89 protein-coding genes, 1 tRNA gene and 1 pseudogene (1 of these 91 running past the window's edge) are annotated in these 98,103 nt (G+C 59.7%); 41 read left to right on the top strand and 50 right to left on the bottom strand.

Annotated elements, in window-relative coordinates:
* The first annotated feature begins 19 nt into the window (after window positions 1-19).
* Entirely contained in the window at window positions 20-4,924 is a 4,905-nt protein-coding gene (locus Q1A06_RS11450; RefSeq protein ID WP_299563262.1) for an Ig-like domain-containing protein, read from the top strand.
* 36 nt (window positions 4,925-4,960) lie between these two features.
* Here the strand turns inward: Q1A06_RS11450 and Q1A06_RS11445 are convergent, their stop codons facing one another.
* Window positions 4,961-5,386: a hypothetical protein gene (locus Q1A06_RS11445; protein WP_299563259.1), complete on the bottom strand. Its 426-nt coding sequence runs from the start codon at window positions 5,384-5,386 to the stop codon at window positions 4,961-4,963.
* A 26-nt stretch (window positions 5,387-5,412) separates the two neighbouring features.
* On the bottom strand, window positions 5,413-5,565 hold the full coding sequence (locus tag Q1A06_RS11440) for a hypothetical protein (protein WP_299563256.1): 153 nt from the start codon (window positions 5,563-5,565) through the stop codon (window positions 5,413-5,415).
* Window positions 5,566-5,570: 5 nt separating this feature from the next.
* Between Q1A06_RS11440 and Q1A06_RS11435 the strand changes: the two genes are divergently transcribed.
* Window positions 5,571-6,425: a DUF3800 domain-containing protein gene (locus Q1A06_RS11435; RefSeq protein ID WP_299563254.1), complete on the top strand. Its 855-nt coding sequence runs from the start codon at window positions 5,571-5,573 to the stop codon at window positions 6,423-6,425.
* 183 nt (window positions 6,426-6,608) lie between these two features.
* Here the strand turns inward: Q1A06_RS11435 and Q1A06_RS11430 are convergent, their stop codons facing one another.
* Window positions 6,609-7,589: an IS1595 family transposase gene (locus Q1A06_RS11430; protein ID WP_299563251.1), complete on the bottom strand. Its 981-nt coding sequence runs from the start codon at window positions 7,587-7,589 to the stop codon at window positions 6,609-6,611.
* A 927-nt stretch (window positions 7,590-8,516) separates the two neighbouring features.
* A tRNA-Arg gene (locus tag Q1A06_RS11425) sits at window positions 8,517-8,593 on the bottom strand.
* Between the two features lie 151 nt (window positions 8,594-8,744).
* Here Q1A06_RS11425 and Q1A06_RS11420 point away from each other — a divergent pair.
* The 3 genes from Q1A06_RS11420 (at window position 8,745) to Q1A06_RS11410 (ending at window position 11,854) form a co-directional block, all read left to right on the top strand.
* Window positions 8,745-9,779 carry a LacI family DNA-binding transcriptional regulator gene (locus Q1A06_RS11420; RefSeq protein WP_299563248.1) on the top strand — a complete coding sequence of 345 codons (1,035 nt, stop codon included), beginning with the start codon at window positions 8,745-8,747 and terminating at the stop codon, window positions 9,777-9,779.
* Window positions 9,779-11,005, top strand: coding sequence for a crosslink repair DNA glycosylase YcaQ family protein (locus Q1A06_RS11415; RefSeq protein WP_299563245.1), 1,227 nt, complete (start codon window positions 9,779-9,781; stop codon window positions 11,003-11,005). The genes Q1A06_RS11420 and Q1A06_RS11415 overlap by 1 nt, the downstream gene beginning before the upstream one ends.
* An 81-nt stretch (window positions 11,006-11,086) precedes the next feature.
* Window positions 11,087-11,854 carry a 5-oxoprolinase subunit PxpA gene (locus Q1A06_RS11410; protein ID WP_299563242.1) on the top strand — a complete coding sequence of 256 codons (768 nt, stop codon included), beginning with the start codon at window positions 11,087-11,089 and terminating at the stop codon, window positions 11,852-11,854.
* A 14-nt stretch (window positions 11,855-11,868) separates the two neighbouring features.
* On the opposite strand, the gene Q1A06_RS11405 is transcribed toward Q1A06_RS11410, so the two are convergent.
* On the bottom strand, window positions 11,869-13,350 hold the full coding sequence (locus Q1A06_RS11405) for a pyridoxal-dependent decarboxylase (RefSeq protein WP_299563239.1): 1,482 nt from the start codon (window positions 13,348-13,350) through the stop codon (window positions 11,869-11,871).
* Window positions 13,351-13,389: 39 nt separating this feature from the next.
* On the bottom strand, window positions 13,390-13,689 hold the full coding sequence (locus Q1A06_RS11400; protein WP_299563236.1) for a hypothetical protein: 300 nt from the start codon (window positions 13,687-13,689) through the stop codon (window positions 13,390-13,392).
* A gap of 60 nt (window positions 13,690-13,749) precedes the next feature.
* On the opposite strand from Q1A06_RS11400, the gene Q1A06_RS11395 reads away from it, so the two are divergent.
* The 6 genes from Q1A06_RS11395 to Q1A06_RS11370 all read left to right on the top strand — a co-directional run bounded on the left by Q1A06_RS11395 (window position 13,750) and on the right by Q1A06_RS11370 (window position 19,446).
* Entirely contained in the window at window positions 13,750-14,880 is a 1,131-nt protein-coding gene (locus tag Q1A06_RS11395; protein ID WP_299563233.1) for a TRAP transporter substrate-binding protein, read from the top strand.
* A 76-nt stretch (window positions 14,881-14,956) separates the two neighbouring features.
* Window positions 14,957-15,541 (top strand): TRAP transporter small permease subunit, encoded by a 585-nt coding sequence (locus Q1A06_RS11390; protein ID WP_299563230.1) that lies wholly within the window; start codon window positions 14,957-14,959, stop codon window positions 15,539-15,541.
* A complete protein-coding gene (locus Q1A06_RS11385; protein WP_299563227.1) occupies window positions 15,538-16,956 on the top strand; it encodes a TRAP transporter large permease subunit in 1,419 nt (472 codons plus the stop codon). Before Q1A06_RS11390 ends, Q1A06_RS11385 begins: the two co-directional genes overlap by 4 nt.
* On the top strand, window positions 16,946-18,307 hold the full coding sequence (locus Q1A06_RS11380) for an amidase (protein WP_299563224.1): 1,362 nt from the start codon (window positions 16,946-16,948) through the stop codon (window positions 18,305-18,307). Before Q1A06_RS11385 ends, Q1A06_RS11380 begins: the two co-directional genes overlap by 11 nt.
* Window positions 18,308-18,320: 13 nt before the next feature.
* Entirely contained in the window at window positions 18,321-18,482 is a 162-nt protein-coding gene (locus Q1A06_RS11375) for a hypothetical protein (RefSeq protein ID WP_299563221.1), read from the top strand.
* 4 nt (window positions 18,483-18,486) lie between these two features.
* On the top strand, window positions 18,487-19,446 hold the full coding sequence (locus tag Q1A06_RS11370) for a D-glycerate dehydrogenase (RefSeq protein WP_299563218.1): 960 nt from the start codon (window positions 18,487-18,489) through the stop codon (window positions 19,444-19,446).
* A 58-nt stretch (window positions 19,447-19,504) separates the two neighbouring features.
* Here the strand turns inward: Q1A06_RS11370 and Q1A06_RS11365 are convergent, their stop codons facing one another.
* Window positions 19,505-20,065 carry an EF-hand domain-containing protein gene (locus Q1A06_RS11365; RefSeq protein WP_299563215.1) on the bottom strand — a complete coding sequence of 187 codons (561 nt, stop codon included), beginning with the start codon at window positions 20,063-20,065 and terminating at the stop codon, window positions 19,505-19,507.
* A 246-nt stretch (window positions 20,066-20,311) separates the two neighbouring features.
* Between Q1A06_RS11365 and Q1A06_RS11360 the strand changes: the two genes are divergently transcribed.
* The 4 genes from Q1A06_RS11360 (at window position 20,312) to Q1A06_RS11345 (ending at window position 24,528) form a co-directional block, all read left to right on the top strand.
* Window positions 20,312-21,025 carry a response regulator gene (locus Q1A06_RS11360; RefSeq protein ID WP_299563212.1) on the top strand — a complete coding sequence of 238 codons (714 nt, stop codon included), beginning with the start codon at window positions 20,312-20,314 and terminating at the stop codon, window positions 21,023-21,025.
* Window positions 21,022-22,398 carry an ATP-binding protein gene (locus Q1A06_RS11355; RefSeq protein WP_299563209.1) on the top strand — a complete coding sequence of 459 codons (1,377 nt, stop codon included), beginning with the start codon at window positions 21,022-21,024 and terminating at the stop codon, window positions 22,396-22,398. The genes Q1A06_RS11360 and Q1A06_RS11355 overlap by 4 nt, the downstream gene beginning before the upstream one ends.
* 95 nt (window positions 22,399-22,493) lie before the next feature.
* Window positions 22,494-23,315, top strand: coding sequence for an HAD-IIB family hydrolase (locus Q1A06_RS11350; RefSeq protein WP_299563206.1), 822 nt, complete (start codon window positions 22,494-22,496; stop codon window positions 23,313-23,315).
* Window positions 23,308-24,528: a glycosyl transferase gene (locus tag Q1A06_RS11345; RefSeq protein ID WP_299563203.1), complete on the top strand. Its 1,221-nt coding sequence runs from the start codon at window positions 23,308-23,310 to the stop codon at window positions 24,526-24,528. The genes Q1A06_RS11350 and Q1A06_RS11345 overlap by 8 nt, the downstream gene beginning before the upstream one ends.
* Here the strand turns inward: Q1A06_RS11345 and Q1A06_RS11340 are convergent.
* Entirely contained in the window at window positions 24,522-26,282 is a 1,761-nt protein-coding gene (locus tag Q1A06_RS11340) for a sugar phosphorylase (protein WP_299563318.1), read from the bottom strand. The two genes, Q1A06_RS11345 and Q1A06_RS11340, sit on opposite strands and share 7 nt — an antisense overlap.
* A 190-nt stretch (window positions 26,283-26,472) precedes the next feature.
* Here Q1A06_RS11340 and Q1A06_RS11335 point away from each other — a divergent pair, with 190 nt between their 5' ends.
* The 7 genes from Q1A06_RS11335 to Q1A06_RS11305 all read left to right on the top strand — a co-directional run bounded on the left by Q1A06_RS11335 (window position 26,473) and on the right by Q1A06_RS11305 (window position 31,138).
* Window positions 26,473-27,249, top strand: coding sequence for a PaaX family transcriptional regulator C-terminal domain-containing protein (locus Q1A06_RS11335; RefSeq protein ID WP_299563200.1), 777 nt, complete (start codon window positions 26,473-26,475; stop codon window positions 27,247-27,249).
* Window positions 27,250-27,291: 42 nt separating this feature from the next.
* Window positions 27,292-27,906 (top strand): ribonuclease D, encoded by a 615-nt coding sequence (locus Q1A06_RS11330; protein WP_299563197.1) that lies wholly within the window; start codon window positions 27,292-27,294, stop codon window positions 27,904-27,906.
* 13 nt (window positions 27,907-27,919) lie between these two features.
* Window positions 27,920-28,519 (top strand): hypothetical protein, encoded by a 600-nt coding sequence (locus Q1A06_RS11325; protein ID WP_299563194.1) that lies wholly within the window; start codon window positions 27,920-27,922, stop codon window positions 28,517-28,519.
* A gap of 20 nt (window positions 28,520-28,539) precedes the next feature.
* On the top strand, window positions 28,540-29,031 hold the full coding sequence (lptA, locus tag Q1A06_RS11320; RefSeq protein WP_299563191.1) for a lipopolysaccharide transport periplasmic protein LptA: 492 nt from the start codon (window positions 28,540-28,542) through the stop codon (window positions 29,029-29,031).
* The gene (lptB, locus tag Q1A06_RS11315; protein ID WP_299563188.1) at window positions 29,028-29,789 is read left to right on the top strand and encodes an LPS export ABC transporter ATP-binding protein; all 762 of its coding nucleotides are present in this window, start codon (window positions 29,028-29,030) and stop codon (window positions 29,787-29,789) included. Before lptA ends, lptB begins: the two co-directional genes overlap by 4 nt.
* A gap of 251 nt (window positions 29,790-30,040) precedes the next feature.
* On the top strand, window positions 30,041-30,607 hold the full coding sequence (raiA, locus tag Q1A06_RS11310) for a ribosome-associated translation inhibitor RaiA (RefSeq protein WP_299563185.1): 567 nt from the start codon (window positions 30,041-30,043) through the stop codon (window positions 30,605-30,607).
* 66 nt (window positions 30,608-30,673) lie between these two features.
* Window positions 30,674-31,138, top strand: coding sequence for a PTS sugar transporter subunit IIA (locus tag Q1A06_RS11305; protein ID WP_299563181.1), 465 nt, complete (start codon window positions 30,674-30,676; stop codon window positions 31,136-31,138).
* 3 nt (window positions 31,139-31,141) lie between these two features.
* On the opposite strand, the gene Q1A06_RS11300 is transcribed toward Q1A06_RS11305, so the two are convergent.
* From Q1A06_RS11300 to cysQ, 8 genes are all read right to left on the bottom strand, one after another.
* Window positions 31,142-32,569, bottom strand: a complete 1,428-nt coding sequence (locus Q1A06_RS11300) for a nodulation protein NodH (protein ID WP_299563178.1) — start codon at window positions 32,567-32,569, stop codon at window positions 31,142-31,144.
* 3 nt (window positions 32,570-32,572) lie between these two features.
* Window positions 32,573-34,252, bottom strand: coding sequence for a beta-1,6-N-acetylglucosaminyltransferase (locus Q1A06_RS11295; RefSeq protein WP_299563315.1), 1,680 nt, complete (start codon window positions 34,250-34,252; stop codon window positions 32,573-32,575).
* 20 nt (window positions 34,253-34,272) lie between these two features.
* Complete coding sequence (locus Q1A06_RS11290) at window positions 34,273-35,283, bottom strand: glycosyltransferase family 2 protein (RefSeq protein WP_299563175.1); 1,011 nt, start codon at window positions 35,281-35,283, stop codon at window positions 34,273-34,275.
* A 45-nt stretch (window positions 35,284-35,328) separates the two neighbouring features.
* On the bottom strand, window positions 35,329-36,462 hold the full coding sequence (locus tag Q1A06_RS11285) for a glycosyltransferase family 1 protein (protein ID WP_299563172.1): 1,134 nt from the start codon (window positions 36,460-36,462) through the stop codon (window positions 35,329-35,331).
* A gap of 70 nt (window positions 36,463-36,532) precedes the next feature.
* On the bottom strand, window positions 36,533-37,516 hold the full coding sequence (gene galE / locus Q1A06_RS11280) for a UDP-glucose 4-epimerase GalE (protein WP_299563169.1): 984 nt from the start codon (window positions 37,514-37,516) through the stop codon (window positions 36,533-36,535).
* 30 nt (window positions 37,517-37,546) lie between these two features.
* The gene (gene galU, locus Q1A06_RS11275) at window positions 37,547-38,431 is read right to left on the bottom strand and encodes a UTP--glucose-1-phosphate uridylyltransferase GalU (RefSeq protein WP_299563166.1); all 885 of its coding nucleotides are present in this window, start codon (window positions 38,429-38,431) and stop codon (window positions 37,547-37,549) included.
* Between the two features lie 175 nt (window positions 38,432-38,606).
* On the bottom strand, window positions 38,607-39,845 hold the full coding sequence (locus Q1A06_RS11270) for a glycosyltransferase (RefSeq protein ID WP_299563163.1): 1,239 nt from the start codon (window positions 39,843-39,845) through the stop codon (window positions 38,607-38,609).
* Window positions 39,846-39,872: 27 nt separating this feature from the next.
* Window positions 39,873-40,670, bottom strand: a complete 798-nt coding sequence (cysQ, locus tag Q1A06_RS11265) for a 3'(2'),5'-bisphosphate nucleotidase CysQ (RefSeq protein ID WP_299563160.1) — start codon at window positions 40,668-40,670, stop codon at window positions 39,873-39,875.
* A gap of 115 nt (window positions 40,671-40,785) precedes the next feature.
* Between cysQ and Q1A06_RS11260 the strand changes: the two genes are divergently transcribed.
* Window positions 40,786-41,610 carry an ABC transporter permease gene (locus tag Q1A06_RS11260; protein WP_299563157.1) on the top strand — a complete coding sequence of 275 codons (825 nt, stop codon included), beginning with the start codon at window positions 40,786-40,788 and terminating at the stop codon, window positions 41,608-41,610.
* Window positions 41,611-42,179: 569 nt separating this feature from the next.
* Window positions 42,180-43,997, top strand: coding sequence for a sodium:proton antiporter (locus tag Q1A06_RS11255; protein WP_299563154.1), 1,818 nt, complete (start codon window positions 42,180-42,182; stop codon window positions 43,995-43,997).
* A 103-nt stretch (window positions 43,998-44,100) separates the two neighbouring features.
* Here the strand turns inward: Q1A06_RS11255 and Q1A06_RS11250 are convergent, their stop codons facing one another.
* Window positions 44,101-44,700 (bottom strand): alpha-ketoglutarate-dependent dioxygenase AlkB, encoded by a 600-nt coding sequence (locus tag Q1A06_RS11250; RefSeq protein WP_299563151.1) that lies wholly within the window; start codon window positions 44,698-44,700, stop codon window positions 44,101-44,103.
* Window positions 44,701-44,916: 216 nt separating this feature from the next.
* Here Q1A06_RS11250 and dnaK point away from each other — a divergent pair, with 216 nt between their 5' ends.
* The 3 genes from dnaK to radC all read left to right on the top strand — a co-directional run bounded on the left by dnaK (window position 44,917) and on the right by radC (window position 48,952).
* Entirely contained in the window at window positions 44,917-46,833 is a 1,917-nt protein-coding gene (dnaK, locus tag Q1A06_RS11245) for a molecular chaperone DnaK (RefSeq protein WP_299563148.1), read from the top strand.
* A 79-nt stretch (window positions 46,834-46,912) separates the two neighbouring features.
* Window positions 46,913-48,073, top strand: a complete 1,161-nt coding sequence (gene dnaJ / locus Q1A06_RS11240) for a molecular chaperone DnaJ (protein ID WP_299563145.1) — start codon at window positions 46,913-46,915, stop codon at window positions 48,071-48,073.
* 126 nt (window positions 48,074-48,199) lie between these two features.
* A complete protein-coding gene (gene radC / locus Q1A06_RS11235) occupies window positions 48,200-48,952 on the top strand; it encodes a DNA repair protein RadC (protein ID WP_299563142.1) in 753 nt (250 codons plus the stop codon).
* A gap of 343 nt (window positions 48,953-49,295) precedes the next feature.
* Here radC and Q1A06_RS11230 read toward each other — a convergent pair whose 3' ends face one another.
* From Q1A06_RS11230 to secA, 3 genes are all read right to left on the bottom strand, one after another.
* On the bottom strand, window positions 49,296-50,864 hold the full coding sequence (locus Q1A06_RS11230; protein ID WP_299563139.1) for a phosphate ABC transporter substrate-binding/OmpA family protein: 1,569 nt from the start codon (window positions 50,862-50,864) through the stop codon (window positions 49,296-49,298).
* Window positions 50,865-50,881: 17 nt separating this feature from the next.
* Window positions 50,882-51,919, bottom strand: a complete 1,038-nt coding sequence (locus Q1A06_RS11225; RefSeq protein WP_299563136.1) for a hypothetical protein — start codon at window positions 51,917-51,919, stop codon at window positions 50,882-50,884.
* Window positions 51,920-52,040: 121 nt separating this feature from the next.
* The gene (gene secA / locus Q1A06_RS11220) at window positions 52,041-54,749 is read right to left on the bottom strand and encodes a preprotein translocase subunit SecA (protein ID WP_299563133.1); all 2,709 of its coding nucleotides are present in this window, start codon (window positions 54,747-54,749) and stop codon (window positions 52,041-52,043) included.
* Between the two features lie 197 nt (window positions 54,750-54,946).
* On the opposite strand from secA, the gene Q1A06_RS11215 reads away from it, so the two are divergent.
* The 4 genes from Q1A06_RS11215 to Q1A06_RS11200 all read left to right on the top strand — a co-directional run bounded on the left by Q1A06_RS11215 (window position 54,947) and on the right by Q1A06_RS11200 (window position 57,694).
* Complete coding sequence (locus Q1A06_RS11215; RefSeq protein WP_299563130.1) at window positions 54,947-55,819, top strand: peptidylprolyl isomerase; 873 nt, start codon at window positions 54,947-54,949, stop codon at window positions 55,817-55,819.
* 6 nt (window positions 55,820-55,825) lie between these two features.
* Window positions 55,826-57,052, top strand: coding sequence for a bifunctional glutamate N-acetyltransferase/amino-acid acetyltransferase ArgJ (argJ, locus tag Q1A06_RS11210; protein ID WP_299563127.1), 1,227 nt, complete (start codon window positions 55,826-55,828; stop codon window positions 57,050-57,052).
* On the top strand, window positions 57,049-57,447 hold the full coding sequence (mutT, locus tag Q1A06_RS11205) for an 8-oxo-dGTP diphosphatase MutT (RefSeq protein WP_299563124.1): 399 nt from the start codon (window positions 57,049-57,051) through the stop codon (window positions 57,445-57,447). Before argJ ends, mutT begins: the two co-directional genes overlap by 4 nt.
* A 115-nt stretch (window positions 57,448-57,562) precedes the next feature.
* A complete protein-coding gene (locus Q1A06_RS11200) occupies window positions 57,563-57,694 on the top strand; it encodes a hypothetical protein (RefSeq protein WP_299563121.1) in 132 nt (43 codons plus the stop codon).
* A gap of 75 nt (window positions 57,695-57,769) precedes the next feature.
* Here the strand turns inward: Q1A06_RS11200 and infB are convergent, their stop codons facing one another.
* The 6 genes from infB to pip form a co-directional block, all read right to left on the bottom strand.
* The gene (infB, locus tag Q1A06_RS11195; RefSeq protein WP_299563119.1) at window positions 57,770-60,250 is read right to left on the bottom strand and encodes a translation initiation factor IF-2; all 2,481 of its coding nucleotides are present in this window, start codon (window positions 60,248-60,250) and stop codon (window positions 57,770-57,772) included.
* Between the two features lie 9 nt (window positions 60,251-60,259).
* Window positions 60,260-60,880, bottom strand: a complete 621-nt coding sequence (locus Q1A06_RS11190) for an RNA-binding protein (protein ID WP_299563116.1) — start codon at window positions 60,878-60,880, stop codon at window positions 60,260-60,262.
* A gap of 22 nt (window positions 60,881-60,902) precedes the next feature.
* Entirely contained in the window at window positions 60,903-62,513 is a 1,611-nt protein-coding gene (gene nusA, locus Q1A06_RS11185) for a transcription termination factor NusA (RefSeq protein ID WP_299563113.1), read from the bottom strand.
* The gene (gene rimP / locus Q1A06_RS11180) at window positions 62,513-63,091 is read right to left on the bottom strand and encodes a ribosome maturation factor RimP (protein ID WP_299563110.1); all 579 of its coding nucleotides are present in this window, start codon (window positions 63,089-63,091) and stop codon (window positions 62,513-62,515) included. The genes nusA and rimP overlap by 1 nt, the downstream gene beginning before the upstream one ends.
* A gap of 151 nt (window positions 63,092-63,242) precedes the next feature.
* Complete coding sequence (locus Q1A06_RS11175) at window positions 63,243-64,079, bottom strand: ABC transporter substrate-binding protein (protein WP_299563108.1); 837 nt, start codon at window positions 64,077-64,079, stop codon at window positions 63,243-63,245.
* A complete protein-coding gene (pip, locus tag Q1A06_RS11170) occupies window positions 64,076-65,047 on the bottom strand; it encodes a prolyl aminopeptidase (protein WP_299563105.1) in 972 nt (323 codons plus the stop codon). The genes Q1A06_RS11175 and pip overlap by 4 nt, the downstream gene beginning before the upstream one ends.
* 49 nt (window positions 65,048-65,096) lie before the next feature.
* Here pip and ubiG point away from each other — a divergent pair, with 49 nt between their 5' ends.
* Window positions 65,097-65,843: a bifunctional 2-polyprenyl-6-hydroxyphenol methylase/3-demethylubiquinol 3-O-methyltransferase UbiG gene (gene ubiG / locus Q1A06_RS11165; protein WP_299563312.1), complete on the top strand. Its 747-nt coding sequence runs from the start codon at window positions 65,097-65,099 to the stop codon at window positions 65,841-65,843.
* Between the two features lie 2 nt (window positions 65,844-65,845).
* Here the strand turns inward: ubiG and Q1A06_RS11160 are convergent, their stop codons facing one another.
* The 5 genes and pseudogenes from Q1A06_RS11160 to Q1A06_RS21025 all read right to left on the bottom strand — a co-directional run.
* Window positions 65,846-66,280: a MarR family transcriptional regulator gene (locus Q1A06_RS11160; protein ID WP_299563103.1), complete on the bottom strand. Its 435-nt coding sequence runs from the start codon at window positions 66,278-66,280 to the stop codon at window positions 65,846-65,848.
* Window positions 66,280-67,110 (bottom strand): carbon-nitrogen hydrolase family protein, encoded by an 831-nt coding sequence (locus Q1A06_RS11155; protein ID WP_299563100.1) that lies wholly within the window; start codon window positions 67,108-67,110, stop codon window positions 66,280-66,282. Before Q1A06_RS11155 ends, Q1A06_RS11160 begins: the two co-directional genes overlap by 1 nt.
* Window positions 67,107-67,367: a glutaredoxin 3 gene (gene grxC, locus Q1A06_RS11150; RefSeq protein ID WP_299563097.1), complete on the bottom strand. Its 261-nt coding sequence runs from the start codon at window positions 67,365-67,367 to the stop codon at window positions 67,107-67,109. Before grxC ends, Q1A06_RS11155 begins: the two co-directional genes overlap by 4 nt.
* Before the next feature lie 33 nt (window positions 67,368-67,400).
* Window positions 67,401-67,802, bottom strand: a complete 402-nt coding sequence (locus tag Q1A06_RS21030) for a phosphoribosyltransferase family protein (protein ID WP_366523519.1) — start codon at window positions 67,800-67,802, stop codon at window positions 67,401-67,403.
* A gap of 135 nt (window positions 67,803-67,937) precedes the next feature.
* A pseudogene (locus Q1A06_RS21025) lies at window positions 67,938-68,129 on the bottom strand (double zinc ribbon domain-containing protein); the annotation flags it as partial.
* Between the two features lie 30 nt (window positions 68,130-68,159).
* Here Q1A06_RS21025 and Q1A06_RS11140 point away from each other — a divergent pair.
* Together Q1A06_RS11140 and hemH are read left to right on the top strand one after the other, a co-directional pair.
* Window positions 68,160-68,960, top strand: coding sequence for a methyltransferase domain-containing protein (locus Q1A06_RS11140; RefSeq protein ID WP_299563091.1), 801 nt, complete (start codon window positions 68,160-68,162; stop codon window positions 68,958-68,960).
* Between the two features lie 52 nt (window positions 68,961-69,012).
* On the top strand, window positions 69,013-70,056 hold the full coding sequence (hemH, locus tag Q1A06_RS11135; RefSeq protein WP_299563088.1) for a ferrochelatase: 1,044 nt from the start codon (window positions 69,013-69,015) through the stop codon (window positions 70,054-70,056).
* Between the two features lie 85 nt (window positions 70,057-70,141).
* On the opposite strand, the gene Q1A06_RS11130 is transcribed toward hemH, so the two are convergent.
* Window positions 70,142-70,324, bottom strand: a complete 183-nt coding sequence (locus Q1A06_RS11130; RefSeq protein WP_299563085.1) for a hypothetical protein — start codon at window positions 70,322-70,324, stop codon at window positions 70,142-70,144.
* Window positions 70,325-70,467: 143 nt separating this feature from the next.
* Window positions 70,468-71,082 carry a L,D-transpeptidase gene (locus Q1A06_RS11125; RefSeq protein WP_299563082.1) on the bottom strand — a complete coding sequence of 205 codons (615 nt, stop codon included), beginning with the start codon at window positions 71,080-71,082 and terminating at the stop codon, window positions 70,468-70,470.
* A 163-nt stretch (window positions 71,083-71,245) separates the two neighbouring features.
* Between Q1A06_RS11125 and Q1A06_RS11120 the strand changes: the two genes are divergently transcribed.
* Window positions 71,246-71,755, top strand: a complete 510-nt coding sequence (locus tag Q1A06_RS11120) for a CAP domain-containing protein (protein ID WP_299563080.1) — start codon at window positions 71,246-71,248, stop codon at window positions 71,753-71,755.
* Window positions 71,756-71,786: 31 nt separating this feature from the next.
* Here Q1A06_RS11120 and Q1A06_RS11115 read toward each other — a convergent pair whose 3' ends face one another.
* From Q1A06_RS11115 to Q1A06_RS11085, 7 genes are all read right to left on the bottom strand, one after another.
* Window positions 71,787-72,284 (bottom strand): L,D-transpeptidase family protein, encoded by a 498-nt coding sequence (locus Q1A06_RS11115; protein ID WP_299563077.1) that lies wholly within the window; start codon window positions 72,282-72,284, stop codon window positions 71,787-71,789.
* Window positions 72,285-72,408: 124 nt separating this feature from the next.
* Window positions 72,409-73,638, bottom strand: a complete 1,230-nt coding sequence (locus Q1A06_RS11110) for a class I SAM-dependent RNA methyltransferase (protein ID WP_299563074.1) — start codon at window positions 73,636-73,638, stop codon at window positions 72,409-72,411.
* Window positions 73,639-73,677: 39 nt separating this feature from the next.
* Window positions 73,678-75,510 (bottom strand): ABC transporter ATP-binding protein, encoded by a 1,833-nt coding sequence (locus Q1A06_RS11105; protein ID WP_299563071.1) that lies wholly within the window; start codon window positions 75,508-75,510, stop codon window positions 73,678-73,680.
* Entirely contained in the window at window positions 75,507-77,348 is a 1,842-nt protein-coding gene (locus Q1A06_RS11100; RefSeq protein WP_299563068.1) for an ABC transporter ATP-binding protein, read from the bottom strand. Before Q1A06_RS11100 ends, Q1A06_RS11105 begins: the two co-directional genes overlap by 4 nt.
* A gap of 71 nt (window positions 77,349-77,419) precedes the next feature.
* Complete coding sequence (locus Q1A06_RS11095; RefSeq protein WP_299563065.1) at window positions 77,420-78,604, bottom strand: CCA tRNA nucleotidyltransferase; 1,185 nt, start codon at window positions 78,602-78,604, stop codon at window positions 77,420-77,422.
* Complete coding sequence (locus tag Q1A06_RS11090; protein ID WP_299563062.1) at window positions 78,580-79,176, bottom strand: CoA pyrophosphatase; 597 nt, start codon at window positions 79,174-79,176, stop codon at window positions 78,580-78,582. The genes Q1A06_RS11095 and Q1A06_RS11090 overlap by 25 nt, the downstream gene beginning before the upstream one ends.
* On the bottom strand, window positions 79,169-80,155 hold the full coding sequence (locus Q1A06_RS11085; RefSeq protein ID WP_299563059.1) for an Hsp33 family molecular chaperone HslO: 987 nt from the start codon (window positions 80,153-80,155) through the stop codon (window positions 79,169-79,171). The genes Q1A06_RS11090 and Q1A06_RS11085 overlap by 8 nt, the downstream gene beginning before the upstream one ends.
* Before the next feature lie 79 nt (window positions 80,156-80,234).
* Here Q1A06_RS11085 and Q1A06_RS11080 point away from each other — a divergent pair, with 79 nt between their 5' ends.
* A complete protein-coding gene (locus tag Q1A06_RS11080; protein WP_299563056.1) occupies window positions 80,235-80,684 on the top strand; it encodes an NUDIX hydrolase in 450 nt (149 codons plus the stop codon).
* Here Q1A06_RS11080 and Q1A06_RS11075 read toward each other — a convergent pair.
* A complete protein-coding gene (locus Q1A06_RS11075; RefSeq protein WP_299563053.1) occupies window positions 80,660-81,943 on the bottom strand; it encodes a SpoIIE family protein phosphatase in 1,284 nt (427 codons plus the stop codon). The genes Q1A06_RS11080 and Q1A06_RS11075 overlap by 25 nt on opposite strands.
* 131 nt (window positions 81,944-82,074) lie before the next feature.
* Between Q1A06_RS11075 and Q1A06_RS11070 the strand changes: the two genes are divergently transcribed.
* Window positions 82,075-82,407, top strand: coding sequence for an Hpt domain-containing protein (locus tag Q1A06_RS11070; protein ID WP_299563050.1), 333 nt, complete (start codon window positions 82,075-82,077; stop codon window positions 82,405-82,407).
* Here Q1A06_RS11070 and Q1A06_RS11065 read toward each other — a convergent pair.
* Both Q1A06_RS11065 and ilvA read right to left on the bottom strand, forming a co-directional pair.
* A complete protein-coding gene (locus Q1A06_RS11065; RefSeq protein WP_299563047.1) occupies window positions 82,404-83,210 on the bottom strand; it encodes an SDR family NAD(P)-dependent oxidoreductase in 807 nt (268 codons plus the stop codon). The two genes, Q1A06_RS11070 and Q1A06_RS11065, sit on opposite strands and share 4 nt — an antisense overlap.
* 9 nt (window positions 83,211-83,219) lie before the next feature.
* Window positions 83,220-84,452, bottom strand: coding sequence for a threonine ammonia-lyase IlvA (gene ilvA / locus Q1A06_RS11060; RefSeq protein ID WP_299563044.1), 1,233 nt, complete (start codon window positions 84,450-84,452; stop codon window positions 83,220-83,222).
* Window positions 84,453-84,578: 126 nt separating this feature from the next.
* Here ilvA and Q1A06_RS11055 point away from each other — a divergent pair, with 126 nt between their 5' ends.
* Window positions 84,579-85,799 carry an argininosuccinate synthase gene (locus tag Q1A06_RS11055; RefSeq protein ID WP_299563041.1) on the top strand — a complete coding sequence of 407 codons (1,221 nt, stop codon included), beginning with the start codon at window positions 84,579-84,581 and terminating at the stop codon, window positions 85,797-85,799.
* 207 nt (window positions 85,800-86,006) lie between these two features.
* Here the strand turns inward: Q1A06_RS11055 and Q1A06_RS11050 are convergent, their stop codons facing one another.
* Window positions 86,007-86,420 carry a hypothetical protein gene (locus Q1A06_RS11050; RefSeq protein ID WP_299563038.1) on the bottom strand — a complete coding sequence of 138 codons (414 nt, stop codon included), beginning with the start codon at window positions 86,418-86,420 and terminating at the stop codon, window positions 86,007-86,009.
* A gap of 212 nt (window positions 86,421-86,632) precedes the next feature.
* The gene (locus tag Q1A06_RS11045; RefSeq protein WP_299563036.1) at window positions 86,633-87,328 is read right to left on the bottom strand and encodes an HAD family hydrolase; all 696 of its coding nucleotides are present in this window, start codon (window positions 87,326-87,328) and stop codon (window positions 86,633-86,635) included.
* 169 nt (window positions 87,329-87,497) lie between these two features.
* Between Q1A06_RS11045 and msrA the strand changes: the two genes are divergently transcribed.
* Window positions 87,498-88,154, top strand: coding sequence for a peptide-methionine (S)-S-oxide reductase MsrA (gene msrA / locus Q1A06_RS11040; RefSeq protein WP_299563033.1), 657 nt, complete (start codon window positions 87,498-87,500; stop codon window positions 88,152-88,154).
* On the opposite strand, the gene Q1A06_RS11035 is transcribed toward msrA, so the two are convergent.
* Genes Q1A06_RS11035 through Q1A06_RS11025 form a run of 3 tightly spaced genes read right to left on the bottom strand, consistent with a single transcriptional unit; the run spans window position 88,151 to window position 93,059 of the window.
* Entirely contained in the window at window positions 88,151-89,017 is an 867-nt protein-coding gene (locus Q1A06_RS11035; RefSeq protein WP_299563030.1) for a ribokinase, read from the bottom strand. The genes msrA and Q1A06_RS11035 overlap by 4 nt on opposite strands.
* Window positions 89,014-91,272 (bottom strand): NADP-dependent malic enzyme, encoded by a 2,259-nt coding sequence (locus Q1A06_RS11030; RefSeq protein ID WP_299563027.1) that lies wholly within the window; start codon window positions 91,270-91,272, stop codon window positions 89,014-89,016. Before Q1A06_RS11030 ends, Q1A06_RS11035 begins: the two co-directional genes overlap by 4 nt.
* Window positions 91,273-91,328: 56 nt before the next feature.
* Window positions 91,329-93,059 (bottom strand): glycosyltransferase family 61 protein, encoded by a 1,731-nt coding sequence (locus Q1A06_RS11025; protein ID WP_299563024.1) that lies wholly within the window; start codon window positions 93,057-93,059, stop codon window positions 91,329-91,331.
* Window positions 93,060-93,189: 130 nt separating this feature from the next.
* Here Q1A06_RS11025 and mutS point away from each other — a divergent pair, with 130 nt between their 5' ends.
* Window positions 93,190-95,832, top strand: coding sequence for a DNA mismatch repair protein MutS (gene mutS, locus Q1A06_RS11020; RefSeq protein ID WP_299563021.1), 2,643 nt, complete (start codon window positions 93,190-93,192; stop codon window positions 95,830-95,832).
* 28 nt (window positions 95,833-95,860) lie between these two features.
* Here the strand turns inward: mutS and Q1A06_RS11015 are convergent, their stop codons facing one another.
* Window positions 95,861-96,424: a nucleotide exchange factor GrpE gene (locus Q1A06_RS11015; protein WP_299563018.1), complete on the bottom strand. Its 564-nt coding sequence runs from the start codon at window positions 96,422-96,424 to the stop codon at window positions 95,861-95,863.
* Window positions 96,425-96,433: 9 nt separating this feature from the next.
* Window positions 96,434-97,498, bottom strand: a complete 1,065-nt coding sequence (gene hrcA, locus Q1A06_RS11010; protein ID WP_299563016.1) for a heat-inducible transcriptional repressor HrcA — start codon at window positions 97,496-97,498, stop codon at window positions 96,434-96,436.
* A 98-nt stretch (window positions 97,499-97,596) separates the two neighbouring features.
* On the opposite strand from hrcA, the gene rph reads away from it, so the two are divergent.
* Window positions 97,597-98,103: the 5' portion of a ribonuclease PH gene (gene rph, locus Q1A06_RS11005; RefSeq protein WP_299563013.1), read on the top strand. Its footprint extends 207 nt past the window's final position; only the first 507 of its 714 coding nucleotides appear in the window; it begins with the start codon at window positions 97,597-97,599; its stop codon lies off the right edge, out of view.

Genomic DNA, 98,103 nt, shown 5'->3' with positions numbered 1-98,103 from the left:
GGGTGATGTAGGCCAGACATTGACCTATGCCTGGACCCAGACCAGCGGCACCGGCGTCACCCTCACCGGGGACACCAGCGTCAGTCCCAGCTTTACCGCGCCGACCCTGGCCATCGGCGCTGCCAATGTGGTGCTGACCTTCCAGCTCGTGGTCAACGACGGTTTCGATCCTTCGCCCGCCGACAGCGTTTCCGTCACCGTCTCCGCCCCCGCCAATACCGCGCCCACCGCGAATGCGGGCCTCAATCAAGAAGTCGACGCCGCCACATCCGTCAGGCTGGACGGCTCCGGCTCGGACGCGGGTGATGTAGGCCAGACATTGACCTATGCCTGGACCCAGACCAGCGGCACCGGCGTCACCCTCACCGGGGACACCACCGGCAGCCCCAGCTTTACCGCGCCAACCCTGGCCGTCGGTGCTGCCAATGTGGTGCTGACCTTCCAGCTCGTGGTCAACGACGGTTTCGATCCTTCGCCCGCCGACAGCGTTTCCGTCACCGTCTCCGCCCCCGCCAATACCGCGCCCACCGCGAATGCGGGCCTCAATCAAGAAGTCGACGCCGCCACATCCGTCAGGCTGGACGGCTCCGGCTCGGACGCGGGTGATGTAGGCCAGACATTGGCCTATACCTGGACCCAGACCAGCGGCACCGGCGTCACCCTCACCGGGGACACCAGCGTCAGTCCCAGCTTTACCGCGCCGACCCTGGCCATCGGCGCGGCTGATCTGGTGCTGACCTTTGATCTTGTGGTCAACGACGGTTTCGATCCTTCGCCCGCCGACAGCGTTTCCGTCACCGTCTCCGCCCCCGCCAATACCGCGCCCACCGCAAATGCAGGCCCGGATCAGACCGTCGCCTCCGCCGCCGCCGTCACGCTCGACGGCACCGGCTCGGATGCAAACGACGCGGGCCAGAGCCTGACCTACGCCTGGACCCAGACCAGCGGCACCGGCGTCACCCTCACCGGGGACAGCACCGTTAACCCCAGCTTCACCGCGCCGGAACTGGCCGTGGGCGATACGCCCGTCGTGCTGACCTTCGAGCTGATCGTCAACGACGGTTTCGATCCTTCGCCCGCCGACAGCGTCTCCGTCACCGTCTCTGCCACCGGCAACGCCGCGCCGACCGCAGCGGCAGGCCCGGATCAAGCCGTCGCCTCCGCCGCTTCCGTCACACTCGACGGCACCGGCTCGGATGCAAACGATGCGGGCCAGACCCTGACCTACGTCTGGACCCAGACCGGCGGCACCGGCGTCACCCTCACCGGGGACAGCACCGTTAGCCCCGGCTTCACCGCGCCGGAACTGGCCGTAGGTGATACGCCCGTCGTGCTGACCTTCCAGCTGATCGTCAACGACGGTTTCGATCCTTCGCCTGCCGACAGCGTCACCGTGACCGTCTCCGCCACTGGCAACACCGCGCCGACCGCAGCGGCAGGCCCGGATCAAGCCGTCGCCTCCGCCGCGTCCGTCACGCTCGACGGCACCGGCTCGGACGCGGGTGATGTAGGCCAGACCCTGACCTACGTCTGGACCCAGACCGGCGGCACCGGCGTCACCCTCACCGGGGACAGCACCGTTAGCCCCGGCTTCACCGCGCCGGAACTGGCCGTGGGCGATACGCCCGTCGTGCTGACCTTCCAGCTGATCGTCAACGACGGTTTCGATCCCTCGCCCGCCGATAGCGTCACCGTCACCGTCTCCGCTCCCGGCAACACCGCGCCCACCGCAGATGCAGGCTCGGATCAAGCCGTCGCCTCCGCCGCCTCCGTCACACTCGACGGCACCGGCTCGGATGCAAACGATGCGGACCAGACCCTGACCTATGCCTGGACCCAGACCAGCGGCACCGGCGTCGCCCTCACCGGGGACAGCAGCGTCAGCCCCGGCTTTACCGCGCCGACCCTAACCGTGGGCGATGCCGATGTGGTGCTGACCTTCGAGCTGATCGTCAACGACGGTTTCGATCCCTCGCCCGCCGATAGCGTCACCGTCACCGTCTCCGCCCCCGGCAACACCGCGCCGACCGCAAATGCAGGCCCGGATCAAGCCGTCGCCTCCGCCGCCTCCGTCACACTCGACGGCACCGGCTCGGATGCAAACGATGCGGGCCAGACCCTGACCTACGTCTGGACCGAGACCAGCGGCACCGGCGTCACCCTCACCGGGGACACCACCGGCAGCCCCAGCTTCACCGCGCCGGAACTGGCCGTAGGTGCTTCGCCCGTCGTGCTGACCTTCCAGCTGATCGTCAACGACGGTTTCGATCCTTCGCCCGCCGAGAGCGTCTCCGTCACCGTCTCCGCCCCCGGCAACACCGCGCCGACCGCAGAGGCGGGCCCGGATCAAGCCGTCGCCTCCGCCGCTTCCGTCACGCTCGACGGCACCGGCTCGGATGCAAACGATGCGGGCCAGACCCTGACCTACTCCTGGACCGAGACCAGCGGCACCGACGTCACCCTGACCGGGGACAGCACCGGCAGCCCCAGCTTCACCGCGCCGACCCTAGCCGTCGGCGATGCCGATGTGGTGCTGACCTTCGAGCTGATCGTCAACGACGGTTTCGATCCCTCGCCCGCCGATAGCGTCTCCGTCACCGTCTCCGCCCCCGGCAACACCGCGCCGACCGCAAATGCAGGCTCGGATCAAGCCGTCGCCTCCGCCGCCTCCGTCACACTCGACGGCACCGGCTCGGATGCAAACGATGCGGACCAGACCTTGACCTACGTCTGGACCCAGACCGCAGGTACCACCATCACCCTCTCGGATGCCACCGCCGCAGCGCCCGGTTTCACCGCTCCCACGCTGGCCATCGGCGATGCCGACGCCACGCTGACCTTCGAGCTGATCGTCAACGACGGTTTCGATCCTTCGCCCGCAGACAGCGTCACCGTGACCGTCACCCCCCCGGCGGATACAGAACCGCCTGTCATTGCAGATATTGCAGATATTGCAGTGGACACAGATGCGGACGGCAATACGGCTTCAGTCGTGCTGACCGCAACGATCACCGACAATTCCGGCGAGACTATTCTTCCGGTCTTCTCGATCGACGGGACGGTTATCGCCAGCCCCTATGACTTTCCAGTCGGCGCCACGACCGTATTCGTCGATGCTCAGGACAGCGCGGACAATGAAGCGACGCAACAGACCTTTGTGGTGACCGTGACGGATACGACACCTCCGGATGCGCCGGTCGTGGTAACACTAACTGCCACTCCGGACGGTCGCGTCGATCTTGTCGGCACTGCGGAGCCGGACAGCACCCTTACCATAACGTTCCCCGATGGCAGCACCCGGAGTGTGACGGCGAATACCGACACCGGAACGTTCGCCATGACCTCAGATACGCCGCAGCAATCGGGGGTGATTACACTTGTCACCACGGACCCCGCGGGCAATGTCTCCGCCAGTGCGACTGTCGACTTTGTTGGTGACGATACCCCGCCGACAATCTCTGTCGGCGCGTTGAGTGGACCCACCAATCGGGCTTATACTGCGGCGATCACCCTGTCCGAGGACAGCACCGACTTCGGCGTCACCGATCTGACCCTGAAAAATGCAACTGCAACCCTTACCGGCTCGGGAAGCAACTATAGCGCGACACTGACCCCGGACGCTGATGGTACCGTGTCCCTTTCCGTTGCCACAGGCGCATTTACCGACGCTGCGGGCAACGCCAACGAAGCCTCGAACACGGTCAGTGCCGTTTTTGACGGGACCGCTCCAACTGTCCGCATTTCCGGAGCGCCCGACACCCTTGCGGGCGACAGGCCGTTCTCAGTCACAGTCACATTCTCGGAAAGCGTTACAGGCTTCGTGGCGGATGACATCAGCACCACCAATGCCACGGTAACCGGGCTGAGTGGCGGCGGCGCATCCTATGTGACAATGCTGCGCGCGTCGGGAACCGGCGATATCCAGGTTTCCATCCCCGCCAATGTCGCCACAGATGCCGCCGGAAACGGCAATCTGGCATCCAACCAGATCATGATCGAAGATTTCACAGTGGAACGGACACAGGAACTTATTGCGTCCTATATGCAGACCCGGGCCAACCAGTTGATCCGCAACCAGCCTGGTCTTATACCGTTCCTGTCAGACACATCTCAGAGAAGTTTCCGCTTTGCAGCAACGCAAGGGTCCGGCAATTTTGACTTTGCAACCGGCACGAACTATCCGGTCTGGGCTCAGATGAGCGGATCTTGGACGAACGATGGAGACAGCAAAGGTGAATATGTGTTCGGCGCCTTGGGCAGCCACCGGAGCATAAGAGGAAACCTCCTGGTAGGCGCGATGCTTCAGTTCGATCATCTGAGTGAAGACACCGGCGTGTCCTCGGTGAGCGGTACGGGCTGGATGGTCGGGCCATACTTCATTGCACGGGGTACCACCCAACCGCTCTACTTCGAGGGCCGCCTGCTCTATGGCGAGACCAGCAACAGGATTTCCCCCTTTGGAACCTATGAGGACAGCTTCGACACGACGCGTATGCTGGCACAGCTGAAAGTCGCCGGAGAACTTTCCTACGGCGTGACCACCGTGACTCCGTTCATGGACGCGTCCTATACTACCGATGACCAACACAGTTATATGGACAGTCTGGGCAATGCCATTCCCGAACAGGGTATCGGACTCGGCCAGATCGAGATCGGTATGGATTTCAGCATGATGATGCCGGTCAGCACAGGCGAACTGGAACTTTTGAGCGGTTTCTCGGGAATCTGGTCACATACAAGTGGCAGCGGCTTCGCCTCAACCGTAACACCCGACTACGAAGGCGGCAGGGCGCGGGTCGAGCTGGGCGTTAACCGCACGATGCCAGCAGGCCAAAGTTTCACCGCCGCAACCTATTATGACGGTATCGGTGCGAACGGCTTCGAAAGTTATGGGTTGAGCCTCGGGTTCGATATGCAGTTCTGATGCGGTTTATGGCTTGCTCGCAATCGGCGGGAAAGGTCAGAAGAAGACATCAATACGTCGCCGTAACGGGCGCTGACGAGAATGACCGATGAATGCAATGACCTGAACCGGCTTCAGCGTGAGACGGTCCCGCAACTGGCCGTGGAAACGGCGCGGCTTCAAGACCGCTCCGCTCCGCAAGTGATCTGGCAAGCAATAACCCTTGCGCTGGTCTGCGTCCTGCTGGGCGTGGTGATCGCTGTGGTTCTGGCCCTGCACGGCCGCATTCTGTAAAAGAAGAGCGTCGATGAAATCGATGATCTTGCCGAGAAACTCATGCGGATCACCGGTGCCAAAACAGAGACGGAAGTGGTGCGTCAGGCGCTTGAAGCCGCCTCGAACCCCTGCAAACAGGCTTTGTATGGCCGTGGATGTTAGGCATGGTGAGGTATTCCAAGCGCCAAACGCAAATGCGCGGCGCATGAGCGACCTAGAGGCCGCCTGTCGTGTTATCCACGCTCTTTGGGGTCGGGTTTAGTCTTCTGCTTCACCAGCTTGCCCAGTTTTTCGTTGAACTTCGCTTCGTCGTCGTCCGTTTCTAACTCGCGGGCGGCTTCTTTGAAGCGTTCGAGTTGACTCTTTTTGGCGTCAGGTGTTTTCATATTGAATGTCCATTCTATCAGAACCTTACGAATACATACTCTATATCGACGAAGCTGGCGATGACGGCTTGGCTAAGGTTAAACCAGTCGATCCAAATGGTGCTAGTGAATGGCTGGTCATCGGTGGGTTTCTAACACGTTCCAACTACGAAGCGAAGGCAGTAGACTGGGTGAAAGGCTTGCGACAGCAGATTGACGCGACCCAAGGGCCAGCACTTCACTATAGAAAGTTGAGTCCAACCAAAAAGGATGCTGCTTGCGCATATCTTGCTGGACTGCCCGTTAAGGCGTTTGTCGTGTGCTCTCACAAGTTGAACATGAAAGGGCACCAAAATAGCCGCGCAGCGATCCGCAACGGCAAGCAATGGTATTACAATTATTGTGTCCCTCTGCTGATGGAGCGTGCAACAGAAATGTGCCTCAAGGACTCGCTGAAGCACTTTGGTAAGCCGCGACCACTTCGTGTCATTTTTAGCCAACGCGGGGGTCACAGTTATTCGCAAACTAAAGCATATTGGGAAATTCTGAAGCGCCAAGCTGCGGGTGGCTCAACTCTACTGAACAAGCGTGAATTTAGGCACCAAGTTTTGCGGTTCAATCTTGTAGATTATGTTCCCCACGAACAAAACGCAGGGTTGCAACTTGCCGACATTGTGGCCAGCGCCTTCTATCAATCAGTAGAGACGAGCGCACGAAGGTGGGAAACTAGACACGCTAAAGTGCTGGAACCGATCATGGCAAAGGAGCGGAATGTCGTGGCGGATTTTGGGCTGGCACTTCAGCCGACAAATCCAAACGATCTAAGGCTGTCGGAAGACCAGAAAGAAATCTTTAAGCATTTCGGCTATAGTACTTTGTAAAGCGCGTGGGCCTCGGCCTCTGTTTGGCTAACAACGATAGGCTGCAATCCATTGTGCAACCGTTTGATGGCCCGCAAATCACTCACAAAAGGCGACCGCAAGAGGTGGTTCCGACGTATCCCACGCACTGAATCTTCGCATATCTTGTAGAATCTGTCACTAGGAAAGTGAATCCATCAAGATTTAGTGTTCTGTCGCTTCGTCAGTCCGTCGGTATGTTAAACGCTTACCGACTACGCCGCGCAGCGCAATCTGGCCGCGCTCAACATCGTCAACACCATTGGCGATGCGGTTATTGTAACGGAAATCAAACTCCGCTGCATAGCGGTGGAGATGCTGCTTGCCACAGTGCTGATACACGCCCTTCATGCCGCGCTTAAAGATGCTGTAGAAACCCTCGACTGTGTTCGTGTGCATCTCGCGATCCTCAAGGTTCACATACTCGCCTGCGCTGTGGTTCGTCCAACCGTGCGCATCAAACACCTTGCCTGCGCCGATGCCTTCGTACTGGCGCGCTTCGTCTGTCATGACATAGGCTTCCTTGGCAATGTTGGCGCGCAGGATCGGGATCAGCGTTGTCTTTTTCAGATCATCAATGACGATGGACTTTGCGCGCTTGGTAGTGCGATCCACCAGCGTGAGCATTTTCATCTTGTGAGAGCCGCCACGGGCCTTTGGATGCTTAACGACACCCGGCTCTTTGCCGATGAACGTTTCGTCAACTTCCACGATACCGCCATCATTGCCAAAACCAGCAAGGGAACCATCACGCATACACTCGCGGATGCGGTGCGTCAGGAACCATGCAGACTTGTAGGTAATGCCCAGAACGCGGTGAAGCTGGTGGCTGCTGATGCCCTTCTTGCTGGATACCATAAGGTGAATGGCTTGCAGCCACAGGTGCAGCGGCAGGTGGCTTTCCTCGAATATCGTACCCTTGCGCACAGTGAACTGCTTGCGGCACTCGCGGCACTTCCACAGGCCGTGACGCTCTTTGCCTTCTGGGTTCTTTACGGATGGCTTGGTGCGAACGCCTGTAAGCGGATAGGCGCTATCCACAACGCCACAATGCGCGCAGATCGGTGCGTCACCCCAAAGCATAGCCTCAACGTGCTTAAACGCTGCGGCTTCGTCGTGCATGTAGGGGGCGGAAAGAACGGACATTGGAAAACACCTCTAAGCTGTTGAGATTAATCTACGCTTTGGTGCTGGGTTTGTCAAATATATAATCACCTAAATATAGGAAGGCCGTCTCCATTTAAGTCTTCTAAATCTTGTTAAAAACGGAAATGCCATGCATGGTACACCAGAAAGGTTCTGCTTCACAAAACTCAGTGAGCTCGTCACAAAGAAACTTAGGGCCATCCATGTACCTACAAATTAGCCTTGTGCGAAGTCAATCGCCTATTATTGCCTGACATCCGGGAAGACAGAACATAAACGGATCGGCTGCGTTCCATTTCCTGATCCAAAGCACGTTTTTTCGGTAAAGTTCATTAAATACGCTTTATAAAGATTTATATTTCAGATCTACATCGGCAACTTGATTAGCTCCACAAAATCGCTCCCGTCCGGAGACATATTTCCCCTCTATGGTGTCGATATGAGAAAGTAATTTTGCTAAATCTCTCTGCTTTATTTGCCCGACTAACCCATTCATGTATACGCTATACATATTTAAATTTAGAAAACACTTCCTAGTTAGCCCCCTCAATCAACTTGCCTTTGTGCTCTTCAAAAGTAGGCTTCACAGGTTGAGTCATACTTAATGTCCTTCCCGAAGCTTAATCTCTAAGCTCCAAAATAGCGCCGAAATTTTGCGGCTTCTTAAAATACATTCCAACTTAGGAAACGCAAAAGAGTGAGGGGGTGGGCGCGCCCCTTTTATTCAATTTCCCCCTCCCGGTAAAATTGTCCCTCAAATACTTACATTTATCAAGGGAGGTGTTTCTGACAGACATCTTCCGCCAAGGTGTGACGCCTTTTGATCGACCTTCAGGCTACCTTAACCGTTGAACTTAGTAACGTACCAAGTTTCGTTCCGACGTAACAAATTCTTTCAGACAGGGTCACGAGTAAGCTATATTCTGTTGGTGACCCCGGCAGGATTCGAACCTGCAACCTGCCCCTTAGGAGGGGGCTGCTCTATCCAGTTGAGCCACGGGGCCACGGAGAGTGTCTAACGCAATTCGTTCGGTGTGGCCAAGGGGTTTGCGGGTCTTTGAGCATAATCTGATTGCGGGGGTCGGCGTGGCGTGCTTGCGCAGGCGATAATCTTTGGGATAGCCTGACCGAAGCAATTCAACAGGAGCGCTGCCCTTGGCCACGCCGCACAAACGCCCCCTCACCCTGCGCGATGTATCAGAAGCCTGTGGCGTCTCCGAAATGACCGTCAGCCGTGTCCTGCGCAAAAGCGGAGACGTTTCCGAGGCGACCCGGGTGCGCGTACTCGCAGCCGCCAAAGAACTGGGCTACGTGCCAAACCAGATTGCCGGATCTCTTGCGTCGCAGCGGGTCAATCTGGTGGCGGTGATCATTCCGTCGCTGGGAAACATGGTGTTCCCCGAAGTACTCAACGGCATCAACCTTGCGTTCGACGATACACCGTTGCAGGCGGTAGTGGGTGTCACCGATTATTTGCCGGAAAAAGAAGAAAGGGTGCTCTACGAGATGCTATCGTGGCGGCCCTCGGGTGTCATCATCGCGGGGCTTGAGCATTCTGATGCGACGCGTGCCATGTTGATCAATTCAGGCATTCCCGTGGTCGAGATAATGGACGTGGACGGTAATCCGGTCGATGCGATGGTAGGCATTTCGCACCGGCAAGCCGGACGCGACATGGCCAAGGCGATCCTGCGCGAAGGCTATGAGCGGATCGGCTTCCTCGGCACGAAGATGCCTCTTGATCATCGCGCCCGCAAGCGGTTCGAAGGGTTTACCGAAGCGCTGGCCAAGGAAGGTATCGAGATCGAAGACCGCGCGTTTTATTCGGGCAGTTCGGCGCTGTTGAAGGGGCGCGAGATGACGCGCGATATTCTGGAACGATCACCCGATCTGGATTTTCTCTATTTCTCAAACGATATGATCGGGGCTGGAGGGCTTTTGCATCTGCTCGAAGCGGATGTCGATATTCCCGGCAAGATCGGGCTTGCCGGCTTCAACGGCGTGGAATTGTTGAAAGGTCTTCCCAGACAGCTTGCCACGACCGACGCGTGCCGAAAAGAAATCGGGATGGCTGCCGCGCGGATCATCCTGAACGACTGCGAGCCTGAGCCGGATACAGAGGCGTCGCGCCTGATCACGATGAAGCCGACGCTCTCGCTGGGGGATACGCTGCGCCGCAGACGGCGCTGATGGCGCGCCCGGCGCTGTTCAACCGTGCGGCCCGGCGCATATTTCTTGACCGCCACGCGCTATCCGATCCACCGCAGGGTGAGGTTTCCGGCACGGCGCTGCTCGACATCATCAAGCGTCTTGGATTTGTGCAACTAGACAGCATCAACACGGTCGCGCGTGCGCACGATCTTATCCTGTTTGCGCGCAAGCCCCGGTACCGACCCGGAGACCTGAAAAAACTGTACGAACGCGACGGGGCCCTGTTCGAGCATTGGACCCACGATGCCGCCATGATCCCGATGGTGTATTATCCCATGTGGCAGTTGCGCCGCGAACGCGACGGGGCGCGCCTGCTTGGCCACTGGCGCGATGGCCGACGGGCGGGGTTCGAGGCGCAGATCGAAAGCGTCATGGATCACATTCGTGCGCACGGCCCGACCGGATCGTCTGACGTGGGCAGGAGTGAGAAGCGCGGGTCGGGGGGATGGTGGGATTGGCATCCGTCGAAGACCGCGCTTGAATATTTGTGGCGCAGTGGTGTGTTACATGTGGTGCGGCGCGAGGGCTTTCGGAAACGTTACGACCTGACCGAACGGGTGGTGGACGCGCGGCACCGGGGCGCCGATGCGGCACCGGACCGGGCGGAAACGATCGACTGGTGCTGCGCCGGGGCGCTCGACCGGCTCGGCTTTGCGACATCGGGCGAAATCGCCGCCTTCTGGGCGCATGTAACGGCGGCGGAATCGCGCGAATGGTGCGCGGCCGCGCTGGCACGTGGAGAGATCGAAGAGATTGACCTGATCACCGCCGACGGTACCCGACGCCGCGTTCTGGCGCGGCCCGGTCTCGCGGATGATCCCGCCATAAATATTTCGCCGCCATCCCGGTTGCGCGTCCTCAGCCCGTTCGATCCCGCGCTGCGCGACCGCAAACGTGCAAGGGCCCTCTTTGGCTTTGACTACAGAATTGAGGTGTTCGTGCCGGAGGCGCAGCGCGTCTACGGGTACTACGTGTTCCCGCTGCTGCAGGGCGACCGGATCGTCGGGCGCATCGACATGAAAGCATTTCGCGCCGAAGATTGCTTGCGCGTGCGGGCACTATGGCCGGAACGAGGTGTCGTCTGGGGCAAGGGGAGCGTCGCGGCGTTGCGGGCGGAATTGGAGCGGGTAAGGCGCCTTGCCGATGTTTCACGGGTCGAATTCGAAAGCGGTTGGCTGCGCGACGCGGCGACGCACAGGTTCTGAACCGGTCCGGTACGACAGGGTAGGATTGATCTGATGCACACACTCTGCCACACAAACCGGGCCTCACAGGGAGTCGAACGAATGATGCGCGTGGATCTTAACGCAGACATGGGCGAAAGCTTTGGCGCCTGGAGAATGGGTGACGATCGCGCCTTGCTCGAAACCGTCACATCGGCGAACATTGCCTGCGGCGGACACGCCGGAGACGCCGATACGATGGCAGGTACGATGGCTCTCGCGCATCGCAACGGTGTAGGGATTGGCGCGCATCCGGGGTTCATGGATCTGGCAGGGTTCGGGCGAAACCGCATGTCGGTCCCGCGCGCCACGCTGCAAAATCAGGTCCGCTATCAGGTCGCCGCCAGCGTTGGCATGGCGCGCGCCGTTGGCGGACACGTGCGGCACCTGAAATTGCATGGTGCGCTGTCGAACATGGCATCGGAGGATCCCGTTTTGGCGCGCGATCTCTATGACGCCGCGCTGTCGGTGGATCCTGACCTGATCATCATGATACTTGCCGCCACCGCCCACCAGCAGGCGGTGGAGGAGCTAGGCTGCACCTGGGCCGGAGAAATCTTTGCCGATCGTGCCTACAACGACGATGCCACTCTGGTAGATCGGTCGAAAGAGGGGGCCGTCATTCATGATCCGCTCGTGGCCGGCAAACGGATGGTCGAGATGGTCAAGGCCGGCGCGATCATCACAGAAAGCGGCAAGCACATCACCGCATCCATCGATACGATCTGCTTGCACGGTGATACACCCGCCGCCGTCGACATCGCCCAATCGGTCAGGCGTGCGCTTGAATCGGCGGGCATCACCGTGCAGACCTTCGAAGGGCGCAGCTGAGGCCTGATCTTACGCTATTCGCTATGCGGCGTTTCGGGTGTGCCTGCCTCTTTTGCCCTTCTAACGGCGGCGATCGACAGCTCGATGTCATCGGGCGTGGTTCTGTGGTTGGTTATCGCCGCCCGCAGGCAGGTGACGCGTTCGCCCGACGGCCTGTCCGCCAGAGTGGTCGAAAAGACGACTTCTCCCGCGATCTGAAGCCGCTGCGCGATGCTCTTGTTTAACTCACTCTGGTCCTCGGCGCTCAGGGTATCGTCGGCGCTGAACACCACCACGTTCGAGACGACCGGTGCCACCAAAGCCAAGCCGGGCGTGGCCTCCACCAATGCGCCCATGTGCGCGGCGGCGCGGCAATTGGCCGAGATCGCAGCGCCAAGTTTCTGCGCCCCGTGCGCGCGGATCGCCGTCCAGACCTTGAGCGCGCGATTGCCGCGCGAGAGGTCGATCCCGTAGTCGCAGTACCACGGATCACCGCCCGCAAGCCCTTCGGTCAGCGGCGCGAGATACGATGGGCGCGCCGCAAAGGCCGCGCGGTGCTCTTCCTCGTTGCGGATCAGAACCAGACCGCAATCGTAGGGCACGTACATCCATTTATGAAAGTCGCAGGCAAGGCTATCCGCCCGTTCGATGCCGTCCGACAAAGCACGCCAGGGCGCATCGGCCAGCCGGGTCCACGCCCCGAATGCACCATCCACATGCAGCCAGAGGTCTTCAGCAGCGGCAACGTCGGCCAACGCGTCAAGATCGTCGTAGCGGCCCAGATCAACCGATCCCGCCGTTCCGATCAGTGCAAAAGGAATGGCGCCATCGGCACGGTCGCGTACGATCTGCGCGCGAAGGGCGGCGATATCTATACCCTCGCTACGTTCCGGCAACAGGCGCAGGTTGTCGGTGCCAATCCCCAACAGCTCGATCGCTTTCGTCGTCGCATTGTGAACACCCGCCCCCGCATAGGCGATCAACCTTTGGTCTGTCTGCCCTTTCCGGCGCACCTGCGCGCCCAACGCCCGAAGCCGCGCCGCCGAAAGAGCGATGACAGTCGCCTGCGACGTCCCCGTCACCAACACGCCCGACGCCGTATCGGGAAAGCCCATCTGCCGTCGGGTCCAGTCGATCACCGCACGTTCGACGTATACCATTCCGTGATCACGACCGCCGCAATTGGCGTTCATCGTGGCCGCAACCATCTCTGACAGAATCCCTTCGGCCATGCCGCTGCCGTGCACCCACCCAAAGAAACGCGGATGGGTGTTGCCGGTGGCGTAGGGCAGGATCGAATCGCGCAAGGTCGCAACAAGCGCATCGGTCGCAGTTCCGGTGCCATCGTCGGGCAGTGCATAGCTGTCGCGCACGGACTGGGGAACCGGCTGCCAAGGCAGGTCCCGCGCCTTGGAAAGCTGATCGACGCAGGCATCGAGCAGCGCGTGCGCCTGCGCGCGAAAATCGTCCCAGGCGACCGGATCCAGGTCGGTCTTGTCCGTGTTCTCAGATGTCATCGCGGGTCCTTCGTCGGGCTTAGCAAGAATTTCGTGACCTTAACCAAATGCAGAAGATCCGCAATTCGCGGATCGAATGTGCGTCGGCGGCACCTGCCGTACGATGCTGATAAAACCACCCCGATCAACCGCAGAATTGGCTAGATCCTGCTTCTTCGGACTGTTGCCGCCGACAAGACGACGCACCGCCCTGAGCATGGCGCAGGAAACGCCGAACCGGGAAGGCGAAATGAAATCAAGCTCTTGCGGGCTTATCCCTCGCGCGGATGTATCGCATTCATGGATGCGGGCGGCCGGGGATTTCTTGCCAAAATAAAAATTGGCGTTACTGTTTCCCAAGCTGCGGCAGATGAGTTTTCAAGTGCATCGCCGCGCGACCACTCTGGGAGGAGAGAAAAAATGACAGCCAACAAGAACTTCAACCGCCGTTCGTTTATGACGAAATCGGTTGTGGCGGGGGGTGCTGCGACCGGCAGCATGCTTGCCGCGCCCGCCGTGCTTGCCCAAGCGCCGATTGTAATCAAGATGCAAACATCCTGGAACGATGCGAACATTTGGCAGGATTTCGCCCGTGACTACGCCACGCGCGTCGAGGAAATGTCAGGTGGCCGCGTCAAGGTAGACGTGCTGCCCGCCGGTGCCGTGGTTGCGGCGTTTCAGGTGCTCGATGCCGTTAACGACGGTCTGATCGACGCGGCGCACTCGGTGCCCGTCTACTGGTACGGAAAGAACAAGGCCGCGTCACTGTTCGGCACCGGCCCGGTTTTCGGCGGCTCCGCGACGACGATGCTGTCGTGGTTCTACGAAGGCGGCGGTCAGGAGCTTTACAACGAGCTGACGCAGGACGTCATGGGTCTCGATATCGTCGGCTACATGGGCTTTCCGATGTTCGCGCAACCGTTCGGCTGGTTCAAGGGAGAGGTGAACACCGTTGCCGATCTGCAAGGTTTCAAATACCGCACGGTCGGCCTTGCCGCCGATCTGATGGCGAAACTCGGCATGTCCGTCGCCCAGCTGCCCGGTGGCGAGATCGTCCCGGCGATGGAGCGGGGGGTGATCGACGCGTTCGAGTTCAACAACCCGTCCTCGGACAAGGATTTCGGCGCACAAGACGTTGCGAAGAACTACTATCTGTCTTCATATCATCAGGCGTCCGAAAGCTTCGAATTCCTGTTCTCCAAGACTTTCCTCGAGGATCTCGACCCCGACATTCAGGCGATTCTGAAATACGGTGTTGAGGCGGCGTCAACGGCGAACACGGCAAAGGCGATGAACCGCTATTCCGCCGATCTGCAGTTCCTCCAGAACGAAGCAGGCGTCACGGTACACCGCACTTCCAAGGAAATTCTCGACGCGCAACTCAAGGCGTGGGACGAGCTGATTCCGGAACTCGAAGCGGATCCGTTCATGAAAAGGACCCTCGACAGCCAGCGCGAGTGGGTCAGCCGCGTGTCGTACTACGAACTGATGAACACACCGGATTACGGCCTTGCTTACGAGCACTACTTCCCCGGCAAGATCAAACTCTGATCGCGGCCGCGAAGCCAACTGAAGCGACCTCCGGCGCTATGCGTGCCGGGGGTCCCATGCGAGGCACAGGAGCATCATGATCTCATTCATTCGGTTCGCCGATAACCTTTCTGCTTGGTTCGGGAAAGCGTTCGCCTGGCTTATTCTGCTGATGTCCATCGGCACGGGCTACGAAGTGTTCGTCCGCTACGTCATGAACAATCCGACGGCATGGGCACTGGATGTGTCGTTCATCATGTACGGCACGTTGTTCATGATGGGGGGCGCCTATACCCTGTCGCGCGGCGGACATGTGCGCGGTGATTTCCTGTACCGCCTCCTGCAACCCAGGACACAGGGCAAGATTGATCTTGTCCTTTACATCATCTTCTTCTTTCCCGGTGTCACCGCGCTGATCCTCGCCGGATGGAAATACGCGGCACGGTCCTGGCAATACGGCGAGGTGTCGGTCAACAGCCCGGCGGGCGTGCCGATCTTCCAGTTCAAGGCGGTGATCGTCGCTGCGGGTATTTTGCTATTTATCCAAGGTATCGCACAGGTCTGCCGCTGCATCATCGCTATCAGGGACAACTATTGGGTCGAAGCCTACGAAGACGTGTTCGAGACCGAAGACCTTCTGATGCGCGAAGCCAACATGGCCGAGAAAGACCACATCACATGACTGATCCGCAAATTGCCCTGATGATGCTCGGGCTGTTCATCGCCTTCGTCTTTCTCGGGTTTCCGATTGCTTTCACACTCATGGCGATGGGCATCGGATTTGGCTACTACGCCTATTTTGATGCCCGGCGCATGTGGCGCAGCTTTGACCGCCTCGATGAAACAGCGGGGCAATGGGAACAATGGTCCACCTGGCTGGAGGGGTTTTACAACAATCGAATATTCGATTTATTCGTGAACCAGACATTCACCGTCATGTCGAACGAGGTGCTGACGGCGGTGCCGCTGTTCCTGTTCATGGGCTACATCGTCGAGCGGTCGAACATCGTTGACCGTTTGTTTACCACGCTCAACGTCGCGTCAAAGAATGTGCCCGGCTCGATGGGCGTTGCCGCGCTGATCACCTGCGCGCTCTTTGCCACCGCAACCGGGATCGTCGGTGCCGTCGTCACGTTGATGGGCCTTCTCGCGCTGCCTGCGATGCTCAAGGCGCGCTATGACCCCTCCTTTGCCGCAGGTATCATCTGTGCGGGCGGTACGCTGGGCATTCTGATCCCACCGTCGATCATGCTGATCGTCTACGCTGCGGCTACGAACGTCTCCATTGTCAGGCTTTATGCCGCCGCGCTGCTGCCCGGTCTGACGCTCGTCGGTCTCTATCTCGTCTACATCATCGGGCGGTCCATCCTGCAACCTTCATCTGCACCGCGTCCCACGGCGGAGGAAGTTCCCGACGTGCCGATGGGCAAGCTGATCTGGATGATCATCACGTCCTTTGTGCCGCTGGCGTTCCTGATCTTTGCGGTGCTCGGTTCGATTCTTTTCGGCCTCGCGACACCCACCGAAGCTGCGTCTATCGGGGCTCTGGGCGGGATTTTCCTCGCGTTCATCTACCGCGCAATGACATGGCAGCGGATGCGTGAAAGTGTCTATCTGACGCTGCGCACGACAGCGATGGTGTGCTGGTTGTTCGTCGGCTCCTATACGTTCTCGGCGGTGTTCTCCTATCTCGGCGGTGAACACGTTATTTCCGAGTTCGTTCAATCGCTTGATCTGACGCCGATCCAGTTTCTGATTCTCGCACAGCTGATCATTTTCCTGCTCGGGTGGCCGCTCGAATGGTCAGAGATCATCATCATTTTTGTGCCGATCTTCCTGCCGCTCTTGGCCGTGTTCGATATTGATCCGCTGTTCTTCGGCATCCTCGTCGCGCTCAACCTCCAGACCAGCTTTCTCACGCCGCCGATGGCCATGTCTGCGTACTACCTGAAAGGAATCGCGCCACCGGAGCTTAAACTGACGCAGATCTTTTCAGGGGTCATGCCGTTTCTCTTTTGCGTCATACTTTCGATGGTTCTGATGTATGTCTTCCCCTCGATTGTCTTCTATCTGCCGGAGCTGTTCTATGGGCGCTGAGCCGATCAAAAAGGACGCATTGGCCGTATCGCCAAGCGTCACACTGCTGCGCGACAGGCTGGCTTCCGGCGCGCTGAATGCGCTCGAGTTGGTCGAAAGCTACATCGCGCGGATCGAGGCGCGCGAGGCGGATGTCGGGGCATGGGCGTGGTTCGATCCTGAATTCGTGCGCGCGCAGGCCCGCACGCTTGATGCCTATCGCCGCACCGGGCGCCCGTTGGGGCGCTTGCACGGTCTGCCGGTGGGCCTGAAAGACGTTATCGATACCGCCCGGATTCCGACGGAAAACGGGTGCAGCCGAGATGCGGGGCGTGTCCCGCTTCATGATGCATTCATAGTCGAGCGGTTAAAGATGGAAGGCGCGATCATCATGGGCAAGACAGTCACGACCGAACTTGCCTTCATGCATCCGGGCAAGACCGCCAATCCGCACAATCTGGCACATACGCCAGGCGGGTCATCGCAAGGCTCCGCCGCCGCCGTGGCCGATGGCATGGTGCCGCTGGCCATCGGCACACAAACCGGTGGCTCTGTCATCAGGCCCGCGTCCTTTTGCGGGGTGACGGGGTACAAGCCGACCTTTGGCGCGATCCCCCGCCACGGGATCCTGCCGCAGTCCCCGACGCTCGACACCGTCGGCGTTTTCGCCAGCGATCCTGCGGGTGCCGCCCTGCTCGCCGAAGTCTTGTTCGGACATCACGCGGATGATCCCGCAACCGGTCTGCACCCTGCACCGGCGCTTCATGCCGCTGCGACCTCCAAACCGCCCCTCGCACCCGTGTTCGGGTTTGTGCGACCACCCGGCTGGGATACCGCCGATCCGCAACTTAAGGAGGCCTTTGCCGAACTCACAGAAACCTTGGGCGAGCAGGCGTTCGAAATGCCCCTGCCCCAGATTTTTGCAGACGCGGCGGAACAGCGCAAACTGATCAACTTCGCCGAGATGTCGTACCACTACTATCCCTACTGGCGCGACACGAAAGACGCGCTTGGTTCGGTGACACGCGACGCCATCGAGCAGGGGAACCGCATCGTCGCGCGCGATTACCTGTCCGCCTGCGACTTGCCAAAACTGCTGAACGCCGCGCTGGATGAAATGCTGAGCCGCTGCGACGCAATCTTGTGCCCTGCGGCAACCGGACCCGCCCCACCGGGGCTGGAGACGACCGGCGATCCGATCTTCAACGGGCTGTGGACGTTCTGCGGTACACCCTGCATCAGCCTGCCGTTGCTCACGTCTCAAGAAGGCCTGCCGATGGGTGTGCAGCTGGTCGGCGCACGCAATGACGACGCACGACTGATGCGAACGGCACAGTGGCTTTTTCAATGGGCCGATGGGACATCACAATGAGGAACGAAACGACATGAACCGATTTCTTGCACTATTCGCCTTCATTACGCTCGCGGCGTTTCTGCTGATCCTCGCTTTCAAGGTGCCCAGCCCCGATCTGGTGATCATCATCGTCGTGACGCTGGGATTCGTGGCGTATGATTTCGTCACCTCCAGCAGCAACAACCGGGATTGATATCATGACAAAGCCGGTCATCTGGATCACCAGAACCCTGTCCGATGCCACGATGGCGCGGGCGCGGCGGGATTACGAAGTAATCTGGGATGCCGCTGATGCGCCCGGCGGCGCAGAAGACATCATTGCGATGAGCGGGCAGGTGGATGGCATCATCCCCTGCCACTCCGAACACTTCAGCGCGGATGTGGTGGCCCGGCTTGATCCTCGGTTGAAGATCGTGGCGAACCATTCCGTCGGGGTCGATCACTGCGATCTGCCCGCGCTCGGACCACGCGGAATCGTTGTGACAAATACGCCGGGCGTCCTGTCGGACGCGACGGCGGAGCTGGCCATGATGCTGATGCTGGGGGCGGCCCGTCATGCCGTCGCCGGAGACCGCGTAGTCAGGTCCGGTGACTGGGACTTCTGGTCGCCCGCCTTTCTGGTAGGCAAACAGATCACCGGCGCGCGACTCGGTATTATCGGAATGGGTGGCGTCGGGCGGGCTTTTGCGCGCAAAGCGCGTGGGTTCGATATGGAAATACACTATCACAACCGCAACCGCCTTACCCCGGAGGATGAAGCTGGTGCGATCTATCACGACACCCTCGACGATTTGCTGGCCGTCTCCGATTTTCTGTCGCTGCACTGTCCCGCGACGCCGGAAACCACCGGCTTGATGAACGCCGACCGTCTTGCCCGATTGCCCGAAGGATGCGTACTTGTGAACACCGCGCGCGGCAATCTGATCGACGAGACTGCGTTGCTGCAAGCGGTCGAGGCGGGGCATATCGGTGCCGCTGGCCTTGATTGTTTTGCGACCGAACCCGGTGGCAACCCCGCGTTTGCCCGCCATGACAACATCATGATGATGCCGCATGTCGGCAGTGCGACCGTCAGGACGCGCGATGCAATGGGATTCAAGGCGCTCGATAATCTTGACGCTTTTTTCGCCGGGAAACCGTCGTTGGACCCGGTCTGAACGAAGGGCGGCACGGGGGTGTTCCCCGTGCCGCCTGCTGTGCAATGCCGGTGCGGGATCAGCCGCGGCGGCCGCGGTCCTTCAGCGTCAGAGCGCCGTCATCGTCGCGGTCCATGCGATCAACCACACCGCCGAAACGGCTGTCCATTTCCGCGTCGCTGATCACACCGTCACCATCGGCGTCCATCTTCTGAAACATGTCAACCATCCGGCTGCGGGTGAATTCGCGGTACAGGGTGTCGAACTCTTCGATGCTCAGAGCGCCGTCACCGGAGGCGTCCGCTTCACCGACTTTAGCCGCGCGGAAGTTGTCGATTTCTTCCTGCGTCACGGCACCATTGCCATCGGCATCGACCTGGCCGAACAGCGTGCGGAACATTTCGCTACCGCCATGGTGACGGCCCATGCCCCCTTTATGCTTGCCCTTGCGGTGATGTGCACCGTGGCCATCGCGCCCTTTGCGATCACCGCGCGCGCCGTCCTGCTTTGAAACGGGCTGCTCCGATGCCGCTGGCTGATCGGTGGATGTGGCGGTGTCTTGCGCGCTTGCCACTGCGGCGGCAGAGACGATCAGGCCCAGAGAGACGGCCCAGATGGGGAGAAATTTGAAATTTTTCATTGCATCATCCTTTGATTGGAAGTGAGTGGCGAAGACGTTGTTGCCTCCGATGTACCTCATATGGACCATTGTACGTCAGAATGTGTGTCAGTATGCGCGTGGTATTGTCGCGAACTGTCGCCGCAGCCGCCCCTGACACAATTTGCGACAAACAACTGACCGATACGTCTTTCCAACGCTGGCCAAAGCCCTCCGATCCGTTGTTAAACGGAGGTACAAACACCCGAATACGAAAGCAGATACCCCTTGGACCCGTCAGAGCCCCAGATCCTGATCGTTGACGACGCCCGCGATATCCGCGAGCCGCTGGGCCAGTACCTGCGCAAACAGGGATTGCGTGTGCAGCTTGCCGCGAACGCGGGCGAGGCGCGCCGGATTATCGACGAGGCAAACCTTGCGCTTGTCGTTCTCGACATCATGATGCCGGGCGAAGACGGGCTGAGCCTGTGTCGCTGGATCGTCGCACAGGGCGGCCCGCCGGTAATCCTGCTCACGGCGATGACCGATGAGACGGACCGGATCGTCGGGTTGGAGCTTGGTGCCGACGACTATGTCGTCAAACCGTTCAATCCGCGCGAGCTTTTGGCACGTATCCGCGCCGTTCTGCGCCGCGCGCCGGTGGTCGAGTCCCGGCAGATGACCGGTGTGCGTGTGTTTGCGGGGTGGCGCCACGACCCCACGACGCAAGAACTTGAACACAGCGACGGGCGCGCTGTGGCCTTGACCTCAGGCGAGAACCGGCTGCTTGCGGTGCTGCTGGACCATCCCAAAACTGTTCTGAGCCGGCAGCGGCTGCTCGACCTTACGGCGGGCCGCGATGCAAAGGCGTATGACCGCGCTATCGACAACACTGTCAGCCGTCTGCGACGCAAGCTCGAAGAAGATCCGTCAACGCCGCGCCTGATCGTAACGGAATGGGGCGGTGGCTACATGCTGGCTGCGGATGTGGTGGACATGTGAACGGCCTTTCGAAATGGCGGCCCGACGGTCTGGCGAGCCGTTTCACGCTTCTGCTCACCGTCGCGCTGGTCGTGGCCAATCTGGTTGCTTTGGGATTGATGACAGTCGAACGGCAGCGGCTTGATCGCGACGCGTTTCAGTCCCGTGAGGTGGAACGGATCGTCTCGCTTTTGCCCGCGATCGAGGCTGCCGCACCCGAACTGCGCCGCCGCATCGCACGAGACAGCTCCACCCGCCTGTCCCGCGTGGACGTTAGACCGGAACCGATTGTCAGCGCGACGGCGCGCGATAAGGCATCCGCCTCCCTCACCGCCGAGCTGGCTGCGGCACTGCCCGACCGGGACGTGCGCGCCGCGATCCGTGTGGGCGCCCGCAGGGATGATGTTGGCGATGACCGCGCTGACAGAGGCAGCCACCACGACGCGCGCACGGTGATCGCCGTTTCCATCGCGCTGGCGGGTCCGGAAGGTGCCCGTACACAATGGCTTAACATGGTCTCGCGCGGACGGGCGACACGCCCGCCGGGGATCGAAAGCGAGGTTTTCCTGCTGGTTCTGGGTGTCTCGCTCATCTGTGTGCTGGGCGTTGGTCTGGCTTTCGTGCGCCGGTTGACGCGACCGCTGGGCGCATTGGCGCAAGCCGCCCGCGCGGCAGGACAAGGCGACAGGACCGCCAAAGCGCCTGAAACCGGGGCGCGAGAAATGCGCGAGGCCGCGCGCGCCTTCAACGCGATGCAGTCCGAAATTTCACAATTCGACGCTGAACGCATGCGTATGCTCGCTGCGGTCGGTCACGATTTGCGCACACCGATGACCAGCCTGCGCATCCGCGCGGAAATGGTCGAGGACGAAGAGCAGCGTACAGCGATGATCCGGGCGCTGGACGAAATGACCGTTATGGCCGCCGGCCTTGTCACCTATGCGCGCGAAGGACACGATGGGGAACAGAAAGTCGAGGTAGACCTCGATGCGCTGCTCGCCCCGCTGTGCGCCGAACGCGGTGCGCAGTTTAAGGCACAGGCCCTCCCCAAGATTACCGGTCGCCCCGTGGGCCTCGGTCGGGCCATTGGGAACCTGATCGACAACGCCTTGCGGTACGGCGGCGCGGCGTCTGTCACGCTTGCAGCGACACGTACCGATGCGCTTGTCACAGTCGACGATACCGGCCCCGGTATCGCACCCGACCGGTTGGAGGATATGTTCCAGCCGTTCGTGCGCGGCGATACGAGCCGGAACCTCGATACTGGCGGTGCGGGGCTGGGTCTGTCGATCACGCGCACCATCATCGCAGGCCACGGCGGGACGATTGCACTGGAAAACCGGGCGGGCGGCGGGTTGCGGGCAAAGGTATCCCTGCCGCTGTCTGGCAACTGACACAGATATCGAAACTGCCCGTTTGCCGAGCGCTCTGCATCAGAAACTTGCATTGATCCAGGGGAATCCGCATCTTCCCTCTTGCTGGACGCGCAATGCTCGGGGAAACTCGCGGGATGCCTCTGCCCTGCCCACTTCTCGTCTTTACGGATCTCGACGGTACGTTGCTTGATCATGACACCTATCAATGGGACTCTGCCGCGCCGGCGTTGCGCCGCCTCAAGGCAATCGGCGCTCCGGTCATTCTATCCAGCAGCAAGACCGAAGCGGAGATCCGTGCCGTTCAGTCCGATCTGGGCCTCGCGGGCGTCCCCGCGATTGTCGAGAACGGCGCCGGGCTGATCGGGATGCCGAACGCTGCGCCGAGCGAAGAGGAATATACCGCGCTGCGCGAGAGGCTCGATACTCTGCCGCACCATCTGCGCAGCCTCTTTCGCGGCTTCGGAGATATGTCGGACGAGGCCGTCGCGGAGGCAACCGGTCTCTCCCTAACTGCGGCGAGGCTGGCCAGAAATCGCGCATTCTCGGAGCCGGGCCTGTGGTTGGGAGACGATGCCAGCCTATCCGAATTCTCCACCGCACTGGGGCAACAGCACATTGCCGCACGACAAGGGGGTCGCTTTCTCACGCTGTCTTTCGGCATGACAAAGGCGGACCGCATGACAGATATCGTCGCCTATTTCCGCCCGGCCCGTACCGCGGCACTCGGAGACGCGCCAAACGACATCGAGATGGTCGAGGCGGCAGATTTCGGTATTATCGTCGCCAATCCGCACCGCGATCCGCTGCCCCCGTTGGACGGAGAGGCAGCAGGCCGTATCATCAGGACCACCCAAGCAGGGCCGGTCGGCTGGAACAGCGCGATGCTGGCCCTGCTCGACCGTCTCGATCACATCAAGGAAGAACCGCATGGTTGATTTTCACCAGAACGGCAACATCGCAACCCTGCACAACCTGCGCACGCGCGCACTCGACGATATGACGTACGAGCTGGAGACATTCGCGCCGACCCGCAAGATGTCGCTCATCCTGCCCTGTCTTTATTCAGAGCTGGAAACGGAAGCGATGCCAAATATCCTGGCCGAGCTTGCCAAGGTGACGTATCTGCACCGAATCATCATTGGGCTGGACCGCGCGGACGAAGCGCAGTTCCGGCACGCGCGCAAATTTTTTAAAGGGCTCAACCAGAACCATATCGTAATCTGGAACAACAGCCCACGCATGCTGGCGCTGGAAGAGCGTCTGAAGAATCTTGGCCTTGCGCCCACCGAACAGGGCAAGGGCAAGAACGTCTGGACGTCGATGGGTTATCTGATCGGATGCGAAGATACCTCGGTCATGGCGATCCACGATTGCGACATCCTGACCTACACCAACGAAATGCTGGCACGTCTGATCTATCCGGTTGCCAATCCCACATTTCCCTATCAGGTGGCCAAGGGATATTACGCCCGCGTCGGCAACGACAAGCTGAACGGGCGGGTCAGCCGCCTGTTGGTCAGCCCGCTGCTGATCGCGCTCAAGCGCGTCATCGGAGACCGCGATTACCTCGATTATCTGCGCAGCTTCCGTTATCCGCTGTCGGGCGAATTCGCGATGCGCGCGAACATCCTGCCCGATCTGCGGATTCCGTCGGATTGGGGCCTGGAAATCGGCGTGTTGTCAGAGGCATGGCGCAATCTGGCGCCCAAGGCGGTATGCCAGGTGGAGATCGCGGATTCCTACGATCACAAGCACCAGCAACTGAGCCCCGAGGATGCGAACACCGGGCTGAACCGGATGTCCGTCGATATCTGCAAGGCGATCTTTCGCAAGCTGGCCGCCGATGGCACCGTGTTCACCAACAACGTCTTCCGCACGCTCAAGGCAACCTATTATCGCAATGCGCTGGACCTTCTTGAGGCCTATTACACCGATGCACAGATGAACGGCCTGACGGTGGACCGACATTCCGAGGAAGCCTCGATCGAGCTTTTTGCCGACAGCATCATGCGGGCCGGTCAGACGTTTCTGGAGAACCCGCACGAGACCCCGTTCATCCCGACATGGAACCGCGTGCACGCCGCTGATCCGAAATTTCTGCGCGACATGCACGCCGCCGCAGCCGCCGACGCGGCGGAGTATCAGTGACCGCTATTGCTGATCCAGCGGCACTGATAAGGAGCCAGAAGGATATCCCCCTCTCCCACCGGCTCGCCTGACAACAGATCGACCCAAGTCTCGTCGGCGATGAGGTTGAGCATGGCAACCGGCAAAGCGATGGTATCGGCGCTGACGTTGTGCAGCGCAAAGATGGATTGCTGTCGGTCCAACCCCTGCCGCCACACGCCGAATACACGGGCGTCGCCGGTGTACACTGTGAACTGCGTCGCGTTGGGGTGAAACGCTGTCTGCCGTTTGCGCAACTGCAGACGTTTGCCAAGCGTGTCCATCACCACGGCTTGCGGTGTTCTTTTGTCGGCAAGCCGTGCGCGCAGATCTCCGTAGTTCCAGCGGTGGCGGTTTATGGCACGGTTCATCCCGCGCTTTTCCACACCGTCGTGATCGTTCGGCGTGGCCAGCACGGAATGAATATAGAACGCCGGTATCCCTTCGAGCGACATCACGATGGTCTGCGAGCAGATGAACCGCGCGATGTGATGCGCGTCAGGTCCGTCGAACGTCTGGCTCATCGCGTCGAAGAACGTCGTGTTCAGCTCATAAGGTGCCTCGCCTCCATCGGGCAGCGCCCGCATGGAAACAAGCCCGCCTATGCGCCGCACGCAGTCGATGACCGCGGCTTGATCCTCGGCGGACAGCACCCCCTCGGCGGGCCGCATCCCGATGCCGTCATGACTTGCCGTGAAGTTGAGATAGGCACATCCCAGCGGCGCGGGCGGCATCGCGCGCTGCCATTTCGTCAGATGCGTGGCCGTCCCCGACATCATCGCGTGCAAAATCAACGGCGGCAGTGGAAAGTTGTAGATGACATGCGCCTCGTCACGGTTGCCGAAATAGCTCAGGTTCTCGGTCTTGGGCACATTCGTTTCGGTCAACAGGATCAGTGGTTCTGTGGCATAATTGCTCAGCAGGCGGATCAACTTGATGATCTCGTGGGTCTGCGGCAGATGGATCGAGGTCGTTCCGGGTTCTTTCCACAGGAAGGCGACGGCATCGAGACGGATGATCTGCACACCGTTGGCCATGTGCAGCCGGATGATTCGCAAGAACTCCAGCAGTACTTCCGGATTGCGGAAATCCAGATCAATCTGATCATGGCTGAAAGTGCACCAGACATGGCGCGGACCGTTCGCCGTGTCGATCTTTCGCAGCAGCGGTGTCGTGCGCGGACGTACGACCATGCTCAGATCATCATCCGGCGACGCTTCGAAAAAGAACCGGTCGTAGGGTGCCTGTCCTTGTCGATAAGCGTTGAACCACGCGCCCTGGCTTGAAACATGATTGAGCACCAGATCAGACATCAGTTTGAAATCGCCCGCGATCCGGTTGATGTCGCTCCAGTCGCCCAGCTGTGGATTGACGGCGCGGAAGTCGGTCACCGCAAAACCGTCGTCGGAGGTGTAGGGAAAAAACGGCAGTACATGTACGCCGTTCACGGTGCCGCGCAGGTAGCGGTGCAGAAAATCGTTGAGCAGATCGAGCGGCTTGTGTGCCCCGTCGATGATCGAATTTCCGTAGGTGATCAACAGGGCATCCCCCTGCGACCACATCGTATTGCCAGGCTTGCGCGCCCTCTTGCGCCGGTGAGTGCCTTCGGGCCAGAACGCATCGATGATCTGTGACGCCAGTATATCCGCGTCCACCGCCGAATACACCCGCGCGACATGCGCCGCGATTGCCTGGCCAAGGGATTGAAGTCCGGATTTGGGAGAAAGGTTTTGCATCATCCGTTCAAATAACCACGTCTCGCGATGCCAGACAAACGCGGTCGCAGAGTTTCCGTCCCTGCGGCCCGGTCTGAACAAATATGCCGATAATATAGGCTGTTTTCGTAGCTCCGAGAATGCAGCATGCTGACACCAAGATGCCAACCCTCTATAATAGGATGATATTTCAGGCTAGAGTATTACGCCTATGGCATCCAACCCGTACCAGCAAACGATACAGGCGCTTCTTGCGCCGGGCGGGCATCGGGTCTGGTCGTTGATGGTCAGCCTGTTCGGCGATCTGGCCCAGAAAGAAGGTACCGCGATTGACGGACCGACGCTGTCGGCGGTGATGGCCGAAATGCATATCCGCCCCGAAGCCGTGCGTGTCGCGCTGCACAGGCTGCGCAACGAGGGCTGGATCGTCTCGGAGAAAAGCGGCCGCACCCGCCGTCATGCGCTGACCCCGAAGAGCCGCGCAAGGAGCGCCGCTGCCAGTGAACGGATCTATACCGGCCCTGCTCTGGAGAGCGACGCGTGGCACCTGGTGCTGGTCCGGGACGCGGACACCATCCCGCTGGAGAAAATGCGCGCGAGTGGCTATGTGCAGCTTTTGCCGCGTGTCTTCGTCGGGGCGGTATCTGCGGTACCGCCCAAAGCGGCGCTGGTTTTGCCCGGCGATGAAGTTCCCGCCTGGCTGCCTGCGCAAATCGCACCCGCCATGCTGACGCAGGACTACCAGACGTTGTTGCCGATACTGACATCCGCCGACAAGCTGCTGCGCGACACCCGGCCAAGCCCGCTGCAGCGGGCTGTCTTGCGCTGTCTGATCGTGCACAACTGGCGGCGCATCGTGTTGCGCCACCCACCCCTGCCGCGCAATCTGTTGCCCGACGGATGGGAGGGCCACAGCTGTCACATGCTGGTGAACCGCTTGCTCGTCCGCTTTCCAAAGCCCGACCCCGCCGGTATTCTGCCGCACTGACGCGCCTTTTCACCTTCTTGTCCTCCCTGTATAGAGCATTCCATGACAAATACCGTTTATCAGAACGACCTGCCCGACGGGCTTGACCTTGGACCGATGGTGGCCATCGACTGCGAGACAATGGGCCTGCATCCGCATCGGGACCGTCTGTGCGTGGTGCAAATCTCAAGCGGTGACGGCAACGCCCACCTGATCCAGATCGCCAAGGGGCAGACGGATGCGCCGAACCTTTGCCGCCTTCTTGAGGACGCGAACGTGCTGAAGCTATTCCATTTCGGCCGCTTCGACATCGCCGCGATGCACAACACATTCGGCGCGGTCGCAGCACCGGTCTATTGCACTAAGATCGCCAGCCGACTGGTACGCACCTATACGGACCGACACGGGCTGGCAAAACTGTTGCAGGAGCTTCTCGGCGTGGATATTTCCAAACAGCAACAGTCAAGTGACTGGGGTGCCGATGCGCTGACCCAAGCGCAGATCGACTATGCCGCCTCTGACGTCCTGTATCTGCACAGGCTGCGTAAGGCGCTTAATATCATGCTGGAACGCGAAGGCCGGATGGACATCGCCCAAGCGTGTTTTGATTTCCTGCCGATGCGGGCGCGGCTTGATCTTGAAGGGTGGCCGGATACGGACATTTTCGCTCACGCATGACCGGTTCGGACGGATGATCGCCGGCGACCGCTATTCGCGCACCGTTGCGCTGCTGAAAGTGATTTTTCCGCTGGCGGCGCTGGCGCTTTTATCGACGCTGTTCCTGATTTCGCGCGGCGGCGACAATGAGGCGCAGATCCCATTTGCGGACAAGGAGATACAGGAGCGGCTGCGTGATCAGCAGATCACCGGTCCGTTTTTCTCCGGCAGCACAGCGGATGGCGATCTGCTTTCCTTTTCTGCGACAAAACTGACGACGCCCGATGGCCAGACCACGGGCAACCGCGCGGAGAACGTCATCGCGCGCATCGAAACCGCGCCGGGGTCGAAATTGCAGGTGCGCGCCGATCTCATTGTACTGGATATTCCCGACGACCTAGCGACGCTTACAGGCGATGTGATCATCGACACCTCCAACGGATACCGCATTGATACGGGTGCGTTGTCTTCGAAGCTTTCGGAAGTGTTGCTGATCGCGCCCGGCGCGGTCGCCGCGCAAAGCCCGATGGGCGACCTGACGGCGGGAAACATGACGGTCAAAAAACCGAATTCTGCCGAGAACGCGCAAATGCTTTTCAGCGGCGGTGTTAAACTGGTATATACGCCCAACTGAGATTGGAAAGTGGCTGCATCATGGGTCTTCGTCTTACGATTATCGCGCTTTTCGTTGCGTGTTTGTCAACCCTTGCCGTTGCGCAGGGGGCCAGCGTCGCATTCGGAACCATAGCACAGGACACCAGCCTCCCGGTCGAGGTCACTTCGGAGGAGTTGTCGGTGGACCAGCAGACCGGCACCGCGATTTTTTCGGGAAACGTGGTCATAGGCCAGGGCGAAATGCGTCTGAGTGCGCAGCGCGTTCTGGTCGTCTACCGTACGGATGCGAATGGCATTGCCAAGATGGAGGCGACGGGAGGCGTCACTCTCGTTTCCGGTCCTGATGCTGCCGAGGCGCAGCGCGCGGATTACAGTATAGATGACGGCACCATCGTCATGAGTGGCGACGTCCTGCTCGCGCAGGGGGCGAGCGCGCTCAGCGCGGACAGCATGACAATCCGCCTTGAGGATGGCACGGCGCAGATGTCCGGCAATGTGCGCACGCGGCTGCAAACCGGCCCAGACCAATGAGCCCGTCCCCCGACCTGAAAGTGGCCGAAGGCGAAGCCGGATTGCGGATCGCTCATTTGCGCAAGTCCTACCGCAAGAAGGTCGTGATCCGCGATTTTTCGATGGAGCTGAACCGCGGCGAGGTTGTGGCACTGTTGGGTCCGAACGGTTCGGGAAAGACAACGACGTTCTATGCCGTCGCGGGCCTCGTGACCCCGGAGGGCGGTACCGTGACGATCGACGGCAAGGACGTCACAACGCTGCCGATGTACCGCCGCGCCCAGCTTGGCATCGGTTATCTGCCGCAGGAAATGAGTATTTTCCGCGGCTTGAGCGTTCAGGGCAACATTCTTGCGGTCCTCGACATTGCTGAACCCGATCGCAAGAAGCGGCAGATCAGACTGGATGAGCTTCTCAGCGAGTTCTCCATCGAACACCTGCGGCGCGCGCCTTCTCTTGCCCTTTCGGGCGGTGAGCGGCGGCGGGTCGAGATTGCGCGCTGTCTCGCGGCAAACCCGAAGTATCTTTTGCTCGATGAACCCTTTGCGGGCGTCGATCCGATTTCCGTCGGTGATATTCGCCATCTGGTCGCTGATCTTAAAAAACGCGGGATCGGCGTTCTGATCACCGACCATAACGTGCGCGAGACACTCGAAATCGTGGACCGCGCCTATATTCTTCACGAGGGTCGTGTCCTCATGTCAGGAACCCCGGACGAGGTTGTCCGCGACGGAGATGTCCGACGCGTGTATCTGGGTGATAATTTTAAGATTTCTTAACGATTTTAGGTTCGTGCGCCTTCGGCAAAAGGCTGCCTTGGGGCGTGAAATGATTGACACCTCGCGGCGAATGGCGCTCTAATAAGGTATGGCGACATGGCTTTGGATGAGAATAAAAACCGCGCCACCTCTGGGTGGGCCTACCGAAAATAACCCGTTGCCCTTCGTCACTTCCAGACTCTGATTGTCCGCCCCGCTGGCCGCAATAGGCCTGTGCCGGGCGATTGGACCATACAACGTAAGGAGAAACTATGCGGTACCAGATCAGCGGAAAACAGATTGATATCGGCGAAGCACTGCAAACCCACGTCAAGACAGAACTGGACAGTGCGGTACAGAAGTACGCCGAACGGCCGACCGACGCACAAGTAGTTTTTTCCAAGTCGGGGCACGAGTATGTCTGCGAGACAACTGTTCATCTGTCGACCGGACTGACGGCCTCCGCGAAAGCGCACGCGAATGAGATTTATGCAGCCTTCGACGGGTGCAGCGAGAAGATGGAAAAGCAACTGCGACGGTACAAGCGTCGGTTGAAAGATCATTACAAGGAACGCGCGCAGCCGGTTGAACTTTTGGGCGCTTCCTCGTATATTCTGGCTGCAGAAACCGATACCGACATGGAAGAGCCGGAATCGCTCCAGCCGATGATAATCGCGGAAATGCAGACGAAAATCGCGACCCTGTCGGTTGGCGAGGCCGTGATGCAGATGGAGCTTTCAGGCGCACCAGTGCTGGTGTTCAAAAAAGAAAACAAGGATGGGGTGAACGTGGTTTACCGTCGAGATGACGGAAACATCGGATGGATTGACCCCTCGTAAAGAGTAGTCTAGGGCGCGTTCTCGTAGCGCACTAGGAACAGGCAGACGCCGAGGGACCGAACAACGATGAAGCTTGCAAATCTTCTGACGCCCAAAGCGATAAAGGTGCTTTCCTCCACCAGCAGCAAGAAACGGCTGCTGGCGGACATCGGAGAACTCGCGGATACAACCTACGGACTGGATGCCAGCCGCGTTGTCGAAGCACTCCTCGCGCGAGAGTCGCTGGGTCCTACAGGAGTCGGCCACGGGGTGGCATTGCCACACGCGCGGCTTGACGGTCTCGAAGAGGTTGTCGGGCTTTTCGTTCTTCTGGAAAAGCCCGTCGATTTCGGATCGGTCGACCGTCAGCCTGTCGATCTCGCATTCAGCTTGTTCGCGCCTGAAAATGCCGGCGTGGAACACCTCAAGGCGCTGGCGCTGGTGTCGCGGACACTGCGTGATCCAAACGTTTGTGCAAAGCTGCGTGCCAATCCGAGCCCCGGAACGCTGTATACGATTCTCACCGAAGCTGAGGGCGTTAAAGCGGCCTGACCGTTACCGCCAGCGATCGAATCCAAACATCATGTAGTCGCGTTGATAGACGTCAGCGCCCAACGCCTCGATCTCGTCGTCGTAGATAACAGCAAGAGCGAATGGACCGCGCGACACCGGGGCCTCGATCCGGGGGGCCTGTGTATACCCGAACGTCGCGGCAAGCGCCGCAAGATCGGATGCAAGGGTTTCTTCGCGCAAGACGAGATCGGGAAGCGTGAATTCTCCGAACCCCTGAATGATCTGTGACTGACTGCACCAGGCCGGGTCGACGCGGATGGCGGTCTGCTCCGCCAGGTTGCCTTTGAGAAACTTGAGGAATGCGATGAAGGCGGCCCGATGCGCCGCCTTGTCGATGCTCGCTTCGTGGCCTTCTTCGGGCAGCGGCAGCTTGTAGCGCCGTACCAACGTGCGCCGCAATTGAAGGTAGCTGCCCTGCCCTGCGTTCAGGATCCGGTGACAGAACACCTCATGCGTGCGCAGGAGCGGATGGCGCAGCACCGTAAAACTGCGGTGCCCGGGCCGCCGGCGTTTCCACTGCCTCAGGTCCTTTTGCGACATTTTAGACAGAAGCGCGTTCTGCTTTTCACCGTCCAGCGCAGCAAGCCAGCGCCGGACTTCCTGTAACGGGCCGCCGGCGATGGGCATGAACAACAGCGGCGCCTTGACGCCCGCGACATAGCCTGGGACGTTCGCGCCGCGCCGCGGCTCGAAATTCGGCGTGCGGGTCAGATCAAAGCGATCAAGCCTTCCCAGCGCGCTGGTCATCTCATCGAAGTTGCTGACCTTTTCGGACAGCGGGCTGGGGTTTTGTTTCTTCAGATTCTTGTCGAGCTCTTCCAGCAGTTCCGGAACCCCGAGAAATGCAGCGATTCCGTTCATCACATCGACGCTTTGCAGGTCTTCGTAAGCGACATAAAACGCGGTCTGCCCTGTCGTCTGCAGTCGGTTCAATAGCATCAACTGAAAGCTCTGCAACGCTTCGAGGTGTGCGGCAAACTCCGCCTCGTCGAACAGGGCTTGCGCAGCCTTGCGGGCCTTGAGATCGGTCAGCTTCCATTGTCCGGTCGTCTGCGCGATCTTCCAGCTGATATAGCTCTCGATCGGGTTGCGGGTCAGGACGATCTTGGCACAGCGCGGATCCTCCAGAACGGTCGGCAGGACCCGTGGATCGTGATCATGAAAATACCGGAACCCGCCGAGCGATGCGGGATCATCGCGGATCGCCGCAAGCAAGACGTTCGGATTGGAATCGCGCATCGCCTGGTCGACGCCCAAGATTTCGGTGGTGTTCGGATAGCCGATGAAATGCGGATTGAACGCCTCGCCATGACAGGTAATGCCGTCGAAGGCATTCAGATTCGCTTCGAGAAAATTCGATCCGGTTCGCATTTCGGCAAATACAACGAAACTGTCGAAACGTGAGGTCATGTTCTATTTCACCAGGTAAGGTCTGCGGGGGACTTCATGGGTAGAGACGGGGCCACGTTCCACCGGGAAGTCGCCCATCAGATAGGGGTGCATACCCTGGTTCTTGAGGTTTTGCAGGAATTGTCCAAATCCGTGCATATCGACCATTTTCGGCGCCTCCGAAAGCCGCCTGATCCGCGCCTGTCCGATTTCGTCCAGGATCCCCTGAAGCGGCTCCATCGGGGCTTCGATGAATTCCGCCATGTTCCAGATGCGCACGCGCGCCTTGGTGTAAGGAGACCGCAGCACGTCCATATGCTCGCTCTCGATCTTCTGCATACCTGCGGCAAGGCGCCGGATATCCGCGAAATCCATGTTGGATCGGAAAAGCGGCACCGCCCAAGCGCCGGTGATGACCGAGATTTGCGCGTTCGGGTCCTTGGAAATGCGCCAGTTGACGTCTTGGTTGTCGAGCGGCCCAAATTGGAAGCATTGCCGTTCGCCACGCGTGTTCCAGATCAGGTTAGACAGGAAAGCTTCGGCGTTGTAATCGCGCTGCAACGCGCTGTCGCTCAGCGCTCCGTTCAGGGTACTCTGGCCTTCGGCGAAATGGACGCGGTCGGGCGCGAAGAGGTGGCCGTGCACGCGCGCACCTGTGGCATTCGCCAACCATGGCTCGAAATTCTCGAACAGCTCGGCAAAGCCTTGAAACATTGAATAGGCTGCGGCTGTCACGCCATTTTCCCAATCCTCGTTGGGAAAACGGCTTTGCATATACAGCCCAGAGCGGCCACGCGTCCGGCGCTCCACCGCCTTGGCGAAGATGCGATCGATCTTGCCGGGGTTCGGCTCGGTCTTTTTCATCGCGCCTTCTGCATCGGTCAGGAATGCTTCATAGAGCCTGTCGGCATAGGGCCAGATCTTGCGCGCGACGAAACAGTCGGACCGGCGCAGCAGCTGCAAGTGATCGTCGTAAAAGATATGCGGTTTGCCCTGAAAATCGAATTTGGACAGGGTAAGAGAGCGGCTTTCGATATTGGTCGAATAGAGGCGCGCAAGCGTCTGGAAGTAGCTTTCGTCAGGGATCCAGACCTGCCGAAAATACCGATCGTATTCCGTGCGTTCCGGATCCTGAAGGATTGCGGACAAGGTCTGGCGCGTCATGCACCACCACTGCGACCCCATATGCGGCACAATGCCGTTTGGCATACGGCGGCGTATGTTAAACGTGCGCTGGAAATTTACGGCCTTGTCGAAAAGGTACCTGTGCCGTTTCCACGAGAATGGAAACCGCATGGTAAATCGTTCTTCGTCCAGACCGCCGACAGTCCACGGCACGTCTGCCGTCGTAGCGCTTTCGATGAAATCTGTACGCGGTCGGTCGGCCAGATAGTCGACAAGCTCCTGAACCGGGCGCAGCGGCAGGCAAGACCCAGATGCGAGGTAAACGTGCCGAACATCGGCAAAGCTGGCCAGCATCAGTTCAGCCGCGGCCTGTGACGCGGCAACGATGCCCCACGTCCCCCACTCGCACCGAAATCGTTTGGAAAACAGCAGGTTCGGTACATCGGACAAAGCCGCGACGAAGGTATCGTAGTTTTTCTTCGGGACGTTGCGATCCACATGGATAACAACCGGTACCCGCGCATTGGCCCAATGGCGTGCAATTTGCTCCGCGCGGCCCAGCGCCGTGTGCACCAGCATCACCACACCCATGGACGCCGTCACGCCCAGTTCCCCTTCGACATCAGGCCGAGGATCTCAAGCTGCCGCCAGTTGATGTATCGCTCGCTCCATTTGCACCATAGTTGCGGGTTCTCTCTGACGCGCGCGGCATAGGCCTTATATTCGACCGATCCCGCATAGTGTTGACCGCGCTCAAGCTCTTCGGCGGCCTTTGCGCCGAAGGTGTCGATGAATTTCGCGTGCAAAAGAACGCCCGACGCCTTTTCACCACCCCATTCGTCATACACCTGATTAAGCCCGCGCGGCAGCAGCATGTGCGTCGAGCTGACGTAGACGTACCGTCGGTCCCATTTTACCAGCGGCACCTTGTTCAGCGCCGGTGCGCGGTCGGGGTCGTCCGCGAAAAACACCCGCGCACGGGGACCGCCCTGAATCCACAGGTTGGTAAAACGGTAGTTGCGCGAAATCGTGTAGTTGCCGCTGTCGAACCACGATGCAATCTCGATCGGGTCCTGCCCGGAGTGGTAGGGCTGCTCATCGAGCCGCCCCTTCGGATACATGTCCAGCAACATTGCCGAGAATGATTTGATCGAGGACGCTTCCAGCCAATCGGTCAGCGCACGCAGCGGGCGCGTATCGCAAAACGGGTAGACCAGAAATTCATCGGGATCGACGGTCAGCGTCCAGTGCCCGTGCGCATATTTGCGCTGTAGCCAATTGAGCCAATCCACCCCGAAGCGGGACCTGCGATAGCTTGCACGCGTCGACCACAGAGAGACATCCGGCTGATCTTGCAGATACTCCAGCGCGCCATCGTCGCTGTCATTGTCCACGAAGAAGAAATGATTAACGCCCTGTTTGCGATAGTAATCAAGAAAATACTTCAGGCGGATCTTCTCGTTGCGTTGCGTGCAGAACAACAAGATATCGTCGGGCCGAATCTTATCGGTCCGGTCCACAACGCATTTGAGTTCGCGCCGCTTACGAAATGCCCTCAGCCGCCAGCGTTTCCGCTGCAGCCTAAGACGATAAGATCGTATTGCACTCAATCACTGCCCTCACGTCCATGATCCGCAAACCTTCCTGCGCGCCTATCAGGTGAAGCTTAACGCTATCTTGAAATGGTTATCCCAAAGGTAACCATCCCGGTTCGGCAGCTTCGGCGCATCCCGAGGGTGCTCTGACCAATCAACGATCGTCTTTTTCCACAGATCGTGGTCAGTATCATCTATGTAAACAGCATTTTCCGCAAGGATTTCCCGGAATGTTTCCAAATTGCTGCACACCACAGGTGTCCCGAGCAACAGCGCCTCGACCGCTGGTAGACCGAAGCCTTCCGCGTGGCTTGGAAACAGAAGCGCCTGCGCCCGTTCTAGCAGCGCTGCCAAAGCCACGTCCGACAGACCGCCCAGTTCCTTGATCCGTGCGCTTGGACCAAGCGCATCGAGCCGGGCGAACACCGCATCGTTGTTCCATCCCCTGCCGCCACAGATCAGAAGCAATGGCGCATCAGGCCCCATCGCATCCCAGATATCGAGCAGCAGAGCGTGGTTTTTGCGCGGCTCTATCGTGCCGATCGTGATGAAGAACGGCGCGTCGGGCAGCGCACCGGTCGGCAGCGCGCTGGCATCAGGCACCGGCGGAACTGTCCCCAGATGAGCAACAATACCGGCAGGTACGGTCCCCCAGTCCCGGAGCACTCTCTCTGTTCGCTCACGGGTGTCTTGTGAATTATAGATGATGATGTCGGCGTGGCGCTGAACGCGCCGCAGCTTTGCTTCGAACTGCTGTGCCGTCCCCGCGCGCTGATACTGCGGGTGGGTGAGCGGGATGATGTCGTGCACCAGCACGGCAATCCGTGCGTCCGCCACGCAGCGCACGGCCCGCAGAACCCTTTCTGTCAGGTTGCTGTGCCCGGTATTGATATAGGCGGTACCGGTCGGCAGGTGTGCACGTAGCATGCGGCCCAGTCCGCGCGGCAAACAGCGCGCCTGCGCCAGTTTGCGCAGGTCCGTCAGCGCCTGTTGCCCGGTTCGGTTCAAACCGCGTTGCATCCGCGCAAGAGCGTCCGGGGCCGAGAACGGGACAGCCCCTTCCAGCCGCCGCGCAAATTCATTCAGCCCCTCAGGATCCAGCAAGAGATACCCAAACCGCGTCCGCACCAGCCCGTAGACCGGCACCGGATCAGCAACCAATCTATGCAGATAGGCAAGCTCGACCCGGTCCACGCCCGTCCAGACACGGCCCGCGCGCCGTAGGAGCCGAGTGATATCAAGCAGCCGCGCGGTGGGCGGTGCCTTATGCGGTGTAGGTGCCAGTTTGGTGCCATCTCCACGCGTCGGTGATCATAGAACTTAGAGAAGAGCGCACCGGCTTCCATCCAAGCTCGCGTTCGGCACGGGTGGAACCGGAAACCAGCTTGGTGCAGTCTCCTTCCCGCCGCGGCCCTTCGACAACGGGGACCGTCCGGTTGGTCACAAGCGCGCTTTGGTCGATCACCTCGCGCACCGTAAATCCGCTTCCGGTGCCAAGGTTGAACACACGGCTGCCCTTCCCCGCGCGCAGCCATTCCAGACCCAGCACATGCGCATCCACAAGATCGCAAACATGCACATAATCGCGGATACACGTGCCGTCGGGCGTATCGTAGTCGGTTCCGTAAATCGTGAGCGCGTCGCGCTTGCCGTCGACCGCGTCCAGCATCAGCGGGATCAGATGGGTTTCGGGCTGGTGAAACTCGCCCACTTCGCCGTCCGGATCCGCACCCGCTACGTTGAAATAGCGGAATATGACATGTTTGATCCCATGCGCGTCTTCGAAACTGCGCAGAATTTCCTCGATCGCGCGCTTGCTGGCGCCGTACGGGTTTATGGGTCGTTGCGCACAGCTTTCGTCAAGTACGACATTGTCCTGATCGCCGTAGGTGGCGCAAGTCGACGAGAAAACAATATCGGTACAGCCCGCAGCTGCGGCAGCTTCGATCAGATTGAGAGATCCGACGACATTGTTGCGCCAGTATCTTCCCGGCTCCTGCATGCTTTCGCCCACCTGGCTCAAGGCGGCGAAATGCATCACCGCTACCGGTGCATATTGCGCAAAAACAGCATCGACCGCGCCCCGATCCAGCAGGTCGCCCTTGACGAAGGGCCCGAATTTCACCGCGTCCTGCCAGCCAGTGACAAGATTGTCGAAAGTGACGGGAACAAAGCCGGCTGTGCGCAGCGCCTTGCAGGCATGGCTGCCGATATAGCCCGCACCGCCCGTCACCAGAATGTTCTTCATACGGCGTCCTTTGCCTTGTCCGGTGTCGCCTCAGGATAGATCGGGCACGATGTCTTTCAGATAAGCCGCGAGATCGTCGCGCAGTTCCGGCCGTGCGAGACCATATGATACCGTCGCCTGCAAAAATCCCGACTTCGATCCGCAATCGAAACGCTGGCCGGAAAACCGATATCCATACACCTTGCGGTTCTGATCGAGTTCGGCAGCAATCGCATCGGTAAGCTGGATCTCTCCGCCTGCACCTTTTTTCATGTGGTCCAGATTGGACAGCACGTTCGGCGACAGAATATAACGACCGATCACCGCCAGATTTGACGGCGACTCATCGGCTTTCGGCTTTTCTACCATACCTTTGACGTGGAGCAGTTTGCCGTCTTCTTCCGCGACATCCAGAATACCGTAGGACGAGGTCCTTTCAGGCGCGACTTCCATCGCTGCAACCATGTTCGCGCCGGTTTCCTCGTAGGCTTCGACCATCTGCTGCAGACATGGCTTGTCCGCCGAGATCACATCATCGGGCAGGATCACAGCAAAGGGCTGATCCCCGACGAGACGCCGTGCGCACCAGACGGCGTGTCCGAGGCCAAGCGCCTTGTGCTGTCGGATATACGCGATCGCGCCGCTGTCCATGTTCGTTTCCTGAAGCACTTCCAGAAGCGCATCCTTGCCCTTGCTGCGCAGTTCTTCCTCAAGGTTCGGAGCGAGGTCGAAATAGTCTTCGAGCGCCCCTTTGCCGCGTGAGGTGACGAAGATGAACTCGGTGATCCCTGCGGCACGGGCCTCGTCGATGGCGTATTGAATCAAGGGGCGATCCACCAGCGTCATGATTTCTTTCGGAACGGATTTGGTAGCCGGTAGAAACCGCGTGCCCATGCCCGCGACCGGGAAAATTGCTGTCGTGACTTTATTGCCCATTTCAATACTCTTTTTTCGTCAGTTATTGGTTGGTGCTGCAGTAGGGGTGCTAGTGATCCCGCGCGCGCTTCGATTTTCAGGGCCGCCTCTACGCCGGCCATAGGATGATGTACAAAGAAGGCATCAATAAGACCATCTTTTATCTCTAAGTAACGGCGGAATCCGCCGACATGTTTCAATTCTCAACATTCAGACCTCGCACTTTTTCGACCCTCCGTCTCTCGCGCTCAGCGCGTCGTGCAAAGGTTGAAAGCCTGAACAAGGGTGCTGCACGGTCGGAACGTCCGAAAATTCCACCACGCTGGACCCAGATGCCGTCGGTGTTGAAAAAGACGCTGTGAAAGAGGGCCGTGCGTGACAGGACAAGCACCGTCTCGATCGTGCCATGTGCTGCGCGCCGGGTTGCTTGGGCCAGCGCCTCCTTGCCCCGCAGACCGCGCACGGCAGTAAAACGCGATGCCCGCCTGGCCGCGGCAAACCGGCGGAAGGGGACGACGGCGTGGCGAGCCAGCCCCGCGCTGCCGAAACTGCGGGTCTGACCCTCCGCATGGCCCGCGTCCAACCGCCGCATAAGGCGGCGAACGTCACGCGGCTCAAGCCTGCCTGCGGTCATGTGGAGGATCAGACGGCGGCGCTCCGACTGTCGCAGTGCGGCCCATTGCGCGGCGCGCGCGTCCTTGGAGATGTGTTTGCGCTGGAACACGGCCCAGCTTGCACCGATCTCGAACAGGTCGCGCGGTACACGGTCGGCGCGGCGTATGGCGCTTGGTGCAAATCCGTGATGCACTTCGGCCAGCGGCACAATCGCCGTGGCATACCCCGCCCGCCCCAACCGCATGTTCAGATCGGTCTCATCTAGAAAGTAGTGATAGGCAGGATCGAAGCCGCCCAGTTCCACCAGCACCTCGCGGCGGAACGCCATATTGGTGCCTTCGGTCTTGATGCCGCGCCCCTTCGGTGGCACCAGTACCGTTGCCTGAAACGGATCAACCTCCAACGGTTGCGCCATGCCCTGCGTATCCAGCGTTCGTGCCTTGTACTGATAGCTGATGCCGTTGCGCCCCCGCACAAAGCCGCCCATCGCGGCCACATCAGCGCGCACCGCCGGCGCCACAAGATACCGCAGCCATTGCGGCTCCGGCACGGCGTCGTCGTCGATGAACGCGACGATATCACCCGCCGCATGGGTCAGGCCCAGATTGCGCGCAGCAGAGATGTTTGGCTCATCGAAAGAAACACATTTGATTGCGCTTCCATCATCCCAAGCCTCTGCAGCAGCGATGCCGCCGGGATCGGCCACGATGACGACTTCGAAGCTAGGATACTGAAGCTGCGCCACACCTGTCAGACATCGCACCAAGGCCGCAGGGCGGTCCCTGCTCACGATAACGACACTGACGGTGGGATCGCTCATGAACAGCCCCTAAACCCGCGCGGGGCCTCAACCCTTTTTTAAGGTGACGCCCGGCGCGAAGGCGATGAAGAAAGGGTTGGCAAACCCTTCCTTGCCATAGGTCAGCGGCGACAGATCGTCGAAGCGCACGACATCGCCCCCCGCCCCTTTCAGCACGGCATGACCGGCAGCAGTGTCCCATTCCATCGTTCGGCCAAGACGAGGATACAGATCGGCCTCCCCTGTCGCGACCAGACAGAATTTGAGCGAGGATCCCGCGCTTTTCATATCTTTCACATCATATCGGGCGATGTAATCGTCCGTCGCCTGATCCCGGTGCGACTTACTGGCCACGACCATCAACGCCGTATCATCGGGACTGGAGACGGAGATACGCTTGAGCGGCCCTACGTTGTCTTTGATGAAATCCCCCGTCTCCTCAACAGACTCCCCCCCCGCGCCGGTGAAGAACATTCGCTTTTTCGCGGGCGCATAGACGACGCCGCGCGTCGGCACGCCGTCCTCGACCAAGGCGATGTTAACCGTGAAATCACCGCGCCTGTGAATGAATTCCTTGGTCCCGTCCAGAGGGTCGACGATCAAGAAAGTCCGGCCCGTCGCCGAATGTGTGGCCGATTGCTCTTCCGTCACGAGCAGGACATCGGGAAAGCTTGCGCGCAGCCCATCCGAGATGATCCTGTCCGCCGCTTCGTCTGCGGCAGTCACCGGACTGTCATCTGATTTGGATTTGACTTCGAAATCATCGCGGGCATAGATTTCCATGATCTTGTCGCCCGCTTCGAGCGAAAGTCGCCGCATCACACGCGTCAGTTTTTCGTAGTCCATGCCCAACTCCTGCCATCGTTCGTTGATAAACGTGTTTTAACTCTTATGATGCGCTTGAAACGGATCGGCAAGAATTCCGTGCGATAAGGACAATATCCGCGAGGCAGTATACCCGATGTTCCAACCCATCCGCAGAAATCGCTCGACGTTGCAGGTCGTCCTGACGATCCTTGAGCTGATCTATCACTCGATAGTGCGATCCGTGCGCAAGACCCACAACAATGCTTTCCTCGCCATCGCCACGAACATCATGCAGGCGGTCATCTTCGTTGCCGCCTTCTATGTCATGTTCTCGATCCTCGGACTGCGTGGCGCGGCACTGCGCGGCGATTTCCTGATCTACATCATGTCTGGCATCTTTCTGTACATGACCCATTCCAAGGCACTGGGCGCCGTCGTCGGATCCGAAGGACCGGCAAGTGCGATGATGCAGCACGCGCCGATGAATACCATCATTTCGATCTGCTCAGCCGCGCTTGGCGCGCTGTACATCCAGATCCTGTCGCTGGCGATGATCCTGTTCGTGTACCACGTCGCCTTCACCCCGCTGGAGATCGAGCAGCCCATCGGCGCTTTTGCCATGCTGTTGCTTGCGTGGTTTACCGGCGCGGCGCTGGGTTTAGTGTTACTGGCGATCAAGCCGTGGTTTCCCACCGCTGTCGGCATCTTTTCGACGATTTACCAACGCGCGAACATGATCGCATCGGGCAAGATGTTCGTCGCCAACACCTTGCCGGGTTTCATGCTGGCGATGTTCGACTGGAACCCGCTGTTCCACACCATCGACCAGGCACGCGGTTTCGCGTTCCTGAATTACAATCCCCGCAACAGCGACCCGATGTATGCGTTCTGGGTTGGCGTCGTACTGGTGATGATCGGTCTGATGGGCGAATTCTACACCCGCCGCCACGCCTCCGTCAGCTGGAGCGCGCGACGCTAAAGGACATCCATGCGACCCGACCGAAGCCTTAGCCTGACGTGCATCAATATGCTGTTTGGCGGGCCGATCATTAAACATTGGTCGTGGGTATCCTCTGGACCCGTGCAGTCGCTAGCCGCGACGCGTTTCAACAGACCGCAACAGACAAGTTGATATTTGCAACCTCGATAGAGATGTCCGGGCAGCGCCTGAACGTCCGAAACAGGCTGGGCGCGTTGAAATCCTGTTCCTTCGCGCAGGTCCCTGATTTGCCCGCGCCATGCCCGAGCAGATCGAGAGTCACCCGGCCACCTTTGTCAGCATGACGTATTCAGTGGTTTGGCCTTCTTCGATGACCCGAGACCTCTGTTCCCTTGCCCGAAAATGCAACCACGTCCGACCTTCACGGATACATTTTTCGGTGGCTGCGACGCCTTGCAGAGCGTGCCGATGCGGCTTGACCAAATAAGCTGCAATCGGACTTTGAAAAGATGTAGATATGGGACAGATGTGGTACGTGACCCGAAGAGGGTGGCGAGCAACAGCGGCGCGAGGTAGCGTTGCCCCCAGATACGAGCGGTGAGGAATATATGGCGACAGCGGAGACAGCAGGGTTGGCCCCGGTCCTGGCATTTGCCCTTGTGGGCGCGCTTGGTGTGGGCAGTCAATGGCTGGCCTGGCGATTGCGTATGCCGTCAATTGTTCTGATGCTGCTTGCCGGCCTGATCATCGGCCCGGTTCTGGGAATTCTCGACCCTGCGGCGCAATTCGGCGACATGCTTGGGCCGATCATCGCCATCGCGGTGGCGATCATTCTGTTCGAAGGCGGGATGACGCTGAATTTCCATACGCTGCGCGATGCCGCGACGGGCGTCAAACGGCTTATCGTGTTCGGCGCCCCGCTCGGCTGGTTCACTTCCGCCCTGACGCTGCACTATGTCGCCGGTCTCAGCTGGGCCACCTCGGCGGTGTTTGGCGGGATCATGATCGTAACCGGCCCAACGGTCATCGCACCCTTGTTGCGTCAGGCCAAGTTACGGAAACGCCCTGCCGCCCTGCTGCAATGGGAGGCCATTGTAAACGATCCGGTGGGCGCATTGGCAGCAGTTCTGGCCTTCCAGGTGGTGATCGTGCTCGAAACCGCCAGCTCGGCCAGTGCGGCAGCGCAGGTTTTGACCGTGGGTATCGGCGTTGCCACGCTGCTTGGCATTGCTGGCGGTTGGGGCATCGCGCGCGCCTTCCGTTTGGCTTATGTGCCAGAATATATGAAGGTTCCGGTTCTTTTCGTGGTCCTTCTCGGCGTCTTTGCGCTGTCCGATTACGTACTGCATGAATCCGGATTGCTGGCAGTGACCATCATGGGCATCTGGGTCGCCAACGCCCGCCTTCCCAGCTATACCGAATTGCGGCGGTTCAAGGAACACGCGACCGTCCTGCTGGTCTCGGGCGTGTTCATCCTTCTGGCGGCAAGCATGAGCCTCGCCTCGCTTCGGTCGCTCGATATGACCGTGCTGCTCTTTGTGTTGGCAGTGATCCTGATCGCCCGGCCTCTGTCAGTATTGGCCGCGCTCTCTTTTTCGGATGTACCTTGGCGCGAGCGCCTGCTGGTGGCATTTACCGGGCCGCGCGGTGTTGTATTGGTGGCGGTGGCAGGTCTGTTCGGTGAACGGCTGGTGCAGATCGGGATCGCCGATGCAGCCCGCATTGCGCCACTGGCGTTTGCGCTTGTCGCTGCGACCGTCGTGCTGCACGGGTTCACGTTGACGCCGCTGGCCAGACTGCTTGGGCTTACAGCTTCGGCGAGTCCGGGGGTGATCATTCTGGGCGGGTCACGCTGGTCCGTGGAACTGGCGGAGGCGCTCAAGAAGATGGGCTTGCAAGTGATCATCGCCGATCCGAACCACGCCCATCTACGCAGTGCGCGGGATGCCGGTGTCGATACGTTCTTTGGTGATATCCTGTCCAAAGCGGCGGAGGAACGGCTCGATCTCGTGGCTTATGAAAAGCTGATCTGCGCCACCGACAATGACGCCTATAACACGCTGGTCGCAACCGATCTGGCCCCTGAGTTTGGCCGGGAGAACGTGTTTCAGGTCAAACGTGTTCGGGAATCCAGTTCGCGCCATGCCCTGCCAGCCACGCTGGGCGGACAGGCGATAGGCGGGAACATGACCTATTTCGAAGCCAGTGCTTTGATCTACGACGGCTGGGAGTTCCGGGTGACTGGACTGTCGGAAGAGTTCACCGTTGATCAGTTTCGTGAGAAGAACCCCGAAGCGATCCTGATCGCGGAACTTGATAAGAGCGGCAATTTGCGCTTTCTGGGGCCGAAGTCCGACCCGAAAAATTCCACCGATATAGAGCTTCTATCGCTTGCGCCCGCCAAACCAAAGCGGAGTGAAAACTGATCGCTTCGGTAACAGCCAAAGCCGGTTCAGGGTGAGTTCGCCTATGACCGTCTGGCGCCAGCGGCGGTAAACTGAGCACAGAGCGGACATCAAACAGAAACCCTCAATCCACGACCCGCAATGTCAGGTTCAACCGCCCGCCCTTGGGCAGCAGCGTCGATGATCCGGCTCTGATCCGATCGACCCCGTGATAGCTGAGCCGCGCATCGCCGCCCATGACCACCACATCGCCAGACCGCAACCAGATGCTTTCGGTCTTGCCGCCGCGCTTTGTACCTCCCATGCGGAACAGACCGTCGTCACCCAGCGAGACGGAAACCACGGGCCACTGCATGTCCGCTTCATCACTGTCCTGATGCATCCCCATTCTGGCGTCCGCGGCATAGTAATTTATCAAACAGCATTCCGGTGTGCGATCCAGACCGGTGCTGCGCTGCCAGATCCCCAATATTTCCGGGGGAATCTGGGGCCAGGGCGTGCCGTTTGGGTGTTGGCTCACGTAGCGATAGCCTTTCGTGTCGGAGAACCAGCCATAGCGACCCGCCGCCGTCATCCGCACCGACATCGGTTTGCCGGACGGCGTCCGCAACCGGAAGAACGGTGCCTGTGCCACTACCGCACGCACCGCCGCGAATACCGCGCGCTGCGCCGCCAGATCCAGAAAACCGGGATAAATATCGAACCCTCTAACCGCCAACTTCACCTTATTTTCCTCAAACTTTCCGCATTTACAGGGATTCTGCCCAGAATCATCACATCAGTGTGTGGACCGAGGTTGCAGCATCGTTGACCCCTCCTTATATACCCTGCGAACCGCTGGAAACGACCTGTTTGCAGTGTTAACCAGATCGGGGCAAAGGTGCCGTAACGGGCCTGTCGCCTCGTGTCATCGCCTTGAATAAAATGAGGGATCGAAAACATGGCCAAAGTAATTGGTATTGACCTTGGAACTACAAACTCTTGCGTTGCCATCATGGACGGCAGCCAGCCCCGCGTGATCGAGAACGCGGAAGGCGCGCGCACGACACCGTCCATCGTTGCGTTCACAGACGACGAGCGTCTCGTCGGCCAGCCCGCAAAGCGGCAAGCCGTCACCAACCCGGAAAACACCATCTTCGGCGTCAAGCGTCTGATCGGTCGTCGCAACGACGATCCGGATCTGGCCAAGGACCGCAAGAACATGCCGTTCAACGTGATCGACGGCGGCAACGGCGATGCCTGGGTCGAAGCCAAGAGCGAGAAATACTCCCCAAGCCAGATTTCCGCGTTCATCCTTGGCAAGATGAAAGAAACCGCCGAGTCGTATCTCGGCGAGGAAGTGACCCAGGCGGTCATCACCGTTCCTGCCTATTTCAACGACGCCCAGCGTCAGGCAACGAAGGACGCGGGCAAGATCGCGGGCCTCGAAGTCTTGCGCATCATCAACGAGCCGACAGCGGCGGCGCTGGCTTACGGGCTCGACAAAGAGAATACGCAAACCATCGCGGTCTATGACCTTGGCGGCGGTACGTTCGACGTTACCATCCTTGAAATCGACGACGGCTTGTTCGAAGTCAAATCCACCAACGGCGACACGTTCCTCGGCGGTGAAGATTTTGACATGCGCATCGTCAACTACCTCGCGGAAGAGTTCAAGAAAGAGCACCAGGTCGATCTGACCAAGGACAAGATGGCGCTCCAGCGTCTGAAAGAAGCGGCGGAAAAGGCCAAGATCGAGCTTTCCAGCTCGTCCCAGACCGAGATCAACCAGCCGTTCATCTCGATGGGGGCGAATGGTCAGCCACTGCACATGGTGATGAAGCTGACCCGCGCCAAGCTGGAATCGTTGGTCAATGACCTGATCAAGGCGTCGATGAAACCCTGTGCCGCAGCCCTCAAGGATGCGGGTCTGACAGCCAAGGACATCGACGAGGTCGTTCTGGTCGGCGGTATGACGCGGATGCCGAAAGTGATCGAAGAGGTCACGAAATTCTTCGGCAAGGAGCCTCACAAGGGTGTGAACCCCGACGAGGTCGTAGCCCTTGGTGCCGCCATTCAGGCCGGTGTTCTGCAAGGGGACGTCAAGGACGTTGTCCTGCTCGACGTGACGCCACTGTCGCTCGGTATCGAAACGCTGGGCGGTGTGTTCACCCGCCTGATCGACCGCAACACAACGATCCCAACGAAAAAGTCGCAGATCTTTTCGACCGCGGAAGACAACCAGAACGCCGTAACGATCCGCGTGTTCCAGGGTGAGCGTGAGATGGCCGCCGACAACAAGATCCTTGGCGCGTTCAACCTAGAGAACATTCCGCCGGCTCCGCGCGGTATGCCCCAGATCGAAGTAACCTTCGACATCGACGCCAACGGCATCGTGTCTGTGGGTGCGCTCGACAAAGGCACCGGCAAGGAGCAGAAGATCACGATCCAGGCTTCGGGCGGTTTGTCGGATGCAGATATCGAAAAGATGGTGAAGGATGCCGAAGACAACGCCGATGCGGACAAGGAGCGTCGCGCGCTGATCGAAGCGAAGAACCAGGCGGAGAGCCTCATCCACTCGACGGAGAAATCCGTGGAAGAGCACTCCGACAAGGTTGATCCGACCACTGTCGAGGCGATCGAACTGGCCATTGCAGCGCTGAAAGACGAGATGGAAACCGACAACGTCGAGAAGATCAAATCGGGCATCCAGAACGTCACCGAAGCCGCCATGAAGCTGGGCGAAGCGATCTATAAGTCGGCACAGGAGTCGGGCGAGGACATGGCGCAAGCTGCCGATGAGCCCCGCGCCGAGGGCGGCGACGATGATATCGTCGATGCCGAATTCGAAGACCTTGATGACGACAAGCGGGCTTAATTCCGCGAACGGAAACCAGTGAGGGGGCCGGTCCGATCAGACGGGCCGGCCCTTCACGTTCCGGTAAAGGACAGTATTGATGGCAAAACGTGACTATTACGAGACGCTTGGCGTCTCCAAAGGCGCATCGGCGGACGAGATCAAGAAGGGCTACCGGACCAAAGCCAAAGAACTTCACCCCGACCGCAACGCCGACAATCCCAATGCCGAAGCGCAATTCAAGGAAGCCAACGAAGCCTACGAAGTGCTCAAGGATGCCGATAAAAAGGCAGCTTACGACCGCTATGGCCATGCCGCGTTCGAAGGTGGCATGGGTGGCGGTGGCGGACGGCAGGGCGGCGGCTTCGGCGGTGGTCAGGGCGATTTTTCCTCTGCATTCTCGGATGTGTTCGACGATCTGTTTGGCGACTTCATGGGCGGGCGCGGCCAGACTGGCGCAGGCGGTCGTCGCGCCGCGCGTGGATCCGACTTGCGCTACAACCTGCGCGTCTCGCTCGAAGAAGCCTTTGGCGGATTGCAGAAATCGATCAACGTACCGACATCCGTACCGTGCGGATCATGCAAGGGCTCCGGCGCTGAAGGCGGCGCAGAACCTACGACATGTCCGACCTGTTCGGGCATGGGTAAAGTGCGCGCACAACAAGGCTTTTTTACCGTAGAGCGGACCTGCCCGACCTGTTCAGGTCTGGGCCAGATCATCAAGAATCCCTGCAACACCTGCCGCGGTGCGGGTCGCGTCGAAAAGGACCGCACGCTGTCCGTCAACATCCCCGCCGGGGTCGAGACGGGAACACGGATTCGTCTTGCTGGCGAGGGCGAGGCAGGCATGCGGGGCGGACCGTCCGGCGATCTGTATATCTTCATCGAGGTGCAGGAACACGAACTGTTCGAGCGCGACGGCGCAAATTTGTTCTGCCGCGTTCCCGTGTCGATGAGCAGCGCCGCATTGGGCGGCAGCATCGAGGTGCCGACAATCGACGGTGGACGCGGCCGCGTCCAAGTGCCTGCGGGAAGCCAATCAGGCCGGCAGATGCGTCTGCGCAACAAGGGCATGCCGCATCTGCGCGGTGGTAGCACCGGCGATATGATCATCGAACTGGCCGTTGAGACTCCGGTTAACCTGACTTCGCGCCAAAAGGAGATTTTGCGCGAATTCGAGGATCTTTCGGAAGAGAACAACCCCGAGAGCAGCAGCTTCTTCTCGTCGGTCAAATCCTTCTGGGATTCGATGAAAGGCTAGCGTTCCTGTTTTGCGCGGTCGATCCTTGGTGGGTAGGGCCGCGCAAAACCCATCTACGGTGCGCTGCTATTCGCGTGTCTCGGAATTTAACCAAATCCTAACCAAGCCCGCGTCAAAGTCGTGTGCATGAGCCAGACTTTCGACGAACAGCCATTGCCCTTTCTTCTGGACGAAGCGGCCGGAACAGTGCCTGTTTCCGGCAAGCAACCTTCTTATATCGCGGATCACCGCCAGAGGCTGCGCGCGCGGTTTATGGCCGGCGGGGCAAATGCGGTGCCCGAGTACGAGTTGCTCGAACTCGTTCTATTTCGTGCAATTCCACGACGGGACGTCAAACCCCTTGCCCGCGCACTGATGGACCGTTTCGGAGATTTCAATCGTGCCATCACCGCATCCGAAGCGCGCTTGCGCGACATTTCAGGTGTCGGCCACGCGGTCATCACCGAACTCAAGATCATCGAGGCGGCGGCCCACCGGATGGCGCGTGCACGGATCATGCAACAGCATGTTCTGTCAAGCTGGGACGCGCTGCTGGACTATTGCCATACGACGATGGCGCACCGCGAAACGGAGCAGTTTCGCGTGCTCTACCTTGATCGTAAAAACAATCTGATCGGAGACGAAGAGCAGGCGCGTGGCACCGTGGATCATGTACCGGTCTACCCTCGTGAAGTGGTCAAGCGGGCGTTGGAACTGAACGCCTCCGCCGTTATTCTGGTGCACAATCACCCTTCTGGCGATCCCACGCCCTCGCAGGCGGACATCGACATGACAAGCCAGATAAACGCGGCCTGCGACGCACTTGGCCTGACCCTGCACGACCATCTGATCATTGGAAAATCGCGCGAATTGAGCTTTCGGGCAGAAGGCTATCTATAATGCGAAACCGAGTGGATTGGGGGTTTTTCTTAATCCGACCGCACCGAGTATCATCTTTCGTTTATGAACGCAGCCCAAGGCCTACTGCGGCATGTTCGTCTGCAAGGTGCACGGCGAGCGTCGTATCAAGGATTCGCAGCACCTCCCGATCATGAACGGATGAACGCGTGTCTGGATCGGTTTGTTAATGACACCTCCAAAGGCATGCTAGCGCCGGACAGAGATGCGGTAGGCGGCGCTTGACGGGCTCGTTCAGATGCGGGGTTGTCATCTGATGAACAAGAAAGGAACCCGTCTTTGCGATCCGGATACGCATCGCCCCAAATCCGGTAGGTCCTCCAGGCTAGCGCACCCAAACCTCGACACGCCGGTTCGCCTGCCGACCCCATGCACTGTCGTCGCACGCCATTGGCATTGCTTCGCCAAAGGCATCCACCTGCAGTTCGACACGGTCCAGATTGGCGGCGACGGCTGCTTCACTTACTGCACGACGCACCGCTTCCGCCCGCCGCAGTGCGATATTCCGGTTGGCTTCCGCAGGTCCGTTCCCGTCACTGAATCCCACGAACAGCAACCGCCGCGCATCGTATTGGCCCACTTCAAGCGCCCGCGCCAGTTGTTGCACGTTGGAGCGGGACTGCGCATCGAGGCGGATCGACCCCGCCTCAAACCTGAAAGATGTGCTGAGCCGCGCCATCGGCGTGAACGTGGCCGTCATCCGCTGCAACTCTTCCAGCGTAATTTCCCCGCCCGCCTGCGCAATCGCGTTCGCGAAACGGTTTCCCTGCTCCTCGACTGTAATCTCTTCGGGGGTCTGGTCCACGAATCCCGAACGCCGGATCACGATCTGCGCGGCGGGACCGCGCGTAAACGCAAGAAACTCCCGCGCGATGCGCGGCAGGCGACGCGCGGGAAAATAGAGGAACATAGGCGCAGTCAGCGGATAATCCTCGGTCTTGATGGTGCGCCGCGACGCCTGCATCGAAAAACCGCAACTCCCGGTCAGCATCAGGGCCTGCGTCGTGCCACGGTCGGCATAGCTTGTCAGCCCCAGCGCGAAAGTGTCCCGCGCCACGGATTGCGCCAACGCATCGGGGCGGTGATGACGGACCGCGTCTTGCGACATGGCGTTCAGATTGGCAGGCTTGAGCACCTGATCCGCGATCGCCTGTGCCAGACCGGATTCGTCGCTTGGGACATGCAGGTCAATCGGGACATCCGGGCCGCCCAGATCCTCCCAGTTGGTAATGCGACCAGCCAAAACCTGCGCCAACCGAAAGGGAGAGATACCGCGTACCGGATTGCTCGGCGACACCACCGGAACGATCGCGTCGAGCGCCAGAACGCGGCTGCGGTTTGCCTCCGTCATATCGCCCAGACCAAGCTCACGGGCGCGGGCGCGCTCTTTGGGGCGAATTTCGCGAAGTGACATCACGATATCGGCTTCATCCGCCAAAAGATCGGCAAAGCCTTCATCGGTGTTCCCGACACGAAAAAAGAACCGCGCCGCGGTCTTTCCGTCTTCGTTCCGCGTCAGGACATATGTAAATTGTTGCGGCTCCGACTCGTCTTCCCGCATCGCGGTGTACCCGTTCTTCTGGGCAAAAGCTTCGATCAGCGCAGGCATCACCACGGCGCCCAACGTGGGCGCACCCGAGATCTGAAGCTCCGCCACGAAGTCCTGAAGGTTGGGGCACCCCGGACCAGCACACAGCACACCGGACCCATCGACAGTCAATTCGCCGTAGTCCGTCTCGATCCTGTAGAATTCGCCATCGAACCCAAGCAACGTGCCACTCAGCTCAACCGCGCTATCGCGGGAGGTCAGAGTCACGTCCTGTGCCCTTGCGGGTAGGGTCGCAGCGAAAATGGAAAGTGCGGCGAATACCGCCGCACATGACACTCTGATCATAAGACCCCTGGGTTGCGTTAGTTGATCGCGACTTTCAGGTCTTCGAAGAGATTATTCAACACAAGAAAGTTCCCGGCGGCTTCGCAATCGGGCACAGAGAGGGTCACATCCTTGGAAAGGATGCTGCCGCCACCCTGCATCTGAAGCGTCTGCGCCTCGATCTCGAAGCCGCAGTTGTTGGTCGCAACTTCTGTCTCGACGCTCAGATCGACCGTTCCGGCACGTTCGGCGTTGTCGGGCGGGAAGGTGTAGATTTCCGCCATCAACCCATCAGGGATGTCGGGATCGCCAAGCCGCGTGATATAACCGCCCTGCCCCGTTACCGCGTAGGACATATCGCGGGCGGCACCCGACCATACATGGCCCTCGTCACCGTACCCCGCACCATACTCGCGTGCGTGAAGCTCGAAACCGATGTCACCTTTCCACTGGACGCCGACCCGGTCGAATTCGGAAACATCTTCTACTGTCGCTTGCGCCACCCCCCCTTCACCGTCTGAAAATGCAACGATGAACATCGCATTGCGTGCAAGAGCCGGCAGCGTGATATCCAAAGAGCCGTCTGCGTCGGTGGTTTGGTTGAAAAGCAACCCGCTATGGTGGACCGTCACACGCTCGTTCGGCAGGCAAGGCGCAGTTAGCGTCAGGTTTACCATCGCTGCGGCCACAGGGCGCGCCCGAGCGTCCACCGGACAGGCTGTATCCGTGTTGGATATCATCTTTTCTGCCAGCGGATCCGCCGCGGACGCTGAGGCGGGGGCGTTCATCGCATTCGTGCGGACATCTTCTGGCGGCACGATTTCTGGGACCGACACCGGTACGATTTTCTCTTCCTGCCGTGGCTTCTGGATCGTCGTATCGAACTCGGCCGATGTCAGGATAATGTCCTCGACATTCAACAAGGCTGCATCCGCATTCGCAAGGACTTCGCCGCCGGTCGATGGCGCATCGGCGGAAAGCGTATCTGCGGATTGAGACCGTTGCATTACGAAACCAATGCCGACAGCGATGGCCAGAGTGGCGGCTGTCGTAACTATTTCTTTACGGTATCGCATCGTCGATGTCCCCTTTAACGGAATCGTTCGATGCTTTGTATCCTGTGCGAAAGGGGCTGCTTTAGGGCAGCCCCCTGCTTTTAATGTGGCACCTGTCCGGTGCTCAGGACTTCCGAACCTCTCAGGTCAGCCGACCGTGGCAATGCTTGAACTTCTTGCCGGATCCGCACGGGCAGGGATCGTTGCGTGCCGGACTGCCCCAGGTCGTGGGGTCGTTTTCGTCGAATCCTTCCCTGGCCTCCGGCGATGGCGGTACGGGCGTCGCCGTTTCCCCTTCCGGCGTTGCTGCGGCCTGCGTTGCACGCCGCTGCGCGACCATCTGGTCGATCATCTGCTGCTGCTCTGCTTCGCTCAGGGGTTTGATCTGAGCCAGCTTTTGAGTCACATCCGATCGAAGGCTGTCCAACATCCCCTCGAACAACTGGAATGACTCGTTCTTGTACTCGTTCAGCGGATCGCGTTGCGCGTAGCCACGGAACCCCACAACCGAGCGTAGATGCTCCAGCGTGAGCAGATGTTCGCGCCACTTGGCGTCGATCGTCTGCAACAGCAACTGTTTTTCGATGTTGCGCATGTTGTCGGGGCCAAAGCTCTCGGTCTTCTCCGCCATCAACTTGTCCGTCGCCTCGATCAGCCGTTCGCGGATCACATCGTCGTCGACGCCGTCTTCCTCGCACCATGCGATAACCGGCACGTCAACCCCAAGCTGTTCGATCACTGCGGCGTAGAAACCTTGGGTGTCCCACTGATCGGCGTAGGTTTTCGGGGGCATGTACTGGTCGATCAGATCGTCGATCACCTGGTGGCGCATGTCCTCGGTGATCTCGTGCAGATCCTGCGATTCCATGATGTCGCGGCGCTGGCCAAAGATCACCTTGCGCTGCTCGTTCATTACGTCATCAAACTTCAAAAGCTGCTTGCGGATGTCAAAGTTGCGGCCTTCGACCTTTGCCTGCGCGCGCTCCAGCGATTTGTTGACCCATGGATGGATGATCGCCTCGCCTTCCTTCAGACCGAGCGACGTCAGCACTTTTTCAAGCCGCTCGGACCCGAAAATGCGCATCAGATCGTCTTCGAGCGACAAAAAGAACGACGAGCGGCCCGGATCCCCCTGACGACCCGAACGGCCGCGCAGCTGGTTGTCGATGCGCCGGCTTTCGTGGCGCTCAGACGCCAGCACGAACAGCCCGCCTGCTTCGAGCACTTTCTTCTTCTCGTCCGCGTGCTCCGCTTCGATGCGCGTGCGAATCTCGACCGGATCGGCCTCAGGGTCGGCGCTCAGTGCCTCCTGCACTTTCATCTCTACATTGCCGCCCAGCTGGATATCGGTACCGCGTCCAGCCATGTTCGTGGCGATGGTCACGGCACCCAATTTGCCCGCATCACCGACAATTTGCGCTTCCTGCTCGTGCTGACGCGCGTTCAGGACATTGTGCTTGATACCTTCCGCCTCCAGCATCTGGCTCAGCATTTCGGACTTCTCGATGGACGTGGTCCCGACAAGACATGGCTGCCCCTTGGCGTGGGCCTCTTTCACCCGTTCGATCATTGCCGCGTATTTCTCGGCGGCGGTGCGGTAGACCGCATCGTCCTCATCGACACGGGCAATCGGCACGTTGGTCGGCACCTCGACGACGCCCAAACCATAGATTTCGGCAAACTCTTCGGCTTCGGTCAGGGCCGTACCCGTCATGCCCGCCAGCTTGTCGTACAGACGGAAATAGTTCTGGAACGTCACAGACGCCAGCGTGATGTTCTCGGGCTTGATATCGACCTGTTCCTTGGCCTCGATCGCCTGATGCAAACCGTCCCCTAACCGACGTCCTGCCATCATACGACCGGTGAATTCGTCGATCAGAACTACCTCGCCATCGCGCACGATATAGTCCTTGTCCTTCTGGAAAAGCTTGTGCGCGCGCAGGCCCTGGTTGACGTGGTGCACGACGCTTGTGCTTTCGGGGTCATAAAGCGTCATCCCCTCTTCGAGCAGACCCCGAATGCGCAGCTGTTCTTCGAGGAACTCGTTGCCGTCGTCCGTAAAGGTTACGTTGCGCGATTTTTCGTCCAGCTCGTAATGCTCTTCCTGAAGCAGCGGAATAACCGCGTCGATGGTGCGGTACATATCCGACCGGTCGTCGGACGGGCCGGAAATAATCAGCGGGGTGCGCGACTCGTCGATGAGAATGCTGTCGACCTCATCGACGATGGCAAAATTATGCCCGCGTTGAAAAATCTGGCTCAGCTCGGCCTTCATGTTGTCGCGCAGATAGTCGAACCCAAGCTCGTTGTTGGTGGCATAGGTGATGTCGCAAGCATAGGCCGCGCGCTTGGCCTCATCCGTCATGTTGGGATAGATAAAGCCGGTCGTCAGCCCGAGTGAGGCATAGACCTTGCCCATCCAGTCGGCGTCGCGCTTCACAAGGTATTCGTTCACCGTGACGATGTGAACGCCTTTGCCCGTCAGCGCATTCAAATACGCCGCGAAGGTTGCCGTAAGCGTCTTGCCTTCACCGGTTTTCTGCTCAGCGACGTTGCCCTGATGCAGAAAGATCGCGCCCATCAGCTGCGTATCGAAGGCACGCAGGCCCAGCGTGCGCCGCGCGCCCTCACGACAGTTGGCAAAGGCCTCCGGCAGCAAATCGTCAAGGCTCTCGCCCTCCATCGCCCGCTTGGCCAGCGCTTCGGTCCGGTCCTTGATGGCGTCGTCGCTCAGCTTTTCGAATTCGGGCTCGAGCGCATTGATCTTTTCGACCAGAGGGCGGGCCGCCTTGATCTTGCGATCGTTCGGCGAACCAAATACCTTTTTGGTGATTGTTCCAAGTCCCAGCATGCGATCTCCAGCCGAAGTATATAAAGGTTTGCGCGATCTGCTTGCCCCGCTAACACCCAGTCCATAGATAGAAGGGGAGAATGGTGGCCTCAGCCGCGCGTGTCAGCGTTGTACGCTCCGCGTGATGGCGATGTAAGGGCCGCTGTATAGCGTGTCAATGTAAGCGCCCAAATCGCGCGTCGAAGATAGGACAATCCATGCAAAAACCCCTCACTTTTCTGGCACCTCTCGCGTTGTGTGCCGCCCTGTCGCTGCCAGCCGCTGCACAGGAAACCGAAACACCCGCCGCGCCAGCGACGGCAGATCCTGGCACCGTTGTCGCCGTTGTCGGAGGCACGGAGATCACCGTCGGTCATATGATCGTCGCTTGGGCCAGCCTGCCGCCGCAGTACAAGGATCTGCCAGAAGATGTATTGTTTCAGGGCATTTTGGACCAGCTGATCCAGCAAACCGCGCTTTCCCAGCAGTTCGATGGCGAGCTTCCCGCGCGCGTCGATCTTCAGATCGAGAACGAGCGGCGTTCGCTCGTAGCCGGTGAATCCATCAACCGCATTATGGAAACGCCGCTTGACGATGCCGAGGTGCAGGCCGCCTATGAAGCCGAGTATTCCGACGCAGAGCAGGAAGAGGAATTCAATGCCTCGCACATTCTCGTGGAAACCGAAGAGACCGCGCTGGCGGTGATCGAAGAGTTGGAAGGCGGTGCAGATTTTGCCGCCGTCGCCCGCGAGAAATCCACTGGCCCATCCGGTCCAAACGGGGGTGAGCTTGGCTGGTTCGGCAAAGGCGCGATGGTCCCGGAATTTGAACAGGCCGTCATCGATCTTGAACCAGGGGCGGTGTCCGCGCCGGTAAAGACGCAATTCGGCTGGCACATCGTCAAGCTGAACGAAACCCGCATCCAACAAGCACCTGCGATTGATGAGGTGCGCGAGGAAATCGAGCTTCAGATCCGCCAGGGCCGTGCGCAGGCCGCCATCGAGGCCGTCACCGCCGAGGCGGAGGTCGACCGCAGCGGTGCCGAGGCGGTCGATCCTTCCGTACTCAAACAGACCGACGTTCTGGAGTAGGCTGCAATGGCAAAGATCACGTCCGTTTCACCGCTGGCCCCCGAGAAATTTCCCGATCTGCCGGTGATTGACGGGGTGCGCTTTGCCACCGCCGCTGCGGGAGTGAAATATCAGGACCGCACGGACGTCATGCTGGCGACCTTGGCACCGGGCAGTGTCGTGGCGGGGGCGTTCACCCGCTCCGCCACACGGTCGGCACCGGTTCTCGACTGTCAGGCCAAACTGGGCAAGGTATCGGACGAGGGGGCGGCGATTCTGGTCAACTCCGGCAACGCCAATGCCTTTACCGGCAAGAGCGGTACCACATCCGTCGAGGTGATCACCGCAAGTGTCGCGCAAGAGTGTGGCGTCCCGCAGGACCGGGTTTTCACCTCTTCGACCGGGGTGATCGGAGAACCTTTGCCGCATGACCGGATCGTTGCGGCGCTGCACACTCTGGCGCACGACAGCGATGCTGGCGGTATCGCGGCAGCAGCCAAGGCGATCATGACAACCGACACCTTTCCCAAAGGCGCGGCGGCACAGGTCAATGTGGACGGAAAGACGGTAAATATCGCAGGCATCGCCAAGGGATCGGGCATGATCGCGCCGGATATGGCGACGATGCTTGTCTACATTTTTACTGACGCGAAGATCGGTCAGGATGCGCTGCAATCCATTGTGTCCAAGCACAACGAAGTGACGTTCAATTCCATCACCGTCGACAGCGATACCTCGACGTCCGACAGCCTGATCGTCGCCGCCACCGGAGAGTCGGGCGTCGCAGTTGACGGGCACGCGGGGTTCAGCGATGCCCTTCACGGCCTGATGCGCGATCTGGCCCACCAAGTTGTGAAGGACGGTGAGGGTGCGACGAAATTCGTCGAGGTACAGATCACGGGCGCTGCCAGTGACAGGGATGCCAAGACGCACGCGATGGCAATCGCGAACTCTCCGCTGATCAAGACCGCGATCGCGGGCGAGGATCCGAATTGGGGCCGCGTCGTCATGGCGATCGGCAAATCCGGCGCGCAGGCCGACCGTGATCTCCTTTCGATCCGGTTCGGCGATGTCGAAGTGGCCAAGGACGGCTGGCGCAGCGAGGCGTACTCAGAAGAGGCCGCCGCCGCGCATATGAAAGGCCAGAACATCGTGATCGCAGTCGACCTAGGGCTCGGCGGCGGCCATGCGACCGTTTGGACCTGCGACCTGACCCACGGCTATATCGCGATCAACGCCGATTACCGCTCATGAAAATGGTACTGGTGTCGGCGGTCGCGCTGATCGACGTCGACGGGCGGGTCCTGCTCGCCCAGCGTCCCGAAGGCAAGACGATGGCGGGCCTTTGGGAATTTCCCGGCGGAAAGATCGAACAGGGCGAAACCCCGGAGGCAGCGCTCGTGCGCGAATTGCACGAGGAACTGGGGATCGAAACGTGGTCCTCCTGTCTGGCTCCGCTCACTTTCGCGAGCCACAGCTACGAAGATTTTCACCTGATGATGCCGCTGTTCGCCTGCCGAAAATGGGAGGGGACGGTCCGCGCACGCGAAGGCCAAACGCTAAAATGGGTGCGTCCGAACGAGATGAGACAGTATCCGATGCCAGCAGCAGACATCCCCCTTATCGCGGTCTTGCGCGACTGGATTTAAGGCTTTTAGAATATTTCCGAAACCAGACGGGAATTTTATGATTCTTGTTTGATTGTTGTGGAACTGGCTACAATACACGTTACTCTCCCGCTTATTGGTTCCGGGGAGGATTGGAATGTTGCGCACTATCACGCTTGGAAGCTGTGTTTCGGTACAGGGAACCTTTGTCGAGGCGATGCCTGATGGGCGGATCACGGTAAAGGTAGACAGCACAACGTATTCGGGTGTTCCGGTCTGCAAGAAATGATGTGACCGCATCTGCTGAATAAGAAAGGGACGCTGCAAATGCAGCGTCCCTTTTTTTGTATCGCGATTTTCGAGATCAGCTTAGCGTGCGCGTCACTTCTTCACGTTCGAAGATCTCGATCACGTCGCCGGGACGCACGTCATCGTAGCTTTCGAATGCCATACCGCATTCTTGACCCGACTGCACTTCGGCGACTTCATCTTTGAAGCGCTTCAGCGTTTTCAGCGTTCCCTCGTGTATCACCACGTTGTCGCGCAGCAATCGGACACCGGCGGAGCGGCGTGCAACACCTTCGGTAACAAGACAGCCCGCAACCTTGCCAACGCCGGTCACCTTGAACACCTCTTTGATGTTGGCATAACCGATGAAGTTTTCCTTGATCTCATTGCTCAGGAGACCGGATGCCACGGCTTTGACGTGATCGACCAGATCATAGATCACCGAGTAATAGCGGATCTCTACGCCTTTCTGGTTGGCCGTGTTCCGTGCCGATGCGTTCGCACGCACGTTAAAGCCAATGATGGGCGCGCCCGACGCTTCGGCAAGACCCACATCGGTTTCCGTGATCGCACCAACACCGGAGTGCAGGACGCGAACGCGCACCTCATCGTTGCCGATCTTTTCCATTGCCTGCACAATTGCTTCGGCTGAACCCTGAACGTCTGCCTTGACCAAAATTGGCAATTCAGAGACGTTCTCGTCCGCCTTTGCATTCGCCATCAGCTGTTCAAGGGTCGTCGCTGCACCCGCCGCCGCGCGCTTGTCACGTGCGGCATTGGCGCGATACTCGGCAATCTCGCGGGCTTGCGCTTCGGTGTCGGTCACGTTCAACACGTCGCCTGCTTCGGGCGTGCCGTTCAGGCCAAGCACCTCGACAGGAACCGAAGGACCTGCCTCTTTCACGCGGTTGCCCTGATCGTCGATCAACGCACGGACCTTACCGTACTGTTCACCCACAACAAAGATATCGCCCTGACGCAGCGTACCGTTCTGGATCAAAACAGTGGCGACAGGACCGCGACCGACATCAAGCTGCGCTTCGATCACCGCACCGATAGCGGCCCGATCCGGGTTGGCTTTCAGCTCAAGGATCTCGGCCTGCAAGGCGATGGCTTCAAGAAGCTCGTCGAGCCCCTGCCCCGTGGCAGCGGAAACTTCGACATCCTGCACATCGCCCGACATCTTCTCGACGATCACTTCATGCTGAAGCAGACCGGTACGCACCCTGTCGGGATCGGCGGCGGGCTTGTCGATCTTGTTGATCGCAACGATCATCGGCACCTTGGCAGCTTTGGCGTGGTTGATTGCCTCGATCGTCTGCGGCATGACGGAATCGTCTGCAGCGACCACCAAAACAACGATGTCCGTCACATGTGCGCCGCGTGACCGCATCGACGTGAATGCCGCGTGGCCCGGCGTATCGAGGAACGAAAGCACCTGACCGCTGTCTGTCGTCACCTGATAGGCGCCGATATGCTGCGTAATACCACCGGCCTCGCCCGCGACGACCTTCGCATTGCGGATCGCGTCCAGAAGCGAAGTCTTGCCGTGGTCAACGTGGCCCATGATGGTGATGACCGGCGGACGCGACTTAAGATCGCCCTCGTCGTCGACAACCTCCTTGATGACGTCTTCAACATCTGCGTCGGAAACCCGGACAACCTTGTGGCCAAATTCCTCAATGATCAGCTCCGCAGTATCCGCGTCGATGGTTTCGTTCTGCGTCACCATCAGGCCACTGTTCATCAGCGCCTTCACAACCGCACCTGTCTTCTCGGCCATGCGCGCGGCCAATTCGGACACAACGATCGCCGGTGGCAGATTGACGTTACGCACGATCTTTTCACGCTCCACGGAGCCGCCCATCGCCTTCTGGCGTGCGCGTTCCTGCTTGCGCTTCATCTGCGCCATTGACCGCTGGCGGCCACCTTCGCCGCCGCGCAAGGCCTGATTGACGGTCAGCTTGCCGGACCGGCGGCTATCGTCCGCCTGACGGGCTTTTTTGCTGGTATCTTCACGATCCCGCTCGGTCTTGCGCGGTGTCTGAGCCGGTGCGGCCTTGTTCGGCGTTCGTGCGGCAACAGGCTCGGACGGCGATGGCGACGCAGCCGCTTGGGCAGCAGCCTCCGCTTCGCGGGCTTTGCGCGCATCCTCTTCGGCTTTCGCCTTGAGGCTTTCCTCGCGCTCGCGCTCTTCTTGCTCTTTGGCTTCGATCTCGGCGCGACGGCGCTCGCGCTCTTCGGCACGCGCCTTTTCTTCCGCTTCACGCGCTGCCGCTTCTTCGACCTCGCGGGCTTTCGCCGCCTGAACAGCCTTCAGGCGCCGTTCCATTTCGGAATCGGTAATGCCCGCAGGACGCTTGGAGGGATCGCCAACGGGACCGGCACCTGGGCCGGAGGGCTTCTGCCCACCCGGTTTGGGCACCACAACGCGCTTGCGTTTGGTTTCCACAACAACGTTCTTGGTCCGCCCGTGGCTAAAGCTTTGCTTTACGTTCCCCGGACGCGACCCACCGCCGCGCAGACCCAATGTTTTCTTGCCGTCACTATCGCTCATCTAGCTCGTCTATCCTTTCGGCTGGCCGCTGCCAGCCTCGTTTTCGCGCACGCCATATAACCTGTGAGCTTCCTCTACTACACGCTGAGTGAGTCCACCAGAGGCGAGCGCCCCATGTATCACAGTTTGGCGTCCGAATGCCAAACCCAATTCGTCCGCCGTCAAACACCCGATATAATGGCCGTAGTGAGGCGTACTAAGTTTCGATTTGCCGCGCCCCGATCCGTCCACAGCCTGGATCAGGACCTCGGCTTCTTCAGTTTGCAGCCAGCCTTTGACCTTCTCGTAACCTGCCACGGCCTTTCCAGCCTTGCGCTGCATCGAGATCAGATCCACCACGCGACGGGCCAACTGCTTTTCTACTTCGCATACCAGATCATCCGGTACCTTCACGGGTTGCTTCGCGGATCGCGAGAACAGCCCTTTTTTCATGGCTGTCTTCAGTGCGGCCCGGTCCGCCGATACCCATATGCCGCGACCGGGAAGTTTGCCCAGTATATCCGGCACGACCTGGTCCTCCGGCCCAATAACGAAACGTATCAACCCGTGCTTTGGTTGCACTTCCCCCGTTGCGATACATTTTCGCTCTGCGCCATCCGCGCGATCCTTTGAGGCACCACCGCGTCCCATGTCGGTCTTCCGAGGCCTGAGATCAGGCCTCGGCTTCCTCTTCTGCATGGTCTTCTTCGGCGTCCGCTTCCAGATCTGCCGGATCGACCCAACCCAAAAGAACGCGGGCGGTCATGATCAACTGCTGCGCTTCTTCAAGTGTCATCTCGAAGGGCTCCAGCGTCCCTTCGTCCTTGACCCGCTCACCGTTTACCGTGGTCCAGCCGCCGGCCAGCTCCCAATCTGCGCAGGTCGCGAAATCTTCGAGCGTCTTGACGTCATCCTTGGCCAACGCCTCTATCATTTGGGGTGTCAGACCTTCGAATTCAATAAGGCTTTCTTCAACGCCCAGCGCGCGGGCGGCATCAAGCGCGGCCTTGTTCTGCGCTTCGAGAACGTCACGCGCGCGCGCCTGAAGTTCACTTGCCGTGTCCTCGTCCACGCCGTCAATGACCAGAAGCTCGTCCACCTCTACATAAGCGACCTCTTCGAGATTGGTGAATCCTTCTGAGACGAGAAGCTGGGCAAAGAATTCATCCAGATCCAGCGTGTCCATGAACAGTTTGGTCCGCTGCTCGAACTCAGCCTGACGGCGCGCGCTCTCTTGCTCTTCGGTCATAATGTCGATGTCCAGACCGGTCAACTGAGACGCGAGGCGCACGTTCTGGCCGCGACGGCCAATGGCCAACGACAACTGCTCTTCGGGCACCACGACTTCGATCTTGCCGGCTTCCTCGTCCAGCACGACCTTGCTGACCTCGGCAGGCTGCAATGCGTTCACGAGGAAAGTCGGCTGGTCTTCGTTCCACGGAATGATATCGATCTTTTCACCCTGAAGCTCGTTCACAACAGCCTGCACACGGCTACCCCGCATCCCGACGCAGGCGCCGACGGGGTCGATGGAGTTGTCGTAGGAAATGACCGCGATCTTCGCGCGCGATCCGGGGTCGCGCGCGACCGCCTTGATCTCGATGATACCGTCGTAGATTTCCGGCACTTCCATCTTGAACAATTCGGCCATGAACTGCGGATCCGTGCGCGACAAGAAGATCTGCGGGCCGCGCTGCTCGCGGCGCACGTCCTTGATGTAGACGCGGATGCGGTCGTTCGGGCGATATGATTCGCGCCCGATCTTTTCGTTGCGGCGCAGGATCGCTTCGCCCGCACCCACGTCGACGATGACGTTGCCGTACTCTTCGCGCTTGACCAGGCCGTTGATGATCGTACCGGCACGGTCCTTGAATTCTTCATACTGGCGATCCCGCTCCGCCTCGCGGACCTTCTGCAAGATCACCTGCTTGGCCGATTGCGCAGCGATACGGCCCATTTCTACCGGCGGCACTTCTTCGACGAATTGCTGGCCGATCTCGGGAGCTTCCATATATTCCTTGGCCTGATCCACGGTGAACTCGGCCTGATAGTTTTCAAGCTCCTCATCCGCCACGACCGTACGCACACGGGTAAATGTCGCGCGACCTGTCTTGCGGTCGATATGAACGCGAATGTCCATTTCCGCGCCATAGCGGGACTTCGCCGCACGGGCGAGCGATTCTTCCATCGCTTCGACAACCAGACCGGGATCGATCATCTTCTCGCGCGCCACCGCTTCAGCGGTTTGCAAAAGCTCAAGCTGGTTTGCGGATGTAATGGCCATTAGTCTTCTCCCTCATCAGACTCGTCGGTCTGAAGTTCATCAAACTGTGTTTCGTCGATCGCGCCCGACGCTTTGCGCTGGCGCAGCATTTCCTTGATCAGCTCATCCGTCAGGACCAGTTTCGCATCCGACAGCCAGTCGAATTTCAGCCCGACAGTGCCTTCCTCGACGTTGATCAGAACCTCGTCACCGTCAACGCCCGCCAACTCGCCCTTGAAACGGCGGCGCCCGTCGATCATCTCGGTCGTCTCGATCTTGGCCTCGTAGCCTTCGAAATTCGCGAAATCCTTGAGCCGTGTCAGGGGTCGGTCGATCCCGGGCGACGAGACTTCAAGCGCGTATTCGTCCACAATCGGATCCTCGACATCCAGCACCGCACCGATGGCGGTACTGATCTGGGCGCAATCGTCTACTTCGATCCCGCCGTCAGGCCGGTCGGCCATCACCTGCAACGTCGATGCCTTGCCCGTCATCAGGCGTACCCGTACAAGTTCGAACCCCATGTCCTCGATGACCGGGGTGATGATTTCCGCCAGACGGCGGTCCATGGCTGCTTTGGCGATCAGATCGTTGTTCATCGTCTCTCTGACTTTCGGCGTCTGGCGGGCGCGCACAAAAAAACGGGCGCGCGGCCCGTTGCAATTTCCGGTGGGCGTCTGGTTTGGACCCGAACGCGCCGCTGTTGAAAGGGATATAGGCCCGTCTTGCGAAAACATCAAGCCCTCCCGTTCAGGCCGCCCACCAACGCTGCGCGGCCCGCAGATTATCCAAGGGACGTTGCGTTCCGATGACCATCGGAGTTGCGATACTGCGCGAGACCGCATGTGCTTGATGTGTGACGATATCGTCGAATGTTCTGAGCATGGACGGGTCCGCAAGATCCGCGCCATCAACGAGGTACTCGGCCAGCGCCTGTGCCCGCACCTCCTCCGACGGGATCGAAGCAAGCTCGACCTGATCAAACCACCCCGCCTGGCCGTCTTTGGGGTGCCGCGGTACCCGCTTAGCGATCAACTGCTGGCCCGGGGCGAAGTGAACCACGCGGTACAGGCCCGTACCGATACCCGACTGCGGCGCATGTGCGGGCCGGATCACATGCGCGGGGTCGCTCAGCTTGAAGGGGAAGGAAGCATCGGGGATCGCCAACTCGAACCGCACGCGATGTGTATCGAGCGCCGTAATCACCGCGTTCATTTCAAGGCACTGCACCACGTCGGCGGACGTAAATTGCGCATTGTCATGGAAAACCGCATCTTTGCGCAGATCGAATTCCCAGACCCGCCCATCGGGCGAGCCGGTCCAGTTCGCCGCCAGCTCCCCGCGCAGCGTGCCGTCGGCGGCGACTTCGGTCAGCGTTTCGAAGACGAGCCCTTGCCGCGCGACCTGCATGAACAACCCGCTGCCCGCCTGCCAGCTGTCACTGCGCAGCGCGCCGGACACGGCAAGGCGCAGCTTGCCGCCCCGTTGCGGCAACGGGCCCGCGCTCACTCCGGCGGCGGCCAGCAGAGCGGCGGCGGCACCACTGGCAAACAGCGCGCGGCGGTCGATGGGTGGTCTGCGGGTCATTGCGCCGCAATCCGGTCCATGGCGCGGACCAGCTCGGCGCTGATCCCCGGCTCGGACAACGCATGGCCGGCATTACGCACCATCTTCAATTCGGCCTTGGGCCATGCTTTTGCGATTGAATAGGCACTCGCCGGCGGGCAAATCAAGTCATAGCGCCCCTGCACGATCACGCCCGGAATATGGGCGATCCGGTCCATCTGTGCCAGAATTTGTCCGTCGAACTCCAGAAAACCCGCGTTGGTGAAATAGTGATTCTCTAGCCGCGCGAAGGCGCGTGCATACTCGGCCGGTCCCTCCGCCATGTAGCCGGACGACTGTATCGAGGCCAACGCATTTTCCCATCCGGCCCAGGCCCGTGCATAGCGTGTCTGCACGGTCATATCGTCGGAAAACAGCCTGCGATGATAGGCTGCAATGTAGTCGTCACGCTCGTCCTCCGGCACCAGCGCCACGAATTTTTCCCACACCTCGGGCCAGAATTTCCCGGCACCACCGCCGTAGAACCAGTCAAGCTCGGCCTGGGTCATCAGGAACACGCCGCGCAGCACCAGATTGCGCACAGCCGCCGGGTGCGTCTGAGCATAGATCAAAGATAACGTCGCACCCCAGCTGCCTCCGAAGACGACCCACTGCACAACGCCCAGCGCCTCACGAATGAGTTCAATGTCAGCGACCAGATGCCATGTCGTGTTGTCCGTCACCGACGCGTGCGGACGCGATCGCCCGCACCCGCGCTGATCGAACAGGATTACGCGGTACTTCGTCGGATCGAAATAGCGACGCATCGACGGGCTGCATCCGCCGCCGGGGCCGCCGTGCAGCACGACGACCGGAATGCCGTCGGGGTTGCCGCATTGCTCGACGTAAATTTCGTGCCCCTGACCCACGGTCAGCATCCGCCGATCAAAAGGATCGACGGGCGGGTACAGATACTGCACGGCGCGCGGTTGATCTGGGATTTTGTCCATGATGAGCCTATATAGTACGAAAGCCGACATTGAGCATTGGAGCCAGGAAATGCAAGCGCATCAGACCACCGTCGATCCGTCCGAAATCGCAAAATTCGAAGCGATGGCAGCCGAATGGTGGGATCCGAACGGCAAGTTCAAGCCCCTGCATATGCTCAATCCCTGTCGGCTGGACTATATCACCACCCAGATCGCCGGAGAGTTCGACCGCGACCTTACTACTCCCGCGCCCTTCGCGGGGTTGCGCATACTCGACATCGGCTGTGGTGGTGGTCTTTTGGCGGAGCCGATGGCGCGGCTAGGGGCAGAAGTCGTCGGCGCGGATGCCGCGGAGGGGAATATCCCAGTGGCACAGCTTCACGCCGAGCAATCGGGATTCGACATTGATTACCGCCACACCACAGCCGAGGACATGGCCGCGGCAGGCGAGCAATTTGATGTTGTTCTGAACATGGAGGTGGTGGAACACGTTGCATCTCCCATCGACTATCTCACGGCCTGCCGCCAGCTGCTCAAGCCCGGCGGTCTGCACATCTGCTCGACGCTGAACCGCAACCCTAAAAGCTTTGTAGTGGCGATTGTCGGGGCGGAACATGTGATGCGCTGGCTGCCGAAGGGCACGCATGAGTGGTCCAAATTCATTACGCCGGACGAGCTTTTTGCCTTGCTGACCGATGCGGGCCTGACGCCCGTGGATCGCAAGGGGTTTGTCTTCAATCCGGTCAGCTGGGCGTGGCGCATTTCCGCACGTGATCTGAGTGTGAACTACGTGACCGCCAGCCTGAAACCGCAATAGGATCAGTTCATCTGACGGCGCAATGCGCGAATGATCGGCAGGGCGGCGCGTACGTTATCATCGCCCAGCTCCTCGACCACCTGCGTGATCATCGGGGTAATCTGGCTCAGCGCCGCTTCACGCGCCTGGCGTCCTGCCGGGCTGATCGCGACCTTCTTGCGGCGCGCATCATCCCAATCCGGCCGGATATGGATATAGCCCGCCCATTCGAGCTTGTTGAGCGTGTTCGTCATCGCTCCGCGTGTTACATGGAATGTCTCCGCCAGTTCCGCCGGTGTCCGCTCTGCCCCGCGCCAGGCCAGATGGTTGAGAACCGAAAAATGCGAGATTTCCATGCCCTTTGGTAACACCTTGCCCAAGCGGTTGCGCAGCATCTGATCGATGCCGAAAATTTCACCGAACAGCAGGATCGCGAGGGTATTGGAATCTTCTGTCATCAGGGTCCCGAAAAGGCGCGCTTGTGGCTCATGCTGGGTACTCTAGCGCGCGCTGCGTCGGTTTGTAACAGATCGAGTTCGAAAACATACGCACCCGGATCGGTCCCCGCATCCAGGAGAATTTCACCCCAGGGGGACACCACAAGAGAATGGCCATATGTGTCGCGTGTCTTATGGTCGGCGCTCGCGTGGGTGCCGGTTTGCGCAGGCGCGATCACGAAACACCCTGTTTCGATCGCACGGGCGCGTAGAAGTGCATGCCAGTGCGCCGCCCCTGTCACCGGTGAAAATGCCGATGGCACGGTGATGATTTGCGCGCCCGCCTCTGCAAGAGACTGATACAGGGCCGGGAAACGCACATCATAACAGATCGTCATGCCGATGTTCGCAAAGGGGGTTTTTACTAGAACCGCCGTCGATCCGGGCCGGTAGCCCGCCGATTCGCGGTAGGTTTCCGTATCGCTGACCTGAACGTCGAACATGTGGATCTTGTCGTATCGTGCGACGATCCGCCCTTCGGGGTCGATCAGGAACGAGCGATTAGCGAAACGTCCATCGGCGTCATCGGTTTTCAACCCCAAGGAACCGATCAGCAGCCAGACAGCCTGATCGCGCGCAGCGCCGCGCAGTTCCGCCAAGGTTCGGTCGGCATCTTCGTGCTGTAGAACATGCTGCTGATGGTCCCTGCTGGTCGAGACACAATTGGTCACTTCGGGCGTCAGCACAAACTCTGCACCCTGTGCCGCCGCTTCGGACAGGAGCGCCAGCGTTCCCCCCAGATTGGACTCCGGATCGTCGCTGACGCTCAGTTGCAAAAGCGCGGATTTCATTCCGAGGCCAGCAGCGTGTCGAGCTTGCCGGCGCGGTCCAGCGCAAAAAGATCATCGCATCCGCCAACGTGGGTGTCGCCGATAAATATTTGCGGCACCGTACGCCCGCCGTTCGCGCGCTTGGTCATCTCGGGCTTGCGGTCCGGATTGGACAAGACGTCAACTTCGGAAAAGCTGACGCCCTTCTGGTTCAACAGACGCTTGGCTGCGTGGCAAAAACCGCAAAGCGGTGAGGTATAGATTTCAACGGACTGCATCGATGTATCCTTTCAACGGGTGTCGAACAGGATTTAGGCATCTTTGGCCGCTCTTGCCAGTGTCACGATGCGGACATCACCCGATCCCGCATCAAGACAGGCCTGCGTCGCCGCACTCAGCGTTGCGCCTGAAGTGAGTACATCATCAACCAATAGGACGGGTCGACCAGTGACCAAATGCGCCCGTCTCGGATGCACCCTGATGGCCTTCTCCAAGGTGTTGTACCGTTCATCATGGCTCATCCCGTCCAGAGACGCGGTACGGCGATACCGCAACAAGGCATCGGGACAATAATCATGACCCGACAGACGAGAAACATGCTTTGCCAGCAGCGCAGACTGGTTGTAGCGCCGTTTGAGCAACCGTGACCAATGCAGTGGTACGGGCATGACAATGGTATCCGGCTCAAGCATTCCGCGCATGGCATTGGCCATCCAAAGTGCAGCCGGGCGCGCGATCTCCTGTCTGTCGCCATGTTTGAGGGACAGGACCAACTTGCGTCCCTTGTCCCTGTACAGGATCGCGGAGCGTCCCTGGATCCAAGGCCGGGGGGTATTCAGACACCCGTCGCACAAATGCACGTCCCCCTGCCCCCCGGGTGTCAGAGGCACGCCACAGCTGTCGCAGACCACGCCGCCCAGAAACGCTGTGTCGCGCCAACACGGGCCGCACAGGCCGAAATCGCTTTCTACCAACCCCCCGCACATGATGCAGCGTGGTGGGTAGATCAGGGAAACCGTTGTTTGAAGTACCGCATGCACCGCTCTATGTACCCCCGAATGACAACACCGATGACAGACCGCATTTCACTGGACCGCAACCGCGCCCGCGCGACCGACGAGGGCATGTTCCTTCACCGAGCGGCGGCGGACGAAATTCAGGATCGTCTGGATATGGTTAACAAGCCGTTTACAACGCCCGCGATCGTGACCGGATTTGCCCCGTTCTGGCGCGCGCTGCACCACGATGCTACCATTCTCGGGGATACCGATACGCTGGATCTCGCGCCACAGGCGCATGATCTGATATTGCATGTGATGGGCCTGCATTGGGCCAATGATCCCGTCGGCCAACTGATCCAATGCCGCCGTGCCCTGAAGCCGGACGGGCTTTTCATCTCCGTCAGCCTTGGCGGAGAAACCCTGAACGAACTGCGACGCTGTCTTGGGGAGGCGGAAATCGCAGTGACCGGCGGGCTTTCCCCGCGCATCGCACCGATGCCGGAACTGCGCGAATTGGGCGCGCTGTTGCAGCGCGGCGGTTTTGCCCTCCCGGTGGCAGACACAACGATACTGACCGCAGAATACCGCGACATCTGGCATCTGATGCGCGACCTGCGGGCCATGGGGGAAACGAACGCGCTTTCGGCGCGCGTCCGCTACCCCTCGCGCCGTGCCGTGTTTACGGAGGCACAGAAACTCTACGCGCAGCATTTTGCCGCAGGTAACGGCAGGTTAAACGCCAGTTTCGAGCTTCAGGTCCTGACAGGCTGGGCTCCGGATGCGTCGCAGCCGCAACCGCTGCGCCCCGGCTCTGCCTCACAACGCCTAGCCGATGCACTATCGACAGCGGAGCGACCGCTGCGCGATTGACCCCAAGCCAAATCTATCTATGTCTCAGCGAAGTTCTATGCAGGAAAATCCTATGACCGAGACGCGCCCGATCCATTCCGATTCCGATCATCCAAAGGTTCCGCAACCCAAGGTCGGCGTTCTGGTAAGCAATCTGGGGACACCGGACAACTACGATTACTGGTCCATGCGCCGCTATCTGGGCGAATTTCTGTCCGATCGCCGGGTTATCGATTACAGCCCCTGGCTGTGGCAACCTTTGCTTCAACTGGTCATCCTGACAAAGCGTCCCTTCACATCCGGTGCTGCATATAAATCCATCTGGAACGAGGCGGAGGGAGAAAGCCCGCTGATGACGATCACAAAGGCGCAGACCGCCAAGATCGCTGCCGAAATGGAAAAGACCTATGGCGACAGGGTGATGGTCGATTTCTGCATGCGTTACGGAAATCCGTCGACACAAAGCAAGGTGGAAAAGCTCACCAAGGCAGGCTGTCAGAAGATTCTGTTCTTTCCATTGTACCCGCAGTACGCCGGGGCCACGTCCGCCACCGCCTGCGACAAGTTCTTCGAGGCGCTCGGCAAGGAAAAGTGGCAACCGGCCAGCCGCACCGTCGCGCCCTATTTCGACCGGCCCGATTACATCGACGCGCTCGCCAAATCGATCGAGGCAAAATACGCTGAGCTTGAGACCAAACCGGACATTCTGCTCTGTTCCTACCACGGCGTGCCGAAACGCTATCTGATGGAGGGTGATCCCTACCATTGTCAGTGTCAGAAGACGACACGCCTGCTCAAGGAGCGGCTGGGATGGGACGACACCGAGATCAAAACGACATTTCAGTCAAAGTTTGGGCCCGAGGAATGGCTGAAACCCTACACCGTAGAAGAAGTGGCGCGCCTTGCCGACGCCGGCAAGAAGAACATCGCCGTCTGCGCACCTGCATTTTCGGCGGATTGCATCGAAACGCTGGAAGAGATCAACGAAGAGATATTCGAAAGCTTCGAACAAGCGGGTGGCGAAAAGTTCACCTATATTCCCTGCCTCAACGACGATGACGCGCATATTGACGCGCTGAGCAATGTGATCCGCGAGAATCTGATGGGCTGGATCTAGAAAGCTACACTGCGTCTGCGGTTGGACATGAAAAAAGGCGGCGCAGAAGCGCCGCCTTTCCTATTACCAGTCAGAAGACTGAAAATCAGTCGGCTGCCAGAGCAGCTGCAACGAGAACGAGCAGCAGCAGGGGAACCACGATACCGGCGGAAGAGCTTGTTGCTTCTTCGACAATAACCGGCGCTTCGATGATCGGATCAGCCAAGGAGCCGGCGGATGCGGAAGAAGCAGCAGCTGTCAATGCAGCAGCGAGAACGAGTTTTTTCATAGTATAACCTCCAGAAGATGGTGCGCCATTTTTCTCGGAATGACCCACGCTCAAGACTTACCTCGTGACATTTTCTAAACATCAATTGGTGCCTGAAGGGAACAACCTTTCCTTTCGTACGAGCGACTAAGGCCCGAATGTCGTCAAATTAGCAACACCTGCGTACCCACTTTTGCCATGCTGAACAGCTGTGCAATATGCTCATTGTAGAGTCCGATACATCCGTTCGAAGACCGGCGACCGATCTTGCGGGTGTCGTGCGTCCCGTGGATGCGGTAATAGGTCCAGCTGAGATAAAGAGCGTGCGTTCCCAAAGGGTTATCCGGACCAGGGCCAATGAATTCAGGCCATTCCGGGTTCCGTTCCATCATGGAGGGCGTCGGACGCCAGCTGGGTCCTTCAACCTTGCGGATCACCTCCGTCCGGCCCCGGCGCGTGAGCTCTTGGGTCAGTGGAACGCTGGAAGGATAGAGTTTGTACACACTCTGGTCTTCGGACCAGTAATGCACCGCGCGGCTGTCAATATCCACGAGGATTGCGCCATTCCGGGTGCTGTCGAAATACGGCTGCCAATCAAGCGTGCGAAAGCTCGAGATATTGCGCTGTACGACTTCGCTCAGGTCACGTTCGGCCTCGGTCGTGGCCTGACTGTTGACCGAAGTTGTCGCCGTTTGCGCGATTGCGGGTGCCGCAAGCACCGCCATGCTGCCGGCAAGGAATCCACGGCGGCTGTTGATTTTGAGTTTCTCGTTGGACATTTACTGTCTCCGGCTAAAGAAAACCTATGCCGGTCATATATGGCTCTAAAGACACGTTTTCAAATCAAACCCCTGTGACGCGGCGACTTCACGCTGAAGTGCATTTGAACTGTTGCAATCAAGCATGTATGGCAGGCGCTATATTCAGGCTTGGAGTACCGTAATGATCCGTCTATTCACTGTCTTTTTGGCAGCATCCATTGCGCTTGCCGCCTGTCAGCCTTCGCAGCCGCGCATCGGTGCGGATGGCAAACCTCTGCCGCGCGCCTATAAGATCGGCGCCGGGGACACCAGCGAAGTTCAGTTCCGGATGCTTGATTCGGTCAACGCGCTGCGCAATTCGGCGGGCCTCGTGCAGGTAGAGCTCGAATCGCGCCTGACGGCTGCTGCGGCGACCCATTCGCGTGATATGCAAGTGCAGAACCGCCCCTGGCATTTCGGATCAGACGCGTCCTCCCCCCTCGATCGTGTTCGGCGCGTTGGCTACACCGGCGAGTTGATCGGCGAGGTCATCTCGGAAACCTACGAGACCGAGCTCGAAACGCTTGGCGCTTGGATGGCGCAACCCGACACACGCCGTATCATCATGGCACCCGACGCGCGCCAAATGGGATTCTCGTGGTTTCAGGAACCGAACGGCAAGATCTGGTGGACCTTGGTGATGGGCGGCTGATCCACGCGGATCAGCCTACTTCCGGTGCCCCTTACGCGTTGATGGCGATCGGTGTTCCGTCGCGGACCATCGCGTAGATCCGTTCGATGTGCTTGTTCTCCACGGCGATACAACCCCAGGTCCAATCATCCTTGTCCTTGCGAGTCGGCCACCGCTGACCGTGGATAAAGATATCACCACCGGGGCTTTTCCCGAGGGCACGCGCGGCGGCGACATCTCGCGCATTCGGATATGAGATGCCGAGAGACAGATGAAATCTGCTGTTCGGATTACGCCGGTCGATTCGGTACAACCCTTCGGGTGTCTTGCCGTCGCCCTCATACCGCTTGTGCCCTTCGGGAGCAAAGCCGAGCCGGATTCTGTAATCGTCCAGCACCTTGTCCTGGTTGACGAGGAACATACGGCGCTCCCCCTTATTCACGACGATTGTCGTGACGGGCGGACCGCTGTAGCGACGGTATTTACCCGAACTGCACGCGCCAAGCGACAGCATCGCCGCGCCACCAAATATGACATTTCTACGTTTCATCTGCCCGCTGCCTCATCCGTTTTCGGACCATTCTTGTGTGACTTACCTTAACAAAAAATTGCAGCTTCAGAAAGATGTCAATCGTCGACACAGATCCGGGTGCAGCGTCTTGGCCACATCGCGCTCATGCGCGGCTGAATTGCGCGGCGGTTTCGATATGCGGCGACCAGCGGAATTGATCCACCGGCTGCAGCCAATCCAGCACAAAACCAGCCTCGACCAGCCGCGCTGCGTCGCGCGCAAAGGTGACGGGGTTGCAAGACACGTATGCGATCCGCGCGATGTCGGCGCGCGCAAGTTCGGCCGTCTGCGCTTCGGCGCCCGCCCGGGGCGGATCCAGCACGGCAGCGTCGAAGGGTTTCAGTTCATCCGGCAGAAGTGGCCGCCGAAAGAGATCACGCGCCGCATGGCGCACCGTCTTCAGACCGTCCGCCTTGCGCCACCCCTGATCCAAAGCGTCCAGCATCGCCACTTCGCCTTCCACGGCCAGCATTTCTGCGTCCTGCGCAAGCGGAAGCGTGAACGTCCCGCTCCCCGCAAAGAGATCGACGATTCGTCTTGCTCCCGAAACCGCCTCCTGCACCGCAGCGAGCAAGGCCGCCTCCCCCTGCGGAGTCGCCTGTAAGAACGCGCCCGGTGGCGGGCAAACGCCTGCCGTACCGAAACGCTGAATCGGAGGGGTTCGGACCGCGATCACGTCATCTCCCCACGTCAACCGCGCGATACCACTCTTCTCGCACAGGCTGCCAAGGCGCATCCGTAAAGAACCATCCAGTGGTTTGCCGCCGCTCACCTGTACATCAAGGCCGCTCTCGGACGTCGTCATGGTGACGGCCAGCGCCGCTTTGCGGCTCGTGCCCAGCACCGCCAACTCTTCCGCAATCGGAGTTCCGGCCATCAGACGGGGATCAAGAAGCTTGCAGTCGGGAATTTCTATGATGATATCAGACGCCCGACCGTGAAAACCCGCCATCGCTCCGTTCTTCGTACGCTTTGCCGCGACTGTTGCGCGCCGGCGTGATTGCGCCGGTGATGTCAGGATCGGCCTGATCTGCGTCTCTATGTCATGCGCGGCAAGAGCAAGGCGCACCACCTCCGTCTTCCAATCCGCGACAACCGGAGCAGCGGCGTGTTGCAACTGGCATCCGCCACAGGATCTGAAATGTCGGCAAGGCGGTGCGACACGATCAGAGGACGGCGTGACGATCCTGATATCGCGCAGCGTGCTGCCGTCGAGGGTTCCGGTGACAGTTTCACCCGGAAGCGTCATCGGCGCAAATACCGGCCCGCCGGACGGACCAACGGCGATCCCATCGCCGTGCAGCCCCAAACGTTCGATTTTATATTCTGTCATGTTCTCGCAATAGCGCTGCCCGACGCGCGCGGCCAGCGGTTATTCCGCTGCCTTCAAATCCAGAAACCCGCCCGATTGCCGCTCCCAATAGCTTGCATAAAGACCGCGCTGCGCCAACAGGTCGTCATGGGTACCCGCCTCGGCGATGCGCCCCTGATCCAAGACGATAATCCGGTCCATCTCGCGCAGTGTCGATAGGCGGTGGGCGATGGCCATCACCGTCTTGCCCTCCATCACACGCTCCAGCGCCGACTGGATCGAGGCCTCCACCTCGCTATCAAGCGCACTTGTCGCCTCATCGAGGATAAGAATCGGTGCATCCTTAACGATCGCACGGGCCAGCGCGATGCGCTGCCTCTGGCCGCCGGACAGCTTTACGCCACGCTCGCCCAGATGCGCGTCGTATCCGCGCCTGCCCTTGTGGTCCTCCAGTTCCTCGATGAATTCATGCGCTTCAGCCTGTTTTGCCGCTGCGATCAACTCTTCCTCCGTCGCTTCGGGGCGACCGTACAGAATGTTGTCGCGTGCCGAGCGGTTGAACATCGCCGTCTCCTGCGTGACCATCGCAATCGCACGGCGCAAGCTCTCTTGGGTCACGCTTGTAATGTCCTGACCGTCAATCGAAATGCGGCCCTGTTTCGGCTCGTAGAGCCTGAGTAGCAGCGCGACAAGGGTGGACTTGCCCGCCCCCGACGCCCCTACCACGCCCAGCTTTTCCCCCGCATGGATCGTCAGATCAATCGGGCCGATGCCGCCCGTCTCCCGACCGTAAGCAAAGCTGAGATCCTCAATCGCGACCTCGCCGCGCGCCGCATCGAGGTCCTCGGCATCCGGAGCGTTCTCCAGCCGCACGCGCGGCGTCAGCGTGCGCATTCCGTCCTCGATCTCGCCAATGTTGGAATAGATAGCCATCAACGTGAAACTCACCCATCCCGTCATCTGCGCAATACGGATCGAAATCGCCCCCGCCGCCGCGATGTCACCCGCGCTTGCCATGCCACGCTGCCACAAAAGCACGGTCGCCCCGATCAGCAAAACCGGCAGGATGCCAGCAAGGCTCATCAACGCAAAGCGGAACCCGGCAGCGAGATACCCGAATTCAAGCGAGCGGTTGCGGAATGCGGACATGGCGCCTAGGGCTGCGCGATCCTCGTGGTAGGCGTGCGCGAACAGCTTGACCGTCTTGATATTGGTGATCGTATCGACAACCTGTCCCGACACCATTGCACGCGCGCCCGCTCGCGCCGCCGCGCGTTTTCGGATGCGGGGCAGGAACCAATTAATCAGCGCGATGTAGAAACAAAGCCATACCGCCAGCCCCACCGCGACCCACCCGTTGATCGCAGTCAGCAAAAAAACCGACCCCACCAGCGATGCCAGCGCAAAAGCCACCACATTGATCATCTCGGAGGCCACATCCGTCACCGCCCGCGCGGCCTGCATCTGCTTTTGTGCAATGCGGCCTGCGAAATCATCGTCAAAAAACGTGACGTTCTGACCCAACGACCAACGGTGCAGCCGCGACAGCACCAGCGGGTTGAGGTTCGGCTGTACGATGATTGCGTTCGATCCTGCCGACAGGCCGAAAAACAGCGGTCGTGCGATCAGAAAGAACCCGATAGCGACGGTGATCAGCGCGATATTGCTGCCGTCAAAGAACCCGTCCGGCCCGGACACCACTGTCGCATCGATGACCCACCCTAGAATCAATGCCGTCCCCGCCTCAAGCGCGCCCGCGATTGCGGACAGCGCCGCAGCGAGCCACAGCGCAGGCCATGCGCCAGAGAGGCACCAGCGCATGAAAGCGCCCAGTTCCTGGGGGGGCGGCCCGTCCGCAGGCCGAAATGCGTCGATCCAGTTTCCGATATTCACGTCTCTTCGTCTTCCGTCTTCAGGAACCCGCCGGATTGGCGCGCCCAGAACTGGGCATATAGCCCGCCCGACGCCAAAAGCATGTCATGGCTGCCATCTTCTACGATCCGGCCTTCGTCGAGTACCAGAATACGATCCATCCGCGCGATCGTGCTCAGACGATGCGCAATCGCGATCACGCTTTTTCCCTCCATCATATCATAAAGCGTTTCCTGAATCGCCGCCTCTACCTCGCTGTCAAGCGCGCTTGTCGCCTCGTCGAGCAGCAGGATCGGCGCGTCCTTCAGGATCACCCGCGCCAGTGTGATGCGCTGTCGCTGCCCGCCCGAAAGCTTCACCCCACGCTCGCCTACACGCGCGGCATAGCCTGACCGCCCCTCCGGATCGCCCAGATCGAGAATGAAATCATGCGCCTGCGCCTGTTTCGCGGCGGCAATCACCTCGGCCTCACTGGCGTCCGGCCGGCCGTAGGTTATGTTCTCATAGACGGATCGGTGCAGCAGCGCGCTGTCTTGTTGAACCATGCCAATCTGACGGCGCAAGCTATCCTGTGTAACACGTGTAATGTCCTGCCCGTCAATCTCGATCTGCCCTCTTTCCGCGTCGTAGAACCGCAAAAGAAGCTTCAGCAGAGTCGATTTTCCCGCACCCGACCGACCGATCAGTCCGACCTTCTGTCCCGGCTCGATCACCAGATCAATCGCGTCCAGCCCCCCGGCCCCGCGTCCATAGTGGTGGCTGAGCCCGGTCATCTCGATCCGGCCCGGCCCGATTTTTAAAGGTTCCGCATCCGCTGCATCGACCAGGGTAATCGGTTGCGCAATCGTTTCCATCCCCTCGGCCACCACACCCAGCTGGCGAAAGAAGGTCGACAGCGCCCACATTATCCAAGCGGTCATCGAGTTCAGCCTGAGCGTCAGCGTCGTCGCCGCCGCAACCGCGCCGACACTGGTCTGCCCCTGTAGCCAGAGCGCAAGCGCCCAGCCAACGACGCCGACGATCAACAAGCCGTTCAGCGTCATCAGAGCGATATCCATGACGGTGAAAATGCGCATCTCCACCTGAAACGTGCGCCGCGCTTCCTCGATTGAGTCCTTGGCGTATTGCTCCTCGCGGTCATGGTGCGCGAACATCTTGACCGAGTGGATATTGGTATAGGCATCCACGATCCGGCCAGTCACCGCAGACCGCGCGTCCGACGCCGCCTTGGACGCCGGACCGATCCGCCGGATCGCCCAGCGCGTAAGGAAGAAATACAGCACGAACCACACCACCAGCGGAATCAGCAGACGCGCGTCGGATGTCGTCAACAGGATCGCGGCACCGATCAGGTACGCCAGCGAAAAGGAGATCGCATCGAAAGCCTGAAACACGACCTCGCCGGCGGCGGGCGGGGTCTGCATGATCCGATTGGCGATGCGTCCGGCAAAGTCGTTTTCGAACCAGCCCACCGACTGCCGCAACACTTGGCGATGCGCCCGCCACCGGATCAGCGTGCCGAAATTCGGCATGATCGCGTTGTTCAGCAATGCAACATCGAACGCTTGCATCACGGGTCGGACAAAGACGATGCCCAGCGCGACAAGGATCAACTCCGTGCCGTGCTGCTCCCACATCTGCGCCGGACCTTGTTCCAGCACGTCGACGATCCGACCCATGTAATAGATCAATCCAATTTCGATCGCCGCCACGACAACCGACATCACGGCGGTTGATGCGAACACTTTCTTGAATGGCGCACTGTACGCGAGGAAAAACGGCCACAGCCGCTGGGCAGGGCGATCCTGCACAGGATACTCGACATAGGGATCGACAAGGTTTTCGAAAAAACGGAACATCGGCATGGCCTCAAACGGGGCTGTGTGCCCCGTACCTACCCCATGAGCCTACGCAAAGGCCATCGCTACCGTCAGCCCTGCGACAGCGCGAGCAGATCGGCCTTGCTCATACCGAACTCCGACGCGATCCAAGCCGTCTTGAGCCGCGCCAGTTCATCGCCCAACGCGCGCCCCTGAAGGCGGGGCATTAAATCCGACGCGGTAACGGGAAAAACACGTGTTGCGGTATCCCTGATGCGTGTCACCATATCCGGATCGGCCAACCGCTCGGCGTAGGCGCATGAAATCAGGTAAACTTGAATAGCGGTCTCTGCGTCATGTTCGAAAGCAGTCTCTAACAAAGCGGTTCCTCCCGAAACAGCGGATTGAATCGCCACGTATGTCCGCCTGTCCGCTTTACTGAGCCGCAGCCGCTCGGGCATCTGCGTTCCGCCCAGCGCGACCAGTCGACCGATCCAGTTCGGCACAAGGCCAAGCGCCTCTTCGCTATGTATCATGACCGGCACGAACCGCGCGTCTGCGCCGGGAAAAAGCGTGCCCGTGACGCCGGTCTGGCCCATCGCCGCCAGCGCCATCGACGGGTCGGGCGCTGACAGAAGTTTGCGCATCTCGGCGCCGACCCGCTCGGCAGAAAGCGTCTCTAACCCGTCGAGATGTGCAGCAATCGCAGCCAAAGCGTCCGCATCCATTCCCGCATCTGCCTTGCCGTACCACGCCTGAAACCGGAAAAACCGCAACGCCCGCAGATAATCTTCGCGGACCCGCTGACCGGCATCTTCAATGAACCGCACACGCCGCCTAACAAGGTCATCAAGTCCATCGAGCGGGTCGATCACCGTGCCATCCGGCATGGCATAAAGCGCATTCATCGTGAAATCCCTGCGCCTTGCGTCATCCTCGATATCGCGCGAATACGCGACGACGGCATGGCGGCCATTCGTCTCTATATCCCGGCGAAAGGTGGTAACCTCATATCCCTTTCCGCCCGAAACGACCGTAACCGTGCCGTGGTCGATCCCGGTAGGTACGGATTTCAGGCTCGCCGCCTTGACACAGGCGATCACCTCTTCGGGCAACGCGCTTGTCGCGATGTCGATGTCGTGCACGGGCATTCCAAGCAGCGCGTTGCGCACACATCCCCCGACAAACAGCACCTGATGTCCGTCCACACCTATGGCATCGCACACCGCAATAGCGGATGGATCGGTGAGCCACGGCGCGTCTTCGGCGCCTAGTTTCGAATAATCTCTGTCCATGCTCTCAACATACGCGCGGTTGCCCCCCAGATGTAATAGGGACCGTAGGGCACGACGAAATAGTGGCGCATTTGTCCGCGCCATGCCCGCGACTGGATGATATAATTCGCCGGATCCAGGACATGATCCAGTGGCACGGCAAACACTTCGGCCACCTCGCCCGCTTCGGCGACAATCTCGAACGGTTCGCGGACGAACCCGATAACGGGCGTCACGGAAAAGCTGGTGATGGTTTCGTGCGGCGGCAGGGTGCCAAGCACCTCGACCAGATGCTCGGGCAGGCCGATTTCCTCGCGCGCCTCGCGCAACGCCGCTGCGATAACGTCGGCGTCGCTTTCCTCTTGCTTGCCGCCCGGAAAGGCGATCTGGCCCGGATGATGCTTCAGCGCAGCCGACCGTTGCGTCAGCAATAACGCCAGCCCGTCACCCTGCCGGATGATCGGAGCCAGTACTCCCGCCGGTCGCAACTTGCGCCCTGCAGGCAGAACAGTGTCCGGGTTAAGATCGAAATCGGACGATCCTACACCGGTCTGCGCCAGTGCCCGCCGGAAATGATCCAGACGTTCAGGCATTTGCGTCTTTTGTCGCTTCGAATCCGACTGTCGCGGGATCGAGATCGTAATGCGCGCCGCAGAACTGGCAATCCGCCGTCACGCGACCCTCATCAGTCGTCATCGTTGAAATGTCCTTGGCGGAATAGATCGACAGACTTTGGCGCACGCGATCCTCGGAACACGAACAGCCGAAATGGACGCGCTGCTTGTCGAACACGCGCGGCTGCTCTTCGTGGAACAGGCGCAGCAAAACCTCGGACGGCTCCAGCGACGGACCGATCAATTCCAGATCGTCAACCGTATCCAACAGGATGTTCACCCGGTTCCAGTTTTCCGTCTCGTCGTCGCCAAGAAGGTCGTGCGCCTGCAGTACGTCGCCGGTGCCCTCGCCTTGCGCGGCAAAAGGCGAGGCTTTCGGCATCGCTTGCAACATCACACCCCCGGCGCGCCAGTGCTCTGCCGCATCCTGGGTCGTGGACTTGCCGAAACTCAGCTGGAAACGTGTCGGCAACTGTTCAGACTGGGCAAAATAGGTCTCCGCTGATTTTGAAAGCGACTCGGTCGAGAGCGGTGAGATCCCCTGATAGGGGGTCATCCCCTCGCCTTGATCGATCATTACGGCGAAATAGCCTTCGCCGACCTGCTCGATCGGCGCGCCATCTGTCAGCCGCTCGGCGTCAAAGCTGGCGTAGGCGCGGATGCGCGCCGGTTTACCGTCGCCCTCGGGTCCGTAATAATCCACGGCGATCATCCGCACCGGGCCTTTGGACTGCACCTGCAACTGCAGTTTCCACCGCAGTTTCATCGTTTGCCCGATAAGCGCCGCCAACAAGGACATTTCCGCCACCAGCGCCTCGACCTGTGGCGGATAATCGTGCTGTTTCAAAATGCCGCCCAGCGCGCTGTCGAGACGCGCGATACGCCCCCGAATGTCGGAAACATCAAGTTGAAAGGGCAGGACCGTATCGTCCCACCCTGAAAGAGTGGCTTGTGTCATTTTGCTTTCCTTACCGCAGGGCGCTTGGCATACCGCGCCTATGTAGGGTGGATCATGCAGGATCAAAAGGGGGGCCGGGATGATGCGACGTTTGGGAGAGGTGCCAGAGGCGAACAGGCGCTACACGCCCCGTCCGGGTGCCTATGCCATTTTACCCATCGGACGGCGGTTTCTGCTGACGGCCGAAATCGGTCTGGATGTCGAAATTCAACTGCCCGGCGGCGGGATCGACGAAGGCGAAAGCCCGCTTCGGGCGCTTTACCGCGAAGTTCGCGAGGAGACCGGCTGGTCCATCGTGAAACCACGCCGTTTCGGCGCATTCAGGCGATTTGTCTTCATGCCCGAGTACGATTTATGGGCGGAAAAGATCTGCCACATATACGTGGCACAACCTGCGCGACAGCTGCACCCCCCGACAGAGCCCCATCACGAGACGCTGATACTTGATGCGGACGACGCGATCGCCGGTCTGGCCAACGCCGGAGACCGGCATTTCATGGAGCGTTATGTCAACGCCGGAAGACCCTGATATTCGAACAGGATTGCCGATACATCATCAGGGAAGTCTTGCGCGCCATTGAATTCCGCCAACCGCCAGACAAGCGCCTCCAGAAACGCGGGGCCCCGAATATCCGCCAGATCACCCATCAGTGCGGACAGCCCATCCTCGCCCAGCATCTGCCCATCGGGTCCGGGGCATTCGGTCACGCCATCGGACAGGATCAGGATACGATCACCGCTGTTCAGCGTCACCTCGAACTGATCGAAACGGGCGGTCGCCAGCAAACCGACGGGAAACCCGCCGGATCCGATCTGACCCACCGAGCCATCCGCGCGCTGCACCGCCGGATGGGGATGTCCCGCCTGCGACAGCACGATACGGCCGCTTTTCAGCTCCACGAATCCGAGCAGCAGCGTAAAATAGTGCTCTGTTTCCATTTCGTCGAGGACAAGCGCGTTCAGTGCGGCCACCACCTCGCGCGGGGGGCGCGGCACGAAACGTCCGTCCATGCCCCTTTTCAACGCGACATTCTGATCTGGCGCGGCACTGGACAGATACCCAGCCAGACGGGCTGTCATCAACGCCGAACTGATACCGTGCCCGGAAACATCGAGCGCGTACAGGCCCAGGTGATCCGGCCCCGCCTGAAAAAACCCGACCAGATCGCCGCCGACATGCCCCGAAGAGCGCAACAGCAGCGAAAGATCCCCGGTCGGCAATCTGCGATGGCGTTCGCGCAACAGCGACTGTTGCAGCTTCTTGGCTTCCTGAAGGTCGCTGTCGATATTGTCGTACAGGCGCTGAACCTCTTCCAGCGTCTCACTCAGACGGCGGTTGCTTCGGGCCATGCTACGCTGCATATCAACCAGCCTTTCACCGGCCCGGATACGCGCGCGCAATTCGTTGCTGTCCACTGGTTTGGTCAGGAAATCATCGGCGCCACTGTCCAGACCCCGCGCGACCTCTTCCTTCTCGCTTTTGGACGTCAGCAGAATGAAATAGCTGTACTGATCGCCCTCGATCTCGCGAAACCTGCGACACAGCTCCAACCCCGACATTCCCGGCATGATCCAATCGCTCAGGATCAGATCAGGGCGCTGCATCTGTATCATCTTCAGCGCCTGATCGCCGCTGCTGGCCTCGGCGACCTCGAATCCCCAGCGTTTCAGCGATGACGTCAGTATCTTGCGCTGCAGTCGGCTGTCATCCACCACCAGAACATAGCGAATGGCACCCGTGCTGGTCTGACTGACGGGATCGGCAATAGCGGAGCGGATTGCAGGCATAATACACACATTTCAATAAGGCCCGTCACGCCTATCCGGTTTTACTTAACAGCGGGTGAAACCGGATGTGGGGTTCCGCTCATCGCACATTAACGATTCAGCTTTATCAATGCTGCAACACGGGGGACGCCATGATAGATTGGGCCAAGGTCAGGATGCTGCGCCATGAAGTCGGAGAAGAGGATTTTTCCGAAGTGATCGAGATTTTTCTCGAAGAGGCCACCGAGATCACGGACAAGTTGCGCAACGCGCCGGACCCCCGGACGCTTGGCGAAGATCTGCATGCGCTCAAGGGCAGCGCACTTAATCTCGGTCTCGTGCTATTCGCCGAAATGTGCCAGGCCGGAGAGACTCGCGCCGCGCAAGGGCGCGCGGAAGACGTTGCCACGGCTCCGATCCTCGAATGCTACGAGGAATCGCGCCGCGTACTGTTGGCCGGGCTCGAAAACGGTCTTGGGCGCTAGACCAGCTTGTAAAACTCCGCAACGCTGATCTTGCCATGCGCGGACATCGCCTTGGCCCGGAGCATCTGCATCCCGTTGATCCAACGCGCCGGATCCGTTCCGCGCGCGGCACTGTATTTTGCAACATCCGAATGCGGCAGGATGACAAAAGTTTCCGTGCGCACGCCGTCCCAGATCACCTGCGCCACATCGGACGCCGTCAACAGGTTGCCGTTTGCATCCCCGTCGCCCAGCCCCAGCAAGGGCGTCGCCACATATTGCGGACACACCACAGAGACACCAATGCCTTCATCCCCGTGCGTGATCGCAAGCGATTCGGCAAAGCTGACGGCGGCGTGTTTCGTTGCGGAATACGCCGCATCGCCGATCTGGTTCAGCAGTCCCGCCGCCGACGCGACGTTGACAAAGTACCCCGAACCGCGCGCGATCATCGCGGGTAAAAGCGCCCGCGCCGCCCAGACATGGGCCATCACATGCACGTTCCAGTTCAGCATCCAATCCGCATCGGGCGCAGAGGCCGCATGGCTCGGATCACCGCGCCCCAGCCCAGCATTAGAGACAAAAACATCAACCGGACCAAACGCGTCCTCTGCCGCCTCGATCGCCGCGACGATCTGCGATTCCTGCGTCACGTCGCAGGCAACCGCGATGCCGCCGATCTCCGCCGCGACTTCTTTTGCCAGCGCCTCGTTGAGATCCGCGATGCAAACGCGCCCGCCCGCGTGCGCCGCTTGGCGCGCCATGGCTGCTCCGATGCCGCTTGCGCCGCCGGTGATGACGATGGTTTTGCCGGAAATGTCCATAAGGTGCCCCTAGATCACGAATTGCGCGAGCGTCTCATCATTGGTGATGTCTGTATAGGTGAAACCCGCACTATCCAGCCGCGCGAACATCGCCGGGAAATTCGCGGGGTCGTCCGTTTCGATGCCGATCAGAACCGAGCCGAAGTTGCGCGCCGACTTCTTCATATACTCGAACCGCGTGATATTGTCCTGAGGACCCAGCAGGTTGAGAAAATCCTTCAAGGCACCCGGACGCTGTGGCAGGCGGAGGATGAAATACTTCATCAGTCCCGAATACCGTTGCGCGCGTTCCTTCACCTCCGGCAACCGCTCGAAATCGAAATTTCCCCCCGACGTGACGCAGACCACCGTTTTGCCCCGGATCAGCTCGGCCACTTCGCCCAGCGCCTCGATGCTGAGCGCCCCTGCCGGTTCCAGCACGATACCCTCGACGTTGAGCATTTCGATGATGCTCACGCAGATCCGGTCTTCGGACAACAGCACCACGTCCTCGGGCCGTGCGTCCCTGAGCCTGGCAAAGGTACGTACACCCACTTTCGCCACGGCCGCCCCGTCGACAAAGCTGTTGATCGGCGACACATCCACCGGCGCGCCTTTCTCAAGCGCAGCCTTCAGACTGGGCGCGCCCATCGGTTCGACATAAGTATAGGAGCAGGCATCGCCGAAGAATCCCAGCGTCCCGGCGGACAGGCCACCGCCGCCGACCGGCACGATGATGTGATCGGGCGCGCGGCCCAGCTGGTCTTCAATCTCCACCGCCACCGATGCCTGACCTTCGATTACGCTGTCGTCGTCGAAAGGCGAGAGAAAATAGGCCCCCTCGTCCGCACAGAACGCCTGCGCGGTGGCAAGCGTCTGGTCAAAGTAGTCACCGACCAGCCGGACCTCGATGTTCGCGCCGCCGAACATCTTGGTTTTTTGTATCTTCTGCTGCGGCGTCGTCACCGGCATGAAGATCACACCGCGCACACCGAAATGGCTGCACATGAACGCCACCCCCTGCGCGTGATTGCCCGCAGACGCACAAACAAAGACCTGATGCTCCGGGATCAGCTTGCGCATGGCGTTGAACGCGCCGCGCAGCTTGTAGGACCGCACCGGGCTGAGATCCTCGCGCTTAAGGTAAATCTCGGCGCCGTATCGCTCCGACAGGTGTTCGTTCTTCAGCAGCGGCGTCGCGGGAAACACCGCCCGCATCGCGCGGGTGGCGGCGATCGCACCCATCTGGAAGTCGTCACTCATATCAAAGGCCCCATGCGATGAGATTTCGTGATACGGCTCAAGGCACGGACGGTCAATCGGCGCGCCATCTTGCCGAAAGACATAAAACCCGCTACGCCACGCGCGAAACTCGACAAAGGAAACAAGATGTCCGCGCCCAAGAAAGTTGTCCTCGCCTACTCCGGCGGTCTCGATACGTCGATCATCCTCAAGTGGCTGCAGTCGGAATACGGATGCGAGGTCGTCACATTTACCGCCGACCTGGGACAGGGCGAAGAGCTGGAACCGGCCCGCGCCAAAGCAGAGATGATGGGCGCCTCCGAGATCTATATCGAGGACGTCCGCGAAGAGTTCGTGCGCGATTTCGTGTTTCCGATGTTCCGCGCCAACGCAGTCTATGAAGGGCTGTACCTTCTGGGCACGTCGATCGCTCGCCCGCTCATTTCGAAACGTCTGGTCGAGATCGCGCATGAGACCGGTGCCGACGCCGTTGCCCATGGCGCGACGGGTAAGGGAAACGATCAGGTGCGGTTTGAACTGGCCGCCTACGCGCTGGACCCCGATATCAAGGTAATTGCACCCTGGCGCGAGTGGGATCTGAGCAGCCGCACGAAGCTCTTGGAATTCGCCGAACAACACCAGATCCCCGTCGCCAAGGACAAACGCGGCGAAGCACCATTCAGCGTCGATGCGAACCTGTTGCACACTTCGTCCGAGGGCAAGGTTCTCGAAGATCCGGCCATTGATGCGCCCGATTACGTCTATCAGCGCACCGTTGCACCGGAAGACGCGCCGGAGACGCCGGAATACGTGGAAGTCGGGTTCGAGAAGGGCGATGCAGTCTCTATCAACGGCGAAGCGATGTCGCCCGCGAGCATCCTGACCAAACTGAACGAGCTGGGCGGCAAGCACGGTTGCGGTCGGCTTGATCTGGTCGAAGGTCGCTTTGTCGGGATGAAATCACGCGGTATCTACGAGACCCCCGGCGGCACGCTTTTGCTCGAAGCGCACCGGGGTATTGAATCCATCACACTCGACCGCGGTGCCATGCACCTCAAGGACGAGCTGATGCCGCGCTACGCGGAACTGATCTACAACGGTTTCTGGTTCAGCCCCGAACGCACGATGCTTCAAGCGGCGATCGATGCCAGCCAGACACATGTGACCGGCACCGTCCGGTTGAAACTCTACAAGGGTCACGTTCGCACTGTTGGCCGCTGGTCCGATCACAGCCTGTATTCCGAGGCGCATGTGACGTTCGAGGACGACGCGGGTGCGTATGACCAGAAAGACGCGGCCGGGTTCATCCAACTCAACGCGCTGCGGCTCAAGCTGTTGGCTGCGCGGGATAAACGACTTAAATCCTGAACGCTGGCGAACTTCCCCATATCAGAGTTGCCCCTCCTCTGGTCTGCTCATACCCCTTGCGGGAATTTGAGCAGGCCAAAGTTCCCTCTCGTGTCTCTGGCTGAAATCACCACGACATGACTATTGCGATGAAACCGGGGCAGCTGTTCAAATACAAAGACCCGCACCTTCTCAGATGCGGGCCGATAGATCATTACTGCCGTAAATTTACTTGGCCGTGACCGTCGCCATCACCAGCTTGTCGTCAATCTTGATGGGGCCGTCTTCCTTTGCGCCGAGCGTATATTCGAACACGCCCGTTTTCATGCCGCCATCTTCGGCGTGCACCATGAGCATCAACATGTCACCGGTGTTCACCTGTTCTTGCAGGATCGCGGCGACGTCCATGTTTTCACCGGCACGCAGGGGCGCATAACCTACGACCGGGCCTGGCTTCATCTCGGCATCGGTGCGGTGCACCACCAGCCAGCCATTTGCGCCCGCCATTACGGTTTCTGCGCTGACGACGCCATTCGATACGTCCTGATCGGCGGCCATGACCATTGGTGTGGCGTGGGCATCGGCAAATGCCGCGCCGGCAGTCAACATAAGTGCGATTGCGGTTCCAGTCATACGTTTCATTGGAAAACTCCTGTTGGTTGATGTTACATGATCAGCCACGACGCCTCAGCCGGAAAGTTTCGGATTATTTTCCATCGGACAAAAAAACGGCCCGGAAGGCAATTACCATCCGGGCCTGCCACTCGTTACCTCAGATCGCTTTCGGATCTAGGGGACCGTTTTGGCACAAGGGTGTTGCGGATCAGTGAACGACCGCGCCATCGTTCTCTGTTTCAGGTACGAATCCGCTTTGCGTGTAGCTGATCGTAATAGGGCATCGCTGCTTCCAGGAGCGGCTGCAAGCTGGCGTCCACCTCGGGGAGCCGCCCCTCGGCGCCCGCGAATCCGGTACTCTTGTGCACGGTTCCGTACCAATGCCGCGCCCATACCCCGTCTTCGACACGCGCGCCCGGTGGCCAATTCAACATTGCCGGATCAAATCGCAAATCGACAGCAGCACATAACGCCCGCAGCATACCTTCGGGATCTGCCCGAATGTCGGTGCTGTCGATCACCAGACCGCCAAGCTGGTCATACACCTCTACTTGCCGGGCAAAGCCTATATCTTCCATCGTGGGTGCCTGGCGCTTCGCGGCATAGCTTGCGATCACGCGTGCGGGGTGCCGGATGAGGTGCATGTTCACGCAGTCTTCGGCCCAGCCCATCGCAAACCCCGGCAGCATATGGTGCGGCATGTGCTTCATGTAAAGATGCGGCGTACCCTGTGACCGGCATGCTGTGACCACTTTTGCGACGTCGCTTTCATGCGTCGCAATCACCTCATCGCGCATCGGATGATCCGCACCCGATCCGACGAGAAAAGCAGCGTAGAAAGGCTCGTCCATGACGGTGAAATCCTTGCGCGCGCCGAATGAATACATCATCGCCGTACTGAGATTGCGAGGACCGGACCACATGGCAATTCGCATATTATTCTCCGCAGAACCTACGCCGAGAATTGGCATAGCCTGCCCTTCAGTACAAGATAATCCATCGGCAGCAGGATGGTCACCGCCCTTCACCACGTCGTGAACGCACGCTTTGATGCCTTGCGCAAAGCCCTGTACAGGGTCAACATCTTCGCAAAAGGAGATACGCATGAGCAGATTTGCTGACATAAAGACTGTCGCTCTGGCCGGATTGATCGCATTGGGGCTGATGGCCCACTCCGCACCGGCGCACGCAGCCGATACCGAAACGCTGACGGTCGCGGGCGGGTGTTTCTGGTGCGTCGAGGCCGACTTCGAAAAGGTAAAGGGCGTGACCGGTGCCGTGTCCGGATTTGCCGGCGGCAGAACGGAAAATCCAACCTACAAGGAAGTCACCGGCGGAAATACCGGTCATTTCGAGGCGGTTCAGATCAGTTTTGATCCAGATGTCGTCAGCGCCAATGCGCTGCTCGATCTATTCTTCAGGTCGATCGACCCGACGGACGCGGGCGGGCAATTCTGCGACCGCGGCGACAGCTACCGAACGGCGGTATTCGCCAGCAGTGCACAGAAAGCAGCGGCACAAAAGGCGAAGGCCGATGCACAGGCAGCGTTGGGTCAGACCATCGTCACACCCATTCTTGATGCGGCACAATTCTATCCCGCCGATGCCTACCACCAGGATTACTACAAGGGCAACAAACTGGTGCTGACCCGCTTTGGCCCGAAAAAACAGGCATCTGCTTACAATGCGTACCGCGATGCCTGCGGCCGCGACCAGCGCGTCAAACAGCTTTGGGGTTCAGACGCCCCCTTTGCGAGCTAATCCCCGAATTGGTCCTGGATTTCCTTGAGATCCGGGATCACGTCAGCGGTGCCATATCGCATCACCATCAGCGACGCCGCCCTGAGCGCCAGATCAATCGCGGCCTCCATGCCCAGCCCCCGGTCCAGCCCCGCGACAAGATACCCGGTGAACGTGTCTCCCGCACCGGTGGTATCCACCGATTTCGCCGGATATGCGTCAAAGGCTCTGACGCGCCCCTTAGAGACCCATTTACACCCGTCAGCCCCCAAGGTCACGACGATGTCAGGTATGCCCAGATTTTCGAGTGGCGTTCCCGTCGCCTCGGCCAATTGTGCCGCTTCGATAGCGTTCAGAACCAGCAGATCGGTCTGCGCTGCAACGGCAGCAACAGCCTTCGCATCAAAGGGTGCTGCCGCATATACGACACGCAGACCGAGTGAGCGTGCGATCGTCGCCGCGTATTCCTGACCATTCGTCTCGTTCTGCATCACCAGAAAGTCTCCCGGGGATGCTTCGGACAGGGCCGTGCCGATCATTGCTTCGGACAGTTCGATATTCGCGCCTTGGAACAGAACGATGCTGTTCTCGCCTGCCGCGTCGACAACGATATTTGCATGGCCCGTCGGCACGTCGATCAATGCGATATGCGGCGTATCCACGCCGTATTCCATCAGCCTGTCACGCGCCCATTTTCCGTCCACCCCGACAGCGCCGATATGCGAAACGGGTGCTGCGGCCCGCGCTGCGGCAACGGACATGTTGGCACCCTTGCCGCCCAATCCGCAGTGATATGAACGCGCGGCAAGCGTTTCGCCCGCCGCAGGCAGATGCGTCACCTCGTAGGAGTTGTCGATGTTGATGGACCCGAGATTCCAGATCATCCGCCGACCTTGCAGGCGGCGAGTATGGCCATGTTAAGAATATCATTTGCCGTTGATGTCGATGATGCGATCTGGATCGATTGATCGACACCGGTGAGGATCGGCCCGATGATCGTCGCACCCGCCATTTCCTGCATCAGTTTCACGGAAATGCTGGCGGAATGGCGCGCCGGCACGACAAGGACATTCGCCGGGCCGCCGAGTCTGGAAAACGGATAGTTCTTCTGGCTCTCCTCATTCAATGCCACGTCGACGGTCATCTCGCCTTCGTATTCGAAGTCGACCCCCCGCTTGTCGAGGACATCGGGCGCGATGTGCATCTTCTCTGCGCGCTCGGACACCGGATAGCCAAACGTCGAGAAACTGACGAAAGCCACCCGCGGCTCCATGCCCAGATGCCGCGCCACCCGCGCGCCGCTCTCCGCAATGTTCGCCAGATCTTCGGCGCCCGGCCATTCATGCACCAGGGTATCACCGATCAATACGATACGGCCATTGTGCAGAACCACGGTGATTCCCGTTGCTCCGCCTTCGGCGTTGGCATCGAACACATGGTTGATCCGCTCCAGCACATGTGCCGATTTGCGGGTCGCGCCCGTCACCAATCCATCGCCGTGACCGTGCGCCAGCATCAGCGCCGCGAAGACATGACGGTCGCGCGCGGCAAGGCGGTGCACGTCCTTGGCGTCAAAGCCGCGACGCTGCAAACGCTTGTAGAGGAAGGATTTGTACAGATCGAGATGTTGGCTGTTCGCGGCGTTCACGATCTCCAGCTCGCGCACGGCGTCTTCGAGCCCGGCAGCGATCAGTTTTGTTTTTACGTCGTCTGCACGGCCCACGACCAGCGCCTTGCCCAGACCCGAACGTTGATACATCACGGCCGCGCGCAGCACCTTTGGGTCGTCGCCTTCGGCAAAGATCATCCGCGCCTGATTGGCGCGCGCACGCGCATTGATGCCGCGCAGGATATTCGCCGTGGGATCGAGCCGGGATTTCAGGCCCAGCTCATAGGCTTCCATGTCGATGATCGGGCGGCGCGCAGCCCCGGTATCCATGCCTGCCTTTGCAACGGCGGGCGGGATCCGGTGGATCAGACGCGGATCGAACGGCGTCGGAATAATGTAATCGCGGCCAAAGCTGAGATTCTTGCCATAGGCCAGCGCCACTTCGTCCGGCACATCCTCGCGCGCGAGATTGGCCAGCGCGTGGGCGCAGGCGATCTTCATCTCGTCGTTGATGGCGCGGGCATTGATATCAAGCGCGCCGCGAAACAGATAGGGAAAGCCAAGCACGTTATTCACCTGATTGGGATAATCGCTCCGCCCTGTTGCGACGATAGCATCGGCGCGAACCTCATGCGCCTCTTCCGGCGTGATCTCCGGATCCGGGTTCGCCATGGCAAAGATCACAGGATCGTCGGCCATGCTGGCAACCATATCGGCAGTCACAGCGCCTTTGACAGACACGCCAAGGAACACGTCGGCGCCATCCATTGCCTCGGCCAGGGTGCGTGCGTCGGTCTGGACCGCATGGGCCGATTTCCACTGGTTCATCCCTTCGGTGCGGCCCTGATAGATTACGCCCTTGGTGTCACACATGATGCAGTTCTGATGCCGTGCGCCCATCGCTTTCAACAGTTCAAGACACGCGATACCTGCTGCCCCTGCCCCGTTCAGTACGATGCGCACGTCCTCGATCTTTTTGCCCGAAATCTTGAGAGCGTTCAAAAGACCCGCGGCACAGATCACCGCGGTACCGTGCTGGTCGTCGTGAAAGACGGGAATGTCCATCTCTTCCTTCAGGCGCTGTTCTATGATGAAACATTCCGGTGCCTTGATGTCTTCGAGGTTGATCCCGCCGAACGTCGGCCCCATCAACCTGACCGCATCTATGAACGCTTCGGTGTCCTCTGTGTCCAGTTCGATGTCGATCGAATTCACGTCGGCAAAGCGTTTGAAGAGAACCGCCTTGCCCTCCATCACCGGCTTGGACGCCAGCGCCCCCAGATTGCCGAGACCCAACACCGCCGTGCCGTTCGAGATCACGGCCACAAGGTTGCCCTTGTTGGTGTAGTCATAGGCAAGCTGAGGGTTCGCTGCGATCGCCTCGCACGGGACCGCGACACCGGGAGAATAGGCCAGCGACAGATCGCGCTGCGTCGTCATCGGCACCGTGGCGGTTATTTCGAACTTGCCGGGCGTCGGTTCAAGATGGAAGGCAAGCGCCTCTTCCGACGTTACTTTGTTTTTAGTCACGGCTCTGCACCCTCTGCTGTTTGAAACGTCATAGCCGCGCGCGCGCCCGCGCACAATCAAACGACGTATCGTACCCAATCGTGATTGCCGACAAACGCCGCATAGCGATCGGGAAATTCGCGCTCAAGCTGCGAGCGTGCCCAACGTATCACTTGCGGGCGGTCGCACCGGTTGGCGCACCAGATGATGCGGATCAGGGTTTGCCAGCGGCTGCGGTCTGCCTTGAACGACTGATCCAGCGCGACAAGCTCGGACTTCGGCTGATCCAGCGCCTTGTGGCAATCCGCGCGCAACAAGGACAGGTCCGCGTCCGCGACGACAAGGGCGTCATGCGCATCCAGTAAGGCGAGCGCGGCATCAGGCGATTCGACGGCCGCAATGCGTTCGACAAGTCGCAACAGAATATCGGGCGCGGAAATCTCAGGTATATGCCCCATGATCGAAACGACGAATGCCATGATCTGCGCAACCGCACTGTCCGACAGGGCAACCGGAACAATTCCATCTGTCTGGAAATCCGGCTCCTGCAAAGGCGTATCCGTGTTGAAATCCGCGAAAAAGCTGACAAACCGGCACCGCGCGAGATGCGCAAGCGGCCAGAAGTCATCCCATCTGTGTTGGGCCGTCTGAAGCGTGCCAAGTTCAATCACACAGGCCGACGGCGGGGCGAACATCATATTGGTCAGGCCCGCACCATGTGGCATCACGACGATCTCGGCCTGCGCCATGAGCGCGATTTGTTCGAGCGGCGACAGGTTTTCGAACACGACATGTTCGAATCCGAAGAGCGCCAGATGTTCAAAAAGCCTGTCCTGCCCCGCCATCGGACGCGCTCTGCTGTGCCGGTCGTCCCGGCCGACAAAGAACCTTTTGGGCAGGGGGCCAAAGTCCCTGCCCTCGACCAGTCGAAGCGCGCGGTCGCGCAGTGCAGACAACACCGTCGAGTAGCCATTGCCTGACACGATCCGCCAATTCGCGATATCGGAATTGACGCCCTTATCAAGAATGCCCGGTTTGACCTGCTGCCGCAGGTCAGCATACAGCGTTTCGCTGGCAAAGGGGTATAAGCTGAGCAGATCGTAGGCGGTTACCGCCTGGTCGTACTCTTTCGGCACCCGCTCGAAACGGACCCGACTGAATATCTCGGGAAAAAGCTCTTTGACGAAATCTTCAACGAAGGGTCGGGTCTTGTCCTCGCGGTTCGGAAAGTGGAAAAAAATCTCGCCCGTCAGATTCGTGCGTTCCAGAAGCGCCAGCTGACACAGCGATTCAGTTACGAAATGGAAGTAGTTGAAGGTGTTCCGGCACTCGATCACGAAGGGCGTTTCCGGATCCGGCATACGGTCGACAACCGGCAACTCCGTCTTTGCGTTCTCTTGCTGGCACCGTTCAAAGTAAGCGGCCAACTCCGTTTCGATATCGTTGCCGGCATCCTCATTCGCGCGCCGCCAAGTGTTGATCGCACGCGTTCCCGCGGCCCCGGACAGAAACAGCCGCCGGTTCACCATCACCATCGACTTGCGAAAACTTGCGGGCTGGATCAGGACGGGAACGGATTCGTACTCGATCGTGGTGGACAGGTTGCGGTGACGCTGGATGGCGTCGACAACCGCCGTCGTCTTTGCCTCGATTTCGGGGTAGGCGCTGACGCTGAAACCCTCGATAACGCCGCCATCTTTCGTCCGCCAATAGAACTGCGGTGCCGAAAGAAGTGCGAAACCGCCGTCCTGCCACGGATCAAGAAACAGCTCGTCGATCGGCAATGACATATCAACTTTGTTCCGCACGTCTGTCCGCGTCTTTCAATTACCTGCACCCGGTCATTTCTATCAGATTTTCAACAGCGGTCCACATGCCCGCGCCCCTTCCCTCCGGTGCTGCGGTTTTGTACAGACATCCCAACCGGGAGAAGCTCAAATGACCACAGGCACTGTCACACCGATGATGGCACAGTATCTCGAAATCAAGTCCGGCTACCCGGACGCATTGCTGTTCTACCGGATGGGCGATTTCTACGAATTGTTCTTCGACGATGCCGTCGCCGCATCCGAAGCTCTGGATATCGCACTGACCAAGCGCGGCAAACATGACGGCAACGACATCCCGATGTGCGGCGTTCCGGTGCATGCTGCCGAGGGGTATCTGCTCACCCTGATCCGAAAAGGATTTCGTGTGGCTGTCGGCGAACAGCTCGAAAGCCCCGCCGAAGCCAAGAAGCGCGGCAACAAATCGGTGGTCAAACGGGATGTCGTGCGGCTGGTCACGCCCGGCACACTCACCGAAGAGTCGCTGCTTGAGGCGCGGCGGCACAACTACCTCGCCGCATTTTCCGAGGTGCGCGATAACAGTGCGCTGGCCTGGGTCGACATCTCGACTGGTGCATTTCATGTCATGACTGTCCCGTTGGTCCGGCTTGGGCCGGAACTTGCAAGGCTGTCCCCTTCGGAGCTTCTTCTTGTTGAGGGAAAGGAACCGGAAAACCGCGCGTTAGAGACTGATTTTGGGCTATCCATCACTGAATTGTCCCGCGCCAGCTTTGACAGCACCAATTCCGAGAAACGCATCTGCGCGCTTTTCGGTGTCGCGTCTCTGGATGCCTTCGGCGCGTTCACACGGGCCGAAGTGTCCGCAATGGGTGCGCTGATCGACTATCTCGAACTGACACAGAAGGGCAATCTGCCGCTGCTGCGCAAGCCGGTAAAAGAGGCAGAGACGCGCACAGTCCAGATCGACGCGTCGACACGGCGTAATCTGGAACTGACGCATGGAATGTCGGGCGGACGGGCGGGGTCCCTGCTTGCCATGATGGACCGCACCGCAACCGCCAGCGGCGCGCGTCTGCTTGAACGGCGCATTTCAAGCCCATCGCGTTCGTTAGAGACGATTCATGCGCGGCTCGATGCGGTTGACTACATGCTGGCGGAATCGGGCCGCCTGCATGACAACCGGCAGCTATTGCGAAATGTCCCGGACCTAGAACGGGCGCTCTCGCGGTTGTCGCTGGATCGCGCCGGCCCCCGTGACCTGGCCGCCATTCGCAATGGTCTGATAGAGGCAAACCACCTTCATCAGATGCTCGATGCAGAGACCCTTCCGCCTCTCCTGCGCGACGCACACGAGGCACTTGGCGGACATGAGGATCTGATTGAAATGCTGGAAACAGCATTGATTGCCGAGCCGCCGCTTCTTGTGCGCGACGGCGGTTTTATCGCAGCCGGCCACCACGAAGACCTCGACGAGTCCCGCAAGCTGCGCGATGAGGGGCGCGGAGTAATCGCGGGTATGCAGCAGAAATTCGTCTCTGATACGGGCATTTCGTCTCTGAAGATCAAACACAACAATGTTCTGGGCTACTTCATCGAAACGACCGCCACCCACGCCCAAAAGATGCTGTCACCGCCGTTCTCGGATATATTCATCCACAGGCAGACAACCGCCAATCAGGTCCGGTTCACAACTGTCGAGCTTTCAGAGCTCGAAACGAAAATTCTCAATGCCGGCACCCACGCGACAGAGATTGAGAAGCGGCTCTATGAGGGTTTGCGGCAGTCTGTTCTTGGGTGTGCGGGGGAAATCGGGGCAACTTCGGCAGCCCTTGCCGAGATCGACCTTGCGACGTCACTTGCGGATCTCGCGCGGGGCGAAAACTGGACCAAACCCAATGTCGATGGATCGCGTGCGTTTGACATTCAGGGTGGCCGCCATCCCGTGGTGGAACACGCGCTTGCCCGGCGGTCCGGTACACGTTTCGTCGCAAACGATTGCAATCTCAGCGCCGACACGGATGCCGCGATCTGGCTGCTGACAGGCCCTAACATGGCCGGTAAATCAACTTACCTCCGGCAGAACGCCTTGATCGCGCTGATTGCCCAAATGGGGAGTTACGTTCCAGCGCAATCAGCCCATATCGGACTGGTCAGTCAACTGTTCAGCCGCGTCGGCGCGTCCGACGATCTGGCGCGCGGGCGGTCGACGTTCATGGTGGAGATGGTGGAAACCGCAGCGATCCTCAATCAGGCCGATGATCGGGCGCTTGTGATTCTGGATGAAATCGGGCGTGGCACCGCGACGTACGACGGGCTGTCCATCGCATGGGCCACGTTAGAACACCTGCATGATGTCAACCGCGCCCGCGCCCTCTTCGCCACCCACTACCACGAGATGACCGCCCTTGCCGGGAAGCTGCCCGGTGTTGCCAATGCGACCGTCGCCGTCAAGGAATGGGAGGGAGAGGTCATCTTTCTGCACGAGGTGCGCAAGGGCGCGGCAGACCGATCCTACGGTGTGCAGGTCGCACAACTCGCAGGGCTTCCCGCGCCGGTCATCGCACGCGCGCGCGTCGTGCTGGAGGCTTTGGAGAAGGGCGAGCGCGAAGGCGGCGCCACCCGGAAGACCCTGATCGACGATCTACCGCTCTTTGCCGCAACCCCGACATCACCGCCGCCAGTACACAAAGCTTCCGCGCTGGATGAGATGGTTGCAGGGATCATGCCAGATGAGCTGTCCCCGCGCGAGGCGCTCGACCTGATTTACAAACTGAAAGAGGCGGCCAGATCCTGACCGCCTCTCGGGTGCTGTAAAAGACCCCTCAGCTTGCCGGCGTCGATGACACGCCCACCTGCGCAGGGCGCAACAGGCGGTCGTGCAACATGAAACCTTCGGCCGCGACCTGGATGATTTCACCCGCTTTGGTGCCCGGCACCGGCGCTTCGAACATTGCCTGATGCAGCTTCGGATCGAACTTATCGCCGACTTCGGGCGCGATCGGCTCGATCCCGTGTTTCTTGAAAACCGACAGCAGCTCGCGCATGGTCAACTCGATGCCTTCCAGCAATGGACCGGATATGGTGCGTTGCTCTTCCGTCGCCGCTTCAAGGGCGCGTTTCATGTTGTCGTGTACGGACAGCATATCGCGGGCCAGCTTCGACCCGCCGTAATTTTCCGCCTCGCGACGATCCTTGTCCGACCGCTTGCGCGCGTTTTCGGCATCGGCCAAGGCACGCATAAAGCGATCCTTGTACTGGTCACGTTCCGCGATCAATTGCTCCACGGCAAGCTCGCCTTCGTCAATCTCTTCCATCTCGCTCGCATAGGCCTCTGCCTCCGCCGCTTCGGGATCATCGAGAAATTCATTTTCGTTCGGGTCAGCCATTTTCCACCTCTAGCTCCGGTCGGAAATCAGCTTTCCGACCAGTTGCGCCGTGTAATTCACGATCGGCACAATGCGTCCATAATTCAGACGCGTAGGGCCGATAACGCCCACCGCGCCAATAATCTTACGATCCGAGTTCATATATGGGGAAACCACCAAAGAGGAACCCGAAAGTGAGAAAAGTTTGTTCTCGGAGCCGATAAAAATGCGCACACCGTCGCCGTCTTCGGCCAGTTCCAGAAAATCGGCGATGTCCCGCTTGCGCTCCAGATCGTCAAACAATGTACGGATCCGGTCCAGATCCGCCGCCTCACCGCCATCGGTCAGAAGATTCGACCGCCCCCGCACGATCAGGCGTTCGGGATGGTCCTCTTCCGCTTCCCAGATCACGTCCCCGCTTTCGACCAACTCGGCGGCAAGCGCGTCGATTTCGCGGCGGCGTTTGCCCATCTCGATCTTGATGGTCCGGGTAAGTTCGGACAGGGTCTTGCCCTCAACAAGCGAATTGAGGAAATTCGCCGCCTCGCGCATCGAACTGGGCGTTTGTCCGGCGGGCGGTTTGAACAGCCGGTTTTCGACATGTCCGTCGGAAAACACCAGAACCGCCAAGGCCCGATCATGTGCCAGCGAGACAAACTCGATATGGCGGATCGGTGCTTCATGCTTGGGAGCGAGGACCAGCGACGCCCCCTGCGTCACGCCGGACAGCGCGCTGCCGACGCGGTCCAACAGGCCACCCACATCGTCTTCGGTCCGCCCCATCGTCGCGTCGATCTTCTCGCGGTCGGTATTGTCGAGATTGCCGACTTCCAACAGCCCGTCGACAAACATGCGCAAGCCCAGTTGTGTCGGAATACGTCCCGCACTGATGTGGGGGCTGTCGAGCAGGCCCATGAATTCAAGATCCTGCATCACGTTGCGGATGGTTGCGGCGCTTACCTTCTCGCTGAAATCGCGGGTCAGCGTGCGCGACCCAACCGGATCACCGTTCGCCAGATACCCTTCGACGACCCGGCGAAACACCTCGCGCGAGCGTTCGTTCATCTCCTGCAGTATTGTGGATGTATCCGTCATAGCCCTACCTTCATCCATACATTAAAGGCGCGCGGCTTGCATCTGCAAGGGAATGGGCGCTATCCCCGTCGGCAAATCATCAAAAAAGGAAATTTCCCATGCGCCCATCCGGTCGGAAACTCAACGAAATGCGCAACGTCACCGTCGAAGTCGGTTTCACCAAACACGCTGAAGGCTCTGCTTTGATCAAGGTGGGCGATACGCATGTGTTGTGCACGGCCACAATCGAGGATCGCGTGCCACCGTTCATCAAAGGGTCTGGCCTGGGCTGGGTCACAGCGGAATATGGCATGCTGCCGCGGGCGACGAATACCCGCATGCGGCGCGAGGCATCGTCGGGCAAGCAAGGCGGTCGCACTGTCGAGATCCAGCGGTTGATCGGCCGTTCCCTGCGCGCCGGCGTAGACCGTGTGGCGCTGGGCGAGCGTCAGATCACCGTCGATTGTGATGTGCTTCAGGCCGATGGTGGCACACGCTGTGCGTCGATCACCGGCGGCTGGATCGCGCTGCGCCTCGCTGTGAACAAGCTGATGAAGGCAGGCGATGTGACCTCCGATCCGCTGGAGGATCCGGTTGCCGCAGTATCCTGCGGGATCTATGCGGGC

Origin of the sequence: uncultured Sulfitobacter sp., assembly GCF_947497275.1 — a bacterium.
Lineage (GTDB): Bacteria > Pseudomonadota > Alphaproteobacteria > Rhodobacterales > Rhodobacteraceae > Sulfitobacter.
Note: the sequence above shows the minus strand (reverse complement) of the source record. Positions and strands in the feature narration are given on the sequence as shown.

Coding starts and splice junctions, on each gene's coding strand:
- Q1A06_RS11445 (WP_299563259.1), bottom strand. CDS start 5,386: ATGCGCCGCGCATTTGCGTTTGGCGCTTGGAATACCTCACCATGCCTA.
- Q1A06_RS11440 (WP_299563256.1), bottom strand. CDS start 5,565: ATGAAAACACCTGACGCCAAAAAGAGTCAACTCGAACGCTTCAAAGAA.
- Q1A06_RS11435 (WP_299563254.1), top strand. CDS start 5,571: ATGTCCATTCTATCAGAACCTTACGAATACATACTCTATATCGACGAA.
- Q1A06_RS11430 (WP_299563251.1), bottom strand. CDS start 7,589: ATGTCCGTTCTTTCCGCCCCCTACATGCACGACGAAGCCGCAGCGTTT.
- Q1A06_RS11415 (WP_299563245.1), top strand. CDS start 9,779: ATGGCGCGCCCGGCGCTGTTCAACCGTGCGGCCCGGCGCATATTTCTT.
- Q1A06_RS11410 (WP_299563242.1), top strand. CDS start 11,087: ATGATGCGCGTGGATCTTAACGCAGACATGGGCGAAAGCTTTGGCGCC.
- Q1A06_RS11405 (WP_299563239.1), bottom strand. CDS start 13,350: ATGACATCTGAGAACACGGACAAGACCGACCTGGATCCGGTCGCCTGG.
- Q1A06_RS11395 (WP_299563233.1), top strand. CDS start 13,750: ATGACAGCCAACAAGAACTTCAACCGCCGTTCGTTTATGACGAAATCG.
- Q1A06_RS11390 (WP_299563230.1), top strand. CDS start 14,957: ATGATCTCATTCATTCGGTTCGCCGATAACCTTTCTGCTTGGTTCGGG.
- Q1A06_RS11385 (WP_299563227.1), top strand. CDS start 15,538: ATGACTGATCCGCAAATTGCCCTGATGATGCTCGGGCTGTTCATCGCC.
- Q1A06_RS11380 (WP_299563224.1), top strand. CDS start 16,946: ATGGGCGCTGAGCCGATCAAAAAGGACGCATTGGCCGTATCGCCAAGC.
- Q1A06_RS11375 (WP_299563221.1), top strand. CDS start 18,321: ATGAACCGATTTCTTGCACTATTCGCCTTCATTACGCTCGCGGCGTTT.
- Q1A06_RS11370 (WP_299563218.1), top strand. CDS start 18,487: ATGACAAAGCCGGTCATCTGGATCACCAGAACCCTGTCCGATGCCACG.
- Q1A06_RS11365 (WP_299563215.1), bottom strand. CDS start 20,065: ATGAAAAATTTCAAATTTCTCCCCATCTGGGCCGTCTCTCTGGGCCTG.
- Q1A06_RS11350 (WP_299563206.1), top strand. CDS start 22,494: ATGCTCGGGGAAACTCGCGGGATGCCTCTGCCCTGCCCACTTCTCGTC.
- Q1A06_RS11345 (WP_299563203.1), top strand. CDS start 23,308: ATGGTTGATTTTCACCAGAACGGCAACATCGCAACCCTGCACAACCTG.
- Q1A06_RS11340 (WP_299563318.1), bottom strand. CDS start 26,282: ATGCAAAACCTTTCTCCCAAATCCGGACTTCAATCCCTTGGCCAGGCA.
- Q1A06_RS11335 (WP_299563200.1), top strand. CDS start 26,473: ATGGCATCCAACCCGTACCAGCAAACGATACAGGCGCTTCTTGCGCCG.
- Q1A06_RS11330 (WP_299563197.1), top strand. CDS start 27,292: ATGACAAATACCGTTTATCAGAACGACCTGCCCGACGGGCTTGACCTT.
- Q1A06_RS11325 (WP_299563194.1), top strand. CDS start 27,920: ATGATCGCCGGCGACCGCTATTCGCGCACCGTTGCGCTGCTGAAAGTG.
- lptA (WP_299563191.1), top strand. CDS start 28,540: ATGGGTCTTCGTCTTACGATTATCGCGCTTTTCGTTGCGTGTTTGTCA.
- lptB (WP_299563188.1), top strand. CDS start 29,028: ATGAGCCCGTCCCCCGACCTGAAAGTGGCCGAAGGCGAAGCCGGATTG.
- raiA (WP_299563185.1), top strand. CDS start 30,041: ATGCGGTACCAGATCAGCGGAAAACAGATTGATATCGGCGAAGCACTG.
- Q1A06_RS11305 (WP_299563181.1), top strand. CDS start 30,674: ATGAAGCTTGCAAATCTTCTGACGCCCAAAGCGATAAAGGTGCTTTCC.
- Q1A06_RS11300 (WP_299563178.1), bottom strand. CDS start 32,569: ATGACCTCACGTTTCGACAGTTTCGTTGTATTTGCCGAAATGCGAACC.
- Q1A06_RS11295 (WP_299563315.1), bottom strand. CDS start 34,252: ATGCTGGTGCACACGGCGCTGGGCCGCGCGGAGCAAATTGCACGCCAT.
- galE (WP_299563169.1), bottom strand. CDS start 37,516: ATGAAGAACATTCTGGTGACGGGCGGTGCGGGCTATATCGGCAGCCAT.
- galU (WP_299563166.1), bottom strand. CDS start 38,431: ATGGGCAATAAAGTCACGACAGCAATTTTCCCGGTCGCGGGCATGGGC.
- Q1A06_RS11270 (WP_299563163.1), bottom strand. CDS start 39,845: ATGAGCGATCCCACCGTCAGTGTCGTTATCGTGAGCAGGGACCGCCCT.
- cysQ (WP_299563160.1), bottom strand. CDS start 40,670: ATGGACTACGAAAAACTGACGCGTGTGATGCGGCGACTTTCGCTCGAA.
- Q1A06_RS11260 (WP_299563157.1), top strand. CDS start 40,786: ATGTTCCAACCCATCCGCAGAAATCGCTCGACGTTGCAGGTCGTCCTG.
- Q1A06_RS11255 (WP_299563154.1), top strand. CDS start 42,180: ATGGCGACAGCGGAGACAGCAGGGTTGGCCCCGGTCCTGGCATTTGCC.
- dnaK (WP_299563148.1), top strand. CDS start 44,917: ATGGCCAAAGTAATTGGTATTGACCTTGGAACTACAAACTCTTGCGTT.
- dnaJ (WP_299563145.1), top strand. CDS start 46,913: ATGGCAAAACGTGACTATTACGAGACGCTTGGCGTCTCCAAAGGCGCA.
- radC (WP_299563142.1), top strand. CDS start 48,200: ATGAGCCAGACTTTCGACGAACAGCCATTGCCCTTTCTTCTGGACGAA.
- Q1A06_RS11230 (WP_299563139.1), bottom strand. CDS start 50,864: ATGATCAGAGTGTCATGTGCGGCGGTATTCGCCGCACTTTCCATTTTC.
- Q1A06_RS11225 (WP_299563136.1), bottom strand. CDS start 51,919: ATGCGATACCGTAAAGAAATAGTTACGACAGCCGCCACTCTGGCCATC.
- secA (WP_299563133.1), bottom strand. CDS start 54,749: ATGCTGGGACTTGGAACAATCACCAAAAAGGTATTTGGTTCGCCGAAC.
- Q1A06_RS11215 (WP_299563130.1), top strand. CDS start 54,947: ATGCAAAAACCCCTCACTTTTCTGGCACCTCTCGCGTTGTGTGCCGCC.
- argJ (WP_299563127.1), top strand. CDS start 55,826: ATGGCAAAGATCACGTCCGTTTCACCGCTGGCCCCCGAGAAATTTCCC.
- mutT (WP_299563124.1), top strand. CDS start 57,049: ATGAAAATGGTACTGGTGTCGGCGGTCGCGCTGATCGACGTCGACGGG.
- Q1A06_RS11200 (WP_299563121.1), top strand. CDS start 57,563: ATGTTGCGCACTATCACGCTTGGAAGCTGTGTTTCGGTACAGGGAACC.
- infB (WP_299563119.1), bottom strand. CDS start 60,250: ATGAGCGATAGTGACGGCAAGAAAACATTGGGTCTGCGCGGCGGTGGG.
- Q1A06_RS11190 (WP_299563116.1), bottom strand. CDS start 60,880: ATGGGACGCGGTGGTGCCTCAAAGGATCGCGCGGATGGCGCAGAGCGA.
- nusA (WP_299563113.1), bottom strand. CDS start 62,513: ATGGCCATTACATCCGCAAACCAGCTTGAGCTTTTGCAAACCGCTGAA.
- rimP (WP_299563110.1), bottom strand. CDS start 63,091: ATGAACAACGATCTGATCGCCAAAGCAGCCATGGACCGCCGTCTGGCG.
- Q1A06_RS11175 (WP_299563108.1), bottom strand. CDS start 64,079: ATGACCCGCAGACCACCCATCGACCGCCGCGCGCTGTTTGCCAGTGGT.
- pip (WP_299563105.1), bottom strand. CDS start 65,047: ATGGACAAAATCCCAGATCAACCGCGCGCCGTGCAGTATCTGTACCCG.
- ubiG (WP_299563312.1), top strand. CDS start 65,097: ATGCAAGCGCATCAGACCACCGTCGATCCGTCCGAAATCGCAAAATTC.
- Q1A06_RS11160 (WP_299563103.1), bottom strand. CDS start 66,280: ATGACAGAAGATTCCAATACCCTCGCGATCCTGCTGTTCGGTGAAATT.
- Q1A06_RS11155 (WP_299563100.1), bottom strand. CDS start 67,110: ATGAAATCCGCGCTTTTGCAACTGAGCGTCAGCGACGATCCGGAGTCC.
- grxC (WP_299563097.1), bottom strand. CDS start 67,367: ATGCAGTCCGTTGAAATCTATACCTCACCGCTTTGCGGTTTTTGCCAC.
- Q1A06_RS21030 (WP_366523519.1), bottom strand. CDS start 67,802: ATGGCCAATGCCATGCGCGGAATGCTTGAGCCGGATACCATTGTCATG.
- Q1A06_RS11140 (WP_299563091.1), top strand. CDS start 68,160: ATGACAGACCGCATTTCACTGGACCGCAACCGCGCCCGCGCGACCGAC.
- hemH (WP_299563088.1), top strand. CDS start 69,013: ATGACCGAGACGCGCCCGATCCATTCCGATTCCGATCATCCAAAGGTT.
- Q1A06_RS11130 (WP_299563085.1), bottom strand. CDS start 70,324: ATGAAAAAACTCGTTCTCGCTGCTGCATTGACAGCTGCTGCTTCTTCC.
- Q1A06_RS11125 (WP_299563082.1), bottom strand. CDS start 71,082: ATGTCCAACGAGAAACTCAAAATCAACAGCCGCCGTGGATTCCTTGCC.
- Q1A06_RS11120 (WP_299563080.1), top strand. CDS start 71,246: ATGATCCGTCTATTCACTGTCTTTTTGGCAGCATCCATTGCGCTTGCC.
- Q1A06_RS11115 (WP_299563077.1), bottom strand. CDS start 72,284: ATGAAACGTAGAAATGTCATATTTGGTGGCGCGGCGATGCTGTCGCTT.
- Q1A06_RS11110 (WP_299563074.1), bottom strand. CDS start 73,638: ATGACAGAATATAAAATCGAACGTTTGGGGCTGCACGGCGATGGGATC.
- Q1A06_RS11100 (WP_299563068.1), bottom strand. CDS start 77,348: ATGTTCCGTTTTTTCGAAAACCTTGTCGATCCCTATGTCGAGTATCCT.
- Q1A06_RS11095 (WP_299563065.1), bottom strand. CDS start 78,604: ATGGACAGAGATTATTCGAAACTAGGCGCCGAAGACGCGCCGTGGCTC.
- Q1A06_RS11090 (WP_299563062.1), bottom strand. CDS start 79,176: ATGCCTGAACGTCTGGATCATTTCCGGCGGGCACTGGCGCAGACCGGT.
- Q1A06_RS11085 (WP_299563059.1), bottom strand. CDS start 80,155: ATGACACAAGCCACTCTTTCAGGGTGGGACGATACGGTCCTGCCCTTT.
- Q1A06_RS11080 (WP_299563056.1), top strand. CDS start 80,235: ATGATGCGACGTTTGGGAGAGGTGCCAGAGGCGAACAGGCGCTACACG.
- Q1A06_RS11075 (WP_299563053.1), bottom strand. CDS start 81,943: ATGCCTGCAATCCGCTCCGCTATTGCCGATCCCGTCAGTCAGACCAGC.
- Q1A06_RS11070 (WP_299563050.1), top strand. CDS start 82,075: ATGATAGATTGGGCCAAGGTCAGGATGCTGCGCCATGAAGTCGGAGAA.
- Q1A06_RS11065 (WP_299563047.1), bottom strand. CDS start 83,210: ATGGACATTTCCGGCAAAACCATCGTCATCACCGGCGGCGCAAGCGGC.
- ilvA (WP_299563044.1), bottom strand. CDS start 84,452: ATGAGTGACGACTTCCAGATGGGTGCGATCGCCGCCACCCGCGCGATG.
- Q1A06_RS11055 (WP_299563041.1), top strand. CDS start 84,579: ATGTCCGCGCCCAAGAAAGTTGTCCTCGCCTACTCCGGCGGTCTCGAT.
- Q1A06_RS11050 (WP_299563038.1), bottom strand. CDS start 86,420: ATGAAACGTATGACTGGAACCGCAATCGCACTTATGTTGACTGCCGGC.
- Q1A06_RS11045 (WP_299563036.1), bottom strand. CDS start 87,328: ATGCGAATTGCCATGTGGTCCGGTCCTCGCAATCTCAGTACGGCGATG.
- msrA (WP_299563033.1), top strand. CDS start 87,498: ATGAGCAGATTTGCTGACATAAAGACTGTCGCTCTGGCCGGATTGATC.
- Q1A06_RS11035 (WP_299563030.1), bottom strand. CDS start 89,017: ATGATCTGGAATCTCGGGTCCATCAACATCGACAACTCCTACGAGGTG.
- mutS (WP_299563021.1), top strand. CDS start 93,190: ATGACCACAGGCACTGTCACACCGATGATGGCACAGTATCTCGAAATC.
- Q1A06_RS11015 (WP_299563018.1), bottom strand. CDS start 96,424: ATGGCTGACCCGAACGAAAATGAATTTCTCGATGATCCCGAAGCGGCG.
- hrcA (WP_299563016.1), bottom strand. CDS start 97,498: ATGACGGATACATCCACAATACTGCAGGAGATGAACGAACGCTCGCGC.